Here is a 112,851-nt window from a genome sequence, read left to right on the forward strand (position 1 = left end):
CGAGCTTGCGCGTCTGCTCCACTGTCTTCGGCGGGCTGTAGCCGTCGTCCATGCTGAGGAAGTTGATCTTGCGGCCGTTGATGCCGCCCTGGCTGTTGATCATCTTCCAGTAGGCGGCCTCCGCCCTGCCCTGCGTGCCATAGGCCGACGCCGGCCCGCTATAAGGCATCGTCTGCCCGATCTTGATCTCGGTATCGCTGGCACCGGGATCGTACTGCTTGTCGGCGGCGAAGGAGGCCGAGCTCGATAGAATGACGAAGGTGGCGACTGCCGCCACCGCAATGCAACAACGCATGAAACTTCTCCCTGTCGCGTCGCTGTTTGCCGCGACGTCTGCGGGGATAATGATCTCGGCCTTGTGGAATGTCGACCCGTTAAGTCGCTCTGCTCAGGAGCCGCTTAGGCCGACCGTTTCACCGCATCGCGACCAGCCGCCGCGACGTCGAGCCGGCCGAGCATCGCCCTCGCCTGTTCCGCGCAATACTCGATCAGCCAGCGCTCAAGGGCGACAGGCGCGAGCGCGGGGGCATAGAGGAAGCCCTGGACGACGTCGCAGCCAAGCTCGGCCAGGATCTTGCGCTGGCCTTCGGTCTCGACGCCTTCGGCAACGACGGTCAGGCCGAGGCCCTGGCCGACGCGCACGACGGCAGTCGCGATGGCGAGTGCGCCAGCATCTTTGTCGACGTCGCGCATGAAACTGCGGTCGATCTTCAGCTCGCGAATCGGCAGATGGGCGAGCCGGCTCAGGCTCGAATAGCCGGTGCCGAAATCGTCCACGGACAGGCCGATGCCGAGCGCGCGGATCGCATGCATCGTCTCCAGCGCGGCAGCGCCGTCCTGCATGAAAGTTCCTTCCGTGATCTCGAGCATCAGCGCGTCCGGCGGCAGCGCGTGTTCGGCGAGGATGTCCGTGAGCCGCGCGGCCAGCGTGACGTTGCGGAAGTTGAGCGGCGACAGGTTGACGGAGACGCAGGGGATGTTGAGCCCGGCCTGGCGCCAGTGCGCCATTTGCCGGCAGGCCTCGCGCACCGACCACAGGCCGATCTGCTCGATCAGGCCGCATTCTTCCGCGAGCGGAATGAATCTTGCGGGCGAGACCTCGCCCAGCGCTGCATCGTGCCAGCGCGCCAGCGCCTCGACGCCGTGGACGGTGCCGTCGCTGCTGCGGATCTGCGGCTGATAGCTGAGCGTCAGCGCCCCCTCCGCGACGGCCCGGCGGAGCGCGGCGATCATCGCCAGTCGCTGCTCGGCAAGCCCCTTCATCTCGGCAGAGAACATGCGATGGGTCGACCGGCCCGCCAGCTTGGCCATGTACATGGCGGCGTCGGCCTGCTGCATCAGCGTGTCGATGTCGGAGGCATGATCGGGGTAGAGGCTGATGCCGATGCTGGCCGACATCGCCATCGGCTTCGATCCGAGCCGAAACGGCGCGGCGAGGGCCTCGGCGATACGCGACGCGACGCGCTCGGCGCCCTCGGCATTGCGATGCGGCAGCAGGATGACGAATTCGTCGCCGCCGAGGCGGCCCAGCATGTCCTGAGGCCCGATCTGCTCGCGCAGGCGTTGCGCCAGCTGGATCAGGAGTTCGTCACCGGCGGCATGGCCGAGCGTGTCGTTGACGTCCTTGAAACGGTCGACGTCGAGGAAGGCGAGCGCGACATGGCTGCCGGTCGGACAGGCATCGATCGCGGTGGTGATCAGGTGCCGCAGCTGCGCGCGGTTCGGCAGGCCGGTGAGGATGTCGTGATAGGCGAGCCGCGCGATCTCGGCGCGCGCCTCCTTGCGCTCGATCGCGAAGGCGCCGAGGTTGACGCAGGCATCGACGATGCGCCGGTGCCAGTTGCTGGGCGCGCACGGCTCGCGATAGTAAAAGGCGAAGGTCGCGATGACACGGCCGTCCTTGGACTTGACCGGGGTCGACCAGCAGGCACGCAACCCGATCGCCAGCGGCATGGCCTTGTAAGGCTGCCAGCGCGGATCGGTGTCGAGATCTTCAGCCAGAACCGGCTCGCCATAGAAGGCGGCGGTGCCGCAGGAGCCGACATCGGGGCCGACGGCGAGGCCATCCAGTGCGCGGGAATAGTCCTCGGGCAGGCTCGGGCCGCCAAGCGGGTGGATCAGGCCTGCGGCATCGATGTGCAGCAGCGAGCAGACGACGTCGGGCGCGATCTGCTCGACGCGGCGGCACAGCCGGTCGGCAATCTCCGTGATCGGCACCTCGTCGGCGAGCGCGCCCATGATGAGCTGCTGCAGCGAGCGCAGCTGCCTGCTCTCGGTGATGTCCTCGAGCAGCGCGAAGATGTGCTTGACGCGGCCCTTGTTGTCGCGGAAGACGTCGATCCGGGCGCACACCCAAATCTCCTGACCGTCCCTGGTGTAGACCAGCGTCTCGACTTCGCCGCGCGGTCCGCCATCGACGAGCCGCTTGACGAGCCTGGCGATCGCCGTGCGGTTGGTGTGGCGACCGGCGATGAGTTCGGCCGCGCGCCGGCCCTCCGCCTCCGCGCTGGTGTAACCGAACAGCGTCGTGAAGGAGGAATTGACGTAGCGGATGTTCTGCTCGACGTCGGTGATGAGCACCGCGCGATTGGTCTGGTCCGAGACCGCGTTGAGGAGCCCGATTCTGACGCGACGCTCGGCGTCCGCGGTCACGTCGCGCGCGAATACGATGTGATGGGTGGCGCCGCCGATGGTCGCCGAGGAAAGTGCGATCATCGCCTTGATCCGGCTGCCGTCGCGCCGCACCAGACTGATCTCGTCGCGGAAATCCACGACCGGATCGGCCTGAAGGCATCTGAGAGTGAGAATTGCGGCATCGCCGCCGAGGGCGTCAGCGCGCGCCAGCTTCCAGATCCGCTCTGCGCCGGCATTGAAATGCGTGATACGACGCGCGCCATCGACGATGACGATGCCGTCGTCGGCGCATTCGAGTGCCGCACGCAGCGCGTCAGGCATCTCGGGCACAGGGGCGTCGCAGCCAGGCATCGTCGGATCCGGATACATCGCAAAGATGCGAAACTCGGCCCGAGGCTAACGCTTCGATGGTGTCCAAGACGTTTTTGCAACCCGTCGGCGTTCGGCGAAGGCACGACATGCTTAACATTCCGCGAACGCCGAGAAGTAATGCGGCGCAGAGGGGGCCCGTTCGGCGCGAGACGCCTGTGCGGCCGGTCGATCAGGGGGCTCAGGCGGCGCCTATTCAGAGACGGTCACGGCCGCCGCGTCCAGCGGTCGGCGTTGACGCTGCCCTGCGGGGCCTCGCCCTTGATGATGGCATCAACCTGCCGCACCGTTTCCAGCGACTGGTACTCGATGGCCTGCGGCGTCAGGCCGCCGACATGCGGCGTCGCGACAACGTTGTGAAGCTTTGCCAGCTCCGGCGTCGGCATCTGGTCGGGGGCGCGGCCGACATCCATCGCGGCACCAGCGATGCGGTTCTCCAGCAGCGCCTTCGCGAGCGCGGCCTCGTCGACGAGATTGCCGCGCGAGAGGTTGATGAAGACGGCATGCTTCTGCATGCGCGCCAGCGCCGCCTCTCCGATCAGTTTTTCGGTCTGCTCGTTGGCGACGGCGAGGCAGACGACGAAGTCTGAAGCCCCGAGCAACTCGTCGAGGCCGACCTGCCTGATCGCGCTGTCGCTGACATCGGCGAAGGGATCGGAGACCAGCACCTCCATGCGCATCACCTTGGCGATTTCGGCGAGATAGCGCCCGATGCTGCCATAGCCGATGATGCCGATCCGGCTGCCGGCGAGCTGCCGCCCCATCCGCGCCTCCGGCTTGCGGCCCGCCTGATAATCAGCCGTGGCCCGCGACACGCCGCGCGAGAGATCGACCATGAAGCCGATCGCCAGCTCGGCGACCGCCTGCACGAAGCCCGGGCCGGCGCGGGTCACCAGCACGCCGGCTTGCGAGGCGGCTTCGACATCGACGTTGCGGATGTCGACGGCGCAGCGGACGAAGGCGCGCAGGCGCGGCAGCTGCGCAAATATCTCGCCGCGGCCTTCAGTCATACGATCGGCGACGATGATGTCGGCGTCCTCAGCCGCCTTGACGAGGCTAGCCGAGTCGAGCGCCTGGTCGCCCTCATGCAGCATCACATCCGCAATGGCGCGCAGGCCGTTCAGACTGCGATCGCCGTAATAGTTGCGGCGCATCTCCGGCGTGTGGGCCAGCAGGACTTTCACGGCAGCACTCCTTCAGTAGCCGAATGCGCGCGGCAACGCGGTCGAGAGCCATGGCACGAAGGCGATGACGAGCAGGCAGAGCAACAGGAGGCCGAGATAGCCCAGGATCGGCCTGACCGTCTGCTCGATCGGCACATTGCCGATCAAACATGCGCCGTAAAGGCCGAGCCCGAGCGGCGGCGCGAACAGGCCGACGCCCATCGCGATGACAAGCACCACGCCGAAATGCAGGGGATCGATGCCGAGCTGCACCGCGACCGGAAGCAGCAGCGGCCCGAAGATGATGAGCGCGGCCGCGCCTTCCAGAACCGAGCCCATCACGATCAGCACAGCGATCGCGAGCAGCATGAACAGCCAGATGCCCGAGGTCCTGGACAGTCCCAGCATGAACTCGCCGACCGCATGCGGCACCTGCTGCAAGGTCAGCGTGAATGCCAGCGACTGCGCGGCGGCGACGATGAACAGCACCAGGCCTGCACGCGTGGCCGCCTGCACGAAACCACGCGCGGCCGATCTGAAACTGAGCTCGCGGAACACCACGCTGCCGACGACAAGTGCGTAGGCGACGGCAAAGGCGGAGATTTCCGTAGCCGTGGCAAAGCCGCTCTTGAAGCCGAAGAAGATCATGAAGATCAGCCCGAAGGAGGCGAGCGCGCCGCTCCACAGGCCCGAAACCGGCACCTGCCGCTCGACCTCTTCGGCGTCACCAGGCGGCTTGCCGAAGGCGATGGAGAACGCGATCAGCACCGCCGCCATCAGCGCCGCCGGCAGCAGCCCTGCCATGAACAGGCCGCCGATCGAAAGGTTCGCGACGAAGCCCAGAATGATCAGGTTGATGCAGGGTGGGATGGTCTCCGCCATCACCGCGGACGCGGCAAGCAGCGCCACCGCGCTGCCCGGGTTCTGCCGCGAGCGGCGCGCCGCCGGGATCAGCACGGAGCCGACGGCCGCAACATCGGCCATCTTCGAGCCCGAGATGCCGGAGAACAGCACCATCGAGGCCACCATCACGACGTTGAGGCCGCCGCGCATGCGACCGACCGCGCGCTGCAACAGCTCGATCAGGCGCACCGACATTCCGTTGGCTTCCATGAGGTAGCCGACGAGGATGAAGAACGGGATCGCCAGCAACACGAAATTGTCGATGCCGCGCGCCATCTGCTGGGCGAAGATGACGCCGGGCAGCGCGCCCTCGACCCAGATGAAGATCAGGGCGGCCAGCGCCAGCGCGAAACCGATCGGCAAGCCGCCGAACAGCGTGGCAAAGAAGCCGATCAGCATCAGCATGCCCGCCGATGGCACCGATGATGGGGACAGGTAGTCCCAGATGAGGTAGAGGCTGGTCACCACGGCGATGGCGATGAGGCCTCCGACGATGTCCGGAAGCGGCCGCGCGCAGAGATGATCGATGGCGAACACCGTCATGAACAGCGCGCCGATGCCCATCGGGTAGAACGTGAGCTCCAGCGGCAGGCCCGAACCGGTGGTCTGCCCTGATGTCAGCGAGCCCAGCTTGATCGCATTGTAGGCGACATAGGCGGAGATCAGCACGACGAGCACCGCGCTGGCGGCATCGACCAGCGTCCGCAGCCGCAACGACAGCAGATCGCGGAAGAAGGACACGCCGACATTCTCGCCGCGCGCGAGCGCGCTTGCCGCGCCGAAGAAGGCGGAGCCGACCATCAATCCGCGCGCGACGTCGTCCGACCATTCGACGGGCGCGTTGAAGAAGAAGCGCAGCAGCACGGAGCCGCAAACGACCGCGAGATCGGCGGCCAGCAGAACGGCCGCGATCGCGTCGCTGCAACGCAGCAGCAACGCGATGCCGCCGTTGCGGCGGTTCGGGAGCGGTACGGCTTCTGCCACCACCATCTCAGGCTTGTGTCGAACGAATGATGTCGATGACCGCCTTGGACTCCGGCCGCGCCTTGATGAAATTGTCGGTCTGCGGCGCCACCCGCTTCTTGAACGCCTCGCGGTCGCATTCGGCCACCGTCACGCCCTTCTCGGTCAAGGCCGCCAGTGCCTCCTTCTCGACCGCGAGCCCATGGGCGCGCGTGTCGGCCGCCGCCTTCTTCGCGGCGTCGAGGAAGCCCTCGCGCAGCTTCGGATCCATGCGGTTGAAGGTCATGTCGCTGAAGTAGATCGCGAGCGGCGAGAAATTGTGCTGCGTCAGCGCGTAGAATTTTGCCGTCTCATAGAACTTGCTGGCGAGGATCGTCGGCGGATCGTGCTCGAGACCGTCGAGCACGCCGGCCTGCAACGCCGTGTAGATTTCGCCGAACGCCAGCGGTGTCGCGGCGGCACCCATCAGCCGCAGGCATTCCGTGATGACGGGATTTGGCAGCGTTCGGATCTTGAGACCCGCGAGATCCTCCGGCGTCTTCACCGGCTTCCTGGCAAGCACGCTGCGCGAGCCGAAATTATAGGCCCAGGCGATGATGCGGATGTTGCTGCCCTTGAGCAGCGCGTCCTCGATCGGCCTGGCCGCGCCGGCGTCGAAGGCCTTGGTCTGCTGCGGAAAGCTCGAGAACAGAAAGCCGAGATCATAGGTGCCGACCAGCGGCACCAGATTGGCCGAGATCGACGAGCCCGACACCATGAGATCGATGACGCCGAGCTTCACCGAATTGATGACGTCGATTTCCTGGCCGAGCTGGTTGTCCGGGAAGAACGCGACCTCGACTTGGTCGCCGAGCCCGTTGCCCTTCAAATTCTTGACGAGGTTGTCGTAGTAGACGCGGCCGTTGGCGAATTTGGGATCGTTCGGCAGCGAGGAGGAGCATTTCAGCTTCAGCGTCGCCGCTTCCGCGCGGCCGATGATGGCGGGAGACAGCACGAGGCCGGCGGTCACGGCCGTCGACGACTTGAGGAACGTGCGACGGCTGAATGGCACGATGGTCATGGTCTCTCTCCCGAATATTGTTGTTTTGCAGCCGCGGTCGTTGCCATGGCCTGTTGCGCGGAGAGTATGGCCAAAGCGACGGGGCAGGCAAGGCTCGCGGCTGGGGGCGGCGCGAGCGCGCAAGTGGCGAGCGCGCGGCAAGGATGGCCGGGGAATGCCTATGATTGCCGATGTTTTCAATCATGCCGCAACGCGACCGAACAACGGGCTGCAAGATTGACGTAGATCGATCCAATTCAGGTATGGATCGATACCGAACGCGGATCGATGGGCAGGCAGCAAAAAAGCTGCGGGACCGAGATCCCGCAGCTCTCGCAGTTCAATGATACGACTGACGTCAGCGTGACGACGCGATGCTCAGCTGTCCGTTCGCCGCCTCGACATCGCGCGAAGGCCGCAGCGCGAAGGCGCCGTCGCCGAGCAGCGCCTGCGCGGCCAGTGCAATCGCCCAGAACGCCGGGTATTCCCAGCCGCCCTTCGGGTTGGTGAAGAAGAAGCCGGCGGCACCATGCACGGTGAAGATCGCGCCGAGCAGGATCGGGATGCCGGCAAGCGCCGCATAGCGGGTCCAGATTCCGAGGATCAGGGCAATGCCGCTGAGAACTTCCACGGTCATGACGAGGTAGGCGAGCTCGGGCGGGAAGCCGAGGCTGCCAAAGAACTTTGCAGTGCCTGCGGGGGTGAAAATGAACAGCTTCAGGCCAGCGTGGGCCAGAAACAACGCCCCCAAGGTCACGCGCAGCACCAGCGCGGCGTAGGGAGCGGTACGGGAATCGATCATAGCGGTCTCCATTGTTGGCCGCTGTATGATATATTCTCAGGAGAATGATAATCCGCTATTTTGGAAATATACTTCACACCATTGGAGTGAAATAGATGCTCGACCGCCTGACCAGCCTGGAGGTCTTCGCCAAGGTGGCGGCCAACGGCAGCCTGTCCGGCGCGGCCCGGGCGATGGGCCTGTCGCAGACCATGGTGACCAAGCATGTCGCCTCGCTGGAGGCGCGGCTCGGCATCAAGCTGTTCCACCGCACCACGCGGCGGCTGTCGATCACCGAGGCCGGCCGCCTCTATCTGGAGTCCTCGGAGCGGATCCTTGCCGACATGGAGACGGCCGATGCCGCGGTCGCGCGCGAGCGCGTCGAGCCGCGCGGATCATTGCGGGTCAACGTGCCCGTCGTGTTCGGCACAAGGCAGATCGCGCCGCTCATCGCGGACTTCTCGGAGCGCCATCCCGAGGTGACGCTCGAGCTCGGCCTCAATGATCGCCTCGTCGACCTCGCCGAGGAAGGCTGGGATCTCGCGATCCGCATCGGCAAGCTGCGCGACTCCTCCATGGTGGCGCGAAAGCTCGCGCCGAACCGGCTGGTGGTCTGCGCGGCGCCGTCCTATCTGGCGAAACACGGCACCCCGCGCAGCGTGGCCGACCTCGCCGCGCATAATTGCCTCGGCTACACGCTCTCGCAGCAGGCCAGCGCGGCGGAATGGCTGTTCGGCGCGGAGGGTGAGATCCGCGTCCAGGTCTCCGGAAACCTGCGTGCCAACAACGGCGATGCGCTGCGTGCGGCCACGCTCGCGGGCCTTGGCCTCGCGCGACAGCCGACCTTCATCGTGGCCGACGATCTGCGCGCCGGCACGCTGGTCGCGCTGCCGCTCGACCAGCCGGAGATGCAGTCCTCCGCGGTGCATGCGGTCTATCTGCCGGATCGTCGTCCGCCGGCGAAGGTGCGCGCCTTCATCGATTTCCTCGCCGCGCGCTTCGGGCCAGAGCCTCCTTGGGATCGTGGACTGTTTTGACATCGCAATGACGCGTCGGCTCGGGCAGATGCCCTGCCCCATCTGCTCGAGCGTGAGCTGGCGCACAGACAGAGCAATGGCGGTCGACTAGAGAAGGTGACATCCTCGCGCCATTGCCCGATGGAGGTGACACCATGCGCCGTCCAGTCCTTCGTCTTTTAGTTCTTGCCGCCGGTCTCCTTGCGCTCACCCGTTTGATGACACCGTCCCAGGCTGCAGCCGAAGGCCGGCTCGCGCTGGTGATCGGCCAATCCGCCTATCGCACGGTGCCGGAGTTGCCCAACGCCGCCAATGACGCCAAGGGCATGGCCGAACTGCTCGGCAATGCCGGCTTCACGGTCACCGCAGCGCCGAACCTCGCGCAGAACGAGATGCGCCAGGCGATCTCGGACTTCGCCGGCAAAGTCAGCGCCAGCGGCGCCGACACCATCGCGCTGGTGTTCTATGCCGGCCACGGCCTGCAGATCGACGGCGAGAACTATCTCGTGCCTGTCGATCTCGATCCCAAGCGCGAGGCGGACATTCCGCTGCAGGGCGTGCGGCTCAACGATCTGCTCAATACACTCGGCGCGCTGCCGACGCGGGCCCGCATCTTCATGCTCGATGCCTGCCGCAACAATCCGTTCCCGGCGCTGTCGGGCGCCGGCCATGGCCTCGCCATCGTCGACACCAAGGCCGGTGCACCGGGCTCCTTCATTTCATATTCGACCTCGCCGGGGGCGGAAGCCGAGGACGGCGCGGGCGCCGACAGTCCCTACACCACGGCCGCATTGACGGTCGCCAAGCAACCGAACATCCCGATCGAGGAGGTGTTCAAGCGCATCCGCATCGCGGTGGCGCAATCGACCGACGGGCGGCAGATCCCCTGGGAAAGCTCGTCGCTGACGACAGACTTCAGGTTCTTCGGCGAGAGCAGCAACCAGCCGCCTCCTGCTTCAGGCGCCAATGCGATGGCGCTCGCCGGCGCCACCCGCAGCGTCGAGGACTGGCGCAAGGATCTGCAGGGCAAGGACGCCAAGGTCGCCTATGATCTCGTGATCGCCGACGACACGGTGCCTGCGTATCAGGCCTATATCGAGCTGTACGCGCAGGACATCCGCACCCCGCGGCTGCGCACGGTGCTGGAGCGGCGGCGCCAGATGCTGGCATGGGACCGCGCGTTGGCGATCAACACCCGCGCCTCATACGAGGCTTATCTTGCGAATTGGGACAACAGCGATCTCGCCGCCACCGCGCGCCGGCTGCTGCTCCGCGTGCAGAACCGCAATTATGCCTTGCCGGTTGCGGCCGCCGCGCTCCCGGTTGCCGTCGCCATGGCGCCGACCTGCCCCTGCTCGGCCCCGACGCCGCCGGCCACGCCGATCAATCCGACGGTTGCGCCTGTCATCAAGAAGCGCGTCGACGACACGCCCCCGCCGACAAGGCGCAAGGTCGTCGACACGCCGCCGAAGCGCCGGCCGCCGCCCGACGAGGTCGTCGTCGAGCGCGCGCCGCCGCAAGGCCCGCCGCCCGGCGCCGTGATGCAAGGCATCGGCATCGGGATTGGCATCGGCATGGGTATGGGTGGCGGCGGCCGCGGCGGCGAGATGGGGCACGGCGATTACAGCCGCGGTAACAGATACTGAGGTCACTGATCGCGAAGCGGAGGGTAAACTTGCCCTCCGTCACGGCGAGCGGAGCGAAGCAATCCAGAGTCTTTTCCGCGGAGGGATTCTGGATTGCTTCGCTCCGCTCGCACGACAAAGAGGCCGCACCCTGCCTCTCTTCCGGAAATGCTGTAGTCTGATCGACAGACTCAGGATGTTCGGAGATTTTTCGTCGATGCCGCAAGAGGTTCACGCCAAGCACGCATGGCCGGTCTTCCGCTCGCTCGCATCCTATGCCCTGCCCGGCGACCTCATGGCGGGGCTGACGCTCGCGGCCATCGCGATCCCCGAGCAGATGGCGACCGCGAGGCTCGGCGGCTTCGCGCCGCAGATCGGCTTCTTCGCCTTCATGGCGGGCTCGCTCGGTTTTGCGCTGCTCGGCGGCAATCGCTTCCTCTCCTGCGGCGCCGATTCCACGATCACGCCGATCTTTGCCGGCGGCCTTGCCGCGCTCGCAGCGGCCGGCTCGCCTGAATATCAGGGCCTTGCGATCGCGCTGGCCTTGATGGTCGGCGCCATGATGCTCGCCGGCGGCGCGTTCCGGCTCGGCGGCATCGCGAACCTGCTATCGATGCCGGTGATGATCGGCTTTCTCGCCGGCATCTCCGTCCATATCATCGTGTCGCAATTGCCTGGCGTGCTGGGACTGGACTCGCCGAGCGGACCGACGCTCGACCGCATCGGAGTGCTTGCAACCGAGATCGGCCGCACCAATCCTGTCACGTTCTGCATTGGCTTCGGCGTGCTGGCGGTGGTCTTCGTCTCCGAGAATATCAGCCCGAAAATCCCGGGCGCGCTGATCGGGCTCGTTGCCGCCACGCTGGCCACCATCGCGCTCGGCCTCGAGAGCAAGGGCGTCAACGTCGTCGGCGTGGTGCCCGGCACGCTGCCGCGGCCGACCTTTCCTGATCTCGCGCCGGAGCTATGGGTCCGAATCGTCCCCCTCGCCTTCGTGATCACGGTCGTCGTGATGGTGCAGACCGCGGCCACCACGCGGTCCTTCCCGTCCGATCCCGACCAGCCCGCCGATGTCGATCGCGACTTTGTCGGCGCCGGCGCCGGCAGCGTATTATCGGGTCTGTTCGGCGCCTTCCCGGTCAACGCCAGCCCGCCGCGCACGGGCATCGTCGCCGAGACCGGCGGACAATCGCAGCTCGCAGGACTTGCGGCTGCCGTGATCGTGCTGTTGTTGCTCGCCTTCGGCACGGGATTGTTGCGCCACGTGCCTGATGTGGCCCTCGGCGGCATTCTGTTGTTCGTGGCGCTGCGGATCATCCGCGTGAGGCAGATCGTCACGATCTACCGCCAGTCGTTCAGCGAATTCCTGCTGATCGTCGCCACCGCCGCACTCATCATCGTGCTGCCGATCCAGCAGGGCGCGTTCCTCGGCATCGTGCTGTCGCTGCTACACGGTATCTGGAGCACCACGCGCGCCAAGCTGGTTGAGTTCGAGCGCGTGCCGGGCACCACGATCTGGTGGCCGGCACATCCGCATATCGCCGGCGAGCGCGTCAATGGCGTCGCGGTGATCGGACTTCAGGCGCCGCTGTCCTTCCTCAACGCGCCGGGTTTCCGCAGCGACGTGAGCAAGGTCATCACGGCAGCCACGCCGCAACTGCTGGTGCTGGAGGCGAGCGGCATGGTCGAGATCGACTTCACCGCCGCGCAGATCCTGCTCGACGTCTTCAAGGCGTGCAGCGCGCAAGGCGTCACGGTGGCGCTGGCCCGGCTGGAATCGGTGCGCGCACAGGACGCGTTCGAGCGTTTCAAATTGTTCGACGTCCTGCCGAGGGAGCACGTCTTCCACAGCGTGGACGAGGCCGTGCACAGACTGGCGAAATAATCACGACAGCAGCGTGGGATGGTCCCGCTGCGCCGTTTCGCGGATCCAGCTGGCGTGGATCGCGCGGAACAGGATCTGCGCCGTCTTGAGGTCGTTCGCGGTCATGCAGAGATCGACGATGCGATGCACCGCGTCGTCGCGCATCAGGCCGTCGGAGATCTTCATCGCAATTTCCATCGCGACCTTTGCGGCGCGCTCATAGCGCGCACTCTCGCCGTCCTCGTTTCGCGCAGAGCCGGCGGCACTCTGGGCCGCAGCATCACAAATGGCGCGGATGCGCGCGACGGCTTCGATGTCGCCGAGCGGCCATTCGACCGCTTCGTCCCAGATCTCTTTCCGCGCCTTGCGCGCGAACCACTTCATCGCCATTCCACGCAGTCTTCCGCTTCAGGCCCACTCAGCATAGATCGGCGAGACGATTTTTGCACCACGCCCCTTCGCCGAGCGCATTCAGGATGTTCGACGCGGTCCGATGGACTCGAACTGCGCCTTCTGCTCGTCGTTCAGCGTCGCGTAAAAATCCTCCAGCGCCGCGCGTACCGACTTGACGCCGTCGAGCATGATTTCGAGCCGCTTGCGGACCGCGGCCATGCGCGCCGGCGGCGTCATCACGTCGCCAGGCTGACATGCCGCCTTCAGAGATGAGCTGACGTTGGCGCTGGTATCCTGAAGCACCTGCAGCGCGGCGCGCTGGGTCTCGTTGGGATGCAGCCTCGCCTCGATGTCGGCGCCAGGCCAATCGAGCGCAGCGGACGCTCCGCAATTCTGGACCAGCGATCCCCCGCTATTGCCGGACGCCGTGGCATGACGCTGATCCTCGGCCAGCGCATTGAAGCGCGCCTTCTGTTCGTCAGTGAGTGAGCCGTAGAATTTATCGAGGGCCGGTTGAACGAGATCGACGGCCTTCTCCATCGCCTCGATGCGCAGCTGCATCGCTGCCAGCCGGCCGGGCGCGGTCGCGGCGACTTGCGTCGGGCAGGAGGCACGGATCATCCCGGCCGCATCGATCGAGGCATTGCCGAGTTCGTCAAGGCTTGCGCCTTGCGCTTCGGTCGGTTGCACCGCTGCGGCAATCTGGTCGATCGGCAGACCGACGATTTCGCGTCGGTCGCTGCCGCAAAGCTGATCAACCGCAACGCCTCGCGCATGTCGCCGCCCCTGCGGTCGCTGCGGCAGATAGGTCGCGAGACCGTCATAGCCATAGGGGCCGAAGATGCCGGCATAAATGTCGCGATAGCCGTAGCCCCAGAAGCCGAGACCGTCGCCCCAGATCGCGTAGTCGTAGAAGTCGTTATAGGCGAACGGCCAGAACAACGGTCCGACCCAGCCATAACCGCCGCCCGGATGCTGCCACCATCCGCTGCCGGCGCCTTGCCAGCCCGCCAGCGCGGCGGCCGCTGCGATCTGGGCTCGCGCCGCCGGATTGCCGATCAGCCGGCCATTGCGGAAGGTACCGGCGTGGAAGTTGAAGGCTTTACGAAAATTCCCTGGGCGGACGGCTGCATTGCGGATCTGACCGAAGCTCGGGCCACCATGTCGAGCTCCTGTTGCGAGATGGAGTCCGCCATGATGCCCTCCCCCGCCATGCGCGTGCCCGAAGCCATGACCGCCAAAATGGCCGCCACCAAAATGGTGGCCGCCGGCGTGACCGCCTCCGTGCCCACCGCCATGACCGCCGCCGCCATGACCACCACCACCGCCCTTGCCCAGAGCCGTGCCGGCCAGCATGCAGGCAAGCGCCATCGCGGCAATTCCAGTGACGGGTCGCAACATCGCATCCTCCCGAGAGTGCCATGGAGGCATCGGAGCGTGTCGGGAATTGGAACCGGCCCGCTTGCCGAAAGTTCCCGCGGCTGCGGTGCGGCAGGCCGCTACGCTTCCGGCACGATCTTGCCGGGATTGAAGATGTTTTGCGGATCGAGCGCTTTCTTCAGCGCGCGCATCGCATCGAGCGCCTCGGGGCCGAGCTCGGCCTCGAGATATTTCTGCTTGCCCTGGCCGATGCCGTGCTCGCCGGTGCAGGTTCCGTCCATCGCCTGCGCGCGCTCGACGAGGCGATGCATGAACTCCTCGCCGCGCGCCATCTCGGCCGCATCGTTGATGTCACACAGCAGCGAGCAGTGGAAATTGCCGTCCCCGACATGGCCCACGATGGGCGACAACAGATTGAGGCGCTTGAGATCTTCCTCGGTCTCGCTGACGCAATCGGCAAGGCGCGAGATCGGCACGCAGACGTCGGTTGCGACCACGCCGATGCTGTTGCCCGGACGCAGCGCCTTGACCGACCAATAGGCGTCATGCCGCGCCTGCCACAATTTTGTGCGATCCTCCGGCTTGGTGGTCCAGGAGAAATCGCCGCCGCCGCACTCCCTGGCGATCTCGCCGAAGGCCTTGGACTGCTCGGCAACCTCGATCTCGCTGCCGTGGAATTCCATCAGCAGCAGCGGCGTCTCGGGCAGCGTCAGCTTCGAATAGGCGTTGCAGGCCTTCACCTGCGCAGCATTGAGCAGCTCGATGCGCGCCACGGGAATGCCGGTCTGGATCGCCAGGATCACGGCCTGACACGCGCCGTGCACTGACACGAACGATACCGCGCCGGCCGCGATCGTCTCGGGGATGCCGCGCAGGCGGATGGTCAATTCGGAGATGATGCCGAGCGTGCCCTCGGCACCCACGAACAGATGCGTCAGGTCGTAGCCCGCAGATGATTTCTTGGCACGCGTGCCCGTCGTGATGATCTCGCCGTCGCCACGCACGACCTTCAGCGCCAGCACGCTGTCGCGCATGGTGCCGTAGCGCACCGCATTGGTCCCGGAGGCGCGGGTCGAGGCCATGCCGCCGAGCGACGCATCCGCGCCGGGATCAATCGGGAAGAACAGGCCCTGGTCGCGCAAATGCTCGTTGAGCGCCTTGCGGGTGACGCCGGGCTGGATCACGCAATCGAGATCCTCGGCATGAACAGCGAGCACCTTGTTCATGTCGCGCAAATCGATCGAGATGCCGCCGGCGGGCGCGTTGACCTGGCCTTCGAGCGAGGTGCCGGTGCCGAAGGGAATGACGGGCACGCCGTTTTTCGCGCAGATCCGCACCACGTCCTGAATGTCGGCGGTCTCCTGCGCCATCACCACGCCGTCGGGCGGCTGGTTGACGATCCATGTCGTGGTATGGCCGTGCTGCTCGCGGACGGCCTGCGAGGTGATCAGGCGATTGCCGAAGCGTGCGGCAAGCTGCTCCAGCGCGCTTGCGAGGGCTTTCGGCTCCGGCCGCGGCGGATTATTGGTGATAGCAGTACCCACGGATCGTCCTCCCGACAGAAGAAACCGTGGCAAAGGACATCTCGCCGGTCAAGTCAAGCGACCGGACGCATAGGCAGGGAATGAGACATGCCGGACAGTGCCGCCGCCAAGCCCGAGCCGTTCCGCTCATCGATCATGCAGATCGAGCCGCAATGGATCGACTATAACGGCCATCTCAACATGGCCTACTACAACGTGATGTTCGACCGGGCGATCGACCAGATGTGGCTGCAACTCGGGATCGGGCCCGGCTACATGAAAGAGCGCAACGGTTCGACCTTCACGGCCGAATGCCACGTGCGGTATCTGCGCGAGATCCATCTCGGCGATCCCGTGCAGGTCTCGGTCTGGCTGCTGGAAGCCGACGACAAGCGACTGCACACCTTCCAGGAGCTGCGTCACGCCACCGAAGGCTGGCTGTCGGCCACATCGGAAAACATGTCGCTGCACATCGACATGAGCTCGCGCAAGGTGGCGGCGTTTCCGCCTGATATCAGCGAGCGCATCGCGGCCGTCGTCATGGCTCATCGCGCCGTGGCGCGGCCGGAAGGCATCGGCCGAAACGTGGCGATGCCTTCGAAGAGATAGCCAAGAGCTGCTGCCATCCACCTCTCCCCGACGGGGAGAGGCAGAGATGACCGCTAGATCCTCCTGCCGCGGGCGAGGCCGACCACGGCCGAGACCAGGAACAGGACGACCGCGACGAAGAAGATGATCTTGGCGATTTCGATCGACGCGCCGGCGAGGCCGCCAAAGCCCAGGATGCCGGCGATCAGGGCGATAACCAGAAACGTCACAACCCAGCTCAGCATGGTCAAAACCTCTGTTTCGTTGTCTGTGTGCGATCGGCGCGGCTGAGGCGCCTCACTTGCAGAAACAATCGCCATCTCGGAACAATGGTTCCGGCCCGCTCGGCCGGGAAATTCGCTGCCCCTCCAGGAACAAAATCACCCCACCGCGCACGTGGAAAACCGGCACTGCCGCCCCCATATTGGCGCCAATCCCTGTTATGAAGGCTCCCTTCCGCAACCCCGCGGTGCCATCGTGGGGCCAATGATTCGCATGACCGAGCCGAGCAAAATCACAGGCGTACCCGACCACCAGCCCGCAGCCGGCGGCATCGCCGCGCGTGCGCGCGCCTCCGTCGGCCCGAAATATCTGGCCGGGCTCAATCCCGAGCAGCGCGAGGCGGTCGAGACGCTGGATGGCCCGGTTCTGGTGCTGGCCGGCGCCGGCACCGGCAAGACCCGCGTACTGACCACGCGCATCGCCCACATCCTGAGCCAGGGGCGCGCCCGCCCCGCCGAGATCCTGTCGGTGACCTTCACCAACAAGGCGGCCCGCGAGATGAAGCACCGGCTCGGCCAGATGCTCGGCCACGCCGTGGAAGGCATGCCCTGGCTCGGCACCTTCCACTCCATCGGCGGCCGCATCCTGCGCTTTCACGCCGAGCTGGCGCAGCTCAAGTCGAATTTCACCGTGCTCGATGTCGACGACCAGGTGCGGCTGTTGAAGCAGTTGCTGCAAGCCGACAACATCGACGACAAGCGTTGGCCCGCGCGCATGCTGGCCGGCCTGATCGACGGGTGGAAGAACCGCGGCCTGACGCCGTCGCAGGTGCCCTCGGGCGAAGCCGCCGTCTTCGCCAACGGCAAGGGCGGCAAGCTCTATGCGAGCTACCAGGAGCGGCTGAAGATCCTGAACGCCGCGGATTTCGGCGATCTGCTGCTGGAGAACATCCGCATCTTCCGCGAGCATCCTGACATCCTGCGGCAGTATCAGCAGCGGTTCAAGTTCATCCTGGTGGACGAGTATCAGGACACGAACGTTGCGCAGTATCTGTGGCTGCGGCTGCTGTCGCAGGCGCCGTCGTCTTCGTCCTTGGCCTCTCCCCGCCTGCAGAGCGCGGCGGGTGAGGGGGACTCTCCCAGCACCGGGCTTGTGGAGAGAGCCCCTCACCCCGCCCCTCTCAGCGCGAGCGAAGCTCGTCGCGCCCCCGTGAAGGAGGAAGACAGAGAGACGCCCCACGTCAAAAACATCTGCTGCGTCGGCGACGACGACCAGTCGATCTATGGCTGGCGCGGCGCCGAGGTCGACAACATCCTGCGCTTCGAGCACGACTTTCCCGGCGCCAAGGTGATCCGGCTCGAGCGCAATTACCGCTCGACCGGCCACATCCTGGCTGCCGCCTCGCATCTGATCGCGCACAACGAAGGCCGGCTCGGCAAGACGCTGCGCACCGAAGACCACGACGGCGAGAAGGTCACGGTGACGGGCTCGTGGGATTCGGAAGAGGAAGCGCGCGGCATCGGCGAGGAGATCGAGCAGATCCAGCGCAAGGGCGAGAAGCTCAACGAGATCGCCATTCTGGTGCGCGCCTCCTACCAGATGCGCGAGTTCGAAGACCGTTTCGTCACGCTCGGCCTGCCCTATCGCGTCATCGGCGGTCCGCGCTTCTACGAGCGCGCCGAGATCCGCGATGCGCTGGCTTATCTGCGCGTCATCAATTCGCCGGCCGACGATCTCGCCTTCGAGCGCATCGTCAACGTGCCCAAGCGCGGCCTTGGCGATGCCACCATACAGTTGCTGCACGACCACGCCCGCAAGCGCCGCATTCCGCTGTTCGAGGCGGCGCGCGCGGTGGTCGAAACCGACGAATTGAAGCCGAAGGCGCGCGGAAGTCTGCGCGATGTCGTCGCCCAGTTCGACCGATGGCGCGCCCAGCGCGAGGTCACCGCGCATACGGATCTCGCCCAGATCGTGCTCGACGAGAGCGGCTACACCGAGATGTGGCAGAAGGACCGTTCGGCTGACGCCGCGGGCCGGCTGGAGAACCTGAAAGAGCTCGTGCGCTCGATGGAGGAGTTCGAGAACCTGCAAGGGTTTTTGGAGCACATCTCGTTGGTGATGGACCGCGAGGGCGGCGCCGAGGACGACGCGGTGTCGCTGATGACGCTGCACTCGGCCAAGGGCCTCGAATTCGACAACGTGTTCCTGCCCGGCTGGGAGGAGGGCCTGTTCCCGAGCCAGCGCACGCTGGACGAACAGGGCCGCGCGGGCCTGGAGGAAGAGCGCCGGCTTGGCCATGTCGGCCTCACCCGTGCACGGCGCCGCGCCATGATCTATTTCGCGACCAACCGCCGGATCCATGGCACCTGGTCGACCACGATCCCGTCGCGCTTCCTCGACGAATTGCCGGCCGCCAATGTCGAGATCACGGAATCCAAGGGCGGCTCGGCCTGGGGCGGCACCGGCGGCTACGGCGCCTCGCGCTTCGACGACATGGAAGCGTTTGGCTCGACCTATTCGACGCCCGGCTGGCAGCGCGCTCAGGCCAACCGCAACAAAGGCGGCGGGCGCAATGGCGGCGGCGGGCGGGGCGGCTTCGAGGAAGAGGCCGCGACGTTCTCGTCCTCCTCCTCGTCAGGCCCCGATTTCGGCAGCTTCTCCTCGCGCCGCCGCGGGCCGATGACGATCGAGGGCGAGCTGGTCGCCAAATCCACCGGCACGACCTCGGAATTCTCGCTCGCCGACCGCGTCTTCCACCAGAAATTCGGCTACGGCCGCGTCACCAAGATCGACGGCAACAAGCTCACGATCGCCTTCGACAAGGCCGGCGAGAAGAAGGTCGTCGACAGCTTCGTGCAGCGGGCGTGAGCAGGCCCTGCACGCGAGGCCATCCACTCAGCCGTTCAAGATGTTGGCGCCCTGGTCGTAGATGAGCTGGTGGACGTGCCCGGCGCCGGGCGCGATTTCGAGTCGCCAGCCCAGCGCCACACCAAGGCTTTTGGCCAGCGTCGTGCAGTGCTCGAAATGCCAGAGACCGCGCGCAAGACGGTGAGGACCTTGGGCCATCGCCTCGTCCCAGCGGGGCAAATCGGCGGCATCCGGGTCGTTGTCGGCCTCGCCCAGCAGGATGATCAGGCGGCGCCCCAGATATCGCCGCAGATGGCTTTCGTCGAGACCAATCCCTCCCATGCCGTCCGGATAGTCCTTGGCGAGATCAGGCAGCATGTAGCAGCCGCAATTGGCGGCAACGGCCCGATCGACGAACCCAGCCTCGTTGAGCGCGAGATAGCGCAACACAAATTGCGCGCCCGCGGAATTGCCGAACAGGCCGAAACTGTCGCGGCTCGATCCGGTCGCATGTCGAACGTGCTGAAACAGCCGGTCGATGACGCCGAAACTCCAATGATCGCGCGGCAGAACCGCGTTGTCCGGCGGCGGCCGCCGCACGCCGCCAAAATTATATGCGTAGACACCCGGGAACTGATCCGGATCGAACTCCGGCACCAGCACGATTTGCCCGTTGCGTTCGGCTTGGGGCGCGAGCAGATCGCGAAACTCCGCAGCGGCGCGGTCAACACCATGCATCGCCACGATGATGCGCGTGCGCGGGCTGCGCGAGCGGGGGCAATAGGAGAAGACCCGCATCGTTCGCGGCGAAGGGACGGCGCCTTCATCACGAAACACGAACGAGCCGGCGCCGTCGGCCAAGGTCAAATTGCTCAATTGCTTACCTCCGCAAATCAGGTACTCATAATTGAAATCAACCCATCGTTACAATTTTCGGGGTCGTCAGCCTGCCATGGCTCGCTACGTCGCCATCATCGAGGACGCAGGCCCGGACGACGTCAGCCTGTGGTTTCCGGACCTGCCCGGCTGTATTTCCGGCGGCGACGACGTCCACGAGGCCCTGGAGAATGCGCCCGAGGCGCTGGCGTTCTACGCGGAGGAGCTGACAGCGGACGGCCGCGAGCTTCCCCGCCCAAGGACATTGGACGAGCTCGAGGCTGATCCGGAATTTGCCGTCGCGATGGGGAAACACACGGCCGTCCTGATCGAATTTCCTCCGCGCGACGATTTCGAGGAGTGAGGACTGTTCGCCGCACCGGCCGAACTCTCGACAGGTCTGGGGCGATCAGCCCTTGACCATGGCGAACTTCCCCGTATCAGATGCACCCATGGTCCGGGGCTTCATCACACTGGTTGGACTTGCTTTGGGGATGCCGTCGCTTGCGACGGCGGAGACCATGAGCTTTGGCGATTCGATCGGGATCTTGGCCAAGAGCTGCGGTGCGGAAATCGTCGCCAATTGCCGCGGCGTCAATCCTGATTCCACCCGCCTGAAGGAATGCCTGTCGCGCAACCGGGACGTGCTCTCTCCGCAGTGCCAGAGCGACTATCTCACGGTGTTCGACGCGATCCAGAAGCGCATTGCCGCCCGTGCCACGGTCGCGAACGCCTGCCAGCGCGAGATCGTCAAGGTTTGCGGCGGCTCGACCAAGGAAACCAGCAAGTCGATCCCCTGCCTGGTCTCGACGCCCAAGGGCATCAGCAACAATTGCCTGAAGGCCGTCGACGACGCGGGGTATCGATGATGCGCGCAACCGGGCACGTCACCGCCGGATTCGCCATCGCATTGGGCCTCGCGCTGCTGACAGGCGCGGCCCGCGCCCAGACGGCTCCGACCCGTGACGACATCGTCGGCAAGCTCGATCATTACGAGGAGGGCGTCGAGGTCGATCTCCCGGCCCTGAAGCAGCAGGTCATGGAGCGGGCCAAGGCGCGGATCAAGAACGATCCGGGTCCGGTGAACCGGCCGCTGATCGCGCCTGACCTCGCCAAGCTGCCCGCCTTCAACGCCCAGATCCAGTTTGACGCCGATACCCCGATCATCCAGCCGGAATCCTACCAGACCGTCGGCCGGATCGCAGACGCGCTGGTTCACGCCTCGCTGCTGCCCTATACGTTCCTGATCGTCGGCCACGTCGAATCCAGTTCGAAGACGCGGGAAGCCAATGCGATCCTGAGCCAGCGCCGGGCTGATGCGATCCGCGACGTGCTGGTGAACACGTTCAAGATTTCGACCAAGCGGCTGCAGCCGATCGGCCTCGGCGAGGAGCAGTTCCTCGACCGCGCCAAGCCGACGTCGGCGGTCAACGGCCAGACGCAGATCCTGACCTTTGCCAAGGTGCCCGACGCTGCACCTGCGCATCCCCCTGCAGCGCCGGCGCCTGCGGCAAAAAAGCCCGCAAAGAGGCATTGAGCGCACGGGATTTTCGGCGGAACCCGCTGAAGTCTTGACGATTTTGTGACCTGTCTCACAGCGCGACAGCACCGCTTTGCGCGACACTCGCACCGGTTTGTGCGCTGCCCTCTCAGGTGCTATACGCTGTCGTTCATCCTTCCCGCCCCCGTGCCGACGAGACTGAAATGGCTGGCTATTTTCAACGCCAACTGGCCGATTATGTCGAATATCATCGCGATCCCTGGAATTGCGCGATGCACGTGGTCGGCATTCTCCTGCTTTTCACCGGCGCGACGCTGCCGCTGACGCGGGTCGCCTTTCCGATGTTCGGGGTCGAGGTGAGCCTGGCGGTGATTTTGGCGCTGCCGGTGCTGGCATACTGGCTGATGCTGGATACCGGCGTCGGGCTCGGCATCCTCGCGTCGATGATCGTGCTGCTTTCGGTCGCAACCGCAATCGGCAATCAGGTCTCGACCGCCATGATGTGGTCGATTTTTGCGGTGCTCATCGGTCTCGGCGTTGCGTCCCAGATCGTTGGCCACCGGGTATTTGAGGAACGGCAACCGTCGATGGTCGATCATCCCTCGCATTTCCTGCTTGGACCGATGTTCGTCATGGCGAAATTATTCATTGCACTGGGTTTTCGTCGCGACCTTGCCGCGATTCTCGCGCCTCTTCCGGCCAACTCCCTTTCAACCCGATAGCTTTCTCGAAGCGGAACAGCAAAACCTACTTCATGACTTCCGTACTGGTTACCGGTGGCAGCGGTTTCATCGGACAGCATCTCGTCGAAGCGCTCCGCGCCCGTGGGCAGCGGGTACGCGTGCTCGACGTCAGGCCGCCGGCTGCCGCGAACGCGGACGTCGAGTATGTGCACGGCTCGGTGCTTGATGGCGCCGCGGTCGATGCTGCAGTTTCAGGCGTCGAGCAAGTCTATCATCTGGCCGGCCTGCCCGGCATGTGGGTCGCCAACAAGCAGGACTTCCACGACGTCAATTTCCGCGGCACCGAGGTCGTGCTTGCGGCGGCGATGAAGCGCAACGTCTCACGCTTCCTGCACTGCTCGACGGAATCGATCCTGTTCCCCTACGCCGATCTCAACGGCGTTGCCGCCGAGGAGGCGCTGCAGCCGGCCGATGCGATGCCCGGCGCCTATACGCGCTCGAAGTCGCTCGCCGAGCATCATGCCGCGAAGGCGGCGGCGAGCGGCTTCCCGCTCGTGATCGGCACGCCGACCATGCCGATCGGCGCCGCCGACCACAATTTGACGCCGCCCACCGCGATGCTGTGGTACTTCCTCCAGAAGAAGGTGCAGCCGCATCTCGACTTCCTGGTCAATCTCGTCGACGTCCGCGACGTCGCCATGGGCCTCGTGCTGACGATGGAGCGCGGCCGCATTGGCCAGCGCTACATCCTCGGCGGCGATTGCGTCAGGCTCGGCCAGATCCTGCGGATGATGTCGGCGATGAGCGGACGGCGGCAATATCCGGTCGTCGTTCCCGGCAAGATCGCCGAGCTCTCGGCGATCATGCTCGAGAAGATCTCCGATCGCATCACGCGCCGGCCGCCCAATGGCACTGGCGAGGGTGTGCGCATCGCGCTGGCCGCGAGCGACCTCTCGATCGCCAAGGCCCGCACCGAGCTCGGCTATGCACCGCGGCCGATCGAGCCGGTGCTGCGCGAAACCATCACCCATCTGCTCGCCCGCAACGGCCAGCAGCCCTCCGGCGCCATCAAGCATCACGCGCTCTCCTCGCGCGCGAGCTGAGGCCGCCGCCCGAACCAAAGAACCTTTCCGCATGTCTTTCGATTTCAGCAAGCTTCTCTCCGTCGCCTGGGGCGGCTGGACCACGACCTGGCCGACCGAACTCCTGGCTCTGATCTGGCTCGCCTTTCTCGCCAGCTGGGTGGGCGCCTCATTCTGGCAGGGGCGGACCAAGAAGCAGGTCATGACGCTGGAGTCGCAGCGCTATCGCCTGCCGATCCTGGTCGGCGGCATCCTGTACACGCCCTGGATTGCGGCGGCGCTGGGCTGGAAGCCGCTCTGGGTGCTCGGCAACACCGGCATCACCCTCGCCGCGGTCCTCTCGATCGCCGGCATCGCCTTCGCCTGGTGGGGCCGGCTGCATCTCGGGAAATTCTGGTCGAACACCATCACACACAAGGAAGACCACCGCGTCATCGACACCGGCCCCTACGGCATCGTGCGTCACCCGATCTACACGGGATTGATTTTCGGCATGCTCGTCACCGGCTTCGCGATCGGCGGCGTCACGACGATCCTCGGCGCCATCCTGATCTCGCTCGGCATGTGGCAGAAGGGCCGGATGGAAGAAGTTTTCCTGTCGAAGGAGCTCGGCGAAGACGCCTACGGCGCCTATTGCCGCCGCGTGCCGATGATCATCCCGTTCACGTCGCCGCGGTGAGCGCGGCGTTCTCTAGCCTTTCTCCGGTACTTGATCCCGTCATCCTGCGAGGTGCGAAGCCGCCGATGCGAATGCATCGCGCCACTCCGCACCTCATCGGGATGACGGGCGGGAACTCCCTATGCAAATTCGATCAGCTGCCATTCCCTGGGAATTGCCACCCTGTGAGTTCCGTCCCGGTTGACCTTTTGACCGCCAGCCAGTTGGATGCGCGCGCAAACTGGCACGACGACGTTCCATCGTCGATCTGGAGAGATCGACGATGGGCCTGAGCCCGCGCGGGGCTTGGTGCGGTCGGGCGTTGCACTGTGCCGCATGTTCGACAAGGGCTTTCCCATGAGTTTTTCCAGCATCTTTGCGCAGTTCGTCGCGTTCGTTGGCGGAGTCGCGCTGCAATGGCGCAAGCTCTCGGGCACCGCGCCCGCACCCGCCTGGGGTCAGGCGCCCGCCATTCCCGAAGCCAAGCCGCAGGGGGCGCTGCCCACCTTGAAGATGCCGACCGCGAGGGGCTGGAGCCAGGGCCAAAAGCCGACGGTCGCGCCGGGGCTCAAGGTCAACGCGTTTGCGACCTATCTCGACCATCCGCGCTGGATCGAGGTACTGCCCAATGGCGACGTGCTGATCGCCGAGGCGACGCAGATCGCAGGTGCGCCGCGCAGTGTGTTCCACTACGCGATGCAGGCGACGATGCGCCGCGCCGCGGCGCTCGGCGTGTCCGCCAACCGCATCACGCTGCTGCGCGACAAGGACGGGGACGGCGTCGCGGAAGTCCGCGGCGCCTTCATGGAGAACCTCAACCAGCCCTTCGGCATGGCGCTGGTCGGCGACACTTTCTATGTCGGCAACACCGACGGTGTGATGGCCTTCCCCTATGTGGCCAATGCCGACGGCATCACCGCGCCGGGCAAGCGGCTCACCACTTTCAAGCCAAGCGGCCACTGGACGCGCAGCCTGCTCGCAAGCCCCGACGGCAAGAAGCTTTACGCCGGCGTCGGCTCGCTCAGCAACATCGCCGAGATGGGCATGGAGGTCGAACAAGGCCGCGCCGCGATCTACGAGCTCGACCTCGCCGCCGGCACGCATCGCATTTTTGCTGCGGGCCTGCGCAACCCCGTGGGACTTGCCTGGGAGCCGACGACCGGCGTGCTCTGGACCGTGGTCAACGAGCGTGACGGGCTCGGCGACGAGACGCCGCCGGATTACCTGACCTCGGTGCGCGATGGCGGCTTCTACGGCTGGCCCTATTGCTACTGGGGCAAGACAGTGGACGACCGCGTGCCGCAGGACCCGGCGATGGTCGCCAAGGCACTGACGCCGGATTACGCGCTCGGCGGTCACACCGCCTCGCTCGGCCTGTGCTGGATGCCCGCAGGGACCCTGCCGGGATTCGGAGACGGCATGGTGATCGGCCAGCACGGCTCCTGGAATCGCAGCACGCTGTCCGGCTACAAGCTGGTGTTCATCCCGTTCGAGAACGGAAAACCCTCAGGCGCGGCTCGCGACATCCTGTCGGGCTTCCTGTCCCCGGACGAGAAGGAATCCTACGGCCGCCCGGTTGGCGTCGTGATCGGTCCCGACAAGAAGTCGCTGCTGATGGCCGACGACGTCGGCAACGTGATCTGGCGCGTCACGGGCGCGTAAGATCTGAAGCAGTAGCACTCCACCGGCGCCCCGAGAGAGGTGCGTTCCCTCCCCCTCGTGGGGAACTCAAGTCCCCACGCACAACGTGGCGCGCTGCTTGCGGAGCAGCGCGATCACCGACAGCGCGGTGATCATCCCGGTCTTGGGATTCTCGGACGGGATGTTCTCGATGCCCATCGAGAACCGCGCCGAATCCGCCTCGACCTCGATGCGATGAACGTTGCGCGTCACGGTGGGGTCGGCCCAGACCTGCATCTGGGTGCGATCGGGCCCGATGCCCGCCAGCGACAGCGCAACGGCGACATTGACGTTTGCAGGAAAGCCCTTCGCCGCGTCGCGCGCGCTGCCCTCGAACAGCTTGAGCGGCTCGCGCAGATTGTCGATGTCGATGGTGTTCTGAACGATGAACGGCGCGCCCCTCAAGCCGTCGATCGGCTTGCGCGTGACCATCTTCACCGAATGAATCGTGCCGACCGCGGCGGCGTTGACCGCATCGAGCCCGATCAGCGCGCCCGTCGGCACGAGGATGCGGCCGCCATTGGCGCGCGCGAGATCGACGAGGTCGAAATTGTCGAGCAGCCCGCCGACGCTGACCACCACCGCGGATTTGCCGCGCTTCACCGCCGGCTCGACGATCGCACGCAACTGGCTGGTCGGCGCGCATTCGACCACGAGATCCGCGGCGTCGCCGAGCTGCTCGATCGGCAGGATCTGTGGCGGATGGCGCAAACCGCTGAGGAACGCCCGATGCTTGGCGGGATCGCGGACGGCCACGGCGGAGAGCGTCAACCCCTCGATACCCTGATCGAGCGCAGTCGCAATCTTGCTGCCGATCGAGCCCAGGCCTGCGATGGCCACCCGCAATTGGTTCGGCGCGCTTTGATCCGTCATTGCATCCCACCTTTGATCCAGAGCCGTGTCATAGCCGCTCACGCCTCGCGCGCATAGCTGCGCAGGCGCCTCTCCAGCACCGCCAAAATCGCATCGCGGGCCGGATCGCGCGAGCCGCGCAACCAGGCCGCAGCCAGCGGCAGCCGGCCGACCGGGCCGCTCTGCTTCGGCCGGAGCGGCACGAAGCGCACGCCTGATACCGCCATTCGCGCGGTCCAGCGCGGCACGATCGCAACGCCGAGCTTGGTTGCGACCAGATTGATGATGGTCTGCTTCTCGTCGGCAACCTGCACGATGCGCGGCGTCAATCCGGCCTGCTCGAACAGTTTTGTCGTGAGGTCGTGGCTGTCCGGCCGCGAGCGGCGGTCCGGTACCAGCAACGGCTCATCGGCGATATCGGCCAGCATGACCGACTTGCGCGCGGCGAGCGCATGGCGCTGCGGAAAGGCGACGATCGCGGTCTCCTGGAGCAGCGGGCGGAATTCCAGCCGCTTGTCCGCCCGGTCGGGCGGACGGACGAACGCGAGATCGAGCGCGCCGGTCAGAATCTTCGGCAATAGCCTGATGGTCTTGTCCTCGACAAGCTGCACCGAAACGTCGGAATGCCCGCTGCGGAAGTCGCGCAGCAACGGCGGCAGCAGGCCGGCTGCGGCGCTGTCGATGGCGCCGATCCGCAGCCGCCGTGCAACGCCTTCGCGCGAACGGTTGCGCAAATTGCTCTCGACGGCCTCGACCCGGGCGAGAATGGCGCGGGCGTCGCGCAGCAGTGTCGTGCCGTCCTCGGTGAGCGAGACGGCGCGGGTCGTGCGCGCGAACAGCCGCGTGCCCAGATCCTCTTCCAGCAGCCTGATCTGGCGCCCAAGCGCGGACGGCAGCATCTGGAGATTCTGCGCGGCGCGGCCGAAATGCAGCTGCTCGGCCGCCGCGACGAAGCATCGGAGCTGATGCAATTCCATTCAAAGTCCTCACTCTCGCCCGATCGACCGAACCGGACGTGCCGGCGATTATATCATTTTTTTGTATAAACCAGTGCGAATTGAGCGCGACGGCGACCCTGCCTAGGCTCATTGCAGGCATTCCACTGACATCCCAAACGGAGCATCCCATGCGCACCCATTCGATCGCAGCCATTCCCGCCGACGGCATCGGCCCCGAGGTGATCTCAGCGGGTGTCCGCGTCCTGGAAGCGCTGGCCAAGCGCAGCGGCGACATCGCTTTCAAGGTCAGGACATTCGACTGGGGCTCGGACTATTACAAGAAGCACGGCGTTATGATGCCGGCGGACGGCCTCACTGAACTGAAGAAGTTCGACGCAATCTATTTCGGCGCGGTCGGCGCCCCCGACGTGCCCGATCACATCACGCTGTGGGGCCTGCGCCTGCCGATCTGCCAGGGCTTTGACCAATACGCCAATGTGCGGCCCACCAAGATTTTGCCCGGCGTCGCCTCGCCGCTGCGCAATGTCGGCGTCGGCGATCTCGACTGGGTGATCGTGCGCGAAAACTCGGAAGGCGAATATGCCGGCATGGGCGGCCGGGCGCACAAGGGCCTGCCGGAGGAGGTCGGCACCGAGGTCGCGGTCTTCACCCGCGTCGGCGTGACGCGCATCATGCGCTACGCCTTCCAGCTCGCGCAGTCCCGGCCGCGCAAGTTTCTGACCGTGGTGACCAAGTCGAACGCCCAGCGCCACGGCATGGTGATGTGGGACGAGATCGCCGCCGAAGTCGCGACCGAATTCCCCGACGTGACCTGGGACAAGATGCTGGTCGACGCCATGACCGTGCGGATGACGCTGCATCCGAAGAGCCTCGACACCATCGTCGCGACCAACCTCCACGCCGACATTCTCTCCGACCTCGCCGGTGCGCTGGCGGGCAGCCTCGGCGTGGCACCGACCGGCAACATCGATCCGCAGCGCCGCTTTCCCTCGATGTTCGAGCCGATCCACGGCTCGGCCTTCGACATCACGGGCAAGGGTATCGCCAACCCGGTCGCAACGTTCTGGACCGGTGCGCAGATGCTGGAACATCTCGGCGAGAGGGATGCGGCGGCACGGTTGATGAAGGCGGTCGAGCAGGTCTGCGCAGCCGGCGTGCTGACGCCTGATGTTGGCGGCAAGGCGACGACGAAGGAAGTGACCGATGCCGTGATCGACGCGATCCACGGCTCGAACGTCTGAGAGAATCCTACTTCCGCCCTGAGGGTGCCGCTGTCGGCGGCACCGCCATCGCCGCCGTCGGGTCCGGCGGCGTCAAATGGCGCGGGACGATGATCGACTGCCCCGGGGTGAGGGCTGCGTTCTCCGCAAGCGAATTGCTCTGCGCGAGCGACCACAGCGGCACGCGATTGGCTGCGGCAATGCTCTCCATGGTATCGCCGCGGCGAACCGGCATGCGCACGCCGCTGTCCCACAATTCGACCAGCGTATCAGCGGGGACGAGATAGCGCAGCGGCACCGCATCGGCCTCGGTCTGCGCCGCCTGGATGCGCGGCAGTTGCGTTACCATCTCGACGATCTGTCGATGGATGTCGTCCGACTTCTCGATGTTGATGTGCGTGACGCGGCTGTTCTCCTTGAGGTCGTAGCTTGCATAATGGCCGCGATAGCCGGGCACCGCCACGACGTTGCCGCCGCCGAGCACGCTGTCGGAGAGGAAGATGTTGATGAAGCGCTCGACATTGAGCGGCACGTCATCGGTCGCGTGCGCGGGATCGATGGTGATGACGAGGCTGATCGGGATGTTCTCCTTGGCCGCCATCTCGGAGATGAGAACCGAGCATAGCCCGCCCATGGAATGGCCGATCAGCACGATCGGCGCCGGGCTCTCCTTGTAACTGGCGATGGCGCGCTTGCCGATCAGCCGGCACAAGGTGAATTCGTAGACGTCGGCCGAGAAGCCGGCCTTGGTCAGCTTCTCGCTCAGCCGGTCGATGCCGGTCGAGAAGATCGGCCCCATGGCGCCTCGGAACAGGTAAATCTTCGGCGGCGGCTGCGGCTCGGCTGGTGGCGGATCAGGAGGCGGCGCAGGCGTCGTGACGGCCGCACGCTTCGGTTTGGCGGGCGAGGCCGCGACCAGACCGGAGTTCAAGGCGAGCAGCGCAACCGCCGCCAACACCAGAAGTCGCCTTGGATCAATCATCGAGCCCTGCAGTCCCGCCACCGGAGGCAAGCGCCTCCCTTGCGGCGCTTAGTGACCACTGATTGGGCGGAATTTGCGGCACGGATCATTTGGGCCGCGGGTCGTTTCCTTGACCGGGGGTTGGCCACAGGCGAGCGCAGTGAGCCGGCGGCGGCCAATAGCCGCCGCATGCCTGTTTCAGTTCCGTGCCGGCGCCATTGCTGCCGCTGAACGCGCCCCCCGCGGAGCACGGGGCTCGGCGACCGGTCCCGCCGGAGCCCGCGAGCGGGCGATCGCGGCGTCGATCTCGGCGATGACCCGGCGCTGGATCGCCTCGTTCTTGTCGATGGTGATGTGGCCGACGCCGCTGCCGCGCACGTCGACATTGTCGAGCTTGCCATGGAAACCATCGGCGGCGCGGACGGGCTCGCCCGGACCGTCGCCGATATAGATGTTGATGTAGCGCTCGGCGCCGGTCGACAGCTTGGTCTTGAACACGGAGTCGAGGCCGATCGCGAGCTTCACGGGAACGCCGAGATGGTTGAGCTTGGCGATCATGTCAGGCAGCGCGGTCGCGCCCGAGGAGTGGCCCACCAGAATGATGGTCTTGAGCCGGCCCGCCTTGTATTCCGTCGCGGCTTCATCGGCGAGCGAGGACCAGGACACGAAGTTTGCGACGGTCACCGGGATACCCTGCGCCTGCAGCCGGGCGCCGATCGTGTCGAGCCCGAGCGAGAAGATGTTGAGCACGCCACGGAGCAGATAGACATGCGTCGTCGCCGCGGCCTGGCTCGGTGCTGCCCGGGCGGAGGTCGGGGTCATGGCAACAGCTGACAGCAGAAGCAGGCAGATCGCCCACATGCGGAGAGTGGGCAACTGGCTGGCGCCGGCTGTGTGACGGCCGTTCGGTCTCATCGATGGTTTCCCTGGGGACATACAATACGCTTCGCGATTGACCGGAATCGTAGCCACGGCCTGCTCGCAGACGCAACAAAGAGCCGCGTGAACAATGATCTTAGCCGCAACCCGTGACCATCGCGCAACACTCGTTCTAAACCTGCCGCTTAACGCCCGGTTTTGAGACCATTTTTCTCCCGCCAATTGCGACGGGGCAAGGCCATTCCTATTTCAGGGTTCCGCTGCTCTCCGCCCGCCAGGGTGCGGGTTTCGGCGCCTCCCCCCCACCCACACGGCCCCCATGTCCTCCATGATTTCCGTCGCCAATCTGTCCAAGACCTATGGGTCCGGCTTCAAGGCGCTCAAGAACATCAATCTCGACATCAAGCGCGGCGAGATCTTCGCGCTGCTCGGCCCCAACGGCGCGGGCAAGACCACGCTGATCTCGATCGTCTGCGGCATCGCCAATCCGAGCGAAGGCAAAGTCATTGTCGGCGGCGAGGATATCCAGACCTCCTACCGCAAGGCGCGTTCGCTGATCGGCCTCGTGCCGCAGGAATTGCACACCGACGCCTTCGAGAGCGTCTGGGCCACAGTCAGCTTCTCCCGCGGCTTGTTCGGCAAGCCGAAGAATCCTGATCATATCGAGAAGGTGCTGAAGGACCTCTCGCTCTGGGACAAGAAGGACAACAAGATCATCACTCTGTCCGGCGGCATGAAGCGCCGTGTGATGATCGCCAAGGCGCTGTCGCACGAGCCTCAGATCTTGTTCCTGGACGAGCCCACCGCCGGCGTGGACGTCGAGCTGCGCAAGGGCATGTGGGAGGTGGTGCGCACGCTCCAGCAATCCGGCGTCACGATCATCCTGACCACGCATTACATCGAGGAAGCCGAGGAGATGGCCGACCGCATCGGCGTCATCAACAAGGGCGAGATCGTGCTGGTCGAGGACAAGGCGACCTTGATGCAGAAGCTCGGCAAGAAGCGCCTGACGCTGCATTTGCAGGGCAAGGTGACCTCGCTGCCGGAGAGTCTCAGCCAATACGCGCTCGAGCTCTGCGACGGTGGCGAGACGCTGGTCTACGACTACGACACCAAGGGCGAGCGCACCGGCATCACCAGCCTGCTCGGCGATCTCCGGACCGCCGGAATCCGCTTCAACGATCTCGACACGACCCAATCGTCGCTCGAGGACATCTTCGTCGATCTCGTGAGGACGTCATGAATCACCGCGCCATCCGCGCCATCTATCTGTTCGAAATGGCGCGCACCTGGCGCACGCTGCTGCAGAGCATCGTGTCGCCTGTGGTCTCGACCTCGCTCTATTTCGTGGTGTTCGGGGCGGCGATCGGCTCGCGCATCAGCCAGGTCGAGGGCGTCAGCTACGGCACCTTCATCGTGCCGGGCCTGATCATGCTCTCGGTGCTGACACAGAGCATCGCCAACGCGTCGTTCGGCATCTATTTCCCGAAATTCACCGGCACGATCTACGAGATCCTGTCGGCGCCGATCTCATATTTCGAGATCGTGCTCGGCTATGTCGGAGCCGCCGCGACCAAGTCGATCATTTTGGGCCTCATCATCCTGGCGACAGCCGGGCTGTTCGTCCCGCTGCATATCCACCATCCGGTCTGGATGCTGGCCTTCCTGGTGCTGACGGCGGTGACGTTCAGCCTGTTCGGCTTCATCATCGGCATCTGGGCCGACGGCTTCGAAAAGCTGCAGATGATTCCGATGCTCGTGGTGACGCCGCTGACCTTCCTCGGCGGCAGCTTCTATTCGATCGGCATGCTGCCGCCGACCTGGCGCACGGTGGCGCTGCTCAACCCGGTCGTCTACCTGATCTCCGGCTTTCGCTGGAGCTTCTACGAGATTGCGGACGTCAGCGTATCCGTCAGCATCGGCATGACGGTGGCATTCCTGGCGGTCTGTCTCGCCGTGATCTGGTGGATCTTCCGGACCGGATACAGGTTGAAAAACTGATCCTTCCCGTCATTCCGCGCTCGCCCAACTACCGGTAACAGCGGAAGTGGTGATAGCCATCATAGTATCCACGGCAGTGGCGGCGACCGTGATAGGGAATGCCCAGAATGCCGTCGACTGCGCCCACAGCGCCGCCGACCCCGGCACCGACGACACCTCCGACTGCACCGCCCACCGGACCAGCGATCCGGTTGCCTTCATAGGAGCCCTCCTGGGCGCCGCGTACGATGCCCTGCGCATGGCCGGGATGCGGCAGCGACATCAGCGCAAGAAGGACGACGGCGGCCCCGAACAGCAGGCGGACGCGGAAGCCGGCCGGCAGGACAGCGGCGGTGGTACGAGCTTTGTTCATCTTTGGTCCTAAAGGGATGACTGACGGCGAAAGTCGCCTGTCCGGCAGGACACGATCAACGCCTGAAGCGGCCAAATGGTTGCGCCTTTTTGACGAATTGTCGGCGATGTGAACGCATCTCCCGCTCGCGAAAATGTCAGCGCCGCCGGGACATGCGCGGCACAAAGCGGCCTTGCTTACGCCCGGCATCACGTTAACGATGGGTCGGCAGGCCGCTGGAACCAAAGCCGGATTGCAGGCATAGTGCATGCCGGGGGACGGTGAGCCGCGGCGTTATTGGTTGAGCATGATCTTTCCGGAAAACCGCTACACACTTTTCCGGATCATGCTCGGCGTGAACAGGCCGGAGGCCAGACGTCAGATGCGTTCCTTATTCTTTGTGTTCACTTCCTTGATGCTTTTGAGCGCGGGCACCGCGCAGGCCAAGGTCGACATTACCGTCGACAAGGACAATCAGCAGATGACCGTCGTCGTCGACGGGGTCACGCGGTATCACTGGCCGGTGTCAACAGGCATCCCCTCGCGCGAGACGCCAAGCGGGTCCTTCCGCGCCTTCCGAATGGAGGAGGATCATTTCTCCAAGGAATTCGACGACGCGCCGATGCCGCACTCGATCTTCTTCACCAAGGTCGGACACGCCATCCACGGCACCGACTCGGTCGGACGATTGGGCACGCCCGCCTCGCACGGCTGCGTGCGGCTGTCGCGCCAGAACGCCTCGACGCTCTACGCGCTGGTGCAGGAGCAGGGCGTGCTCAACACCACCGTGACGTTGACCGGCTCGGCGCAGGTCGCGCTCGCGCGCAGTCGCGGTCGCACCAACAGCGCAGTCGCCCGCGCGCAGCAGCCGGCCGAGGAGCAGCAATACGCCACCTCAGGCGATCCCGTGAACCTGACGCCGCCGCTGCAGCCCGCGCGCCGCTACGTCCAGCAGGACGACAACTACATCTATCCCGCCGACGGCAGCGACACCGGGGCGCGCTATCCGGCGCCGCGCCCGATCACCCGCCCCTACGGTACGCAGGTCTACCAGCAACTGCCGCAAACGCAGCCGACCTACGACCCGGCCTATAGCCAGCAGGGCTACTACTATCAGCCGCAGCGGCGGCAGTATTATCAGCCGCGCAACTACTACCAGAACTGATGTTATCGTTTGAACGCGGCGTCGCCGCGTTCGACGATCTTCCCACGGCATCGACGAACGCGCGCGACCGGCTCGAGGATGCCGGCGGGCTTCTTCGCAGCGGCATTGGATATCGCGCACGACGGCTGGGTCGGGACGAGCGCCGCGATCAAACGGCAGATTGACCATAAGAATCTTGCCGGCGACATCGCTCTCGCGTCATATGCTCTTCCCTTCACTCGGGTTGCGAACCGTGATGCCGTCACCCATTGCGACAATTCTGACCGTGCTATCGGTTCTCACGACAGGACACGCCATGACTGGACAAGCGATGGCTTTCGATCTCGAGGCGCATCGCGGCGGACGGGCGCTGCTGCCGGAAAACACCCTGCCGGCCTTTGCCAACGCGCTCTCGATGGGGGTGGATACGCTCGAGCTCGACGTCGGCGTGACCGCCGACGGCGAGGTCGTCGTGTCGCACGAGCGCGGGCTTAATCCCGATCTCGCACGGGATGCCAATGGCGCCTATGTCGCCGCGCCGGGAACGCCGTTCGTGAAGCTGCGCTTCGCCGATGTCAGGAGCTACGACGTTGGCCAGATCCGGCCGGACAGCGCCTATGCCAAGCAGTTTCCCGACCAGCGCGCGCTGCCGGGGACCCGCATTCCCACGCTGAAGGAGTTGTTCGCGCTGGTGCGCAAATCCGGCAACGAACGCGTGCGCTTCAACATCGAGACCAAGATCAATCCGGATCACCCCGAAGAATCGCTGGAGCCGCAAGCCTTCGTTGCCAAGCTGCTCGGGGTCATCGAAGACGAGAAATTCTCCGACCGCGTCATGATCCAGTCGTTCGACTGGCGGACGCTGCTGCTGGTGCAGCGCCAGGCCCCGACCATTCCGACCGTGTACCTGACGATCCAGCGCGGCTCGGCACCATCGGTCACCCTCGACAAGGCCACCAGCTGGACGGCGGGCTTCAACCCGGCCGATCACGGCGGTTCGCTGCCGCGCACGATCAAGGCCGCGGGCGGCGCGGTGTGGTCGCCCTATTTTGGCGACGTTACCGCAGCACTTGTCGCCGAAGCCCATACGCAGGGATTGCGCGTCGTGGTCTGGACCGTCAACAAGCCTGACGACATGGCGCGGATGATCGCGTTCGGCGTCGACGGCATCATCTCTGATCGGCCAGACCTGCTGCGACAGGTCGCCGGCGAAAAAGGAATAAAGCTGCCAGCGGGGACGCCGGTTCAGCCGTAGGCGTCGGATCTACGGCTCCCCGTATCGCAGGCGCCGGTACAGCGCGCCGAGGACGTTGGAATAGTCGTCGGTCCAGACCCGCACCTTCTCGTCCGCCTCGGTCTCCTCCCACTGTTTTGAAGAGGCGAGCTTGCCGACGTCTTCAGCCTCCCGCGCGGAAATGACGACGTCGGTGGAGAAGATGTAGTCGGCGTCGCGGCCCGAATCCTCGTCAAACACCCAGCTTTTGAGGTCGTTGGCATCGGCAATGCCGACCACGACGGGCTCGAGATCGAGATGGCGGTTGGAGACGTGCATCACCACGGCGCCGTGCGGAGCGAGCTTGTCCTTGTAGATCTTCATCGCCTCTTCGGTCGCCAGATGAATCGGGATTGCATCCGACGAATAGGCATCGACGATAATGAGGTCGTAGACACCGTCGGGCTCCCGCGCGAAGGTTAGACGCGCATCGCCGATCACCGGCTTCAGGTCCGGCTGGCAGCTCGAGATATAGCGGAAATTCTTCGGGTCGCGCGCGGCATCGACCATGGACTGATCGATCTCGAAGAATTTCCAGTCCTCGCCGGGCTCGGCGGCACAGGCGAGCGTGCCGGATCCGACGCCGATCGCCGCGACCTTCAACGGCGCGCCCTTGCGCTCGCGCACCGCGGTGACGGCCTGACCGATCCCGCCGTCCTTGTGATAGTAGGTGATCGGCTCGGGCCTGCCGGTGACCGGCGTGCCGTCATTGTTGCGGAAGCGCTCGGCGCCGTGAATCGTGGTGCCGTGCATCAGCACATGGAAATAGCCGCCGGGCGTCACGACGATCTTGTGCACACCGAAGAAGCTGCGCACGGTGGTGACCCGTCCTTCGTCCGAAGGATAGATCCGCGTCAAGGCCAGCGCCAGCGCGACGGTGGCAAAGATCTTCCAGCGCCCCGCATTGAACGCCAGCGCCAGGAGCGCGGCGAGCATGCCGACCGCGCAGGCGACCCAGACGCGCTGATCCTCGAACCAGGTCGAGAGATCGCCCGTCATGGTGGACGGCACAACGAGCGCGACCGCGAGCATGGCCAGCGCCAGCCAGTACCATCTCACGATGCCCGCAAGACGCTCGTTCGCCGACGGCCGGCACAGCGCCGCGAGCGCGACCAGGATCGGATATTCGGCGATCCAGGAGAAGGTGAAGGGCGCGACAAGGCCGGCAAAGAGACCGCCGACCATGCCGCCGAACGACAGCGCGACATAGAAGCCGGTGAGATATCTGGCTGCGGGACGGGTCCGCGCCAGTTCGCCGTGGCAGGCCATCGCGATGATGAAGAAGCACAATTGGTGGCCACCGAGCGTCAGCAGCAAATTCTGCTCGCCGCCGAAGGCGAGCAGGAAGATGACGCCCGCGATCGCGACGGGCTGCAGCATCAGCATCCCTTTGTGCGGCAGCAAGGGACGCTTCTGGAACACCACCACCCAGGTCAGCAGGTACAGCGACAGCGGCAACACCCAGAGCAGCGGCGCGGCCGCGACGTCGGTCGAGATATGCGCAGTGACTGCGATCAGGAGTCCCGACGGAACCGCCGCAAGGAAGATCCAGCGCAGCCGCGTCGCCACTGTGGGCGCCGGCGCATGTGCCTCTTCGGTTTGCGCAGCGACGACAGCCAGCTTCGGCGAGCGCAGCAGCAGCACGCCGCAGGCTGCGATCAGCAGGATCAGGAGACCATAGCCGCCGGTCCAGAGCCGGTTCTGCGCATGAAGCGTGAACATCGGCTCCAGCAGGAACGGATAGGACAACAGCGCCAGGAAGCTGCCGATGTTGGAGGAGGCGTAGAGGAAGTACGGATCATGGCCGTCAGGATGGCCGGTGCGAACGAACCAGGCCTGCAGCAGCGGATTGTTGGCGGCGAGCGCGAAGAACGGCAGGCCGATCGACACCACGAACAGGCCGAGCAGCCAGACCGCATAACCGGACGCCGGCGGTTCGCCATAGGCGCTGGCGATGCCGAGCGGCAGCGTGATGAAGGCCGCAATCAGCAGCACCAGATGCACCACGGCCGGAACCACGCGATTCCTGATCTGCATGAGCAGATGCGCATAGGCGTAGCCCGCCAGCAGCAGCGACTGGAAGAACACCATCGCCACCGACCACACCGCCGGCGAGCCGCCGAGCCGCGGCAGCACCATTTTGGTGAACAGCGGCTGCACCGAAAACAGCAGCAGCGCACTGACGAAGATCGCGGCGGTGTAGACCGCCAGCAGCAGCCGGTTGCGCGACAAGGACGGCTGCTCCGTGGCGGCGGGTTGCACGATCGAATCCATGGGAGCTCCGGCCAAAGCGTTTTCCAGCGAAGTGGGCACCGGTTCGCCCGAGAAAACGTGTCGAACAAAGGCCCGGCGGGCGCCGGGCGGGCGCAATGGAGCACACCGCGCCTGAACGGGCAATAAATGCTCTCGTGATGTTGCAGGGAGCAATGCTTGATATAGAGATGTCATTCCGGGGCGCGAAGCGCGAACCCGGAATTTCGAGATTCTGCGATGCGGGAGCCCGCACCGTAATTCGATGCTCCGCATCGCGACGGCAACCAGGGAAGTCATGACCGAAACCGACGTCGTCATCATCGGCGCGGGCCATAACGGCCTCACCTGCGCGGCCTATCTCGCGACGGCGGGGTTGCGCGTGCATGTCATCGAGCGCCGCAAGGTGGTTGGCGGGGCCGCGGTCACGGAGGAATTTCATCCGGGCTTTCGCAACTCGGTCGCGGCCTACACGGTGAGCCTGCTCAACCCGCAGGTCATCCGCGACTTGGGTCTTGCGGAACAAGGCCTGCGCGTGGTCGAGCGGCGCGCACAGAATTTCCTGCCCGCCCCCGACGGCAACTATCTCCTCACCGGCGAGGGCCGGACCAAGGCGTCCGTCGCGCGGCTCAGCGCGCGCGATGCCGATGCGCTCGACGGCTTCTCGCGCGAGCTCGGGGACATCGCCGACGTGCTGCGACAGTTCGTGCTGCGCGCCCCGCCAAACCTGCTCGGCAGTTTCGGCATTGGCGCCATCCGCGAGGCCGCAAACGCATTGACGACAGCCAACATCCTGCGCGGCCTCACGCTGGAGCAAAGCCGCAGCCTGCTCGACCTCTTCACCCGCTCCGCCGGCGAGATGCTGGATGAGCGGTTCGAGCACGATCTGGTCAAGGCGCTGTTCGGCTTCGATGCCATCGTCGGCAATTACGCGAGCCCCTACGCCGCCGGTTCAGCCTACGTGATGCTGCACCACGCCTTCGGCGAAGTGAACGGCAAGAAGGGCGCCTGGGGCCACGCGATCGGCGGCATGGGCGCGATCACGCAGGCGATGGCCCGAGCCGCCCGTGCGCGCGGCGTCACGATCGAGCTTGATGCCGGCGTGCGCGAGGTGATCGTCGCGCGCGACCGCGCCGTCGGCGTGGTGCTGGAAAACGGCACGGCCATCCGCGCAAAGTACGTCGCGGCCAACGTCAATCCCAAACTGCTCTACACACGTCTGATCGCGGCCGATGCCCTGCCCCGGGATTTTCTCGCCCGCATTCGCCACTGGAGGAACGGCTCCGGCACCTTCCGCATGAACGTGGCGCTGGATCGCCTGCCCTCCTTCACGGCGCTGCCTGGTCACGGCGATCACCTCACCTCCGGCATCATCCTGGCCCCTGATCTCGGCTATATGGACCGCGCGTATCTCGATGCGCGGGCGCAGGGCTGGAGTCGGCAGCCGATCGTCGAGATGCTGGTCCCCTCGACGCTCGACGATACGCTCGCGCCTGCGGGCCAACACGTTGCAAGCCTGTTCTGCCAGCATGTTGCACCCGAACTGCCCGACGGCAAATCCTGGGACGACCATCGCGACGAGGTCGCCGATCTCATGATCGCGACGGTGGATAGCTACGCGCCGGGCTTTGCGTCCAGCGTGCTCGGCCGCCAGATGCTCTCCCCGCTCGATCTCGAGCGGCAATTCGGCCTGTTAGGGGGTGACATCTTCCATGGCGCGCTGTCGCTCAACCAGCTGTTCTCGGCCCGGCCGATGTTGGGCCATGCCGACTACCGTGGGCCGCTGAAGGGCCTGTATCACTGTGGCTCCGGCGCGCACCCCGGCGGCGGCGTCACCGGCGCCCCCGGCCACAATGCCGCGCAGGCGATCTTGCGGGATCACCGCAGCCTGTTCGCAAGCCGTGGATAGATTTGTGGACGGACTGTGGAAAGGCCTGTTGGCAAAGCTGTGGTGAAGCCGTGGAGGCACGGCTCGATCGCATCGTATAAGCGCCGAGCGGGCTGTGGAGAAGCGACTTGATAAACCGGGTATAGGCCGGTGAATCATCACCGAACGATTTGGCGGGTATAGGCCACGATAATCGCCCAAACGACGTCGCCCGCCAACGGACAATCTCCGCAGCGGGCGCTCATCGAAAAGCCGTCTATGAAGAAAGTGGCCCCGCTGGGAATTGGGAGGCAGAAATTACTTCAAGGAGCTGCTAACCGAACCAAACTTGTCGTTCAATGAGGTGCCGAGGCTGTTCACCACGGTGATGATCGCCAGCGCGATACCGGCTGCGATCAGGCCGTATTCGATCGCGGTCGCGCCAGACTCATCAGACCAAAATTTCGAAACCATGCGCTTCAAGACTCGCCTCCGTTTCACTTCCAGGGTGTATCGTTGGATCCAACATCCGGAAATCTACGGAACGCAGCCTTCGGTCAAGTTAACCGGGAAACCGCAAGTTATACGGAAATCAGGAACAAAAGTTCCCCAAATTGAAACCAACGGGCCCCTGGAATGAAGCCGTCCCCGACCCATCGCGCTACTTTCTCGATCGGCAACGAGGCCGCCGCCAGGCGCGTCGTCGACGTACTCACCGAGGTGTTTCTCGAGGGCGATGCGGCAGTGGCCGCGTTCGAGCGGCCGGACGGACAATGGGACGTCACGTTGCATTTCGCCGAGGCGCCGGATCAGGCATTGCTCCGCGAAATCATTGCAACTTCAGCAGGAAATGACATTGCCGCCAACCTTGCCTTCGACACGGTCGAAGCCAAGGACTGGGTCAAGGCGAGCCTGGAGGATCTGGTCCCGGTGCCGGCCGGACGCTTCGTTGTCCATGGCAGCCATGACCGCGATCGCGTGGCACCGAACAAGCTCGCGATCGAGATCGAGGCCGCCCTCGCCTTCGGAACCGGCCACCATGGCACCACGCGCGGCTGTTTACTCCTGCTTGACCATGTCCTGAAACAGGCGCGGCCGAAGCGCGTGCTCGACCTCGGCACCGGAACCGGCGTGCTTGGGATCGCGGCCGCAAAATCGCTGCACCGTGCGGTGCTGGCCTCCGACATCGATCCGCCGTCGGTGCGGGTCGCGGCCGAGAACGCGGCGCTGAACCAAGCCGGTCAACATGTCCGGGTGATCCGCGCCACCGGCTTCGCCGCGCCGGATTTTGCCAGAAGCGGCCCGTTCGACCTGGTGCTGGCCAACATCCTGGCCAATCCGCTCCGGCAATTGGCCGGCCCGATGGCGCGGCATCTTGCACCCGGCGCGCGTGTCATTCTCTCCGGTCTGCTCAGCCATCAGGCCCCCGCCGTGATCGCCGCCTACCGCGCGCGTGGCCTGATGCCGCTCCGGCATTTGCGGATCGAGGGCTGGAGCAGTTTGTTGCTGCGGAAGATGGGATGAGGCGCATTCACGGGTGACGCGCCCCTTCGCCGTCCTACTCCGCCGGCTTGTCATCCCGGCGCATCGGCGGCTCGGCCGGCACCGCCCGCCGGGCGCGACGCTCGGAGACGCGGTCGATCATCTGGCTGATGAGGCCGCGCGGCTTCTTCGGTGTCGGCGCTGCCGGCGCGCGACGCACCGGCGGCGAAATCTTCTCAAACGTGAACGATGGCATCGTGTGTCCCCTCGCCATTGAGATGAACCACCTGCTCGAATGTCCCCGATGTCCGGACGAAGCGCAACTGCCGCATCCAATACTCCACTCAGTTTGGATGGAACATTTTCAAGCACAGTCCGTGCCAAATTCCATGCAATTGCGTCCGCATTGCGGACTGATCCTGATGACCCTAAACTGAGCCATGTTCGAAGCGCACTTCCAGACATTCGAGGAGCCCGAAGCTGGCGTCGCATTGACGGCGCGGCTTGCCGCACTCCGTGAAGAGCTCGCCCGCCGCAAGCTGACCGGCTTCGTCATTCCGCGCGCCGATCAGCAGCAGAATGAATATGTTGCGCCCTCCGAAGAGCGGCTCGCCTGGCTGACCGGCTTTACCGGATCGGCGGGACTCGCGGTGGTGCTGACCCAGAAGGCGGCGGTTTTCGTCGACGGCCGCTACACGATCCAGGCGGCCAAGCAGGTCGACGCCAAGGCGTGGACGGTGGAATCGCTGGTCGATCCGCCGCCGGAGAGCTGGATCTCAGCGCATCTTAAATCTGGCGACCGCCTAGGATTTGATCCGTGGCTGCACACTTTCGCGGCAGCCGAGCGCCTCGCCGCCGCCTGCGCCAAGGCCGGCGCCGAACTGGTGGCAGTCGACAGCAATCCCATTGACGCGGTCTGGCAGGACCGGCCGCAGCCGCCGATCGCACCGGTCGCGATCCACGGCCTGCAATATGCCGGTGTCGCCGAGGCCGAGAAGGTGGCGCAGATCAAGAGCGAGATCGACAGACTGGGCGCCGACGCGCTGGTGCTGTCGGACAGCCATGCGGTGGCCTGGACCTTCAACATCCGCGGCGCCGATGTCGCACATACGCCGCTGCCGCTGTCCTACGCGCTGGTGCCCAAGGTCGGCCGTCCCACCGTGTTCATCGACCACCGCAAGCTCTCCAACCTGACGCGTGATCATCTCGAGCAATCGGCCGACGTGCGCGAGCCCGATGCGCTGACGCCGACCCTGATGGCGCTCGCCAAGAGCGGCGCCGCAATCGCGCTCGACGCCGCCACGGCGGCCGACGCACTGAGCCGGCTGATCGCGGGCGGGGGCGGCAAGCCCGTACGCGGCAGCGATCCGATCGCGCTGCTGAAGGCCGTGAAGAACGCGACCGAGATCAAGGGCGCGCAGACGGCGCACCGGCGCGATGCGATCGCACTGGCGCGCTTCCTCGCCTTCATCGATCGCGAGGCACCAACCGGCAAGCTCACCGAGATCGACGCGGTCGAAGCGCTGGAGACCTTTCGCCGCGACACCGGCGCCTTGAGGGATGTGTCGTTCCCAACCATATCAGGCACCGGCCCGAACGGCGCCATCGTGCATTACCGCGTCACCCGCAAGAGCAACCGGCGGATCGTGCCCGGCGATCTGCTGCTGATCGATTCCGGCGCGCAATATGAAGACGGCACCACCGACGTCACCCGCACCATGGCGATCGGCGAGCCCACCGAGGAGATGCGCGACCGCTTCACCCGCGTGCTGCGCGGCCATATCGCGATCGCGCGCGCCGTCTTCCCCGACGGCACCACCGGGGCGCAGCTCGACACGCTCGCGCGGCAATATCTCTGGGCCGCCGGCGTCGATTTCGAGCATGGCACCGGCCATGGCGTCGGCAGCTACCTCAGTGTCCACGAAGGCCCGGCGCGGATCTCGAAGCTCGGCACCACGCCGCTGAAGCGCGGCATGATCCTCTCCAACGAGCCTGGCTATTACAAGACCGACGGTTTTGGCATCCGCATCGAGAACCTCGAGCTGGTCGTCGCCGCCGACATCGAGGGCGCCGAGAAATCGATGAACGCCTTCGAGACGCTGACGCTGGCGCCGATCGACCGCCGGCTGATCGACACCGCGATGCTGAACCGCGACGAGCTCGCCTGGCTCAATGCCTACCACGCGCGCGTCCGCGCTGAAGTCGGACCGGGGCTGGATGAGCCAGCGAAGTCCTGGCTCGATCAGGCCGCCGCGGAGCTGAAGGCCTAGACGGCGCCCGCATAGCACTACGCGATCGGCGCAAGGCTCCAGCATCACGCATAGCCGCATACCGAAACGGCCATGTTCGCGGCCGCGGCGATCCGGCTAGTCTCGATCCATGCACGGTATGATCAGCCGACCGCCGGGAGCAGCGACCAACATCGCGACCTCGCGCTTGATGTTGCTGCTGCTGGTCGCGATGACCGGGATCGCGCCGATCTCGCTTTACATCCTGGTGCCGGCGCTGCCCGCGCTGGGGGCGACGTTCGGCCGCGACATCTCGATTGCGCAGATGACGGTGTCGCTCTACATGGTCGGCATCGCGCTGTCACAGCTCATCATGGGGCCGCTCTCGGACAAGTTCGGCCGGCGCCCGGTCCTGCTTGGCGGCCTTGCGCTGATGGTCGCGGCGAGCGTTGCGTGTATCTTCGCCGAAACCCTGCCGCAGCTGATCGCCGCGCGCTTCTTCCAGGCACTCGGCGGCGCTTCCGGCATGGTGGTGAGCCGCGCCATCATCCGCGACATCTATGAGCGCGACCGCGTCGCCTCGATGATCAGCCTCGTGGTCGCCGCGCTGATGATCGGCCAGATGGTCTCGCCACTCACCGGCGGGCTGATCGAGACCGCGTTCGGTTGGCGCGCCATTTTCTACGCCGTCACGATCGGCGCGATCACGGTCGCCATCGGCATCGCGATCGCACTCCCAGAGACCCGCCGCGACCCCGCGGCCGGCAGCGGCGGCTTTCGCGCCGACGTTGGCGTGCTGATCAAGAGCCGCGCCTTCATCGGCTATGTGATGTGCCAGGTGTTGGCATCGCAGATCATCTTCACCTTCGCCGGCGGCGGCCCCTACATCGTCGTGACGCAGATGGGCCGGTCCAGCGCCGAATACGGCGCCTGGTTCGCAACGACCGGCTTCGCCTATCTGGTCGGCAATTTGCTCTGCGTGCGCTTCGCGCCACGGCATTCGCTGGAAAAGCTGATCTGGTTCGGGCTGGCCCTGCAACTCTGCGGCAGCCTCCTGAACCTGCTCTGGAGCCTGACTGGCTGGAACGAGGCGCCCGCCTTGCTGTTCGGCACGCAGATGATCGTGATGGTCGGCAATGCCTTCGTGATGGCGAATTCCGCAGCCGGCGCCATCAGCATCCGGCCCGAAGCCGCCGGCACCGCATCAGGCGCGATGGGCTTCCTGCAGCAAGGCATCGGTGCGCTGATGTCGCAATTCGGCGCCTATCTCGGCGGCCACGCCGCGACCACGTTGCCGCTAACCTCGGCGGTTCTCGCGATCTCGCTGCTTTGCGCCTGCACGATGACATTCGTGGTCCCCCGACGCGACGTCCTGGTGAGCGAGGAATTGATCGAGCAGGCGGAAGAGGAAGAAACGGGGATGATGTGAAGGGGCCGCTCGCCCCCTGCCCGTCATTGCGAGGAGCCCATGCGACGAAGCAATCCAGACTGCCACTGCGGAGAGACCCTGGATTGCTTCGCTGCGCTCGCAATGACGAAGAAAATCCTCATTCCCCGATCAGCTTCAGCCACTCGTCTTCCGTCAGCACCTGGACGCCGTGCTTGTTGGCCTCCGCCAGCTTCGAGCCCGCGCCGGGGCCTGCGACGACGAGATCGGTCTTCTTCGATACCGAGCCCGATACCTTGGCACCGAGCCGCTCGGCTGTCGCCTTGGCCTCGTCCCGCGTCATCTTCTCCAGCGAGCCTGTGAAGACGACCGTCTTGCCGGCGACCGCCGAGTTGCTCTTCGGCTTCTCGGCGTCGATGATCTCGACCTCCTTGGTCAGCCGTTCGACGATGCCGCGATTGTGGCTCTCGCCGAAATAGTCGGCGATGCTCTTGATCACGGTATCGCCGATCTGGTCGAGCGCGTCCATCTCCGCCATCGCCTCCTCGTCGCCCTTGGCGACCTTGAGGCAGGCGTCGTGGAAGGCGTCCCAGGAGCCGTAGCCGCGCGCCAACGCCAGGGCCGTGGTCTCGCCGACATGGCGCATGCCGAGCGCATAGACGAAGCGCTCCAGCGCGATTTTGCGCCGGCTCTCGATCGCGCCGAACAAATTGCGCACCGAGGTCGCGCCATAGCCCTCGATCTCCTCGAGCTTGAGCTTGGCGTTGCGGCTCTCCAGCGTGAAGATATCGGCGGGCTCCTTGACCCAGCCCTGATCGAAGAAATACTGCAGCTGCTTCTCGCCAAGACCATCGATATCGAAGGCGCGCCGCGACACGAACAGTTTTAGGTGCTCGATCTTCTGATAGGGGCAGGCGAACTCGCCGGTGCAGCGGGCGCGAGATTCTTCCTCGCCGGCGGCCGTCGCGCCGCGCACGACATCGGTATGCAGCGGGCACGGGCATTTCTTCGGAAACCGGTATTCCCCGGCGCTCTTCGGCCGCTTGTCGAGGACGACGTCGACGATCTGCGGGATCACGTCGCCGGCGCGCTGGATCACGACGGTGTCGCCGATCCTGATATCGCGGCCCTCGCGCAATACCTCGCCCTTGTTGCCGATACCCTTGATGTAGTCCTCGTTGTGCAGCGTGACGTTCTGCACGATCACGCCGCCGACGCCGACCGGCTCGAGCTTGCCGACAGGCGTGAACGAGCCGGTGCGTCCGACCTGGATCTCGATGGCGCGCAGCACCGTCATGGCCCGCTCGGCCGGGAATTTGTGCGCGATGCCCCAGCGCGGCGTGCGCGAGACGAAGCCGAGACGCTCCTGCCAATCGATGCGATCGACCTTGTAGACGACACCGTCGATGTCGTAGTCGAGCTCGGCGCGTTCTTCCTCGATGCTCTGGTGGAACGCGATCAATTCCTCAACGGAGTGGCACAGCTTCGTCAGCGGGTTGGTCTTGAAGCCGCAACGCTCGAACCAGTGGATCATGCCGCTTTGCGTTTCCTCCGGCATCGCGCTCATCTCGCCCCAGGCATAGGCGAAGAAGCCCAGCGGACGCGAGGCGGTGATGGTCGGGTCCTTCTGACGGAGCGAGCCGGCGGCGGAATTGCGCGGGTTGGCGAAGATGGTATCGCCGGCGGCCTTCTGCCGCTCGTTGAGCGCGAGGAAGGCCTTCTTCGTCATGTAGACTTCGCCGCGCACCTCGCAGACGTCAGGGACGTTGCGCCCCTTCAGCTTCTGCGGCACGTCTTCGAGCGTGCGGATGTTGGCGGTGACGTCCTCGCCGACCGCACCGTCCCCGCGCGTCGCCGCAGTGACGAGCTCGCCGCCCTCATAGCGCAGGGACATCGACAGGCCGTCGATCTTCGGCTCCGCCGAGAAATTGATCTTGTCGTCGTCGAGCTTCAGGAAGCGCACGATGCGGCCGACGAAATCGCGCACGTCCTCTTCGGCAAAGGCGTTGTCGAGCGACAGCATCGGAACGGAGTGCTGGACCTTCCTGAAGCGCCCGGACGGCGCCGCGCCGATCTTCTGTGACGGCGAGTCCGCGCTGACGAGTTCAGGAAAGCGCTTCTCGATCGCGTTGAGGCGCTGGCGCAGCGCATCATATTCGGCGTCCGTCACCGTCGGCGCGTCATCTTGATAATAGCGCTTGTCGTGCTCTTCGAGTTCGAGCGTGAGCCGCATGTGCTCGACCTTGGCTTGCGCCTTGGTGAGGTCCGTGACGTCGCGAAGCGGCTTTGCTTTGGATTTTTCTGCTCTGGCCATGGTGTTTGGATACGACGGAGCGGGCGGGACGGTAAAGGCGGTTAAAGTCTTGTGCCCCGGACGCACGCGGCGCTTCTTCAGCGGTGCGATGCAGAGCCGGGGCCCAGCGCAACATTCCGGGTCCCGGCTCGCGCTACGCGCGTCCGGGACAAAGCTAAGCCGTCGCCGCCTTGAGCAGCCGGTCCGCAGCCGCCCGCGCCTCGGCCGTGATCTCGGCACCGGCCAGCATGCGGGCGATCTCCTCGCGGCGGTGGTCGGCGGCCAGCGCATTGACGCGAGTGGCGACCCGCTTGCCCTTGTCCAGCGCATCCTTGGAGATCAGCAGATGCTGGTCGGCGCGGGCGGCGACCTGCGGGGCGTGGGTCACGGCCATCACCTGAACCTTGCCCGCCAACCGCGCCAGGCGACCGCCGATGGCATCCGCAACCGCGCCGCCGACGCCGGTGTCGATTTCGTCGAACACCAATGTCGGGGCCGAGCCGCGATCGGACAGCACGACCTTGAGCGCCAGCAGGAAGCGGGAGAGCTCGCCGCCGGAAGCGACCTTCATCATCGGGCCCGGCTTGGTGCCGGGATTGGTCTGCACCCAGAACTCGACGCGGTCGAAGCCTTGCGGTCCGGGCGCGGCCTCGTCTGTCGTAACCTGGGTGATGAATTTTGCGCGGTCGAGCTTGAGGGGCGCGAGCTCGGCGTCGACCGCCTTGTTGAGCTTCTCGGCCGATTTCTGCCGCGCCGCTGAGAGCTTTTTCGCCGCAGCCGCATAGCGGCCATCTGCCTCGACCGCGGCCTGCTCCAGCTTCTTCAGGCGCGAAGCGCCGGCATCGATCAGCACGACGTCGGCGGCGTATCTGGCGGCGAGCGCGGCGAGGCCGTCGACAGGCGTCGAATATTTGCGGGACGCGGCGCGCAACGCGAACAACCGCTCCTCGATGCGTTCGAGCTCGGCCGGATCGAAATCGGTCGCGGCCAGCGCGGCCTCGAGATGCTGGTCGGCTTCCTCCAGCGCATTGATGGCGACATCGATCGCCTTGACCGCAGGCTCGACCAGTGCCGGCGAATTCACACCACGACGTTCCAGCCGGCGCACGGCGGCCGACAGCGCCGTGACCGGCGAATTGTGGCCACCGACGACCTCCTGCGCCTCGCGCAAATCGGAGGCGATCTTCTCGCCCTGCATCATGGTGGTGCGGCGATGGGCGAGCGCGGTCTCCTCGCCGTCCCTCGGTGCGAGCTGCTTCAGCTCGGCCGAGGCATGACGCAGATAATCGGCTTCGCGCGCGGCGCGCTCCATGCTGGCACGATGCTCTTCGAGCTCGGTGTTGGCTGTGCGGCGCGCGTCCCAGAGCTCTTCTACCGCGGCGACATCCTTTTCGAGACCGGCAAAGGCATCGAGCAGGCGGCGATGGGTGGCCGCATCGACCAGCGCGCGCTCGTCATGCTGGCCGTGGATCTCGACCAGCGCGGCGCCGACCGCCTTCAGCGTCTGCACGCTGATGGACTGGTCGTTGATGAAAGCGCGAGTGCGGCCGTCGGCGAATTGGACCCGGCGCAGGATCATCTCACCGGTATCCTCAAGCCCGTTCTCGGCCAGGATCTTCGTTGCGGGGTGATTCTTCGGGACATCGAAGACGGCGGTGACCTGCCCCTGCTCCGCGCCATGCCGCACGAGGCCGGCGTCGCCGCGGCCGCCGAGCGCCAGTGCAAAGGCATCGAGCAGGATGGATTTGCCCGCACCGGTCTCGCCGGTCAAAACCGCAAGCCCGGTGGCGAATTCGATATCGAGCCGTTCGATCAGGACGATGTCACGGATCGACAGACGCGCCAGCATGGAACCAAATTTCCTAGCCGAGACCTAGAGGCCTATCTTCTTGAAGGTCTGGCTGATCCAGGACCCCTGATTCTCGCTCGGCTCGAGACCGCCGGATTTTACAAGATTATAGGCGTCCTTGTACCAGCGGCTGTCAGGAAAATTGTGGCCGAGCACGGCGGCGGCGGTCTGGGCCTCGCCGACGATTCCGATCGACATATAGGCCTCGGTGAGACGGTAGAGCGCCTCCTCGACGTGGCGGGTGGTCTGGTACTGCGTCACCACGGCCTTGTAGCGGTTGATCGCGGCCGTGTAGTCCTTCTTCTGCATGTAGTAGCGGCCGACGGCCATTTCCTTGCCGGCGAGCTGGTCGCGTGCGCCCTCGATCTTGGCCTTGGCGGAGGTCGCATATTCCGACGTCGGATATTTGCGCACCACCTCTTCCAGCGCCGCAATCGCCTTCTCGGTGCGGCCCTGGTCACGGTTGATGTCCGGGATCTGGTCGTAATGCGAGGCGGCGATCAGGTACTGCGCATAGGCGGCGTCCGGACTGCCGGGATGCAGGGTGACGTAGCGGGTCGCAGCCCCGATGCAGCCGTCATAGTCGCCGCCCTGGTAGGATGCGTAGGCCGACATCAGCAGCGATTTGCGTGCCCAGTCGGAATAAGGATGCTGGCGGTCGACCTCTTCGAACTTCTTGTTCGCCGCCTTCATGTCCTTCTTTTCGTTCATGAGGTACAAGCCCTCATTATAGATCTTGTCGGCAGGCTCCTCGACGAAGGTGTCGTCCTTGGCGGTGAACTTGTCCCATAGGGCGCCGGTGCCGCAGCCGGCCAACGGCAGCGCGAACAGGACAAGCGTGGCGACCTGAAGCAGTCCACGGGCCCGAGGCGAAACTAATAAAGATCCGCGCGTCATACGCTGTGCCGACATGAATTTTAGACCTGACGCCCTGTGATGCGTGCCGGCAAGCCCATGATCCCCGTCACGGGCGCGACATCTGACCGTGGTGCCTGCCATACGGCACGGCGGTGCAACCGAAAAACATTCGAGCCGACCGGATAGGCAGGCATTCCGCCCGGATTAAGGCGAAATCGCCGCAATCCTGGTCGATCATGGTTACCAGGAGTTTCCCGGGGAAAGTCTTGCCTGGCGGCTTGCCGCAACCGGCTTTCAGGACACGTCTGGCCCGTAGGCCGCAGCGATCCGGCCACCGACGATGCCGCTACCGACCTCGGCCACCGCACGCGTGGAGCGCCGGGCCACCTCGCCCTCGACCACCCGCCAGGCCGTACGGTCGGCGAGCAGCGCAGTCAGGACCGCGTGGTTGAGCTTGTGGCCACCACGCACCGAGCGATAGGCGCCCAGCAGCGGCAGGCCTGCCAGCGCGAGGTCGCCGATCACGTCCAGCACCTTGTGGCGGGCGCATTCATCGGCGTAGCGCAGGCCCTCGGTGTTGAGCAGCCGCTCGTCGTCGAACACCACGGTATTTTCAAACGAGGCGCCAAGCGCATAGCCCGCGCTCCAGAGCCGGGCGACGTCGCCCATCAGACCGAAGGTCCGGGCGCGGCCGACGTCACGGCGGAAGCGCTCCGAGCTGAGGTCGAAGGCATAGCTCTGCCGACCGATGACGGGATTGGTGAAGTCGATTTCGACTTCGGCGCGGAAGCCGTTGCCGTAGGGTCTGATCTCACCGAAGGAGTCGCCGACCTTGACCGAGATCGGCTTCAAAACCTGGATGAACCGGCGCTGTGCCGGCTGGCTGACGATCCCGGCCTGATCGATGGCCGCGATGAAGGCCGCAGCACTGCCGTCCATGATCGGCACTTCCGGACCGTCGATCTCAATGGTGGCGTTGTCGACGCCCATGCCGCGCAATGCCGCCAGCACATGCTCCGCGGTCGAAACCAGCGGGCCGCTGCGGTCGCCAAGAACGGTCGCGAAATCGGTGGCAATCACCTGCTCGGCGGTCGCCTGGACTTCGCGGTCACTTCCCTCAAGGCCGGTGCGGACGAAAATAAAACCTGCATCGACTGGTGCAGGTCCGAGCGTGAGGGTGACGGGAAGACCGGAATGAACGCCCACGCCGGCCACTGTGGCTTGCGCACGAAGCGTTGTTTGCCGGCTAAATTTCATCAGGAACCCGCCCCGCTACGACCCACTGCGACTTATACTGGACCAGACTGATCGATTGAGATCGACCGTCCGAATCTCCGTATCCCCAAGTCACGTCGAACCATAGTCACTGCCTCAAACAGCGCCAACTCACGCTTTTTTACCGATTGTTACCCCAAACCCGCCGTATTCGCGCCAAGGCTTAACCAAATTGCGCCGGGATTTGGCTCCGTTATCGGCGGCTTTACTGAAGCACCGAACAAGTAATTAATGATTTAAAATCAGTTGCTTGAGCGCGCAATCCGGAGATGCACGGGACAAAAGGAAAGGTCCCGGCAAGCTCGTTGCCGGGACCTTTTTGCGTCTGCCTTATTGTAACAATCCTCAGGTCGCCTGCCGCCGCAGGAAGGCCGGGATATCAAGATGGTCGTCTCCCTGTGGCGCCGGAGCAACAGGTGCGGGACGGCCATGGGCGTCCAGACCCTGCGGCGCGGGCCGGCGGGCATATTCCGAGACCGGTTCGCTGGCAGCGATCTGCTGCTGCACCGTCCGCTGCGGCTTGCGCTCGGGCAGCGCCGGCATGGCGGGGCCGGAGGTACGAGCGGCGATCGGAGCCTCGGTCTCCTCGTCACGACGGCCGAGGCCGACATTGGCGAGGCGCTGCAGCAGCGACAGGCGGGTCTTCTGCGGGGTCTCCTCCTCGACCTCGCCACGGGCCTGACGAAGCTCGGCCTGGGCCGGCATCGGCAACTCCTCGAGGCGCGGCATCCGCGGCGCGCGAACCGGCGCGCGCTCGGCCTGCGGCGGGATGAACGTTTCCGGGGTCATCGGCTCGTGCATGGCGACCGGCGCCTGCTCGGGCTCCGGAAATAGCGTGGGCTTCTGCGCGATCGGGCGCACGGTGACGTCGCCATAGGTCTGCGGGGCGGGCGCCGGAGGGGCTTCGGAAACGGCAGCTGCGATGGCGGCAAGCGCCGCACGCTCCACATTGGGACGCGGCGCGACGGGCGCGGCGGCGGCTGGCGCCGCAGCCGGGATCTGCGATTCCATCTTCTGGGCACGCTCGGCCAGACGCTGGTTGTCGGCGCGCAGACGCGCGGTCAGGTCGGCGAGACGGCTCTCGGCAGCAACGGCCGGAGCCGCGGGAGCCTGCTGCTGCGGCGCGGCGTTGGCCACCGGAGCGGAGGATGCCTGGCTGTTGCGGGCGATCGCCGCCTGCTCGATGCCGGTGGCGACGACCGAGACGCGGATCAGCCCGTCGAGGGCTTCGTCGAAGGTCGCGCCGACGATGATGTTGGCGTCCTGGTCGACTTCCTCGCGGATGCGGGTCGCGGCTTCGTCGACCTCGAACAGGGTCAGGTCCTTGCCGCCGGTGATCGAGATCAGCAGACCCTTGGCACCCTTCATCGAAGAATCGTCGATCAGCGGGTTGGCGATCGCGGCTTCGGCGGCGGTCAGCGCGCGCTTGTCGCCGGAGGCTTCGCCGGTGCCCATCATCGCCTTGCCCATTTCGCGCATGACGGCGCGGACGTCGGCGAAGTCGAGGTTGATCAGGCCTTCCTTGACCATCAGATCGGTGATGCAGGCGACGCCAGAGTAGAGCACCTGGTCCGCCATCGCGAAGGCGTCGGCGAAGGTGGTCTTCTCGTTGGCGACCCGGAACAGGTTCTGATTCGGGATGATCAGAAGCGTGTCGACCACCTTGTGCAGCTCGTTGATGCCGGCTTCGGCGGTGCGCATGCGGCGGCCGCCCTCGAAGTGGAACGGCTTGGTCACCACGCCGACTGTGAGGATGCCCATGTCGCGCGCAGTCTTGGCGATGACGGGGGCAGCACCGGTGCCGGTGCCGCCGCCCATGCCGGCGGTGACGAACACCATGTTGGCGCCGGAGAGATGGTCGCGCAGCTCGTCGATCACTTCTTCAGCAGCGGCGGCGCCGACGTTCGGCTGCGAGCCTGCGCCCAATCCTTGCGTGACCGCGGTGCCCATCTGCACGATGCGCTGCGCCTTGGACATCGTCAGCGCCTGCGCGTCGGTGTTGGCGACCACGAAATCGACGCCCTGGAGGCCCGCCGTGATCATGTTGTTGACGGCATTGCCGCCGGCGCCCCCCACGCCGAACACGGTGATGCGGGGCTTCAACTCGTGAATATCAGGAACGTTGATGCTGATGGTCATGTTTGCCTCTCGATCACGCGCGCGTGGGTTCGCCCCGGCCTGCGGCCGCGGGAGTTGGTGAAATCAGACATTTGCGGAAATGAGTCATCAGAAGCCCTCGCGTAGCCATCGTCCGACCTTTCCGAAATAACCGCCGGTTCCTGTCCTGACCTGCTGCCGCGTATGCCGCGGTTCGACATGTTCGTGGTGAACGTATTGCGGGTAGACGAGAAGTCCGGCCGGCACCGCGAACGCGGCGTTCTTCGCCTCGTTGGGCAGCCGGCCGAAACCGAGCGGACGTCCGACCCGCACGGGCCGGCCGAGAATCTGGGTGCCGAGTTCGACGACACCGGTCAGCTGCGAGGCGCCGCCCGAGAGCACGACGCGGCCCTTGGGCTCTGCCGCGAAGGGCGAATCCTTCAGCTTGTCCCGAACCATTTCGAAGACTTCCTCGGCACGATGCTTGACGATGTTGGCGATGGTGGCGCGCGAAACGATCTGCGGCAGGTCCTGGTCGTCACCGGCTGTCGGTACAGACATCAGCTCACGCGAGTCCGATCCACCGGTGATGACGGTGCCGTATAACGTCTTGATTCGCTCGGCATCGGCAATGGTCGCGGAGAGTCCGCGCGCGAGATCCATCGTGATGTGTTGCCCGCCGACCGCGAATCCGGCCGCGTGCACGAAGCGGCCGCCGGAATAGACCGCGATCGTGGTGGTGCCCGCGCCCATTTCGACCACGGCGGCGCCGAGATCGGCCTCGTCGTCGGTCAATACCGACAGGCCCGCCACGTAGGGGCTGGCGGCCATGGCTTCGACATTGAGATGGCAGCGTTCCACCGCCAGCATCAGGTTCCGTGCCACGGTGGCGTCGCAGGTGACGACGTTCATGTCGACGCCGAATTGATGCGCCACCATGCCGCGCGGATCGCGAATGCCCTTGACGCCATCGAGCGTATAGCCGACCGGCAGCGCGTGCAGCACCGTGCGGCCCTCGCCGGTGGCGTGGCGCATGCCGGTGGAGGTGACGCGGCTGACGTCAGCCGGCGTCACCGCCCCGCCACGGATATCGGCCGCGGCTTCGACCAGCTGGCCCGCGAGCCGGCCGCCGGAGACCGACAACAAAACGGACTCGACCCGAACCTTGGCCATTTTCTCGGCGAGCCCGACGGCCTGGCGCACCGCCTGCTCGCATTCGCCGAGATCGACCACCGCGCCGGCCTTCATGCCGCGCGACTGGATCTGGCTGTAACCGATCAGTTCCACCGCGTGGGTTCGGCCGCGCAGCGCTTCGCTCGGCGCCGACGGCTTCAGCCGCGCGATCATGCAGGCGATCTTGCTGGTGCCGATGTCGAGGCAGGCGACCAGGCCGCCGCGCTTGTGCGGCATCGGCCGCGTCTTCGGAGTCTGGGTGCGATCAAGACCGGTCATGCGGCGTCCCCGGCCTTCTTTTTCTTCTTGTCCTTGAACAGGTCATCGCGCGCCTTGGCGGCGTCATCGGACAGCTGCACCACCAGCCGGTCGGGCAGCCGCATGTCGATCGCGACGATGTCCTTCGAGAACAGTCTGTCATCCTTGTCGAGCTTGGAGAGCGCGGCGAGCGCGTTGCCGACGTCCTGCTCGGGCAGGCGAATGTCGAGACCGTCCTTCAATCTCAGATTCCAGCGCCGCTCGCCGACATAGATGGCGGCCTTCGTCACCGAATTGACCTGCGGATAGCGGGCCAGCAACGTGAGGAAATCACGCGCCTGGGTATCGGCGCCCTTGCCGACCACGAGCGGCAGCGTCAGGAACCGGCGCGAGACATAGGGCTCGAGCAGCGCACCATCGTCGGCGATGACCGAGAGCCGGCCGGCCTCCTGCCACAGCGCGAACGCCTTCCGCTCGGTAATCTCGATCATGAGCTGGCCCGGATAGAGCTTCAGCACGGTCGCATCCGCGATCCACGGATTGGCCTTGAGCTTGTCGCGGACGTCGTCGGCGTCGAGGAACAACAGCGAAGAGCGGCCGCTGACGCCGCCGATCGCGAGGACCTCGTCCTGGCTCAGCTGCTTGCGGCCGTTGATCACGACGGAGGTGATGCGGAAGCCGGCCGAATTGGCCACGGCGTTGCGCGCGTCGCTGACGGCGGTGATGAAATCCTGGAGGTGGCCGCCCTTGACGATGCCGAGGCCGCAGCTGCCGATCAACAGCAGCACGGTCAGGCTGATCCCGACCCGGCGCGGCAGATAGCGCTCGACCAGCGCGACCACGCGCGGCGGCGGCTCACGCTCGACGACGGCCTTGATCTTGGATTTGGCCTTGATCTTCCGCTCGGCGGCGGCGTGCTTTTGCGCGCGCCTGTGGTCGAGCCTGTCCTGCACCCACTCGCGCAGAAGCACGACCGCTCCGATCGCGGCCGCCTTCAGATCAGCTTGGGGCCTCAGCGATCTCACAGGCGATCGGGTGAGGCTTCCTGCACCATCCATTGCACGAGCTCGTCAACAGTTTGCCCCGCGACGCCGCGCGGGTCCTGGCGAACATGACGTCTCGGTCGTGCCGGGCCGGGTAATGGTCTTCGGCAGAAGAAACCGCTCCCCTACAAAGCGTTCGCCGGTCGGAAACATCCGAAACGGTTCACGCGCCGGCAGCCAAAACGCCATATGCGCCGCCAGCGTTAACCTTCGGATGTCCTGGTAAACAAAAGGTAAAGTTCGTTAACGCGGGATGCTTTTTGCCCAGTTGACTGAGGCACTTCCGCCACGAAGTCCGGTATTTTACCGGTTTTGGGCACCAAACCGGGCATTTTCGCCTGCCCGGCCGTTAACCAATCCTAACTATTTCCGCACCCGCCGCTCGGCGAGCTCGATCAGGTCGCGAAGGAAGTCGACGAAGGCGATGCCTTCGGCTTTCAGCGCCTTGGGGTACAGCGAGGACTTGGTCAGCCCGGGTAGCGTGTTGGTTTCGAGATAGACCAGCCCCTTCTCCGCAACGATGAAGTCGGAACGGGAATAGCCGGCACAGGACATTGCGCGATGCGCCAGCATGGCCTGGGCCTTGAGCGCGGCGGTGACCTCCAGCGAAAAGCGGCCGGGGCAGATCTCCTGGGTCGACTTCAAGAGATATTTTGCGGCGTAGTCGAAATTGCCCTCGCCCGGAATGATCTCGATCGGCGGCAGCGCGATGAGCGAGCCGTCGGTGCGCTCCAAAACGCCGCAGGTCGCCTCGACGCCGGCGATGTAGGGTTCGATCACGTACTCTTCACGCCTGGCCGCATTGCGGACGGCGACGAGGTCCTGCTTGGCGTTGACGAAGATCAGGCCGTAGCTCGAGCCGTCGCGCGCCGGCTTTGCGATCAGCCTGCCGTATTCGGCGAAGGCTTCGTCGATGTTCTCGAGCGCGATGCCCGCAGGCGGCGTGACGCCGCCGAGCGCGGCAAAGCGCTTGGCCGCGATCTTGTCGAAGGCGAGATGCGAGGAAGCCGAGCCGGACCCGGTGAACGGCAGGCCGCGTGCCTCGCACATCACCTGCAGCTCGCCGTTCTCGGCAGCCCCACCATGCAGGCTGAGCACGAGCACACGATCTTCTGCCTTGGCCTTGTCGAGCGCCTGTGCCAGCGGAATGCCTGAGGTGCCCGGCTTGAACTCGTCCTCGAATGGGCGAGCATGTTCGAGCAGCTGCTCCGACTGTACCACATGCACCTTGTCCTCGACGTCCCACCACCAGAGATCGGCCTCGGGCAGCGCCTGATGCAGCGCCTGGGCTGAGGCGACGGAAACCAGACGTTCGCGGTTGGAGCCGCCGAAGAGGATGGTGATGCGCATGTTCTCTCGTCTGTCCAAATTAGCCGGGAATTCCAATCCGCTTGATTTCCCAGTGCAGCTCGATTCCGGAATTCGCTTTCACGCGTTCGCGCACCGTCTCGCCCAGCGTCTCGATATCGTGCGCGGTGGCATCGCCGGTGTTGATCAGGAAGTTGCAATGCATGTCGGAGACCTGCGCGCCGCCGAGGCGCAAGCCGCGGCAGCCGGCGGCGTCCACGAGTTTCCAGGCGGAATGGCCCGGCGGATTCTTGAAGGTCGAGCCACCGGTCTTCTCGCGGATCGGCTGCGCCGTCTCGCGATGGTTTTGCACCTCCGCCATCCGCGCGCGGATCGCATCAGCATCCCTGATCTCGCCACGAAAGCGCGCGGACGTGAAGATGATGGAAGGATCGACGCCGCTGTTGCGGTAGACGAATTTCATGTCGGCGTTGGAGAAGACGTAGCTGGTGCCGTCGCGGCCGACGCCGCGCGCCTCGATCAGCACGTCCTTGGTCTCGCCGCCATTGGCGCCCGCGTTCATGCGCAGCGCGCCGCCGATCGTGCCGGGAATGCCGAAATAGAATTCAAGTCCGCCGATATTGGCAGAGGCCGCCACTTCCGCCACGCGCTTGTCGAGCGCCGCGGTGCCCGCGGTAACGACATCGCCGCTCGGAATGACCTCGCCGAAAGCACGCGGCGCGAGCCGGATCACCACGCCGGCAATCCCGCCATCGCGCACGATCAGGTTGGAGCCGACCCCGACGACATAGACCGGAATGTCGCCTGCGAGATGCGCGAGGAAATAAGCCAGATCGTCCTCGTCCGCCGGGGTGAACAGCACCTGCGCGGGGCCGCCGACGCGAAACCAGGTCAGCTCGGCCAGCGACTGGTTGGCCAGCAGCCGGCCGCGCAGGTTTGGCATTGCGGCTTTGAGCTCTGGCGTGATGTCGGGGAAGCTCATGCGGCGACCTCAAGTAAGGGGCGCACATTCTCTCCGTTCCCTCCCCCCTTGTGGGGGAGGGGCAGGGAGGGGGGTAGCCCCAAGCGAGATCGAAGTGTGTGGCTACCCCTCTCCCCCACCCTCCCCCACAGGGGGGGAGGGAGCGCAGTGTGCCGAGTGGCGATCGATACGATCAAAGCCAACACCTCACCCCAGCGCCTTCAATTGGTCAGGCAAGGCGTACGCCCATTGCGTGATGTTGCCGGCCCCGAGGCACACGACGAGATCGCCCGACTTCGCGAGCCCCTTGACGATCCCCGGAAGCTCCGGAGCCCCCGGCAACGGCACCACCTCGCGATGCCCATGCGCGCGCAGGCCCGCCACGAAATGATCGCGGTCGATACCGTCGATCGGCGTCTCGCCCGCGGCATAGACGTCAGCGACAACAACGGCATCGGCATCATTGAAGCAGGTGCAGAATTCCTCGAACAGCGATTGCAGGCGGGTGTAGCGATGCGGCTGCACCACGGCGATGATCCTGCCGTTGGTGGATTCCCGCGCCGCCTTCAGCACCGCCGCGATCTCGACGGGGTGATGGCCGTAATCGTCGATCACGGTGACGCCGTTCCATTCGCCCGTCTTGGTGAAGCGGCGCTTGACGCCGCCAAAGCCGGCGATCGCCTTGCGGATCGCCTCGTCGGAAACGCCGAGCTCGCGCGCCACCGCGATCGCCGCCGTCGCGTTAGAGGCATTGTGACGGCCCGGCATCGGCAGCATGAGATCGGCGATCTCGTGTACGGCACCCGTCTTGCGATCGCGGAATGCGACCTTGAACTTCGAGCCGCCGCCCATCGGGCTCAGGTCAACAAGCCGCACGTCGGCCTGCGGGTTCTGGCCATACGTGATGATGCGACGATCCTCGATCTTGCCGACGAGGTTTTGCACGACGGGATGATCGATGCACATCACCGCAAAGCCGTAGAACGGCAAATTCTCGACGAAATGCCGGAAGGCGTCCTGCACGGCTTCGAACGTCTTGAAATGGTCGAGATGCTCGGGGTCGACATTGGTGACGATCGCCACGTCCGTCGGCAGCTTCAAGAACGTGCCGTCGCTCTCGTCGGCTTCCACCACCATCCAGTCGCCGGCGCCCAGCCGCGCGTTGGAACCATAGGCGTTGATGATGCCGCCGTTGATGACGGTCGGATCGAGCCCGCCGGCATCGAGCAGCGTCGCCACCATCGTGGTCGTCGTGGTCTTGCCATGCGTGCCGGCAATCGCGACGCAGCTTTTGAGCCGCATCAGCTCGGCCAGCATTTCGGCGCGGCGCACCACGGGAATACGCCGCTCGCGCGCCGCCATCAATTCGGGATTGTCGCGCTTGATCGCGGTCGACACCACGACGACCTCGGCGCCATCGACATTCTCGGCCTTGTGGCCGACCGAAACCTTCGCGCCCTTCTTGCGCAGGCGATCGAGATTGTAATTGTCCGAGGCGTCCGAGCCTTGCACGGTATAGCCGAGATTGATCAGCACCTCGGCGATGCCGCTCATGCCGATCCCGCCGATCCCGACGAAGTGGATGGGTCCGATCTCGCGCGGCAGTCTCATGCTTTATCCTATGGTTCCGTCGTTATGCCCGGGCATAAGCGCCAAGCGCGTCTTTACGCAAGGCGTCCCCGGCATCCACGAATCCCGATCTACTTCATGCAAGACGTGGATGGCCGGGACAAGCCCGGCCATGACGGCAAAAATACGAAAATCGGCCCGTTTGGGCTCAGATTCCCGCGACTTTGACCACCAGATCGGCCAGCCGCTCGGCGGCATCGAGCCGCCCTGCCCCTTTTGCGGCGGCTGCCATGGCGGCGAGGCGCGCCGGCTCGGCGGCGAAGGCGGAGATCTCGGCGGCGAGACGATCGGGGGTAAACTCGGTCTGCGGGATGCGGACGGCGCCGTCGACCTTGGCCAGCACGCCGGCATTGGCGAACTGGTCCTGGTCGATCGAGCCCGGCAGCGGCACCAGGATCGAGGGCCGGCCGATCGCGGCGAGCTCGGCCACGGTGCCGGCGCCGGAGCGCGACACCACCAGGTGGTTGGACGCGAGCCGAGCCGGCAGATCCGTGAAGAACGGCGCGAGCTCGGTATTGATCTTGAGCTTGTCGTAGACCGCGCGCACGCGGGTCATGTCCTCGTCGCGGACCTGCTGGGTGAGGATCAGCCGACCCCAGAGCGCCGGCTCGAGCCGTTCGATCGCGCCCGGCACGATGTCGGCCATGATGCGCGCCCCCTGGCTGCCGCCGACGACGAGCAGACGCAGCGGCCCATTCGCTTCGGGTGCGGCGTAAGGCACCGCCGCCGCGGCAAGGACTGCGGGGCGCATCGGCGTACCGACGGTCGTGGTTTTGCCTGCGAGCGCCGGATCGCGGTCCAGCACACCCGGCAGCGATGTCGCGATCGCGCGGACGCGGCTCGACAGGAAACGGTTGGCGCGGCCGAGCACCGCATTGGCGTCATGGATGATGCCGGGCACGCCGGCGAATTTTGCCGCAACCAGTGGCGGCAATGTCGGATAGCCGCCAAAGCCGACGACGGCCACAGGCTTCAATCGCTTGATCAGGCTGTAAGCGGACAACGTGCCGGTGGCGAGCGTGAGGCCGGCATAGGCGAGCTGGAACGGATTGCGGCCGCGCGCGGTCTCGCTGGCGACGACGTCGATCATGTCCTTGCTGAACAGCCCGCTGTAGCGCAGCGCGCGCTCATCGGTCACGAGGCGCACGCGAAAGCCGCGCCGGATCAGCTCGACGCCGAGCGCCTCGGCCGGAAACAGATGGCCGCCGGTGCCGCCCGCGGCGAGAAGAATCAAGGGGGAAGTGTCCATCACTGCCCTTTTACAAGGCCTTTGCCGTCATGGCGAGCGCAGCGAAGCAATCCAGACTGCCCCCGCTGAGGGATTCTGGCCGGTGCTAACTCGCAATGACGAAGAACTACGCGTAACTCCGCATCGCGTCAGCATGGCCGCTGGCCTCGACCTCGGTGCGCGGACGCAGCCGCGTCAGGGCCAGCATCATGCCGACGCCATAGGCGAGCGACACGATCGAGGAGCCGCCGTAGGAGATGAACGGCAGCGTCATGCCCTTGGCGGGGATGAGCTGGAGGTTGACGGACATGTTGATGGCCGCCTGCACGCCGAACAGGATCGCAAGACCCGAGGCCGCAAAGCGCGAGAACATGTCTTCGTTGGCATAGGCACGCGACAGCGTGCGGATCACGACGAAGGCGAACAGCGCCAGCATGGCGAGACACAGGATGATGCCGAACTCCTCGGCCGCGACTGCGAACACGAAGTCGGTATGGCTATCGGGCAGGCTGCGCTTGGCGATGCCCTCGCCGGGTCCGAGGCCGAACCAGCCGCCGTTGTAAAAGGCCTCCATCGCGGTATCGACCTGGAAGGTGTCGCCGGAGGCCGGATTCAAGAAGCGCTTGATGCGGCCCGCGACGTGCGGAACGAAGAGATAGGCGCTGAACAGGCCGGCCGCACCGAGGCCGGCAAGGCCGAACACCCAGATCATGCGCATGCCCGCGATGAAGAACAGCGAGCCCCACACCATCAGGATCAGCATGGTCTGGCCGAAGTCCGGCTCCATCACCAGCAGCGACACCAGCATCAGGAGCAGCACCAGCGCCATCGAGGTCGCCGGCATCTCGGGCCGCTTGGTCGATTCCGCAAACAACCAGGCCGCAATGACGACGAATGAGGGCTTTGCGATCTCGGAGGCCTGGATGTTGACGCCGACGAGCGTGATCCAGCGCCGTGAGCCCTTCACCTCGGGACCGATGGCGAGCGTCACCACGATCAGGATGATGCTGATCGCGAAGATGATCAGCGCACTTCGCCGGATCGAGCGCGGCGACATGAAGGACACCCCGATCAGCACCAGAAACGACGGCGCCAGGAACATCACGTGACGATTGAAGAAGTGGAACGGATCGAGCCCGATGCGGGTCGCGACCGGCGGACTTGCCGCGAGCGACAGGATGACGCCGGTCAGCATCAACACCAGGATCGCGCCGAGCAGCGGCTTGTCGACGGTCCACCACCACTCGGTAAAGGGGGTGCGTTCTTCACGGGAGAGCATGGGCGGCCGCTTTCGGACAGAGGTCCGTTCATTGGTCGCCGAGGTTGGTTACCGGGAGGTTAAGGAAGCGGATGAAGTTGTGAACAGTCTCGTGCCCCGGACGCAACCCACTTGCCCCCGGCGATGCGAAGCATCGTCCGGTGCGCGTCCGGGACACGGAGGCCTATTCGTAGGTAATCGCGACATCCCCCGCGCGGGGGTCGCGCTTGTCGATCTGGTCTGCTCCGGGAATGAAACCGATCCTGACCGCCCGCTCGCTGCTCCACACGACGACGGCATCGAGATGCCCGCGCACGCTGACAAAGGTCGGCGTGCTCTCGGGCGAGAACGTCCGGCCGCGCGCCACGATGCTGGCCTGCGTACTGTCGGGCACACTCGCTCCGCACGACTTCCAGACCACGACAACCAATTTGCTGCCGCTCGGGGAGGCGAACGCACTTTGGCGAACGACGCGACACGCGCCGAATTGGTGCATGACGCCGTCGATGAGGACGACGCAGAGGAAGCCGACGGGAATAGCAAGAGCAGCGATAAGTCCGGTCCAGCGTCGCGGCGACATTCTCACACCACCGGCTTCACGCCCGGCAGCGCCTGCACCAGTTCGCGGAACTTGGTGCCGCGGATCTCGAAGTTGCGGTACTGGTCGAAGGAGGCGCAGGCGGGCGACAGCAGCACGACCGGATCGGCGAGACCTGACGCTTCCGCATCGCGCGCCGCGTGCTCGACGGCCAGATCGAGCGTCTGGCTGATCTCGTGTGCGACCGAGCCAAGCGTGCCGGAAAATTCCTGCGCGGCCTCGCCGATCAGATAGGCCTTTCGGATGCGCGGGAAGAATCCGGTGAGGCTGGTAATGCCGCCCGCCTTCGGCTTGCCGCCGGCGATCCAGAAAATGTCGGCGAAGGACGACAGCGCATGCGCGGTCGCGTCCGCATTGGTGCCCTTGGAATCGTTGACGAACAGCACGTTGCCGCGGCGGCCGACCTGCTCCATGCGATGCGCGAGACCGGGAAAGCTGCGCAGGCCATTCTGCAGTACGTCAAGGCTGATGCCCATCGCGAGCGCAGCCGCGGCGGCACACGCCGCGTTCTGGGCATTGTGCAGCCCGCGCAGCGAACCGATGCCGCCAAGCGTGGCCACCTCGCTACGAGCGCCGCCGGACGTACGAACGATGGTGCCATGCTCGACATGGAGGCCGGAGGCCAGCGGATTCCTGACGGAGACGCGCACCACAGTCTTGCCGGCGCGGTCGAGCCGGTCTGCGATGTCGCGGCAATAGCCATCGTCGACGCCGACGATCGAGGTGCCACCCGCCTGCACGCCTGCAACGAGGCGCTCCTTCACCGCAGCGTAGTGTTCGATCGTACCGTGGCGATCGATGTGGTCTTCGCTGACATTGAGCAGGATGCCGACGGAAGGATCGAGCGAGGGCGTGAGGTCGATCTGGTAGGACGACATCTCGATCACGTGGACGCGGCCCATGCGCGGCGGCTCCAGCGACAGGATCGCGGTGCCGATGTTGCCGCCCATCTGGGTGTCATAACCGGCAACCCTCGTGAGATGCGCGATCAAGGCTGTCGTGGTCGACTTGCCGTTGGTGCCGGTGATGGCGACGAAAGGCGCGTTGGGGGCATGCCGCCGGCGCTCGCGGCAGAACAGCTCGATGTCGCCGATCACCTCGACACCCGCCTCACGCGCCTTCAGCACGCTCCAGTGCGGCACCGGATGGGTCAGCGGCACGCCGGGCGCGAGCACGAGCGCAGCGAATTTCGACCAGGAGACATTGCGAAGATCGGCGGTGATGAAACCGGCCTGAGCCGTTTTGGCGACGTTCTCGGCATTGTCGTCGGCGGCGATCACTTCGGCGCCGCCAGCCTTCAGCGCGTGGCACGAGGCGAGCCCGGAGCCGCCGAGGCCTAAGACCGCGACCGTCTTGCCGGCAAAGGATGTGACCGGGATCATCGTGGACCCGTCAGCGCAGCTTCAGCGTGGAGAGGCCGGCCAGCGCCAGCATCACCGAGATGATCCAGAAGCGGATCACGATCTGCGGCTCGGTCCAGCCGAGTTGCTCGAAATGGTGATGGATCGGTGCCATCCGGAAGATCCGCTTTCCGGTCAGCTTGAACGACACCACCTGCACGATGACCGAGACCGCCTCCAGCACGAACAGGCCACCGATCACCGCGAGCACGATCTCGTGCTTCACCGCGACCGCGATCGAGCCCAGCATGCCGCCGAGTGCGAGCGAGCCGGTGTCGCCCATGAAGATCGAGGCCGGAGGCGCGTTGAACCAGAGGAAGCCGAGGCCGGCACCCAATAGCGCGCCGCAGAGTACCGCAAGCTCGCCGGTGCCCGCGACATATTTGATCTGGAGGTAATCGGCAAACACGGCGTTGCCGGCGAGATAGGCGATCATCGCAAAGCTCGCGGTCGCGATCATCACGGGCACGATGGCCAAGCCGTCGAGACCGTCGGTGAGGTTCACCGCGTTGCCGGCGCCGACGATGACGAAGGCGCCGAACACGACGAAGAACCAGCCGAAATGCAACACCGTGTCCTTGAGGAAGGGAATCGTCAGCGCGGTCGACGCGGGGTCGCGGTTCAACCGCACCAGCGCGTAGCAGGCGACCAGCGCGATGAGCCCTTCGATCAGCAGCCGCAGCTTGCCGCCGAAGCCGGTCGTGGTCTGCTTGGTGACCTTGAGATAATCGTCATAGAAGCCGACAAACCCAAAGCCGAGCGTCACCGCCAGCACGATCCAGACATAGGGATTGAGCGGATTGCACCACAGCACGGTGCCGACCGTCAGGCCGGACAAGATCATCAGCCCGCCCATGGTGGGCGTGCCCTTCTTGGACAGATGCGATTGCGGACCATCTGTGCGGATGGGCTGGCCCTTGCCCTGGCGGATGCGCAGATGATCGATGATCCAGGGCCCGAACAGGAACACGAACAGCGCGCCAGTGACGATAGCGCCGCCGGTGCGGAAGGTGATGTAGCGGAAGACGTTCAGGACGGTGCGCACCGCACCGAAACCGGGAAAAGTGTTGGAGATCTCGATCAGCCAGTAAAACATTCAGACGGTCCTATGGCGCCTTTCGCACGCAGGCTTGTTCGAGACGCAGATTTCGCCTCAAGCGCATTCGCTGGTCTTCATCATCGGTCGGGCGACCTCTAGGAAACCGGCCGGCTTAGCGCCGCAAAACGGCGGGATTCGGGAACAGCGCCTTCCAAGCAGTTTACGCCTTTGCCTGCAAGGCGGCCACTAGGGCCGGCACAAACTTGTTGACCCAGAACATCTTCTTGCTGCCCTTGACAACCACGACATCGCCTGCCTTCAGCAAACCGGCGACCTCACCAGGCTTCAGCGTGGCGGGATCGTCGTGCCAGCCCAGCCCCTTGCCCGCGGGAAGCGCGTCATAAAGGTGCCGCATCAGCGGGCCAACGCAATAGATACCGTCGATGCCGCCGAGATGGGCGGTGAGGCCGGTGTGGTAGCTTGGCGCGTCGTCGCCCAGTTCCAGCATATCGCCGAGCACCGCGATACGACGCCCGCCCGTCACGTTGCGCGCCTGCAGACTTTGCAGCGCGGCAGCGACGCTCGCGGGATTGCCGTTGAAGCTGTCGTCGATCACGGTGACGCCGCCGACTGCCTGCTCCACGCCACGGCCGGACATGATGCCGACGCGGTCGAGCTTGATCGCGAGCGTCGCCACGTCGAGATGCGCAGCATGGATTGAAGCGAGCGCGGCGAGCGCATTCTGCACGCGGTGCGGCGCGCCGGGCGTGAGGCTGAAGGCGATCTGCTTCTTGCCGATCCCGGCCACGACCTGCCAGCTGTCGCCGTGAGGGGCGTGCGCAACCTCGTGCACCTCGGCCTTCTCGCCGAAGCGCACCACCTTGCCTTTCCAGTCCGGCGCCTTGATGCCTACAGGCAGCACCAGCACGCCATCCTCGGGTAGCCCGAGCGCGATCGATACCTTCTCGCGCCTGATGGCGTCGAGCGAGCCGAGCTTTTCGAGATGCACCGGCTGGACGTTGACGACGAGCGCGACGGTCGGCCGCGTCAATTCGCTCAGGCGCGCGATCTCGCCAGCCTGGTTCATGCCCATCTCGACGACCCAGAGGCTGGCGTCAGGCCGGGCATTGCACAATGTCAGCGGCACGCCCCAGAAATTGTTGAAGCTCGAAGGGCTCGCATAGGCATTTGGATAGGCCGCCAGATATTCCTTGGTGCTGGTCTTGCCGGCGCTGCCGGTGAGCCCGATCACCGACCCGTTGAAACGCGTGCGCGCGGCGCGGGCGAGGCCCCAGAGACCGTCGATCAGCGTGTCCTTCACGACGATCTGGGGAATGCGGATGCCCGCGATCTCGTGCGGCACGATCATCGCGACTGCGCCTGAGGCTTCCGCCCTGTCCGCGAACTCCCAGCCGTCGCGCGCGCTGGCGAAGGCCGAGATGAAGCCGCCGCTCGGCGTACCTGACAGCGCGACGAACAGGCTGCCCGGTTTCACCAGACGGCTGTCCTGGGTGACGAAGTCAATTCCCGTGTCCGGGAATGATCCGGCCGCGCCCAGCGCGCGCGCCACTCCGGCAACCGTCCATAATGGCCCGCTCATGCGACCCTCGATGCTAATGCGGCGGCGACCGCCTCGTGATCACTGAACGGCAGGACCTCGTGGCCTACGATCTGCCCGGTCTCGTGGCCCTTGCCCGCGACGAGCAGCGCATCGCCATCTTCCAGCTCCTCGATCGCGGCGCGGATCGCGGCCGCCCGATCGCCGATCTCGCGCGCGCCCTTGGCGGTGGCGAGGATCGCGGCACGGATGGCTTCCGGCTTCTCGCTGCGCGGATTGTCGTCGGTGATGATGACGCGATCGGCATTCTCCGCCGCGATCTCACCCATGATCGGCCGCTTGCCGGCATCGCGATCGCCGCCGGCGCCGAACACGACGACCAGCCTGCGCTTCGCGTAAGGACGCAGCGCCTGCAACGCCTTCGCCAGCGCATCAGGCTTGTGCGCGTAGTCGACGAAAATCGGCGCGCCGTTGCGCTCACCGACGCGCTCGAGCCGGCCCTTGGCACCTTCGAGATGTTCGAGGCTCGCAAACACATCGGCCGCATCGCTGCCGGTGCCGATCGCAAGACCGGCCGAGACCAGCGCGTTCTCGATCTGGAATTCGCCGACCAGCGGCAGCCGCACCGCGTATGTCTTGCCGCGATGTTCGAGGCCAAGCTTTTGCGAAAAGCCTTCGACCACGGCCTCGGTGAGGCGGATGCCCCCGCCTGCCCCGTCGCCGTGGCGGCCGACCGCCATCACGCGCAAGGCACGCGATTTCGCCGCGTCGCGCACTTGCGCCGAGCAATCATGATCGGCCGATATCACCGCCGCTCCGCCTGATGGGACGAGCTCGCGGAACAGCCGGAGCTTTGCGGACAGGTAGTGCGCGACGGTTGGATGATAGTCCATGTGGTCGCGCGAGAGATTGGTGAAGCCACCGGCCACGACACGGACACCATCAAGGCGGTATTGGTCGAGCCCGTGCGACGAGGCTTCAAATGCAAGATGCGTCACGCCTTCGCGCGCGATCTCATCGAGCTGCCGATGCAGCGCGACCGGATCCGGCGTCGTCAGCGAACCGTAAACGGTGCGCTTCGGCGAGACGAGCCCGATTGTTCCGATGCTGGCCGAGGCGTGGCCCAGCCGCTCCCAGATCTGCCGGGTGAACGCGGCAACCGATGTCTTGCCGCTGGTTCCGGTCACCGCGACGATGGTTGCAGGTTGTGCGGGGAAGACTCTTGCCGCAGCCAGCGCCAGCGCGCGGCGCGGATTGGCCACGGTGACGACGGGCACCTTGCTGCCTTCAGGCGCGTGATCGCCGACCACCGCCACCGCACCGGCCGCAATGGCCGCATCGATGAAGCGCGCACCGTCGGTCTTGCTGCCTGATAGCGCGAAGAACACATCGCCGGGCTTGACCACGCGGCTATCGAGCGCAACGCCTGTGACCTCGATCGCCGCGACAGCGGGCTCGATCGCGGCATCATTGCCCAAAACATCCTGACCCAAGAGGTCGCGCAGCTTCATGATCTTCCAGTTGCCCTGCCGGAAAGCCGAATTCTGAGGGAAATCCCCGACTCAGCAGCGGCTACGGCCCTACCCCCTGTGATTACTGGGTTGTCCTGGATGCTGCAAGAATAAGGCGGTCCGCGGGCGGCAGGTCGTAGCGGGGCTCGATGCCGAGCAGCGGTCCAATACGGCTGATCACGTTGCCTGCGGTCGGAACGGCGTTCCAGCCCGACGTGATGAAGCCGTAGGTCTCCTTCAGCGGCTGCGGCTCGTCCAGCATGATCAGGAGCTGGTACTTCGGCTTGTCTGCCGGAATGATCGCCGTAAACGCAGTCAGCACCTTCTTCTTGGCATAACGGCCGTTGACCACCTTTTCTGCTGTGCCGGTCTTGCCGCCGATGTAGTAGCCGGGAACATTCGCCTTCTTGGCGGTGCCGATCTCTGCGTTCAGCCGCATCAGGAACCGCATCTTCTCCGACGTCTCGGGCTTGATCACGCGCTTTGCGATCGCCCGTGCCTCCTCCTCGGAGCGCTTGAGGAAGGTCGGGGGAATCAGCAGACCGCCATTGGCGAGCGCGCTGACGCCCATCACGGCCTGCAACGGCGCCACCGCGATGCCGTGGCCGAATGCGATGGTAATGGTGTTGAGATCGCCCCAATGCCGCGGCACGATCGGCGACGCGCTCTCGGGTAATTCCGTACGCAGCCGATCCAGCTGCCCCATCTTGCGCAGGAACGCCTTGTGCGCTTCCACGCCCTGCGACAGCGCAATCCGCGCCGCACCGACGTTGGAGGAGAAGGTGAACACTTCCTTCATGTTCAGGAAGCGGCCCTTCGGCTCGTCGTCATGGATCGCGAACTTGCCGTAGTGCAGCGGCCCGCGCGCGTCCCACAGCGAATCGAGGCCGTACTTGCCGGTGTCGAGTGCCATCGCGAGCGTGAACGCCTTGAAGGTCGAGCCCATCTCGTAGACGCCTGTTGTCAGGCGGTTGATGCGGTCGGGATCGTGGGCTTCTTTCGGATTGTTCGGGTCGAAATCCGGAACCGATACCATGGCCACGATCTCGCCGGTGTTGACGTTGGTGACGAGGCCCGAGGCCGCCTTGGTGTGGAATTTTTCCTTGGCCTTGAGCAGTTCGTCGCGCAGCGCGTGCTCGACGCGCAGATCGACCGACAGCTCGATCGGCTTCTGCAACCGGTCGATGGCAAAGCCCGCGCGGTGGAGATCGGCGAGGCCCTGGTTGTCGAGCCACTTCTCCATGCCGGCGATGCCCTGGTTGTCGATGTTGACGAGGCCGATGAGGTGGGCGACCTCGTTGCCGGTCGGATAGACGCGCTTGTTCTCGCGCAGGAAGCCGATGCCGGGCAGGCCCAGCTTGTGGATGTCGAGCTGTTGCTTGGCCGTGATCTCGCGTTTCAGCCAGACGAAACCCTTGCGCGATGACAGGCGGTCGCGCACCTCGGCTTCGTCGAGATCGGGCACGGTCGCGGTCAGAAGCTCGATCGCCTCGTCCTTGTCGATGATGCGGCGGGGCTCGCCGAACATGCTGGCGGCCTTGACGTCTGTCGCCAGGATCGCACCGTTGCGGTCGACGATGTCGGGCCGCGCGGTCGCAACCACCTCCTGAGAGGCGGCGCGCCGCGCACTGTGGGCGTCGGCGCCGATCGCGAACATCACGAGGCGTCCGCCGATCATGGCGTAGACGGCGGCAAAGGCCAGCATGGCGAGGCCCACGCGCGCGCGCGCCTTCGCGGCGCGATCGACGTTACGCCCGTAAAGCAGGCTGCGGACCAGCCGCTGCCGCCAGGGTTCGGTTGGACGCCCTGCGGGTCGTCCTGCGGGTTTGGCCGGAACAGCGCTCATTGCTTGTCCTCGGGCTGCGGCACCGAGCCCGTCACGCTGTCAGGATCGCTCGCGGCTTCGATGGTGTTGATCATGGACCCGATCGGATCGGGCTCGCCCGGCCGGAACATCCGCGGCGGACGGTCCGGCAGGTTCTTCAGAGAATCATATTGCGTGCCGTTGACGGGCTTGAGCGGCAGATGTCGCTCAACGAGGCCCTGCAGGCGCAAGGGCGCATCGAGCTTGGCCCATTCGGAGCGCAACTGGGCGATCGCGTCGCGCTGCTCGCGGATCTCCGCGTGCAGCCGCAGCACCTTCTCGGTGCGCGCGGTGGAGTCCATCTTGATACGGTAGACATAGGCGGCCGCGAAGATCAGCGCGCCGATGACGAGAAGGTGGATGATGCGCATCTGCTAGCCGCCCCTCATCACTTCGGAGAGTTTTGGCCAGGACGACCGCTCGTCGTCGGCATGCGCCGGCGCCGCGGTGCGCTCGGCGGCGCGCAGCTTTGCGGATCGGGCGCGAGGATTATGCGCAACCTCTTCGTCGCCGGCAATCACGGGCCGCCGCGTCAGAAGCTGGAAGCTCGGCACGCCTTGCGCCACCTCCGGCAGGTGCCGCGATCCGCCGCCGGTCTTGGAGCGCTGGCCAAGGAAATTCTTGACGATGCGGTCTTCCAGCGAATGGAACGAGACCACCACCAGGCGGCCGCCGGGCTTCAGCACGCGCTCGGCGGAAGCGAGCGCAGTTTGAAGCTCCTCGAGCTCTTCGTTGACGAAGATGCGCAAGGCCTGGAAGGTCCGTGTCGCCGGGTGAATGTCGCCGGGCTTCGAGCGCACCACCCGCCCGACCAGATCGGCGAGCGCACGCGTGGTGGTGAACGGCGCCTCCTGCCGGTCAGCCACGATGGCGCGGGCGACGCGGCGCGAATGCCGCTCTTCGCCGAAGAGATGGATGATGTCGGCGAGATCGCTTTCGGAGGCGCGCGCAACGATGTCGGCCGCGGTCGGTCCCGTCTGCCCCATGCGCATGTCGAGCGGACCGTCGAGGCGGAACGAGAAGCCGCGACCGGCCTGGTCCAGCTGCATCGAGGACACGCCGACGTCCATCACGACGCCGTCGACCGCATCGATGCCCTGCGCGGCGCAGACCTGGGCGAGATTCGAAAAACGGTCTTCGACCAGTGTCAGCCGGCCGGCCGCGCGCGCGACCAGCTCGGCGCCACCGGCAATCGCGGTGCGGTCGCGATCGATCGCGATCAGGCGGGTCCCTGATGTCTCGAGAATGGCGCGGCTGTAGCCGCCGGCCCCGAAGGTCGCATCGAGATAGATGCCGCCCGCACGCGGCGCGAGATGCGCGATCGCTTCGCGGCCAAGCACGGGAATGTGCGGTGCGTCGTTCATGCGTCGCGCCTGCCGGGTGTGCAAGAAAACGGGCAGCTCAATCTGGGGGCCAGAAAGCCCATCACGCCTCGAATAATTCCGCGTCGCGGCGGTTCCACGACCCAACCCCAATCCACCATGTACGCCGAGCCCGAGCTTCCCGGGCGGCAAACCCGCTGTTCCCAGTGGAATATGTCGGGCAACCATGGGATTCGAGCCAAAAACGCTTTGGCCGGCTCCGGACGCGGGTCGGCTCTTCATCTCTCAGTAACGGCTCTTAGCGTTAAGAAAGCGTTGATCGGTTCGTTACATCTCGAAAAGGTGCTTTCGCGGTTCCTTGGGCAGTGATGCGTCATCCACACACTGAGCCCAAAATGCACCCGGCAGCCGCATCGCGCGATTGCACGAAGCAGACGGTAAAGGAATAGTAAAGAGAAGGGCTTGGCCCATTCTCCTGTCCGACTTGAGTCGTTTATGTCGTCCGGTTCGTCCACGCCGCCTGGAGCTGATTCGAAGCGTCAGCGCGTTCTCCCGGTTCCCAAGACCGCGGCGAGCATGCGGACATTCGAGCCGGATTCGTCGATCGTCTCCGACATCATCCCCTCGCCCAATCATGGCGAGCGCAACAAGGGCCGCCAGCCCGACATGATCGTGCTGCACTACACCGGCATGCCCGACGTCGAGGGCGCGTTGGCGCGGCTGTGCACGGCCGGCACCGAAGTGTCGGCGCATTATGTCGTGCTGGAGGACGGCCGCATCGTGCAATGCGTGCCGGAGGCGCGGCGCGCCTGGCACGCGGGCGTCTCGTCCTGGGCCGGCGAGGACGACATCAACTCCTGCTCGATCGGGATCGAGATCATCAATCGCGGTCACGATTGGGGTTATCCCGAATATCCGCTGCGCCAGATCGCCGCCGTGATCGCGCTGTGCCGCGGCATCATGCTCCGCCGCAAGATCGTGCCGCAACGGGTGCTCGGTCATTCCGACGTGGCGCCCGCGCGCAAGAAGGATCCCGGCGAGAAATTTCCCTGGCACTCCCTCGCCAATTCCGGTGTGGGTCACTGGGTGACGCCGGCGCCGGTCGTGCGCGGCGAAACCCTGATGCTCGGCACCATCAGCGACGAGGTGCTGAGCCTTCAGCAGGCGCTCGCCCGCTATGGCTATGGCGTGCCGCTGTCGGGCAAATACGACGCCTCGACCATGGAAGTCGTCACCGCCTTCCAGCGCCACTTCCGTCCCGCGCGGCTGGATGGTATTGCCGATCACTCGACGCTGTCGACCTTGCAGGCTCTGCTGGCGAGCCTGCCGGCGGACGGGACGGCTGTCGCGTCGAAGTGACGGCGGCCCGTCATTGCGGGCGTAGCAAAGCAATCCAGACTGTCACCGCGGAGATAGTCTGGATTGCTTCGTCGCAAGAGCTCCTCGCAATGACGGAGGATGTGTCGGCTACTCCATCTCCCGCAGCCGCCGCGCATACAGCCTTCGCAACGGCTCGAGTTGGGTCGCCTCGGTCGCCGCAGCATAGGCTTCGCGCGCCTCCTGCTTCCGCTCCAGCCGTCGCAACAAATCCGCTCGCACCGCCGGCAACATTTCGTAGCCGTCGAGACCACCGCGCGCGGAGATCGCGTCGACGAGATCGAGCGCGCGCGCCGGGCCGTCGACCATCGAGATCGCGGCGGCATGGTTGAGCTCGATGACCGGCGAGGGATTGATGCGCAGCAGGACTTCGTAGAGCCCGGCGATCTGCGGCCAGTCGGTCTGCGCGTAGCTCGGCGCGCGGGCATGCAGCGCGGCAATCGCGGCCTGCACCACATAGGGCTGCGGCCGACCCGGCACGCGCAGCGCATCGTCGACGAGAGCCAGGCCTTCCTCGATCTGCGCGCGATCCCACAGCGAGCGATCCTGTTCTTCCAGCAGCACGATGTCGCCGGCCGCGGTCGCGCGCCCGGCGCGGCGCGCATCGTGCAGCAGCATCAAGGCGAGCAGGCCCTTGATCGCGGCGCGATCGGGCATCAGCCGGTCGAGCAGACGGCCGAGCCTGATCGCTTCGGCCGCGAAATCGGGCCGCATCAGATCGGTGCCCGAGGTCGCGACGTAGCCTTCGGTGAAGACGAGGTAGATCACGGCGAGCACACCGTCGAGCCGCGGCGCCAGGGCGTCGCGCTCGGGCACTTGATAGGGAATGCCGGCGAGCCTGATCTTCTGCTTGGCGCGGACCAGGCGCTGCGCCATCGCGTCCTCACCGACCAGAAAGGCGCGCGCGACCTGCGCGGTGGAGAGGCCGCAGACGGTGCGCAGCGTCAGCGCGACCTGGACCTCGGCCGCAAACGACGGATGGCAGCAGGTGAAGATCAGCCGCAGCATGTCGTCGTCGAGCATCGCCGGCGGCTCGTCGGCACCTTGCTCGTTCAGCGCGAGCTCGTGCAGCAGCGCCTGCTGCTTGCCGCGAAAGGCGGCCTGGCGCCTGATACGGTCGATCGCCTTGTTGCGACCGACATTGACCAGCCACGCGCGCGGATTGTCTGGCCGCTCACCTGACGACCAGCGCTCCAGCGCGACAGCAAATGCATCCTGAAGCGCATCCTCGGCCAAGTCGAAATCCCCGACGAGGCGGATCAGGGTGGCCAGCGCCCGCCCCGCCTCGTCGCGGAAGACCTTGTCGATGTCGGTGGCGGCGATCACTTGTAGATCATGACCGGCCGCACCTCGATCGATCCTCGCTTGGCCTCGGGAACGCGGGCCGCGATCGCAATGGCCTCGTCGATGTCCTTGGCTTCGATCAGATAGTAGCCGCCGAGCTGCTCGCGCGTTTCCGCGAACGGGCCGTCGGTCGTCATGGTCTTGCCGTCGCGCACGCGCACCGTGGTCGCGGTCGTCGTCGGCTGCAGCCCGTCGCCCGCTTTGAAATGGCGGCTCTGGATGATCGACTGCGTGTAGGCGCCGTATTCGCCCGCCAGCTTCTGACGGTCGGCGGCCGTCATGTCGGTGAGATAGCTTTCGTTCCGGTAGATCAGCAGCAGGTACTGCATCGCTTAACTCCTGTTGTTCGGCTGGATCGCCGACATCTGTCGAATGGGGACGACGCCAAACGACATCATCGCGAAACTATTTTTCCGATCATTGGTAGATCATGACCGGCCGCACTTCGATCGAGCCGTGCCTGGCGCCGGGAATCCGCGCGGCGAGTTCAATCGCGGCATCGAGATCCCTGGCTTCGACGAGATAGTAGCCACCGAGCTGTTCGCGGGTCTCCGCGAAGGGACCATCGGTGGTCATGGTCTTGCCGTCGCGAACGCGGACGGTGGTGGCGGTGGAGGTCGGCTGCAGCCCGTCGCCGGCCTTGAAATGTCCGCTCTGGACGATCGACTGGGTGTAGGTGGAATACTCCGCCAGCAGCTTCTCGTAATCCGCGGGCGCCATCTGGCTCTGTTGTGCTTCGTTCCGATAAATCAGCAGCAGATACTGCATCGCTTCTCTCCTGTTGTTCGGCTGGATTGCCGGCATCCAGTCGAACGGGGTCCGCGCCCAACGACATCTTCAGGATAAATTATTTACGCGGCGGCGTGCGCGACGATCTCTGCTTGACGAAAACGTCACAAATGCCCATTGCGTTGTCAGTCAGTCGGCCGGACGGCCGCTCCGGCAAGTGCCGAAAGGCCGCCGGGGAGGAAAGTCCGGGCTCCCTTGACATGCGGTGCCGGATAACATCCGGCGGGGGCGACCCCAGGGAAAGTGCCACAGAGAACGAACCGCTCCCTCCTCGGAGGAAGTAAGGGTGAAAAGGTGCGGTAAGAGCGCACCGCGGGTCCGGCAACGGAGCCGGCATGGTAAACCCCACCGGGAGCAAAACCGAATAGGGACGGCGTAGCGGGCAGTTCGCGAAAGCGATAACGCCGCGGGGCGATGTCAGGCCCGCCGTCCGGGTAGGTTGCTCGAGGCCATGTGCAAACATGGTCCCAGAGGAATGGCCGTCACGTATCGTCTGCGCAAGCGGGCGGTGCCCTACAGAACCCGGCTTACAGGCCGGCTGATATCTTACAGGGAGGGGTTCGATGCCGACGCATCGGACCCCTCACCAATTTCACCACTGTCATTCCGGCGGGTACGAAGCACGAGCCCGGAATCCCTCGTGGGACAGAGACGGTGGATGAATGGATTCCGGGCTCTCGCCTCGCGAGCCCCGGAATGACGGCTGTGAGTTAGGCCGCGATCTCGTTCAGGACACTCATCAGTGCCTCCGGCGCCGTCACATTCGGTGCATGGCTGGCGTCGAGCTCGAAATAGCGCCAGCCATCTTCGCTCCTCGCGCGCCTTGCGAATTGCCCGAACACATCGCCCGGCGGAATGCGCCTGCAATAGATATAGCTGCGCGGCATTGCGGGTTCGCCGGACCCGAGCTTCAGCTTGGTTTCGAAGCATTTGAGCGGCATGTTGATGCGGCGCGCGTTGAGCCAGTCGAGATCGGCCTGCGGTGTATCCGGCGGCGGCGGATTGGGCGGGATGCGGTAGCCGTCGCCGGCGGCAGCCGCCTTGCGCATCGGCTCGCGACCGCCTTCGTTGAGATCGAACAGCGACTGGCCATCGCGCGGCACGAAGGCGTCGAGATAGATCAATTGCGTGATGCGCTCGCGCGCACGATCGGCAACGCCGGTTGCGACCATGCCGCCATAGCTGTGACCAAGCAGCACCACGTCGCTGAGGTCCTCAAATTTGATGACGTTGAGGATGTCCTGGATATGCGTCTCGAGATCGACAGCGGCGCTGGCGAGATGTGACCGCTCGCCGAGCCCTGTATAGGTCGGCGCGATCAGGCGGTGGCCGGCGTGCGCCATCAGCGGATGCATTTTCCGCCACGACCAGCCGCCGGACCACGCGCCATGACAGAGCAGGAAGGTTCTCGCGCGTGCGGCCATGAGCGTTTCCATCTTTCTTGTTTGATGCGATGGAGTGTAGCGGGCAGCTCCGCGATGTAAACGACGCGACGCGCCTCAGGCCGCGCGCGACGCCTTCACCAGCACGGGCGCAAGCTGACCGGCTTCCCGGCGCAATTTGCTCGCCTCGAAGCCGTGCATGCCGATCTGCCATTGCAGGCCGACGATCGCACCCTTGGTCGGTTGCAGCAGCGCCAGCGAAGCAAACAGCGTCACCGGCAGCCATACCGCGAGTTGCAGCCACACCGGCGGCGCATAAGCGGTCTCGACCGCGAGGATCGCCGGCACCACGAGGTGGCCGACCACGACCATGACGAGATAGGCCGGGAAATCATCGGCGCGCTGGTGGAACAGCTCCTCGCCGCAATGATCGCAGGCGTCGGCCACCTTCAGGAAACGGCCGAACAGATGTCCTTGGCCGCAGTTCGGGCACTTGCCCCGAAAGCCGTGCCACATCGCCTTTGCCAGAGAAATTGAACCGGTCGCCATGATGGCACCCCTTCCGTTGTGCTGATCCATACAATAGTATATTGCATCCATACATTCAAAGGATATGGGGCTTAATTGCATGGATTGGACCCCTACAATCTCGGAGCTGTCTGGCCCGCGCTATCAGCGCATCGTGGCGGCCATGGAGGCGGACATCGCCGCGGGGCGGCTGATGCGGGGACAGCAATTGCCGACCCAGCGCGCGCTCGCCAAGGCGCTCGGCGTCGACCTGACCACGGTGACCCGCGCCTACACCGAAGCGCGGCGCCGCGGCATCATGGAGGCCCGCGTCGGCCAGGGCTCCTTCGTGTCGGAGACCAGCGCGCGCCGGGCAATCGACCTGCCGCATCCGGTCGCGATCGACCTCTCCATGAACGTGCCGCCGCACCCGCTCGAAGCGCGGCTCGACGAGCGCATCATCACCGGCTTCGAGGCCATTCGCGCGCAATCGGGCCTGACTGCATTCCTGAATTACCAGCCGCCCGGCGGCAGCGCGCATGAGCGCGAGGTCGCGGTGCGCTGGATGCGTACCCGCGTTCCGCACGCCCACGCCGACAAGCTCGTGATCTTTCCCGGCGCGCAGACGATCCTTTTCAACCTGCTTGCCTGTCTCGCACGTCCCGGCGATGTCGTGCTGACGGAGGCCCTCACCTTCCCCGGCATCAAGGCGGCCGCGGCGCAGCTTGGCGTCAAGCTCGTCAGTGTCGCCATGGATGACGGCGGCATCCTGCCCGACGCGCTGGCGAAGGCTTGCCGCACCCACAAGCCGAAGGCCGTCTATCTCATCCCGACGCTGCATAATCCGACCACGGCGACCCTTGCCCCGGATCGCCGCAACGCAATCGCAAAAATCATCCGCGACGCCGACGTCGTTCTGATCGAGGACGATGCCTACGGGCTGCTCGACCGATCGGCCTCACCGATCGCCAACCTCATCCCGGAGCGGACATATCTCGCCACCACGCTGTCAAAATGCATCGCGCCGGCACTGCGCGTCGCCTATCTGCTGACGCCCGACAGCGGCGCACAGCTGCTGATGCGCGGCTATCTGCAAGCCACCGTGCAGATGCCGGCACCGCTGATGGTCGCGCTGGTGACGCACTGGCTCGAGAGCGGCGTCGCCGACCACATCATCACCGCCATCCGCAACGAGGCCGTCGGCCGCCAACAATTGGCTCAGCGCGCATTGAAGGAGTTTCGGTTCCGGGCGAATCCCGCCGCGCATCATTTATGGCTGCACTTGCCGGAAGGGCGGCACGACGTCCCCGCGCATCTCTTGCGCAACGGGCTCGCGATCGTTGGCGGCGACGCCTTCACCGTCGAGGGAACATCGCCGCATGCGGCGCGCGTCTCACTCGGCGCGGCGCGCAACAGATCGGAATTGAGCGAGGCCCTGCGCATCCTCGTCGGCGCCTTGCACAAGCCCGCTGACACCAGGCAGATCGTGTAGCAAATGTTGATTGATGCTGACGGCCGTGCCTTTGTGCTATGCGCCATGAGGCCGCTCGCGGCCCAGCGCAACGCAGGGACTCATTGGTGGAAACGCTCACTTACGCACTGATCCTGTTCGGCGCACTGGCCGGCGGCTTCGTCTCGGGGCTGGCGGGATTCGGCACGGCGCTGATGGCGCTCGGCATCTGGCTCTACGTGTTGCCACCCTCGCTCGCGGTGCCGCTGGTGCTGATCTGCTCGGTGATTGCGCAGACCTCGACATTGCCCGCGATGTGGAAGAGCTTCGACCTGTCGCTGGTGTGGCCGTTCCTGATTGGCGGGCTGATCGGCGTGCCGCTCGGGACCAAGCTGGTCGCCTCCGCCGATCCAAAGGTGTTCAAGCTCAGCGTCGGCGTGCTGCTGCTGATCTTTTCGAGTGCGCTGTACCTCAACAAGAGGCAGTTTTCCGTCACCTTCGGCGGTCGCATCGCCGACGGTGCGATCGGCTTTGCCGGCGGCATTTTGGGCGGGCTGGCCGGACTGTCCGGGCCGCTGCCGATCCTGTGGGCCAACATCCGCGGCTGGAACAAGCACGAGCGGCGCGGCATCTTCCAGCTGTTCAATTTCACGGTGCTTGCGACCGCGCTGGTGCTGCAGACGGCATCAGGCCTGGTCGCATTCAAGGTGGTCTGGCTCGCGATGGTCGCATTCCCGGGCACGCTGATCGGCGCATGGGTCGGCGCGCGCGTCTATCACGCGCTGAGCGACAAGCATTTCGGCGACGTCGTGCTCGGCCTGCTGTTCCTGTCGGGCGCCACCCTGGTCTGGAACAGCATCAGCGCGCTCTAGTCTTCCTTTTCCACTGCGCGGCAGACCAGCCGGGGCCGTGGATGGGGGACCAGGCAAGTGAGCCTCGCTACGCCGGCTCGCGCAGCGGCGGCGCAACGGGTTCAGGATCCGGCGCCTGCGTAACCTTCTGCCGTGTTGGCAATGCAAGACGCTTCCTGAATTCGCGCAGCAACAGCGACACGCTCAGGGTGGCCTGCAGCGCGTTGGTCGCGATCGACAAGTACCAGACGTGCTCCATCCGGAAGCCCGGCAAAGTCGAGAGCCAGACCGATGGCAGGGAATAGGTGAGGACCCGCATTGCGGAGGTCCACAACACCGGCTTGGTGTTCCCAAGCCCCTGGAACATGCTGGAGCAGACAAAGATCAGCCCCTGCGCCATCATGTTGAACGAGACGATGCGCAGAAAAAGCGACGCAACCGCCGTCGTCTCCGGATCGCTGGAGAACCCTGCAAGCAGCAGACGGGGCGCGAGCTGCGCGAGGATCAGAAAAGCCAGCATCACGGTGGTCGCCATGAACGACGCCTTGACAAAGGTTTCGCGCACGCGCGCGCCATTGCCGGCGCCGAAATTCTGGCCGGCGATGGGGCCTGCAGCGAGCGCGATGGCGAGCGCCGGCATCTGAATCAGGCCGAGCAGCCGCGTCCCGATGCCAAATCCTGCCTGCGCCGCCGAGCCAAACACGCTCAGCACGTAATAGCCCACCGCCATGACGATAAAGACCATCGCGAACTCGCCGCCGGCGGGCAGGCCAACATTGAGGATCCGCCTCCATTGCCGAAGCTGCGGCCGCCACTGCACGGGATGAAACGCGACATAGCGCTCCGATCTCATGAAATACGCGAGCAACATCAGAACGCCGAGCGCCACAGCAATCGAGCTCGCCAGCCCTGCTCCGGCGACCCCGAGCGCGTAGCCGGTGCCCCAGCCCGAGATGAGCACCGGCGCCAGCGCGATGTTGATGACGACCGCAAGGACCCGCACCAACATGGCGGGACGTACGATGCCTGTCGCACGCAGCGCCGACGCAATCACCTGCATGACGAATTCCAGTGCCAGATCCGGCATGAACCACAACAGGTACGTGGTCCCCGCGTCGATGGTGGCTTGATCGGCCGCAACCGAGCGCATGTAGAGGGGTGAAAGGCCAGCTCCCGCGGCCAGGGTCAACAGCCCGAAGATCACCGACAGCGCGACCGCCTGGTTGAACACCAGATTGGCGTCGTCGCGATCCTTGCGTCCTACGGCATGCGCGATCAGTGCCACCGCGCCGACACCGAGCACTTGCAGCAGCGCGTTGACGAGAAATCCGGCATTGCCCGCCGCGGCGACACCCGCAACGGCAGCATCGCCCAGGCCCGAGACGAAATACAGGTCGACCAACTGGCAGATCATGATCGAGATCATGCCCGCTACGATCGGTGGCGCCATGCTCAGGATGTGGCTCACGATCGAGCCGCGCGTCAGGTCTTTCATCTCATTCCACCTTTGGCGACGTGACGGCAGGACTTCCGCCCTGCCGCCCCGCACCTCATTCCGCTGCTGCGATATGCCCGAGCTCCACCACCTGGCGCTCGAACAGGCTGCGATAGATGCCGCCGGGCTTGCCCGCGAGCACGGCGTGCGTGCCCTGCTCGACGATCTCGCCATGGTCGAACACCAGGATGCGATCGAGGCTCTTCACCGTCGACAGCCGGTGCGCGATCACGATCGACGTGCGGCCCTTCATCAGCCGCTCCATCGCCTGCTGGATCAGCGCTTCCGATTCCGAATCGAGGCTCGACGTCGCCTCGTCCAGGATCAGCACCGGCGCATCCGCCAGGAAGGCACGCGCCAGCGCCACGCGCTGCCGTTCGCCGCCCGACAGTTTCACCCCGCGCTCGCCGACCAGCGTGCCGTAGCCCTTCGGCAGGCGCAGGATGAAATCGTGCGCATTGGCAAGCCGCGCCGCCTGCTCGATCGCCTCCAGGCTGGCGCCGGGCCGGCCATAGGCGATGTTCTCGGCAAGCGAGCGGTGAAACAGGATCGGCTCCTGCTGCACGATGGCGATCTGGCTGCGCAGCGATTGCTGCGTCGCCCGCGCGATGTCCTGCCCGTCGATCAGCACGCGACCACCGCTGACGTCGTGGAGCCGCTGCACCAGCTTGACGAAGGTCGTCTTGCCGGAGCCGGAGCGGCCGACGAGACCGACACGTTCGCCGGCGCGGATCCTGACCGACAACCCGTCATACAGCGGCGCGCGATGGCCGCCATAATGGAACGTGACGTCGTCGAACCTGATCTCGCCGCCCTCGATCGCGATCGGTCGTGCATCAGCGGCATCGGCAATCCCGATCGGCTCATCATGGATCGCCACCAATTCCTCCATGTCGTTGACCGAACGCTGGAGGTTGTTGATGTGCATGCCGACGTCCCGCAGGTAAGCGTGGATCACGTAATAGCTCGTCAGCACATAGGTGACGTCGCCGGGCGAGGCACGCCCGGACATCCACAACAGCACCGATCCGCCGATCACGGATGCGCGCAGGCAGAGCAGCAGCGAGAGCTGCGCGATGGCGGTGTAGTTGTAGCGAAACCAGGTCCGCCTCACCCGCACGCGCCAGTGCTTGATGACGCGGGCAAGCCGCGCGTCTTCGCGCGCTTCGGCGCCGAACGATTTCACCACCGCGTTGCAGGTCAGCGCATCCGCCAGCGTGCCGCCGACCTTGGTGTCCCAGGCATTGGAGACACGCGCGGAAGGCGCGATGTAGCGCGTCGAGAACAGCACCGTCATCGTGACATAGATCGCCGCGCCGAGCGCGATCACCGCGCCGAGCGAGACCCAGTGCGCGCCGAGCAGGATCATCGAGCCGATCAGCACGACCAGCGACGGCATCAGCGCCAGCAGGATGGTATCGTTCAGGAGGTCGAGCGCCCACATGCCGCGCGTGATCTTGCGCACGGTCGAGCCCGCGAAGGAGTTGGCGTGCCAGTCGGTCGAGAAGCGCTGCACGCGCAGGAAGGCGTCGTGCGCGACATCGGACATGATCTTCAGCGTGAACGGCACGATCAGCTGCAGGCCGCTCAGACGCAACACCATCGAGGCCGTCCCCAGCACCACGATGCCGCCCAACGCCACCAGCGCGGCGTGGCGCGCGGCGGCATCCGACGGGCCGCGCGTCAGCGCATCGATCAGGTGCCCCGAGAACACCGGCATGAACAGATCGGCTGCGGTCGCACCCAACAGGCCGACGGCGATGGCGAGCGCGCGCCCCGGCTGCTTGAGCCAGTGCCGGAACACGAAGGGCAGCACCACGCGGATCGCCGCGGGCTTTTTTGACGATGCGGTCATGGCGTCATCCGGCCGCTTCGGCGCGGACCGGCTCCATCGATGGACGCAGGCCGGCCGCGAAGGCCGAGACGGCGTCACTCAAAACTGACTTTGACTAGGGAAGCGAGGCGATCGGGGCCTCTGGGCTAAACCCCGGCCCGATCGAAGCTGGCGGAAGTGGCCTCTAGGCCGAAAAATTACCGAGCCAGACCATCATCGAGCGCGGAAACGCGATCTGCGAATGCGACGAAATCATGCAAATCTCTCCCCGGTTCGATTGAATGAGGCGCGCTTTATAGATGTGGCATTCGCGATTTGCAACGGGTGCCGTGCGAGATCACGCACGAGTGTTGCTTTTTGGTGCGCGGCCGATCGCTTCGCGTCAGTGCGCGCCGCCGCCACCGCCGGCCATCGGAGCCGGCTTGTTCAGCAGGGTGACCAGCAGGCTGAGGCCGAGATAGAACACCGTCAGCACGAAGAAGGCGTCGCCGAAGCTCATCACCACGGCCTGGCGATGCACGATCTGGCTGAGCTCCTTCATCGCCATCAGCGTGGAATCGCCAAGCCCCTGGAACTTCTGCATCAGCATCGTCAGGGTTTCGGTCGCCGTCGCATTGCCCCACGTCACGCGCTCTTGCAGGCGCGTGATGTGCAGATCGGTGCGATCGTTGAGCACGGTGTTGATGACGGCAAGGCCGACGGCGCCGCCGAGGTTGCGCATCAGGTTGAACAGGCCGCTCGCATTCTTCACCTTGTCGGGCGCCAGCGTGCCCAGCGCTACGTTGTTGGTCGGCACCATCGCGAACATCATGCCGATGCCGCGCAGGATCTGCGGCACCAGCAGCTCATAGAAATCGTAGTCGCGGGTGATCCAGGTCATCTGGTAGGAGCCGATCGCGAACACGATCAGGCCGAACGCGATCATGTAGCGCATGTCGAGCCTCACCATGAGGCGGCCGACCAGGGGCGCGACCAGGAACATCGTGATGCCGGAGACGAACATGGTCTCGCCGATCATCAGCGCGCTGTAGCCGCGCACCTCCGCGAGATAGCGCGGATAGATGTAGGTCAGGCCGTAGAGGCCGATGCCGATGCAGAACTGCAGGACGCAACCGACGGCGAAATTGCGGTTGGAAAAGGTGCGCAGGTTGACGATCGGCTCGGCCGCCGTGAACACGCGCCAGAAGAAGGCGATCGCCGACATGATGCAGATCCAGGCGCAGATCGCCACCGACGTGTCCTGCATCCATTCATATTGCGGGCCTTCCTCCAGCACATATTCCAGCGTGCCGAGAAAGCCGGCCATGAAGATCAGCCCCCACCAGTCGAAGCGGTCGAGCAGTTCGAAATGCGGCTCGTCGAAATCGACCAGCGCCCAAACGCCCAAGGTGATGCCGATGCCGGGAACGACGTTGATGAAAAACAGCCAGTTCCACGTCATCAAATCGGTGATGTAGCCGCCGACGGTCGGTCCGATCGTGGGAGCCAGGGTCGCAACAAGCCCGATGATGGGGCCGACGATGTGGAATTTCGAGCGCGGAAACACGGTGTAGGCCGAGGCGAACACCGTCGGGATCATGCCGGCGCCGAGGAAGCCCTGCAGCGCGCGCCAGAGGATCATCTCCTCGATGGTCGTGGCGAAGCCGCAGAGCAGGCTCGACATCGTGAAACCCGCCGCCGAGATCGCGAACAGCAGCCGCGTGCCGAAGGCGCGCGACAGGAACCCGGAGAGCGGGATCGCGATCACTTCGGCGATCAGGTAGGCGGTCTGGACCCAGGAGACCTCGCTCGAGCTCGCCGACAGGCCGGCCTGGATTTCGCTCAAGGAGGCGGAGACGATCTGGATGTCCAGGATCGACATGAACATCCCGAACACCATGATGATGAAGGCGAGCAGCCGCTTCGGCGCAATGCGCTCCGAAGCGTCTGACGCCATCATGGCAGGGGAAGCGGTCGCGGCATTCGCCATGGTCTGACCTCGCAGCGCCCGATGGCGCTTACTGCGGATGGATCATGGTGGGATCGTCGAGATCGATCTCGCTGTCGGCGTCGGCGGCACCCTTGTTGGTGTCGACGGTGGCGTAGACCGACATGCCCGCACGGAGCAGGTTCTGCTTCGCAACCGCCTTCGGGACGCGGATGCGGACCGGCACGCGCTGCACGATCTTGGTGAAGTTGCCGGTGGCGTTGTCGGGCGGCAGCAGCGTGAACACCGAGCCCGCGCCGGCGGCGATGCTGTCGACGACGCCCGAGAATTTGCGCATGCCATAGGCATCGACCTTGATCGTCACCGGCTGGCCGGGACGGATGCGCTTGAGCTGGGTTTCCTTGAAATTGGCGTCGATGTAGACGTCGTCGAGCGGCACGACATTGCCGAGCCGCTGGCCGACGGCGATGAAGTCGCCGGCGCTGACGAGACGGTTGGAGAAGATGCCGTCGACCGGCGCGCGCACCGCCGTGAAGCCGAGGTCGCGCTCGGCCTTGGCGAGCGTGGTCTTGAGCTCGGCGAGCTGCGCCTGCGCTTCGGCCTGCTGGGCCTTGGCGACGTCGACATTGCTCACCGCCACGTCGTACGCCGCCTGCGCGGCCTTGACCGCGGCAGCGCCCTGGTCGCGTCCGGCTTCCGAGCTCTCGAACGTCGCACGCGAGGCAAAGCCCTTGCTGCTCAGCGCCTGCTGGCGGTCATAATCGAGATCGGCGCGCTTGAGGCCGGCTTCCGCGGAGACGAGCTGCGCCTTGGCTTGCGCGACCTGGCTGTCGAGCGCCGCGATCTGGCGACCGATGCGATCGATCGTGGCCTGCTGGGTCGCGATCCGGGTCGCAGCCGCATCGACCGCGATCTTGTAGTCGCCGTCGTCGATGCGCAGGATGGTGTCGCCGGCATGCACCAGCGTGTTGTCGCCGGCGAGAATCGAGGAGACGTGGCCCGACACGCGCGCGCCCAGCATGGTGTTGTTGGCGCGGACATAGGCGTCGTCGGTGGAGACGAAGAAGCGGCCGACCAGCGTGTAGTAGCCGGCATAGCTCGCCGCCGCGAGCGCCAGCACGAGGCCGATGCCCGTCATGATGAACTTGCGCTTGCGGGATTTCGGCGCCGCGGGCGCGGAGGCCGTCGGGGCCGGCTGGTCGATCACGGGCTTCTCCGGGGCCTCGCTGGTACGGCGCTTGGTCTCTTCGGCCACGTGAGAGCGCAACTGCTCGGCAAGCGCTGCGGACTGCTCAGGCGCAGCGTCACCATTCGCAGTCGTCTCCACCGCTTCCTGGCGAAGCACGCGCGCAGCCTGGTCTCTCGATGTGGCCATAAAGGCCTCCTCAAAAAAAGCGCCAGGGCGGCCGTCCTGCGGCCTGGTCCCTGTCACCCACAAATATCATTGACCGAACGGTTCGGTCAATATACATATTGGTCCGAGCCGGACCCTACTGGCCCGAATCCTTTATTTGGGTTTCATGGTCCAAGCTCCGAGCCAAAACCGTTCGAGACCCTGAACCAATGGTTGCAGCCGACCGCGAACATCTGCACGTCGTCTCCGAAGAGGACAGCTCCAAGCGCCGCCAGATCCTGGCGGGCGCCCACAAAGTGTTCATGGACCTGGGTTTTGACGGCGCCAGCATGGGCGAGATTGCGCGTGCGGCCGGCGTCTCAAAGGGCACGCTCTACGTTTATTTCGCCGACAAATCCGCGCTGTTCGAAGCCATCCTCGAGGAGGAGGCGCTATTTCACGGCCAGGTCGCGTTCAACTTCGACCCCGGGCGGGACGCCGAGACGACCTTGAAGGATTTCGGCCAGGCCTATCTGCATCTGCTCTGCCGGCCCGGCGGCGGATCGGCGATCCGCACCGTGATGGCGATCGCCGAGCGCATGCCCGACGTCGGCCGCCGCTATTATCTGTGCGTGCTGGACAAGACCATCAACCGCCTATCCGACTATCTCAAAGCCCATGTCGTCTCCGGCAATCTGGCGATCGACGATTGCGACCTGGCGGCCTCGCAGTTCATGGAACTGTGCAAGGCCTCGCTGTTCCTGCCCTTCGTCTTCCAGGCCGCTCCGCCGCCGTCGGAGCAGCGCATGACGGAAGTGATCGAGAGCGCGACGCGGATGTTCCTGGGGGCCTACAAGGCGAAGTGACGGCAGCCGGCCGCGCGTTGCGCATGTGCCTTGCGCCGCTATATTGGGGATCATGTCCCGTGATCTTCGCCCGCCGGTCGATATCCTCCATTATGAGATCGTCCAGGAACAAGCCTCGGCGCTTGGACGGATGGGCCGCACGCTCGAGCAGGCGCTGGCGCGATTGCGCGAATTCGACGCGACCCACGCGGTGTCAGAGACGACGGCATCGAGGCAGCCGGCGAGGCGCAAGCTGGTGATGGAAGCCGGACAGGCGCTCTGGATGTTCGTCGTGCAACGCGAGGCGACGGGGCTGCGCGACAGCAGGCATATCATGCGGACGTACGATGTCCCCGCCGAAGTGCAGCGCTGCATGGGGCTCGCGGCGCCGTCGAAGCCGACCTCGAGGTAAGCACGCGCGCTTAATCGTCCGAGGACTCGTCTTCCTCGCTGCCCCTGTCGTGCCTGCCTTTGTGCGTGCCGAGCGAGCCGGTCACGGCGGGATCGCGATTGCTCGCATACGGACTGCGCCGCTGCGCACGCGCGGCCACCTCTTCGCCGGACACCGCGGCCGGCTGGCAGATCAGGCGGCGGCTGGCGCGGCGCATCAAGTCCACGTGGATGTGATCGTAGTGATAGACGTTCGAGCCCGGCGCGAGCACGGTGGTGAAATGCGCGCACGCGCCCGCCTGGACGTCGCGCAGGAAGCCCTGCTCTTCCGGCATGCCGTGCCAGCCGTCCTTCACGGTGATGCGGCGGCCGTCGGCGAGCGTGAATGCGGCGACGTCGAGTGCGTTGCCGAAGGCGTGCTCGGAGATATGAGCGTGCGGGTTACCGTTCATGCCGCGGCAGGAATAGGCGGAGATCTGCTTGATCTCGACCACGCGGGCGCCGAACCAGCGCATCGCCGACGGCTGCACGCTGTCGGCAAACCAGCGGTCGAGCTCGGATACAATCGGACAGGCCAGCGTCGCCGTCGGCTTCACCATGACCGGACCGACGGCGGCGACAGCATTGCCCTGCGCGGGACCGAGACGCGGCAGCGGCTGCTGCGCGGGCGCCTGGGAGTAAGGCGCGGGCGGCCGTGCCGGATAGCTCGGCGCATTCATGTAGCGCGCCGCGCCTTCGGCATCGGTGCCCTCGGGCGGCAGATCGATCTCGTCCTTCTGCGGCGCGACGCCGGGCGCGCTGAGCGACACCGGAGCCGACGACGCGCCATAGCCGGCGGGCTGGCGCACCGCGCTCTCGGGATAGTTCGACCGCTGCGGATAGCCGGATGCGGGATAATTCGATTGCGGCTGCGTCACCGGCCAGCGCGGCTGGTTGCCGACATTGCCGGGCGGGCGCAGTTCCTCGTCGGCAAAACCGTAGCTGCCGGTGGCTTCGCCGATCGCGGCGACCTTCAGCGGAAATTCAGCGCCGCACATGCCGGGTCCGGAGATCGGATCGATCCGGACGATGTCGGGGCTCTCTTTGACGGCGCCCGATTTCAGGCACGCCGCTTCGGCCTCGGCCCGCCACGGTTCACGTTCGGCCTGGAACAAGCCGCGTCCGCAACCCGCGAGCGATGCGAGGACGATGGAGCCGACGAGATACAAACGAACTCCGCGCGTCATGTACGCACGTTCGGTGAATTTACTTAAAGACTCTTCAACACGTTGATTTCAGCTTTCCTTAACCATACCGGCCGCGCGCGCGCAGGGCGGCCGTCGTGATGGTGGGCAAGGCGCCGCGATGCGGGCGAGACGTTCATGCGCAATCTCCCTCGCATGCGCCGTCAGCCACCCGGGCAGGCGTTGTGAGGTCCATCACAGAAGGCCTGGTGTGTCAGGCATAGGGTCGAACCAAATCCGGTCTACGGCCGACTTCAGTCCATCTCGGGACCACGCTCTTTCGGAGATTGTCATGAACAAGCTCACCATCGCCGCCACCGCACTGTTCCTCGCCTCGACTGCCGTCGCGCATGCCGGGAATTCGATCTCGTTCCAGATCCAAGGCCAGCACATCCGCATCGAGACGCCGCGCAACTGTGCCTCGCTCGATTGCGTCTCCATCGTGGCACCGGGCCTGTCGAACAAGCCGATCAGGCTCAACGACATCAACCTCAACAGCCTCGGCGGCTCCAAGGACGATGACGCCACCACGCCATCGACGACGACTGCGCAGCCTGCGCCGGCTCCGCCGCAGCCGCCCGTGCAACAGGCGCCGATGCAGGCCACAGCGCCGGCCGCGCCCACCGTTGCTCCCGCTGCGCCAGCCACTGATGTCACCGCGGCGCCGTCCGTCGACACGCTCTCGCAGCCTGCGCCGGTTGCAGCCCCCGCTCCCGTGGTCGCGCCCGCGCCGATTGCCGCGGCTCCCGCTTATGCGCCGCCGCCTGCTCCCGCTGCGGCAGCACCGGTACAGGCCGCCACCACGCCGATCGGCGTATGGGCGACCGAAGAGAACAAGGGCAATGTCCGGGTCGAACAATGCGGTCCCAATCTCTGCGGCTATGCCGAGAAGACCAATGAGCGGATCCTGATCAACATGAAGCCCGACGGCGCCAAGTGGAGCGGCCGCATCCACGATCCCGACTCCGGTCGCAATTACGACTCGACGATCGCCATGAAGGGCCCGAACGCGATGCGCGTGCAGGGCTGCGCCTTCGGCCGAATGTTCTGCGGCGGACAGACCTGGAAGCGCGTGAGCTGAGGCTTCGATTGGCAAGCCTTCTTGTTCTTATGATGACGCCACGTCCCTGTTTCAGGGACGTGGCGTTTGAACGTTCACCGTTTCCATGCAACAGATGTTCATCCGCCATTCAGCAATCTCCGGCTGATATCGGCCAGATTTGCCTCGCCTTCTCATGGGGACCTCATTTGTGGCTATGATGGTGGCTTGGCGCCGCGTCATGTTTGCTTTGCCGCTGCTGGCGCTGCCGCTGGCCCGCGCGGATCATGCGCGCGCGTCCGACGCGATCGAGCTCGCGCAAACCCAGCCGCAGGCCCAACCGACGCCTGCCACCTCCCCAACACCTTCAGCAGCGCCGACGCCGTCAACTGATGCGCAATCCGCCGCCGCGGAGCCGATCGGCAACGTCGCGACCGTGACGGGCATTGCGACCGTGGTCCGCGACAAGAACTCTTATCCGCTGAAAGTACGCGACGACATCTATCTCAATGACATCGTGCAGACGTCCTCGAATTCGTCGCTCGGCATCACCTTCAACGACGCCACCACGTTCAACCTCTCCGCGAGCGCCAAGATCACCATCGACACCTACGTCTACGAGGATGGCGGCAAGCAGAATTCGGCGATCTTCGACATCGGCAAGGGCACGGTCGCCTTCGTCGCGGCTGCAGTGGCCAAGACCGGCGACATGAAAATCGCGACGCCGACCGCGACGCTCGGCATCCGCGGCACCACCGGTGTCGTCGACGTTCCCGAGAACGCGGCCGCAACCAGCGCCAACAACGTCAACATCAAGCTCTACCCCGACGCTGACGGCCGGGTCGGCCACATCGACGTCAACGATCGCGCCAGCGGCACGCGGCTCGGCTCGCTGACGCAAGGGTCGAGCGGCTTTGCGATCCGGCCCGGTGCGGCCGGCCCGGGCGGCATGCGCTTTGCGGCGGTGCCGATCACCATCCCGCCGCAGCAGATCGCGCGCGATCGCGGCATCGTCAGCCAGGTCCACGCGGCGCAGACCACGGGCCGCCAGATCGTCACCGAGCAGCGCGATTTCCGCCGCGCCAACCCGACCGCGGTCAGCCGGATTCCGCGGCCGGCGCAGCCGCCGCAGCAACAGCAATTGCGTCCGAACCCAGCGCCGAACCAGCAACAGCCGCAGCGGCCGAACGGCCAGCCTGGTCAAAACAACCGTCCGGGCCAGCAGCCGCCGACTCAGCAACAGCCGCAACGGCAAGGTGGCGCCGCACAGCCCGGCACGCCGCGCACGGGCCAAGGCACGCAACAAGGCACACAACGAGGTCAGCAGCAACCGGGCCAGAAGCCAGCCACTGCGCAACCGCCCGCCCAGCCGCGCACCACGCAACCGGGCGGGGCGACGCAGCCAAAGCGCAGCGGACAATCTCCGCAGCAGCCTGGCGCGGTTACGCCGGCGCAGCCGAATGGCACCACGCCGCAACCGCCGCGCACCGGATTGCAGCCCGGCACACAGCCAGCCGTCCAGCCGCAACAGGGCGCCGCGCCGCGCCAGCCCGGCTTCCAGCAGCGCCTCCCCGGCGCGCGCCCCGCCGTGCCGCGCAAGCCCGCGCCGGCTCCAGCGCCGAAGGAGAGGAAAAAACGGTAGAGAAGGCGCACCAGCCCCTCCGCGTCATTGCGAGCGCAGCGAAGCAATCCAGACTGTCTCCACGGAAGCAGTCTGGATTGCTTCGTCGCAAGAGCTCCTCGCAATGATGATGTGGAGAGACCTCAGGCCTCGCCGCGCAACCAGGCCTTCACCCTCTGCAACAGGCCGGGCCGCGGCTCATCGACCGAATCAGCCTCAGCCGGCGTCAGGGTCTGCACGACCGCATCCATGTTGTCGGCCGCCAACGTCGTCGTCGGCTCCGCCGGGGGTGACGGTGCGAGCCGGGCCGCCGCGATCGCGATCGGGCCGACCTCGGTGAGAAAGGCGCGCTCATATTCGCGCGACAGACGCGCGAGCGCGTCGTCCAGCGTCACCCAGTCGACCGCCTTGATGTCGTTCATGAGCTTGCGGACTTGGCCGCCCACGGCCTCCATCCGCCAGAAGTGCACGATCTTGGATCGGCCACCCGACTGGTAGCCGAGCGTGCCCAGAAATTCGTGGATGGCAACGTCGTGGCCGGTCTCCTCCAGCACCTCGCGGTGCGCCGCCTGTTTCGGCGTCTCGCCGTCGTCGAGCTTGCCTTTGGGCAGAACCCACTCATTGCGCTTGCGCTGGCGCACGATGGCGATCAGCGGCGTGTCGCCACGCCGCAGCAGCACAATACCACCCGCCGCCATCACCGGCGCTCGTGCCATCACCAAGTCCGTAGCATCGAAATCGTCCCCGGCGACGATATAGGCGGCGGGGACGGCGGATTGAAGGCTAGCTTCTTCTCAGCAGCGCTTGACCGGCACGGATGCGCGTCCCTTCGGCAATGCCGTCGCAGAATGAAAAGTCGCCCGGCGCGAGGATGATGATGGTCGAGCCGTGCTCGAACCAGCCGAGCTCCTCGCCCTTGGTCACGTTGACGTCGCAGGGGAAATTGACCGGGCCCTTGGTCTGCGCGTTCAGCACCATGTCGAGGAAGTGCAACCGGATGCTGGCAACCAGGATCGCCGCGACCGGCACCAGCGTGACCGCCTCGCCGGTCGACAAATGCGTGCGGATCACGGCGCGCTCGTTCTTGCAGAACAGCCGCTCCACCCGCTTCAGCGCGATCGGATTGACGTTCCAGACGTCGCCGTGGATCAGCGTGACCCGCTCGACACGCGCATCGTAAGGCGCGTGGAAGCGGTGATACATGCTCGAGGTCAGCCGCAGCGTCACGAAGCTGCCGTTGCGGTGCTGCTCGACCAGCGCGGGATCGCCGAGCAAATCGAGCAGCGAATAGGGCGCGCCCTTGACCTGGAACAGCTCGGTATCGGCGATCCGGCCATGAGCGCCGACGATGCCGTCGGAGGGGCTCGCGATGACTGAGGCATCCGGATCGAACGGACGGAGGCCAGGCTTCAGCTCACGCGTAAAGCAGTCGTGCAAGCTCGTGAAATGGGTCTTGCGCGCCTCCGACAGGTCGAGGTCGGAGAACAGCTTCCACAGCGCGATGGAGCCGTCCCGCACCAGCGGATTCCTGATCTTGGAGAACCAGCCCATGAAGCGGGTCAGCGCCGCGCGAGGGATGCGGTTGGTCAACAGGAAGTTGAGATCTTCCTGCTGGGTGAAAGAGGCGATGAGGGCCTTGACTGTCATGAATCTGTCAGCTCGCAGTATTAGCGCTTGTTGTCATGGAAACGACACTCCCGATTCTCTCGATGTCCGTGGCCGCCGCAGCCTCCGCTGCCGCCGTCCTCCCGAAGATCAAGGCGCGGGTCGAATTGTCCCGCGCCAAGCATCGCTCGCTCGCCGGGCACTCCAAGATGTCGCGCCGGGTGGCAAAGCTGCTGCCGTTCTACGAGTTCGAGGGCGATCGCTATTTCGGCTGCGACGGCGCGCCTGACGACGTGGTGAAGCAGCGCAAGGACGCCTTCTTCCGTCTCGCAAGCCTCTACGCCGAGCGCTACCCCAGGGGCCGCGCGATGACGAAGGAAGCGGCCGAAACGATCTCCGACCTCAACTTCACCGAAAGCTACCGCGTGCCGTTCCAGTTCTCGCGTCTCGTCCGCGAGCACCTGGGCACTTCGACCTTCATGGAATCCTCGAGCGGCGTCACCGTCACTGACGTCGACGGCAACACGTCCTACGATCTCACGGGGTCCTACGGCGTCAACATCTTCGGCAATGACTTCTACAAGGAGTGCATCGAGGGCTCCGAGAAGCGGGCGCATGCGCTCGGTCCGGTGCTCGGCCCCTACCACCCCGTCATCCTCGAGAACGTGCAGCGGCTGTGCCAGATCTCCGGCCTCGACGAAGTCTCGTTCCACATGTCCGGCACCGAGGCCGTGATGCAGGCGGTACGGCTCGCACGCTACCACACCAAGCGCACGCATCTGGTTCGTTTCGCCGGCGCCTATCACGGCTGGTGGGGGGACGTGCAACCCGGCGTCGGCAATCCGCTTCCCGCGCACGAGACCTACACCCTCTCCGAGATGTCGGAGAAGACGCTGCACGTGCTGCGCACACGCAAGGACATCGCCTGCGTGCTGGTCAATCCGCTGCAGGGGCTGCACCCGAACGGCAACGCGCCGGGCGATTCCTCGCTGGTCGATTCCTCCCGCGGCGGCAGTTTCGACCGCGCGGCGTATACCGAGTGGCTGAAGAAGCTGCGCGAGGTCTGCACCGAGCGCGGCATCGTCTTGATCTTCGACGAGGTCTTCGTCGGCTTCCGTCTCGCCGCCGGCGGCGCCCAGGAATATTTTGGTATCAAGGCCGACATGGTGACCTACGGCAAGAGCCTCGCCGGCGGCCTGCCGGTCGGCGCGGTCTGCGGCAGGAAGGATCTGATGCGCCGCTTCCGCGACGATCGTCCCGCCGACATCTGCTTCGCCCGCGGCACCTTCAACTCGCATCCCTATGTCATGACGGCGATGGACGAGTTCCTGAGCCGGCTCGCCTCGCCGAACTTCCGCGCCATCTATGACGGCCTGGACGCGACCTGGAACGGCCGCGTCGAGCGGCTCAACAAGATGATGCGTGATGCCAAGCTGCCGGTGCAGTTCGCCAACCTCTCGTCGATCTGGACGGTCAAATACACCACACCGTCCCGCTACAACTGGATGCTGCAATATTACCTGCGTGCCGAAGGCCTGGCGCTGAGCTGGGTCGGCACCGGCCGGCTGATCTTCAGCCTCAACTACACCGACGCGGACTTCGGCGAGGTCGCCGACCGCTTCGTCCGCGCCGCCGAAAAGATGAAGGCCGACGGCTTCTGGTGGCACGACGGCGCGCTCACCAACAAGACCATCAAGCGGCAGATTTTGAAAGAGATGCTGGCCAAGCGCGTCGGAGGCTGAGACGAGCTTCTCCGAGGCCCGGCATAGCCGTCCAAAGGACGGCGTCGCTTCCGCTCGCCCATGCTCGGCCATCCGCGCGTTTCCACGCGACGGCAAGAAGACGTGGATGCCCGGGACAAGCCCGGGCATGACGCAGATCATGGACATTTGCGTTCTGGGCAGATGCCGTATCAGGCGTGCTGCTCTTCGAGGTCGGGCTCGCCGATCAGACCCAGCGTGTGCTCGGGGTTGAGATGCAAGCCGGGGTCCATCAGTTCGCCGCGCATCAAAGCGAGCGGTGCGCTACGATAGAGCATCAAATCGTGGAAGGGATCGGTCAGGATCTTGGTCATCCAGACCAGGCCGGTCTCGACATCGCGGATGAAGAACAGGTGCACGGTGCGGAACAGAAGACCGCCGCCGCCGATCACGAGCCAGATCTTCGCCACCTGGCGCATGAAGTCGGCAGCGCTCGCCCACGGCGTGAACAGGCCGAGCAGCGTGGGATCGACGAACAGCACCAGCGGGGACGCCGCCCAGATCGCCATCAGAACCACCTTGCGCTGAAGGTTGTAGCCGACCTTGATGTCTTCCTTGTACTCGTGCGTCGCCTGGTTGATGTGGTCGTAGTCATGCGGCTCGAAGAAGAAGTGACCGGCCTGGCGCGAGGTCATCGAGACCAGCCAGCCGACCAGCGCAGAGATCATGGGATCGACGAACAGCCAGAGATAGGCAAAGAGGAAGCTCAGCGCGCTGACGAAGTGCAGGCTCTGATTGATGCGGCTGTGATGATAATAGCGATGGTCGTCCCAGCGCTGGATCCGCAGCTGTTCGAGGTAATTCTTGATCATGCTCTCCCCCAAATGCTTTCGGGTTCCGGATTTACAGGGATTCGATGTAGGTCGTGTGACATCATCATTTCGTCATGTGACGATGTGCAGCGACGCGGTGACGGACGCGAACGCGTGAGCGGCGGCAGCCTCGACTCACGCCGCCTTGGCGATGTCGACCTTGCGGAAGCGCACCAGCGAGAAATGACCGAGCGGCGGAATCAGGCGGCGCTCCGCGAGCTCGATTCCCTCAGCGCCGGCCAGCCATTTGGCATAGCGCGACCAGGCGAACTCGGCGGTGCGGAAGCCGAGCGGACGCACCACCGGCTGCAGCTTCTGCTCGATGAAACGGCGCATGCCGGTGTCGGCGCTGACGCGGGTGAGGATGATCAACTCGCCGCCCGGACGCAGCACGCGGGCGAATTCGTCGAGCGCCTTCTCCGGGTTCGGCACGGCGGTGACGACGTACTGCGCCATCACGACATCGAAGGAATTATCGGGGAATTCGAGCTTCTCGGCGTCCATCACCGCAAGGCCCTCGACGTTCTTGAGGCTGCCTTCGCGAACACGGCGGCGGGCCTTGTCAAGCATCGCGTCCGAAATGTCGGTGCCGAAGATGCGCAGATGCGGAGCGTACAGTGGCAGCGAAATGCCGGTGCCGACGCCGACTTCGAGCACGCGGCCGCCGATCTTGTTGGTGGCTGCGATCGCGGCCCGGCGGCCCTTGGCGAACACGCCGCCGAACACGAGATCGTAGACGGGCGCCCAGCGGTCGTAGGCCTGCTCGACCGAGCCACGGGTGAGGTCGAGCTGCTGGGTGCCGTCAAGGTTCATGATCTTAGCCATCGATGAGGTTCTCGCTGTGGGTCAAAATATGGATCAGCCGCGCACCGGCCGCCGCGCCACGCGAGGCGAAGCGCGCAAGGCACGGCTGGGCTGGAGTGAGGTGAGATTGCCGACGAACTGGCGCGCGCTGTTCTCCCAGGAGCGCTCCAGCGCGAAATTGCGGCAGGTCTCCCGCGACATGGTGAGCGCGCGCAGGCACGCGGCGCGCAGATCATTGTCGATCGCACCGATCGGATGATCGGCGATGACGTCTTTCGGACCCGTCACCGGAAACGCGGCGACGGGCGTACCGCAGGCGAGCGCCTCGAGCTGCACCACGCCGAACGTATCGGTGAGGCTCGGGAACACGAAGACATCGGCGGCGGCGAGATGCGCGGTCAGATCGGCGCCCTTCTTCTCGCCGAGGAAAACGGCTTCAGGATATTTCTTCTCCAGCGCCGGCTTCTGCGGGCCATCGCCGACGACGACCTTGGTGCCGGGCAGGTCGAGCGAAAGAAACGCTTCGAGATTCTTCTCGACCGCCACGCGGCCCATGGTCATGAAGATCGGGCCCGGCAGGTCGAGCCTGGCCGGAGCGTCAGGGTGGAACAGCTCGGTGTTGACGCCGCGCCCCCAGAAGCCGAGCCGCTTGAAGCCGCGACCTGCGAGCTCCTGCCGCAGCGACGGCGTCGCCACCATGGTCAAGGCTGCGGCATCGTGGAAGTGACGCAGCACGGCATAGCCGACGCTCGCCGGGATGCCGGTCCGCACCGAAACATATTCCGGAAAGCGCGTCGTATAGGACGTCGTGAACGCGAGGTGGTTGCGGCGACAATAGGCACGCGCGGCCCAGCCGATCGGGCCTTCGGTCGCGATGTGCAGGGCTTCCGGCGCGGACCTCTCGATGCGCCGCGCGATCTCCTTGCCGCTCGGCAGCGCGATGCGCAGGCCCGGATAGGTCGGCAGCGGCCAGGACCTGAAGCCGTCAGGCGTCAGGAAGTCGATCTCGACATCGAGGGCCTTGGCGGCCGCAGCGAGCGAGGTCAGCGTCCGGACCACTCCGTTGACCTGCGGATGCCAGGCGTCGGTCGCGATTAATACCCGCATGGGGAAATCCCGAGAGTTTGATGATTCTCGGCTTAGGACCATCAACCACGGATATTTCAGGCGTGTGACGTCACAGAAGTGTCGGCCCGCTGTTTTGTTCGTTAACAGCCCGGCCGGGCCACGAAACCGTCATGAAACAATCCTTGCCGCGACGAAACCGTTTTCGGTTTTCGGCGCAAAGCTCCCGAAACTTCTTTCCATTAGTGATTTAGCCAACGGAGCACCGAAACGGTGCCGCGGTGATCTCTCGACACCGAGCAAACAGGGGCGACCAATGTTCGATCTGGATACGTTCAAGAGCTATTCGCGCGCCGTTGCCGTCAGTGCAGTGGCTGTGACCGCAATCGCGTTTGCCGGCCCGGCCAAAGCCGCGCCCGTGCAGCTGTTTCCGTTCTTCCAGCCGCTGCCGGCGATGACCGCCCCGCAGCCGCTTCAGCCTTATCAGCCCTATCAGGCACCGACCTACCAGGCCGCACCGTCCGAAGATCAGGATGCCGTGGAGATGCCGGCGCGCTTCCGCCGCCAGACCGTTTCCTATGCGACGCGCGAGGCGCCGGGCACCATCATCATCGATACGCCCAATACCTATCTTTATTACGTGCTGGGCAACGGCCAGGCCATCCGCTACGGCATCGGCGTCGGCCGCGACGGCTTCACCTGGTCGGGCACCCAGTCGGTGACGAAGAAGGCGGAGTGGCCGGATTGGACCCCGCCGCCGGAAATGATTCAGCGCCAGCCCTATCTGCCGCGCCACATGGCCGGCGGCCCCGGCAACCCGCTCGGCGCCCGCGCCATGTATCTCGGCGGCACCGTCTACCGCATCCACGGCACCAACGCCCCCGACACGATCGGCAAGCACGTCTCCTCCGGCTGCATCCGCCTCACCAACGACGACGTCTCCGATCTCTACTCCCGCGTCAGCGTCGGCACCAAGGTGGTCGTGCTGCCGATGACCGAGCGCCGCGCGGAGCTTCGGTAACGCGCCGCGAACGAGCTTGAGGACCAACGGCCCCGGCAGGACCGGGGCCGTTCCGTTTGGTGTCGTGGCTGTCCAACCTTCACTTCCGGCCCGAGAGCAGCCGCAGCCATGCCGCGGAATGAAACGCGCTCATCAGGAGATACATCGGCACCATCCCGCCCAGCGACAGGCCGTGCCCGGCGGAGCAGAGCATGTCCGCCGGGCCGCCGCTGAAGGCGGCGGTCAGCACGGCCATGATCGCGAACGTTGGGGTGGCCGCAAGGCCCAGCCATCGGACGAGGTGGGCTGTGGCCTCGCGGCGATCGCGGCCGGCGCCGGCGGAATGGACGGTGCTCACTGCGCGCCCTTGGCGCGAAGCGCGATCTCGCCGGCGTCCGAAACCTCGACCCATTTCTTGTCCGGCGCGCTATCGGCTTCGTAATTGTCGTTCCAGTTCCACCATTTGTACGTCGGCGTCTGCGGATAGCCTGCCGGCGAGTCCTCCCAGACCTCCTGGCGGCCGAGCGGCGTGATGTCGAGATAGTTCCAGGTGCCGCCCATCTGCTCGTCGCCGCGGCTCTTGATCAGATAGGTGCGGAAGATGCGGGTCCCGTCGCGGAAGAACACGTTGGTGCCGTGCCACTCGCCGACGCCGAAATCGGCATCGAAGCTGTCGGTGATGGTGACCCAGGGAATGTTCCAGCCCATCCGCGCCTTCAGCCTGATGATGTCGGCTTGCGGTGCGCGCGAGGCAAACACCAGCGTGGTGTCGCGGGCATTCAAATGCGAGACATGGGCGACCTGGTCGGCCACCATGGAGCAGCCGCGGCAGGCATGGTCGGGCCAGCCGAACACGCCCGGCTCGAAGAAGGCCCGGTACAGGATCAGCTGGCGCCGGCCCTGAAACAGATCGAGCAGACTGGCCTTGCCCTGGGGCACCTCGAATGCGTAGGTTTTGGTCACTTCCATCCACGGCATGCGCCGGCGTTCGGCGGCGAGTGCGTCGCGGGCACGGGTATGCGCCTTTTCCTTCACGAGCAGCAGCTGGCGGGCAGCCTCCCACTCCTCCGGCGACACCACGGGCGGTGTTAGCATGGCGGGCTGTCCGTTCGTCGCTGCCTTGTCTGCTGATGTCATCATGGCTCTCCAAATCTCTCGCTCGCCGCACATCGTCGGCCCTGGGAGAGTTCTCGCACCTGATGGCGGCACGGTGGGAGTAACAAGTGTGGCGGGATTTTCATGGACTCGCTGATCACGGCCGCCGCGCGGGCGTTGGAGGCCGGCGATCCGCTCGGCGCCCTGAACCGCGTGGCGTTGCGCAACGATGCGCCGTCGCTGGCGCTGCGCGGCATCGCGATGGCCCAGCTCGGCGATCTCGCGAAAGCCAAAACGCTGCTGCGCAGCGCCGCGCGCGCCTTCGGTCCGCGTGAGGCGGTCGCGCGCGCGCGGTGCGTGGTGGCCGAAGCCGAGATCGCGCTGGTCTCGCGCGACCTGAATTGGCCGGCGAAGACGCTCACGGCGGCGCGGGCGACGCTCGCGAGCCATGGCGATTTCGCCAATGCCGCTCACGCCGGTCATATCGAGGCTCGCCGTCTCGTCCTGCTCGGGAGGATCGACGAGGCCGAACGCATCATGGGCGAACTCGGCGGCGCCGCGCTCCCGCCCGCATCCCGGGTCGTTCGCGAGCTCGTGGTCGCCGGCATCGCCATCAGGCGGTTGAAATCGAAAGACGCGCGCGCGGCGCTCGACCTGGCGGCTCGCGCCGCGAGGCAGGCTGACATCCCGGCGCTGGTGGCCGAGGTCGACGGCGCGAGGCTCGTCCTCGACACGCCGGCCGCACGCCTGATCGCGCGCGGCAGCGAACACCCGTTGTTGCTCGGCGAGGTCGAGAGGCTGGCAACCTCGACCGCGCTCGTCGTCGACACCTTCCATCATGTCGTGCGCAGGCAAGGCACGGCCGTGTCACTGGGAACGCGGCCGGTGCTGTTCGCGCTCGCCCGGCTCCTGGCGCAAGCCTGGCCCGCGGACGTCTCGCGCGAGGCGCTGATATCAGGCGCTTTCCAGGCCAGGCACGTCGATGAATCGCACCGTGCCCGCTTGCGCGTCGAGATCGGACGGCTCCGGACTGAGCTCAAGCCGCTGGCCGACATCAGCGCGACCAAGCAAGGGTTCGAACTGGCGCCGCGCAGGACCCGCGACGTGATCGTGCTGGCGCGCCCCGTCGAGGAGAAGCACGCCGCAGTGCTCGCCTTTCTCGCCGACGGCGAGCCATGGGCAAGCTCGGCGCTGGCGCTCGCGCTTGGCATGAGCGCACGCACGGTGCAGCGGGCGCTCGAGGAGCTCGCCCGATCGAACAAGGTGCAGTCGTTCGGACACGGCCGGGCGCGGCGCTGGATGACGCCGCCAGTTCCGGGTTTCCCGACAGGCTTGTTACTCCCCGGACCGCTGCTCAAGACTTAAGATGTGAACCGCCGCACAAGGACCATGCCATGAAGCGATCAGCCGCCGAGATCATCCGCGAGTACGGGCCTTTCGACGGCGTCGAGGCCGTGCATGGCGTCAGCTATGACGGCAGCCAGGTCTGGTTCGCGTCCGGCGACAGGCTGAGTGCGGTCGATCCTGACAGCGGCAGGATCACCCGCTCGCTCGATGTCGCCGCGCATGCGGGAACGGCGTTCGACGGCCGTCATCTGTTCCAGATCGCCGAGGACCGCATCCAGAAGATCGACGCGGCGAGCGGCGCGATCCTCAGCACGATCCCGGCGCCCGGCGGCGGCGGCGATTCAGGATTGGCCTGGGCCGAGGGCTCGCTCTGGGTCGGGCAATATCGCGAGCGCAAGATCCACCAGATCGACCCTGACAGCGGCAGGATTCTGCGCACCATTGAAAGCAAGCGGTTCGTGACCGGGGTGACCTGGGTCGACGGCGAGCTCTGGCATGGCACATGGGAGGGCGAGGACAGCGACATCAGGCGGATCGATCCTGATACCGGCAAGGTGCTCGAGCAGCTCGACCTGCCGGAGGGGACGATGGTTTCAGGGCTGGAATCGGACGGCGGCGATCGGCTCTTCTGCGGCGGCGGCGCCAGCGGCAAGGTGCGCGCGGTCCGCCGCCCCGGGCGCAGCTAGCTTTGATGAGCTGTCGACGATGTCGTTCCTCGCCAAATGACCGAAACCGGGCTGACCAACGTCGCTCGATGGCGGCAAATATTAGGAAGCCCCGCGCTGGCATGACGGGCGGCTCTGGTTCGTCGACTGCCTGGCGCGGACGCTGCTGAGGGACCTAGGCGAATGCCGCACGCATGCGACGGGCTACCTCTGAGAGACAGGCCGCCGCCATTAACTCATCCGCCGCAATTCCACCCCATCCGTGCGCTCTAGCGCCCTGCTCGCCTGCCCTGTAAAATCCTCACCGCGGCGGCTTGGGGGATTGATGCGTCCGACACTGAACGTGAAGACTGTGCTGATCGCCATTGGCGTGCTCGCGGCGTCGTTCTTGATCAGCCTGAAGGCGATGGACCTGTTATCGCCGCGCGCGACCAATTCCGCGCCGCCGGTCGCAGAGCTGCCGCCGTTGCCGCCGGCGTCGAAAAGCTCGATCGTGGTGGCGCCGGTCACGATCGCGCTGTCGGCGATCCGCGAGCAGGCCGAGAAGGCCTCGCCGCGCAATTTCGCCGGCAAGGCCGAGAACCCGGCCTCGCAGATCCTGCAAGACGCCGATATCGGCTGGACCGCCGCGCGCGGGCCGATGTCGGTGACAGGCGACAAGGACGTGCTGACGCTGTCGACCCCGATCACCGGCAAGCTGAACGTGACAGGATCGCTGTCGGGGAAGGCCACCGGCGCGCTCGGCGACGCGCTCGGCAGCGTGCTCGGCGGCGACGCGGCGAAACGGATCGGCGCGATCAACATCAAGAATTTGAACGCCAGCGCCGAGATCAAGGGCAACGTCGTCGTCACCTCGCGCCCGAGGCTCGCGGCCGCCTGGCATCTCGAGCCCAATATCGGCGCGCAGGTCAATCTCGGCGACACCAATCTCTCGGTCGCCGGCGCCAAGGTCAACGTGCCGGCCCAGGTGAAGCCGCTGATCGACAAGACGGTCAACGATCAGCTCAACGTCGTTGCCGAACGCATCCGCAACGACCCCAGCCTGCGCGAGAACGCGAGGGTGCAATGGGCCAAGGCCTGCCGCTCGATCCCGCTGCAAGGCAGCGGCTCCTCGGCGGCGCTGCCGCCGCTCTGGCTCGAGATGAAGCCCACCCGCGCGATCGCGGCGCAGCCCCGCGTCGACGCGCAGAACGTGACGCTGCTGCTGGGCCTCGAGGCCGAGACGCGCGTGACCTCGACCCAGACCAAGCCGGACTGCCCGTTCCCCGATAAGATCTCGATCGTGCCGCCGACCGGCACCGGCGTGAACATCGGCGTTCCCATCGACGTCCCCTTCACCGAGATCAACAAGCTGATCGCGGCGCAAATGGTCGGCCACACCTATCCCGAGGACGGCTCCGGTCCGGTCGAGGTCACCGTGAAGAGCGTCAACGTCGTACCGTCAGGCGATCGGCTCTTGATCTCGCTGCTGGTGCGCGCCAAGGAGAAGAAGAGCTGGCTCGGGCTCGGCGCCGAGGCGACCGTGCACATCTGGGGCCGGCCGATGCTCGACCAGGAGCAGCAGACGCTGCGGCTCGCCGACATCCAGCTCGCGGTGGAATCCGAAGCGGCCTTCGGCCTGTTAGGGGCCGCCGCCCGCGCGGTGGTGCCGCAGATGCAGCAGGCGCTGGTGCAGAAGGCGACGCTCGATCTGAAGCCGATCGCCGCCAACGCGCGCGAGAAGATCGCGGCCGTCATCGCCGACTTCCAGAAGAGCGAGGACGGCGTCAGGGTCCAAGCCGTCATCAGCAGTCTCACGCTGGCCGACATCGCCTTCGATTCCAAGACGCTGCGCGTGGTCGCGGAAGCCGGCGGCACGCTGAATGTGGCCGTGACGAAGCTGTCGGGGATGTAGTGCAGTTCGATGCACGGAATCCGCGCGGCCCGTTATCGCTTGCGCCGCTGGCATTCTCGTTGGAGGATGCTAAGCTGATCGTCGTAACCTCGAACGAGGTGCTCACAGCTTTTTAGGGGACACTGCGGGACATGGAAGCCGGCATCGTCACATCTGCGCCGGCATTGGTGCGCTTTTCCGGCATTCAGAAAACCTACGATGGCGAGCACCTCGTGGTGAAGAACCTCGATCTCGACATCAGGAAGGGCGAGTTCATCACCCTGCTCGGCCCGTCGGGCTCGGGCAAGACGACCACGCTGATGATGCTGGCGGGCTTCGAGGTCCCCACCCGGGGCGAGATCTATCTCGCGGACCGGCCGATCAAGAACGTGCCGCCCCACAAGCGCGACATCGGCATGGTATTCCAGAACTATGCCCTGTTTCCGCATCTGACGATCGCGGAGAATATCGCTTTCCCGCTCTCCGTGCGCAACACGAGCAAGGCCGAAACGCAGGACCGCGTCAGCGCGGCGTTGCGCATGATCAAGATGGAAACCCTGGCGCAGCGGCGGCCCGGGCAGCTCTCCGGCGGCCAGCAGCAGCGCGTGGCACTCGCCCGCGCGCTGGTTTTCAATCCGCAGCTGGTGCTGATGGACGAGCCGCTCGGCGCGCTGGACAAGCGCCTGCGCGAGCAGATGCAGCTCGAGATCAAGCAGCTGCACGAGACGATGGGCATCACAATCGTCTACGTCACCCACGACCAGAGCGAAGCGCTCACCATGTCGGACCGCATCGCCGTGTTCAACGACGGCATCGTCCAGCAGATCGACAGGCCAGACGCGCTCTATGAGCATCCGGTGAACAGCTTCGTCGCCCACTTCATCGGCGAGAACAACGTGCTGACAGGCACCATCGAGACCGTCGACAAGCAATATTGCCGCGTCGCCCTTGATGGTGGCGGGGCCGTGACTGCGCGGGCCGTCAATGTCCCGGGCGCGGGCGCATCGACCTCGCTGTCAGTGCGGCCGGAGCGGATCAACATTGTCCCTGATGGCAGCTCCAGCGACGGAGCGAACCGGCTGCCGGCCAGGGTGCAGAACACCATCTATCTCGGCGACCACGCGCTCGCCGTGCTCGACGTCGCGGGGAATGCCGAGTTCATGGTCAAGGTTCAGCCGGGCGCGCATGACCGCCTGAGACCCGGCGAGACCATATTCATCACTTTCCGCCCCGAGGACTGCCTGGCCCTCGATCCCGTCTGATCCATCCATCAACCTCAACGCAACGCATATGAAGAAGGAACAAACACCATGCTGAAGCGCAAGATTGGCAAGATTGCTCTGGGTTTCGCCGCGGCGTTCAGCGCCAGCGCTGCGCTGGCTCCGATCGCGCAGGCGCGCGACCTCACCGTCGTCTCGTGGGGCGGCGCGTATCAGGACGCCCAGAAGAAGGTCTATTTCGAGCCGTTCAAGAAGGCATCGGGCATTCCGATGAACGACGAGTCCTGGGATGGCGGCGTCGGCGTGCTGCGCGCCAAGGTGCAGGGCGGCGCCGCCACCTGGGATCTCGTCCAGGTCGAGAGCGACGAGCTTGCGGTCGGCTGCGAGGAAGGCCTGTACGAGAAGCTGGATTATTCCAAGATCGGCGGCGAGGCCGCCTACATTCCGCCGGCGGTCAATCCCTGCGGTGTCGGCGCCATCCTCTATGATTTTGTGCTCGGCTACGACAAGGACAAGCTGAAGGACGCACCGAAGGGCTGGGCGGACTTCTTCGACACCAAGAAAGTCCCGGGCAAGCGCGGCCTGCGTCAGGGCCCGAAGACGACACTCGAGATCGCCCTGATGGCCGACGGCGTCGCACCGAAGGACGTCTACAAGGTGCTGGCGACCGACGAGGGCGTCGACCGCGCGTTCAAGAAGCTCGACACCATCAAGGGCGACATCGTCTGGTGGAAGGCCGGCGCCCAGCCGCCGCAACTGCTCGCCTCCGGCGAGGTGGCGATGACCTCGGTCTACAATGGCCGCATCGACACCGCGAACAAGAACGAGAAGAAGAATTTCGGCATGGTGTGGGACGGCGCCCTGTTCACCATCGACAGCTGGGTGATCCTGAAGGGCAGCCCGAACAAGGACGCGGCTTACAAGTTCCTGGACTTCGCAGGCAAGGCGGAGAACCAGTCGAAATTGTCGGAGAACATCGCCTATGGCACGTCGAACAAGGACGCAGCCGGCCTGTTGCCGGCCGCCGTTCTGAAGGACCTGCCGACCGCGCCTGACAACATCAAGAACGCAGTCGAGATCAACGTGGCCTTCTGGCTCGAGAACATCGACAAGCTGACCGAGCGCTTCAACAAATGGGCCGCGAAGTAGCGCGGCCGCGTGGCCCAGGCGAAGAAGCGCGCTCCTTCGCCTGGGCCTCTTGCCTGAAATGATCACCGCATGACAGTAGCGTCCCTGACCGCCACCGATGCCGGGACTAGCGTGCCGCTCAAGCGCCGCCTGAAGCGGGCGGAGCGCGCGCGCCAGTTCAAGGCCCTCGCACTGGTCGTGCCCCTGCTGCTGTTTCTGCTGTTCACCTTCGCCGGACCCATCGCCGGCATGCTGTGGCACGCGGTCGATGACCGCGAGGTGCGGCAGGTTCTGCCGCAAACGGTCGCGGCTCTCGCCAGCTGGGACGGCAAGGATCTGCCGGACGAAAAGACCTATGCGGCCCTGGCAAGCGACATCCAGGCCGCCCGCGCCGCCGGCACCGTTGCGATCGCGGCCAAGCGGCTCAACTACGCCCAAAACGGTTTTCGCACCATCCTCACCAGCACGGCGCGCAATCTGAAGACAATGCCGGAGCCGGGCACGGCCAAGGAGACGCTGGGCAAGATCAACGCAGCCTGGCGCGACCGCGCCACCTGGACGACGATCAAGGGGGCCAGTGGCCCGGTGACCGGCTTCTATCTGCTGGCGGCGCTCGACCTTGTCAGGAACGTCGACGGCGCGATCGTCGCGGCCCCGCCGGATCAGGCGATCTACCGCGAGGTTTTCGCCCGCACCTTCCTCATCAGCCTCGGTGTCACGGCGCTGTGCCTGATCCTCGGCTTTCCGGTCGCCTATTTGCTGGCGACGCTGCCGCCGGGGCGGTCAAACCTGTTGATGATCTTCGTACTGCTGCCGTTCTGGACCTCGCTTCTGGTCCGGACCTGCGCCTGGATCGTGCTGTTGCAAAGCAAGGGCGTCGTCAACGACAGCCTGCACTGGCTTGGCATCATCGATGAGCCGTTGCGCCTGATCTACAACCGCTTCGGCGTCTGCGTGGCCATGACCCACGTTCTCCTGCCATTCATGATCCTGCCGCTCTACAGCAGCATGAAGGCGATCTCGCCGGCCTATATGCGCGCCGCAGCCTCGCTCGGTGCGCCACCCCTCACCGCCTTCCTGCGGATCTACCTGCCGCAGACGCTGCCCGGCATCGGCGCGGGGAGCCTGCTCGTCTTCATCCTGGCGCTCGGCTACTACATCACGCCGGCCCTCGTCGGCGGCGCAGCCGACCAGATGATCAGCTACTTCATCGCGCTCTACACCACCGAAACAGCCAATTGGGGCCTTGCTTCGGCGTTGGGCGCGGTGCTGCTGCTCGCCACAGTTCTGCTCGCGCTCGTCTACGGCAAGCTGGTGCAGGGCCAGCAGGTCACGGGAGGGATGAAGAATTGAGCGACACCGCTTCCCTCCGCACGCCCAGCCAGCGCATCGCCTGGACCGCGACGATCTTGATCTCCACGCTGGTGTTCATTTTCCTGATCACGCCGATCCTTGCGATCATGCCGCTGTCCTTCAGCTCCGGTTCGTACCTCACCTATCCGCTGCCGGGCCTCTCCTTGCGCTGGTACGACGACTTCATCAGCTCGCCGCGCTGGATGAATTCGTTGAAGAACAGCATGATCATCGGCGTCGCCTCGACCGCGCTGTCGATGGTGCTCGGCACGCTCGCAGCCCTTGGGCTCGCGCAATGGAAGAGCCGGTTCAAACCGCTGGTGCTGGCTTTCGTGCTGTCGCCGGTCGTCGTGCCCGGTGTCATCACCGCGGTCGGTCTCTATTTCTTCTTCGCGCCGATCGGACTGACCGGCAGCTATCTCGGCCTGATCCTGGCTCACACCGCGCTCGCCACGCCCTTCGTGGTGATCACGGTCGGCGCCACGTTGCAAAGCTTCGACACCAACCTGGCGCGTGCCGCCGCCTCGCTCGGCGCCTCGCCCCTCGAAGCGTTCCGCCGCGTGATCCTGCCGCTGATCCTGCCGGGCCTCGCCTCAGGCGCACTGTTCGCCTTCGCGACCAGCTTCGACGAGGTGGTGATCGTGCTGTTCATGGCGGGACCGGAGCAGCGCACCTTGCCACGCGAAATGTTCAGCGGCATCCGTGAAAACATCAGCCCGACCATCACGGCCGCGGCGGTGATTTTGACGACGGTCTCGGTCATCCTGCTTGCCACATTGGAAGGCCTGCGCCGGCGCAACGAGAGGCTCAGGAGTGGCGAAGGCTGAACGGGAGGCGCCGCTACTCGCTCTCCCGCTTGCAGCGAGAGGCGAAGGGAACACCGTGGCTCTCTCCTTATTTCCTAGCCCTCTGCATGCCTCCCTGCCTTTGCCCGCGCGACCGTTTCTCGCTACAAGGGTCCCCGCAAACAAGCCCCGAACAACAACGCTGAGGGAGAAACGACATGCAAAAACTCATCGCCGCGGTCACGGCCGGCTTCGCCATCGCCGCCACCTGCGGCACGGCGCAGGCGCAGATTTCCGATAACGTCGTCAAGCTCGGCGTGCTCACCGACATGTCGAGCCTTTATGCCGACGCGACCGGCAAGGGCTCGCTCGCCGCTGTCGAGATGGCGGTGGCGGATTACGGCGGCAAGGTCGCAGGCGTGCCGATCGAGATCGTGTCCGCCGATCACCAGAACAAGCCCGACGTCGGCGTCAACATCGCCCGCAACTGGTACGACAACGACAAGGTGGACGCGGTCATGGACGTGCCGACGTCCTCGGTGGCGCTGCCGATCTCGGCGCTGACGCGCGAGAAGAACAAGATCAACATCAATTCCGGCGGCGGCTCCTCCGACATCACCGGCGTGGCCTGCTCACCCAACACGGTGCACTGGACCTACGACACCTATGCGTTGTCGAACGTCGCCGGCAAGGCGATGGTGAAGCGCGGCGAGGATACCTGGTTCTTCATCACCGCCGACTACGCCTTCGGCATGGCGCTCGAGCGCGACGCGGCCAACGTCGTCAAGGAGAGCGGTGGCAAGGTGCTCGGCGACGTCCGGCATCCGCTCAATTCCTCGGACTTCTCCTCCTTCCTGCTCCAGGCCCAGGCCTCCAAGGCCAAGGTGGTCGCGCTGGCGGATGCCGGCGGCGACACCACCAATGCGCTGAAGCAGGCGGCCGAGTTCGGTCTCACGCAAGGCGGACAGAAGATGATCGCGCTGCTGCTGGAAATCACCGACGTCCACTCCCTCGGCATCAAGGCAACCCAGGGCCTGATCGTCACGGACGCGTTCTACTGGGACAGGGATGACGAGACGCGCGCCTTCTCGAAGCGCTTCAACGACAAGGTCGGCCACATGCCGACCATGATCCAGGCCGGCCTCTATTCAGCGACCATGCACTATCTGAAGGCGATCGAAGCCATCAAGACCGATGAAGCGCCGAAGGTGATGGAGCAGATGCGCAAGACGCCGGTCAACGACTTCTTCGCCAAGAACGGCAAGATCCGCATCGACGGCCGCATGGTCCACGACATGTATCTGTTCGAGGTGAAGAAGCCGGAAGAGTCCAAGGGCGACTGGGATCTCTACAAGCTGATCGCCACCGTCCCCGGCGACGAAGCCTTCCGCCCGCTCGACAAAGGCGGCTGCCCGCTGGTGAAGTGAGAAAAAGACACGACAGCGCGCCCGGTGACGAACCGGGCGCGCTTCGCTTTAGGCACTCACGTGATCCTATTTACTCCGAGTACTTGAACTCGGGCATGTTCTTCAGCTGGTCCTTGGTCGCGTTGAACACGGCGTGATCAGGATACCACTTGGACGATGAACTGCTCGTGGTGGTCGCCGTCTTTTCGGTGCCGGTCGCAGCACCGGTGGTCGTGGTCGCAGCCGGCTTGGCGTTCGGGTTCGTCGTGGTGCTGGTTGAGGCCACGGCCTCATTGACGAATTTCAGCTTCTCATAGGGCACGGCGACGAGATGCTCGCCCATGCCGAGGAAGCCACCGACGCCGATCACGGCGATCTTGACGTTGCCGCTCTTGTCCATCAGCAGATCGTTGATCGAGCCGATGTTCTCGTTGGCATCGTTATAGACCTTGATGCCGTCCATCTTCGATGTACGCCATTCACCGGACGTACTCGTCGCCGGGGTGGTCGCGGTCGAAGCGGTGGGCGCCTTGTCGGTGGTGGAGGGATTTTGCGCAAACGCAACGGTCGCAAGCAAAGCGGTGCCGGCAAGGCCGGCGGCGATTGATTTGATCAACATTGTTGTCCTCTCCTTCAGCAGAAAACTTGTGCGGAGAGAACAGCCACGGCCACGCCCAGTTCCTCGCGTGCGGCAATTTCGTTGCCCCATCCGTTGCATGCTCGCGGCGGTGCGGCGCGAAGAAAGTTCCTGCTCAGGAACGTGGGGACGACGGTTCCCCGCCGACGATCATGCGCCCTGGGATGAAGCATGTTCGCGGCGAGGAACGCGCCGACCGGGGTCGCGCAGGTCAGCTCCTGGCGTCGATCAGCAGCGCCGAAAAATCCGAACTGTTCGACGAGCCCGTCGCGCTGCCATTGGCGCCGTAGGACGAGCGCGATGATTGCGACTGCTGCAGCGCCTGGAGAAACTGCTCGAGGATCTTGGCCGTGCTGCCGTCGGTGGAGTTGCTGCTCGTCGGATCCGTCGACGACGAATCCGAAGAGCCGTCATCCGACGGCGGCGGACCGGGGGGCGGGCCGCCCGCGCCGCCGGGCCGCTTGGCGAAGGCGGGTGTTGGCTGGCGGAGGCCGCTGAAATCGAAGTCATGATGGCACGGTGGCTTTTGCGGGTTTCGGACGCGACTGCGCCACGCTGTGGTTAACGGGCTTAACGCGACCTTGCCGTGCGGAGACGCGTCGTTTGCGGGGTGTTGCGGAGATGAGGCCGGAAACAAACTGAAACAAAAATCTTCGCCTTTTGGCCCGAATCTTGGACAAACAAGGCCCATGGCCGTTCCCTCTCCCAACATCCTGGTCGTCGAGGACGACCGCGAAACCCGGACGTTGATCGCGAAATATCTGCGCAACAACGCCTGCAACGTCACCGCCGTGAGTGACGGCCGCGAGATGTCGCGTGCCATGGCCGACCACCGCGTCGATCTCATCATCCTCGACGTCATGCTGCCCGGCGAGGACGGTCTCAGCCTGTGCCGCAAGGTGCGCTCGGAAGCACAGACGCCGATCATCATGCTGACCGCGCGCGGCGAGGACGTCGACCGCATCGTCGGCCTCGAGATGGGCGCCGACGATTATTTGCCGAAACCGTTCAACCCGCGCGAGCTGCTCGCCCGCATCAACGCCGTGCTGCGGCGCCAGGCCTCCGCCCGGGCCGCAAGCTCGATCGAGGGCGCATCCACGCTCGCCTTCGAAGGCTGGCGCATCGATTTGCGCCTGCGCGAGCTGCGCAATCCGGAAGGCGCACGCGTCGCCGTGACCAGCGCCGAGTTCGACCTGCTGCGGACCTTCTGCGAGCGTCCCGGCCGCGTGCTGTCGCGCGACAGCCTGCTCGACCTGACCCAGGGCCGCAGCACCGGCGCGTTCGAGCGCTCCATCGACGTGCTGGTCAGCCGCATCCGCCGCAAGATCGAGCCCAATCCGGCCGACCCCACCATCATCAACACGGTGCGCTCCGGCGGTTATCTGTTTACGCCCAGAACGGAAGCGGTTACGACGCCCCCGAGCAACTGAGGGGGATTTGGACGATGAAGCCGTTCGGGTTCTTCCACCTCAAGGGCATCAGCGGCCAGATTGCCGCGCTGGTGCTGGCTTCGACCGTCACGCTGCATCTCGTCGTCACCACCGCGTTCCTGATGAGCCGGCCCGACCATGCCGACACGCCGCCCGACGGCGCGCATCAGCTGACCGATGCAGCGCTGCTGCTCGGCTCGGCCAGGCCGGACGACCGACCGCGCCTGATCGCGGATCTCGCGCGCGCCTTCCCGAAGCTCGATCTGGAGACGCACGCGCCCGGCACGGCTGACGTGATCGAGGACGGCGACAGCCAGCACCTGCACGGGCTGCGTCGCCATCTCGGCCGAGGCTACAAGGTGGTGCAGCTCGCGCCCCGGGGCGGCGCCCGTCGCATCGGCGTGCAATTGCCTGACGGCACCGTGATCGCGGGCCATGTCGAGAGCAGTCAGCGTCCGTGGTTCTGGGGCGCGCCGTGGCTGATCACGTTGATGACCGCCTTCATCTGCATCAGCGTGCTCGGCCTGTGGGCGGCGCGCGCGCTGGCGACGCCCTTGTCGTCCTTTGCCAAGGCGGCCGAGAATTTCAGCCTGGACGGCGAGGCAGATCCGCTGCCCGAGCGCGGCCCCGAGGAGATCCGCTCCGTCGCCCGCGCGCTCAACCGCATGCATGAGCGGATCGCACGGCTGATGTCGGATCGCACCAAGATGCTGGCCGCGATCAGCCACGATCTGCGCACACCGATCACGCGGCTGCGCCTGCGCGCCGAGTTCATCGAGGACGAGAGCAACCGCAAGCGCATGCTGATCGACCTCGACCAGATGCGCTCGATGCTGGAAAGCGTGCTGTCGCTCTTGCGCAACGACCGCAAGATCGAAGCGATCACGCTGGTCGATATCGCCAGCACGCTGCAGCTCATTGCCGACCAGTTCGGCGACATGGGCCACGTCGTGCACTATGACGGCCCTTCATCGGCGACGGCCGCCGCGCGCCCCGACGATCTGCATCGCGGCGTCACCAATCTGGTCGAGAACGCCGTGCGCTTCGGCGCCGAGGTGACGATCCGCCTCGACGTATCAGACACCAGGCTCGTCATCGACGTCGAGGACGACGGCCCCGGCATTTCGGACGCGCGCAAGCACGAGATGCTGGAGCCGTTCGTGCGCGGCGACGACGCGCGCACGATGGACGATTCCACCGGCTTCGGCCTCGGCCTGTCGATCGCGCTCGCCCATGGCGGCGAGCTGTCGCTGCACGACGGCCAGCCGCACGGGCTGATCGTGCGGATGCAATTGCCTGTTCGGCAGCAGCCGCGGCTGGCTGCGTAGGCATGATCGGGAAAGCGTGAAGCGGCTTTCCGGAACGATCATGCCCTCTTAAGGCAACTCAGGCTGCGAGCGGCGGATATTCGACGGCGGGCTCGTCGTAGATCGCGATGGCCTCGAACCGATAGTTGCAGGCGTGGCATGTCCAGAGATAGGACACTCGCCCTTCGCCCTGCTCGATCCAGTCGGGTTGCGCGATCGGCGCGCCGCATTGTGCGCACGGGTTCTGCGTGGGGATGTCGCCGATTTCTGCTCGGGTCATGGACGTCCTCCCGAATGCTGCTTAGGGATTTTTGGGCGAATGCAGGAATGGACAGACCTGCTGTCGCGTCCTGCACTCCGCCGGCGCTGAAGCTAACCCAGGTTTGAGTCGTAAAAACGACGGCTCGGCGAAAATCACCGCTGGCGGCGTTTCGCCACATCATCGCCGTGTTCCCACGGCCTAACGCGCATGGGCGCAGGTCCGTTCGGCCGAGGAACATTTAAATGAAAATCTTACGCGTCGCCGCCTTCATTGCGGCCGGACTGGTGTCGCCGCAAGCCGCAGTCGCAGGCCAGGCCGAATACGCCGGGATGGTCGCGATGCATGCGCACGCCAACGGCGTGCCGGAGGCGCTGGTGCATCGCGTCATCATGCGCGAGAGCCGCTATCAGCCGGGCCTGGTCGGCCATGGCGGCACCATCGGGCTGATGCAGATCAAGCTCGCGACCGCCCGCGGCCTCGGCTACACCGGCGATGCCGCCGGCCTGCGCGACCCCAACACCAATCTCACCTATGCGGTGAAATATCTCGCGGGCGCCTACCACGCCGCCAATGGCGACCACGACCGCGCCGTGCGCTATTTCGCGGGCGGCTATTACTACGCTGCAAAGCGTCAGCGGCAGGAGATGGTGCAACAGGCGAGCTTCGAGACGAGCAACCAGGCCTGGCTCGAGCCCAATGGCAATCCGCAGCCGATGTTCGGCACCGTGCCGCACCGGAAGCTCG

General features: G+C 65.4%; 100 protein-coding genes, 1 other RNA gene and 1 pseudogene (2 of these 102 cut by a window edge). 42 read left to right on the plus strand and 60 right to left on the minus strand.

What is annotated here, in order from left to right:
• From ACVIIW_RS00830 to ACVIIW_RS00855, 6 genes are all read right to left on the minus strand, one after another.
• Window positions 1-295, minus strand: the beginning of a protein-coding gene (locus ACVIIW_RS00830; RefSeq protein ID WP_456698999.1) for an ABC transporter substrate-binding protein. The gene continues 920 nt to the left of window position 1, outside the view; the window shows 295 of its 1,215 coding nt (coding positions 1-295); the start codon lies at window positions 293-295; its stop codon lies beyond the left edge, outside the window.
• Window positions 296-399: 104 nt separating this feature from the next.
• A complete protein-coding gene (locus tag ACVIIW_RS00835; RefSeq protein WP_456699000.1) occupies window positions 400-2,985 on the minus strand; it encodes an EAL domain-containing protein in 2,586 nt (861 codons plus the stop codon).
• A 224-nt stretch (window positions 2,986-3,209) separates the two neighbouring features.
• The gene (locus tag ACVIIW_RS00840) at window positions 3,210-4,187 is read right to left on the minus strand and encodes an NAD(P)-dependent oxidoreductase (protein ID WP_456699001.1); all 978 of its coding nucleotides are present in this window, start codon (window positions 4,185-4,187) and stop codon (window positions 3,210-3,212) included.
• A 12-nt stretch (window positions 4,188-4,199) separates the two neighbouring features.
• On the minus strand, window positions 4,200-6,059 hold the full coding sequence (locus ACVIIW_RS00845; RefSeq protein ID WP_456699002.1) for a TRAP transporter large permease: 1,860 nt from the start codon (window positions 6,057-6,059) through the stop codon (window positions 4,200-4,202).
• 1 nt (window position 6,060) lies between these two features.
• Window positions 6,061-7,092, minus strand: coding sequence for a TRAP transporter substrate-binding protein DctP (gene dctP, locus ACVIIW_RS00850; protein WP_456699003.1), 1,032 nt, complete (start codon window positions 7,090-7,092; stop codon window positions 6,061-6,063).
• Window positions 7,093-7,429: 337 nt separating this feature from the next.
• Window positions 7,430-7,873, minus strand: coding sequence for a DoxX family protein (locus tag ACVIIW_RS00855; protein WP_456699004.1), 444 nt, complete (start codon window positions 7,871-7,873; stop codon window positions 7,430-7,432).
• Between the two features lie 95 nt (window positions 7,874-7,968).
• Between ACVIIW_RS00855 and ACVIIW_RS00860 the strand changes: the two genes are divergently transcribed.
• From ACVIIW_RS00860 to ACVIIW_RS00870, 3 genes are all read left to right on the plus strand, one after another.
• A complete protein-coding gene (locus ACVIIW_RS00860) occupies window positions 7,969-8,889 on the plus strand; it encodes a LysR substrate-binding domain-containing protein (RefSeq protein ID WP_456699005.1) in 921 nt (306 codons plus the stop codon).
• A 134-nt stretch (window positions 8,890-9,023) separates the two neighbouring features.
• Complete coding sequence (locus ACVIIW_RS00865) at window positions 9,024-10,514, plus strand: caspase family protein (RefSeq protein WP_456699006.1); 1,491 nt, start codon at window positions 9,024-9,026, stop codon at window positions 10,512-10,514.
• Between the two features lie 196 nt (window positions 10,515-10,710).
• Window positions 10,711-12,378: a SulP family inorganic anion transporter gene (locus ACVIIW_RS00870; protein WP_456699007.1), complete on the plus strand. Its 1,668-nt coding sequence runs from the start codon at window positions 10,711-10,713 to the stop codon at window positions 12,376-12,378.
• On the opposite strand, the gene ACVIIW_RS00875 is transcribed toward ACVIIW_RS00870, so the two are convergent.
• The 3 genes from ACVIIW_RS00875 to ACVIIW_RS00885 form a co-directional block, all read right to left on the minus strand.
• The gene (locus ACVIIW_RS00875; RefSeq protein WP_456699008.1) at window positions 12,379-12,741 is read right to left on the minus strand and encodes a hypothetical protein; all 363 of its coding nucleotides are present in this window, start codon (window positions 12,739-12,741) and stop codon (window positions 12,379-12,381) included. It abuts the gene before it with no gap.
• Window positions 12,742-12,828: 87 nt separating this feature from the next.
• A complete protein-coding gene (locus tag ACVIIW_RS00880) occupies window positions 12,829-14,151 on the minus strand; it encodes a Spy/CpxP family protein refolding chaperone (RefSeq protein WP_456699009.1) in 1,323 nt (440 codons plus the stop codon).
• 98 nt (window positions 14,152-14,249) lie between these two features.
• Window positions 14,250-15,674 (minus strand): FAD-binding oxidoreductase, encoded by a 1,425-nt coding sequence (locus tag ACVIIW_RS00885; protein WP_456699010.1) that lies wholly within the window; start codon window positions 15,672-15,674, stop codon window positions 14,250-14,252.
• Between the two features lie 87 nt (window positions 15,675-15,761).
• Between ACVIIW_RS00885 and ACVIIW_RS00890 the strand changes: the two genes are divergently transcribed.
• Window positions 15,762-16,262, plus strand: a complete 501-nt coding sequence (locus tag ACVIIW_RS00890; protein ID WP_456699011.1) for a thioesterase family protein — start codon at window positions 15,762-15,764, stop codon at window positions 16,260-16,262.
• Window positions 16,263-16,315: 53 nt separating this feature from the next.
• Here ACVIIW_RS00890 and ACVIIW_RS00895 read toward each other — a convergent pair whose 3' ends face one another.
• Complete coding sequence (locus tag ACVIIW_RS00895; protein ID WP_045006173.1) at window positions 16,316-16,486, minus strand: DUF1328 domain-containing protein; 171 nt, start codon at window positions 16,484-16,486, stop codon at window positions 16,316-16,318.
• A 241-nt stretch (window positions 16,487-16,727) separates the two neighbouring features.
• Here ACVIIW_RS00895 and ACVIIW_RS00900 point away from each other — a divergent pair, with 241 nt between their 5' ends.
• Window positions 16,728-19,331: an ATP-dependent helicase gene (locus ACVIIW_RS00900; RefSeq protein WP_456699012.1), complete on the plus strand. Its 2,604-nt coding sequence runs from the start codon at window positions 16,728-16,730 to the stop codon at window positions 19,329-19,331.
• 27 nt (window positions 19,332-19,358) lie between these two features.
• Here the strand turns inward: ACVIIW_RS00900 and ACVIIW_RS00905 are convergent, their stop codons facing one another.
• The gene (locus ACVIIW_RS00905) at window positions 19,359-20,186 is read right to left on the minus strand and encodes a hypothetical protein (RefSeq protein ID WP_456699013.1); all 828 of its coding nucleotides are present in this window, start codon (window positions 20,184-20,186) and stop codon (window positions 19,359-19,361) included.
• Window positions 20,187-20,262: 76 nt separating this feature from the next.
• On the opposite strand from ACVIIW_RS00905, the gene ACVIIW_RS00910 reads away from it, so the two are divergent.
• The 7 genes from ACVIIW_RS00910 (at window position 20,263) to ACVIIW_RS00940 (ending at window position 25,772) form a co-directional block, all read left to right on the plus strand.
• The gene (locus ACVIIW_RS00910; protein WP_456699014.1) at window positions 20,263-20,550 is read left to right on the plus strand and encodes a type II toxin-antitoxin system HicB family antitoxin; all 288 of its coding nucleotides are present in this window, start codon (window positions 20,263-20,265) and stop codon (window positions 20,548-20,550) included.
• A gap of 88 nt (window positions 20,551-20,638) precedes the next feature.
• A complete protein-coding gene (locus ACVIIW_RS00915; protein WP_456705053.1) occupies window positions 20,639-21,055 on the plus strand; it encodes a hypothetical protein in 417 nt (138 codons plus the stop codon).
• Window positions 21,055-21,723 carry an OmpA family protein gene (locus ACVIIW_RS00920; protein ID WP_456705054.1) on the plus strand — a complete coding sequence of 223 codons (669 nt, stop codon included), beginning with the start codon at window positions 21,055-21,057 and terminating at the stop codon, window positions 21,721-21,723. Before ACVIIW_RS00915 ends, ACVIIW_RS00920 begins: the two co-directional genes overlap by 1 nt.
• A 167-nt stretch (window positions 21,724-21,890) precedes the next feature.
• On the plus strand, window positions 21,891-22,409 hold the full coding sequence (locus ACVIIW_RS00925) for an Mpo1 family 2-hydroxy fatty acid dioxygenase (protein WP_456699015.1): 519 nt from the start codon (window positions 21,891-21,893) through the stop codon (window positions 22,407-22,409).
• Between the two features lie 32 nt (window positions 22,410-22,441).
• A complete protein-coding gene (locus ACVIIW_RS00930) occupies window positions 22,442-23,473 on the plus strand; it encodes an NAD-dependent epimerase/dehydratase family protein (RefSeq protein WP_456699016.1) in 1,032 nt (343 codons plus the stop codon).
• A gap of 31 nt (window positions 23,474-23,504) precedes the next feature.
• Window positions 23,505-24,131, plus strand: coding sequence for a methyltransferase family protein (locus tag ACVIIW_RS00935; RefSeq protein WP_092228316.1), 627 nt, complete (start codon window positions 23,505-23,507; stop codon window positions 24,129-24,131).
• Between the two features lie 336 nt (window positions 24,132-24,467).
• The gene (locus ACVIIW_RS00940; protein ID WP_456699017.1) at window positions 24,468-25,772 is read left to right on the plus strand and encodes a PQQ-dependent sugar dehydrogenase; all 1,305 of its coding nucleotides are present in this window, start codon (window positions 24,468-24,470) and stop codon (window positions 25,770-25,772) included.
• Window positions 25,773-25,838: 66 nt separating this feature from the next.
• Here the strand turns inward: ACVIIW_RS00940 and ACVIIW_RS00945 are convergent, their stop codons facing one another.
• Together ACVIIW_RS00945 and ACVIIW_RS00950 are read right to left on the minus strand one after the other, a co-directional pair.
• Window positions 25,839-26,663: an aspartate dehydrogenase gene (locus tag ACVIIW_RS00945; RefSeq protein WP_456699018.1), complete on the minus strand. Its 825-nt coding sequence runs from the start codon at window positions 26,661-26,663 to the stop codon at window positions 25,839-25,841.
• Between the two features lie 38 nt (window positions 26,664-26,701).
• Window positions 26,702-27,619 (minus strand): LysR family transcriptional regulator, encoded by a 918-nt coding sequence (locus ACVIIW_RS00950; protein WP_456699019.1) that lies wholly within the window; start codon window positions 27,617-27,619, stop codon window positions 26,702-26,704.
• 149 nt (window positions 27,620-27,768) lie between these two features.
• On the opposite strand from ACVIIW_RS00950, the gene ACVIIW_RS00955 reads away from it, so the two are divergent.
• Entirely contained in the window at window positions 27,769-28,842 is a 1,074-nt protein-coding gene (locus tag ACVIIW_RS00955; protein WP_456699020.1) for a tartrate dehydrogenase, read from the plus strand.
• 7 nt (window positions 28,843-28,849) lie between these two features.
• On the opposite strand, the gene ACVIIW_RS00960 is transcribed toward ACVIIW_RS00955, so the two are convergent.
• Together ACVIIW_RS00960 and ACVIIW_RS00965 are read right to left on the minus strand one after the other, a co-directional pair.
• Window positions 28,850-29,803 (minus strand): LysM peptidoglycan-binding domain-containing protein, encoded by a 954-nt coding sequence (locus tag ACVIIW_RS00960; protein WP_456699021.1) that lies wholly within the window; start codon window positions 29,801-29,803, stop codon window positions 28,850-28,852.
• A 177-nt stretch (window positions 29,804-29,980) separates the two neighbouring features.
• Window positions 29,981-30,697, minus strand: a complete 717-nt coding sequence (locus ACVIIW_RS00965) for a hypothetical protein (protein ID WP_456699022.1) — start codon at window positions 30,695-30,697, stop codon at window positions 29,981-29,983.
• Between the two features lie 283 nt (window positions 30,698-30,980).
• Here ACVIIW_RS00965 and ACVIIW_RS00970 point away from each other — a divergent pair, with 283 nt between their 5' ends.
• Together ACVIIW_RS00970 and ACVIIW_RS00975 are read left to right on the plus strand one after the other, a co-directional pair.
• Window positions 30,981-31,904 carry an ABC transporter ATP-binding protein gene (locus ACVIIW_RS00970; RefSeq protein ID WP_456699023.1) on the plus strand — a complete coding sequence of 308 codons (924 nt, stop codon included), beginning with the start codon at window positions 30,981-30,983 and terminating at the stop codon, window positions 31,902-31,904.
• Window positions 31,901-32,662 (plus strand): ABC transporter permease, encoded by a 762-nt coding sequence (locus ACVIIW_RS00975; protein ID WP_456699024.1) that lies wholly within the window; start codon window positions 31,901-31,903, stop codon window positions 32,660-32,662. The genes ACVIIW_RS00970 and ACVIIW_RS00975 overlap by 4 nt, the downstream gene beginning before the upstream one ends.
• Before the next feature lie 28 nt (window positions 32,663-32,690).
• Here ACVIIW_RS00975 and ACVIIW_RS00980 read toward each other — a convergent pair whose 3' ends face one another.
• On the minus strand, window positions 32,691-33,014 hold the full coding sequence (locus tag ACVIIW_RS00980; protein WP_456699025.1) for a hypothetical protein: 324 nt from the start codon (window positions 33,012-33,014) through the stop codon (window positions 32,691-32,693).
• Window positions 33,015-33,375: 361 nt separating this feature from the next.
• Here ACVIIW_RS00980 and ACVIIW_RS00985 point away from each other — a divergent pair, with 361 nt between their 5' ends.
• Together ACVIIW_RS00985 and ACVIIW_RS00990 are read left to right on the plus strand one after the other, a co-directional pair.
• Window positions 33,376-34,158, plus strand: coding sequence for a L,D-transpeptidase family protein (locus tag ACVIIW_RS00985; RefSeq protein ID WP_456699026.1), 783 nt, complete (start codon window positions 33,376-33,378; stop codon window positions 34,156-34,158).
• A gap of 295 nt (window positions 34,159-34,453) precedes the next feature.
• Window positions 34,454-35,392, plus strand: a complete 939-nt coding sequence (locus ACVIIW_RS00990) for a glycerophosphodiester phosphodiesterase (RefSeq protein ID WP_456699027.1) — start codon at window positions 34,454-34,456, stop codon at window positions 35,390-35,392.
• Between the two features lie 9 nt (window positions 35,393-35,401).
• Here ACVIIW_RS00990 and ACVIIW_RS00995 read toward each other — a convergent pair whose 3' ends face one another.
• Complete coding sequence (locus ACVIIW_RS00995; protein ID WP_456699028.1) at window positions 35,402-37,684, minus strand: fused MFS/spermidine synthase; 2,283 nt, start codon at window positions 37,682-37,684, stop codon at window positions 35,402-35,404.
• A 241-nt stretch (window positions 37,685-37,925) separates the two neighbouring features.
• Between ACVIIW_RS00995 and ACVIIW_RS01000 the strand changes: the two genes are divergently transcribed.
• Window positions 37,926-39,569 (plus strand): phytoene desaturase family protein, encoded by a 1,644-nt coding sequence (locus tag ACVIIW_RS01000; protein WP_456699029.1) that lies wholly within the window; start codon window positions 37,926-37,928, stop codon window positions 39,567-39,569.
• 276 nt (window positions 39,570-39,845) lie between these two features.
• Here the strand turns inward: ACVIIW_RS01000 and ACVIIW_RS01005 are convergent, their stop codons facing one another.
• Window positions 39,846-40,001: a Flp family type IVb pilin gene (locus tag ACVIIW_RS01005; protein ID WP_092228302.1), complete on the minus strand. Its 156-nt coding sequence runs from the start codon at window positions 39,999-40,001 to the stop codon at window positions 39,846-39,848.
• A gap of 162 nt (window positions 40,002-40,163) precedes the next feature.
• On the opposite strand from ACVIIW_RS01005, the gene ACVIIW_RS01010 reads away from it, so the two are divergent.
• A complete protein-coding gene (locus ACVIIW_RS01010) occupies window positions 40,164-41,051 on the plus strand; it encodes a 50S ribosomal protein L11 methyltransferase (RefSeq protein ID WP_456699030.1) in 888 nt (295 codons plus the stop codon).
• A 34-nt stretch (window positions 41,052-41,085) separates the two neighbouring features.
• On the opposite strand, the gene ACVIIW_RS01015 is transcribed toward ACVIIW_RS01010, so the two are convergent.
• Window positions 41,086-41,265: a hypothetical protein gene (locus ACVIIW_RS01015; RefSeq protein WP_456699031.1), complete on the minus strand. Its 180-nt coding sequence runs from the start codon at window positions 41,263-41,265 to the stop codon at window positions 41,086-41,088.
• A 184-nt stretch (window positions 41,266-41,449) separates the two neighbouring features.
• On the opposite strand from ACVIIW_RS01015, the gene ACVIIW_RS01020 reads away from it, so the two are divergent.
• Both ACVIIW_RS01020 and ACVIIW_RS01025 read left to right on the plus strand, forming a co-directional pair.
• Window positions 41,450-43,279, plus strand: a complete 1,830-nt coding sequence (locus tag ACVIIW_RS01020; RefSeq protein WP_456699032.1) for an aminopeptidase P family protein — start codon at window positions 41,450-41,452, stop codon at window positions 43,277-43,279.
• A 109-nt stretch (window positions 43,280-43,388) separates the two neighbouring features.
• Entirely contained in the window at window positions 43,389-44,666 is a 1,278-nt protein-coding gene (locus tag ACVIIW_RS01025; protein ID WP_456699033.1) for a multidrug effflux MFS transporter, read from the plus strand.
• 118 nt (window positions 44,667-44,784) lie between these two features.
• Here ACVIIW_RS01025 and ligA read toward each other — a convergent pair whose 3' ends face one another.
• The 21 genes and pseudogenes from ligA to rsmH form a co-directional block, all read right to left on the minus strand.
• Window positions 44,785-46,938, minus strand: coding sequence for an NAD-dependent DNA ligase LigA (gene ligA / locus ACVIIW_RS01030; protein ID WP_456699034.1), 2,154 nt, complete (start codon window positions 46,936-46,938; stop codon window positions 44,785-44,787).
• Between the two features lie 154 nt (window positions 46,939-47,092).
• Window positions 47,093-48,766 carry a DNA repair protein RecN gene (recN, locus tag ACVIIW_RS01035; protein ID WP_456699035.1) on the minus strand — a complete coding sequence of 558 codons (1,674 nt, stop codon included), beginning with the start codon at window positions 48,764-48,766 and terminating at the stop codon, window positions 47,093-47,095.
• A 24-nt stretch (window positions 48,767-48,790) separates the two neighbouring features.
• Window positions 48,791-49,678 carry an outer membrane protein assembly factor BamD gene (locus ACVIIW_RS01040; protein ID WP_456699036.1) on the minus strand — a complete coding sequence of 296 codons (888 nt, stop codon included), beginning with the start codon at window positions 49,676-49,678 and terminating at the stop codon, window positions 48,791-48,793.
• 240 nt (window positions 49,679-49,918) lie between these two features.
• Entirely contained in the window at window positions 49,919-50,881 is a 963-nt protein-coding gene (gene lpxC / locus ACVIIW_RS01045; RefSeq protein WP_456699037.1) for a UDP-3-O-acyl-N-acetylglucosamine deacetylase, read from the minus strand.
• Window positions 50,882-51,244: 363 nt separating this feature from the next.
• Complete coding sequence (gene ftsZ / locus ACVIIW_RS01050; protein WP_456699038.1) at window positions 51,245-53,038, minus strand: cell division protein FtsZ; 1,794 nt, start codon at window positions 53,036-53,038, stop codon at window positions 51,245-51,247.
• 87 nt (window positions 53,039-53,125) lie between these two features.
• On the minus strand, window positions 53,126-54,448 hold the full coding sequence (gene ftsA / locus ACVIIW_RS01055) for a cell division protein FtsA (protein WP_456699039.1): 1,323 nt from the start codon (window positions 54,446-54,448) through the stop codon (window positions 53,126-53,128).
• Window positions 54,445-55,485, minus strand: a complete 1,041-nt coding sequence (locus ACVIIW_RS01060) for a cell division protein FtsQ/DivIB (protein WP_456699040.1) — start codon at window positions 55,483-55,485, stop codon at window positions 54,445-54,447. Before ACVIIW_RS01060 ends, ftsA begins: the two co-directional genes overlap by 4 nt.
• A pseudogene (locus ACVIIW_RS01065) lies at window positions 55,449-55,566 on the minus strand (D-alanine--D-alanine ligase); the annotation flags it as partial. The pseudogene ACVIIW_RS01065 and the gene ACVIIW_RS01060, both read right to left, overlap by 37 nt.
• Window positions 55,567-55,833: 267 nt before the next feature.
• Window positions 55,834-56,820 (minus strand): D-alanine--D-alanine ligase family protein, encoded by a 987-nt coding sequence (locus ACVIIW_RS01070; RefSeq protein ID WP_456699041.1) that lies wholly within the window; start codon window positions 56,818-56,820, stop codon window positions 55,834-55,836.
• 19 nt (window positions 56,821-56,839) lie between these two features.
• Window positions 56,840-57,760 carry a UDP-N-acetylmuramate dehydrogenase gene (gene murB / locus ACVIIW_RS01075; RefSeq protein ID WP_456699042.1) on the minus strand — a complete coding sequence of 307 codons (921 nt, stop codon included), beginning with the start codon at window positions 57,758-57,760 and terminating at the stop codon, window positions 56,840-56,842.
• 186 nt (window positions 57,761-57,946) lie between these two features.
• The gene (gene murC, locus ACVIIW_RS01080) at window positions 57,947-59,350 is read right to left on the minus strand and encodes a UDP-N-acetylmuramate--L-alanine ligase (protein WP_456699043.1); all 1,404 of its coding nucleotides are present in this window, start codon (window positions 59,348-59,350) and stop codon (window positions 57,947-57,949) included.
• A 166-nt stretch (window positions 59,351-59,516) separates the two neighbouring features.
• Window positions 59,517-60,617 (minus strand): undecaprenyldiphospho-muramoylpentapeptide beta-N-acetylglucosaminyltransferase, encoded by a 1,101-nt coding sequence (murG, locus tag ACVIIW_RS01085; protein WP_456699044.1) that lies wholly within the window; start codon window positions 60,615-60,617, stop codon window positions 59,517-59,519.
• Window positions 60,618-60,723: 106 nt separating this feature from the next.
• Window positions 60,724-61,875, minus strand: coding sequence for a putative lipid II flippase FtsW (gene ftsW, locus ACVIIW_RS01090; RefSeq protein WP_456699045.1), 1,152 nt, complete (start codon window positions 61,873-61,875; stop codon window positions 60,724-60,726).
• Between the two features lie 163 nt (window positions 61,876-62,038).
• Entirely contained in the window at window positions 62,039-62,434 is a 396-nt protein-coding gene (locus tag ACVIIW_RS01095) for a hypothetical protein (RefSeq protein ID WP_456699046.1), read from the minus strand.
• Window positions 62,435-62,436: 2 nt separating this feature from the next.
• Window positions 62,437-63,834 (minus strand): UDP-N-acetylmuramoyl-L-alanine--D-glutamate ligase, encoded by a 1,398-nt coding sequence (murD, locus tag ACVIIW_RS01100; protein WP_456699047.1) that lies wholly within the window; start codon window positions 63,832-63,834, stop codon window positions 62,437-62,439.
• 10 nt (window positions 63,835-63,844) lie between these two features.
• Window positions 63,845-64,948, minus strand: coding sequence for a phospho-N-acetylmuramoyl-pentapeptide-transferase (mraY, locus tag ACVIIW_RS01105; protein ID WP_456699048.1), 1,104 nt, complete (start codon window positions 64,946-64,948; stop codon window positions 63,845-63,847).
• 163 nt (window positions 64,949-65,111) lie between these two features.
• Window positions 65,112-66,491, minus strand: coding sequence for a UDP-N-acetylmuramoyl-tripeptide--D-alanyl-D-alanine ligase (locus tag ACVIIW_RS01110; protein ID WP_456699049.1), 1,380 nt, complete (start codon window positions 66,489-66,491; stop codon window positions 65,112-65,114).
• A complete protein-coding gene (locus tag ACVIIW_RS01115) occupies window positions 66,488-67,960 on the minus strand; it encodes a UDP-N-acetylmuramoyl-L-alanyl-D-glutamate--2,6-diaminopimelate ligase (RefSeq protein ID WP_456699050.1) in 1,473 nt (490 codons plus the stop codon). The genes ACVIIW_RS01110 and ACVIIW_RS01115 overlap by 4 nt, the downstream gene beginning before the upstream one ends.
• Window positions 67,961-68,042: 82 nt before the next feature.
• Window positions 68,043-69,806 carry a peptidoglycan D,D-transpeptidase FtsI family protein gene (locus tag ACVIIW_RS01120; RefSeq protein WP_456699051.1) on the minus strand — a complete coding sequence of 588 codons (1,764 nt, stop codon included), beginning with the start codon at window positions 69,804-69,806 and terminating at the stop codon, window positions 68,043-68,045.
• A complete protein-coding gene (ftsL, locus tag ACVIIW_RS01125) occupies window positions 69,803-70,195 on the minus strand; it encodes a cell division protein FtsL (protein ID WP_456699052.1) in 393 nt (130 codons plus the stop codon). The genes ACVIIW_RS01120 and ftsL overlap by 4 nt, the downstream gene beginning before the upstream one ends.
• A gap of 3 nt (window positions 70,196-70,198) precedes the next feature.
• Window positions 70,199-71,188: a 16S rRNA (cytosine(1402)-N(4))-methyltransferase RsmH gene (gene rsmH, locus ACVIIW_RS01130; protein ID WP_456699053.1), complete on the minus strand. Its 990-nt coding sequence runs from the start codon at window positions 71,186-71,188 to the stop codon at window positions 70,199-70,201.
• 534 nt (window positions 71,189-71,722) lie between these two features.
• On the opposite strand from rsmH, the gene ACVIIW_RS01135 reads away from it, so the two are divergent.
• Window positions 71,723-72,505, plus strand: coding sequence for an N-acetylmuramoyl-L-alanine amidase (locus ACVIIW_RS01135; RefSeq protein WP_456699054.1), 783 nt, complete (start codon window positions 71,723-71,725; stop codon window positions 72,503-72,505).
• Between the two features lie 108 nt (window positions 72,506-72,613).
• Here the strand turns inward: ACVIIW_RS01135 and ACVIIW_RS01140 are convergent, their stop codons facing one another.
• The 3 genes from ACVIIW_RS01140 to ACVIIW_RS01150 all read right to left on the minus strand — a co-directional run bounded on the left by ACVIIW_RS01140 (window position 72,614) and on the right by ACVIIW_RS01150 (window position 74,635).
• The gene (locus ACVIIW_RS01140; protein WP_456705055.1) at window positions 72,614-73,846 is read right to left on the minus strand and encodes an RNA polymerase sigma factor; all 1,233 of its coding nucleotides are present in this window, start codon (window positions 73,844-73,846) and stop codon (window positions 72,614-72,616) included.
• Window positions 73,846-74,196, minus strand: a complete 351-nt coding sequence (locus ACVIIW_RS01145; RefSeq protein ID WP_456699055.1) for a YciI family protein — start codon at window positions 74,194-74,196, stop codon at window positions 73,846-73,848. Before ACVIIW_RS01145 ends, ACVIIW_RS01140 begins: the two co-directional genes overlap by 1 nt.
• 88 nt (window positions 74,197-74,284) lie before the next feature.
• Window positions 74,285-74,635 (minus strand): YciI family protein, encoded by a 351-nt coding sequence (locus ACVIIW_RS01150; protein ID WP_456699056.1) that lies wholly within the window; start codon window positions 74,633-74,635, stop codon window positions 74,285-74,287.
• A gap of 150 nt (window positions 74,636-74,785) precedes the next feature.
• Between ACVIIW_RS01150 and rnpB the strand changes: the two genes are divergently transcribed.
• Window positions 74,786-75,202: RNase P RNA component class A (gene rnpB / locus ACVIIW_RS01155), an RNA gene on the plus strand.
• Window positions 75,203-75,366: 164 nt separating this feature from the next.
• Here rnpB and ACVIIW_RS01160 read toward each other — a convergent pair.
• Both ACVIIW_RS01160 and ACVIIW_RS01165 read right to left on the minus strand, forming a co-directional pair.
• Window positions 75,367-76,080 carry an alpha/beta fold hydrolase gene (locus tag ACVIIW_RS01160; protein ID WP_456699057.1) on the minus strand — a complete coding sequence of 238 codons (714 nt, stop codon included), beginning with the start codon at window positions 76,078-76,080 and terminating at the stop codon, window positions 75,367-75,369.
• 75 nt (window positions 76,081-76,155) lie between these two features.
• Window positions 76,156-76,617, minus strand: a complete 462-nt coding sequence (locus ACVIIW_RS01165) for a DUF983 domain-containing protein (protein ID WP_456699058.1) — start codon at window positions 76,615-76,617, stop codon at window positions 76,156-76,158.
• Between the two features lie 49 nt (window positions 76,618-76,666).
• Here ACVIIW_RS01165 and ACVIIW_RS01170 point away from each other — a divergent pair, with 49 nt between their 5' ends.
• Window positions 76,667-78,037, plus strand: coding sequence for an aminotransferase-like domain-containing protein (locus tag ACVIIW_RS01170; RefSeq protein WP_456699059.1), 1,371 nt, complete (start codon window positions 76,667-76,669; stop codon window positions 78,035-78,037).
• 86 nt (window positions 78,038-78,123) lie between these two features.
• Complete coding sequence (locus ACVIIW_RS01175) at window positions 78,124-78,867, plus strand: sulfite exporter TauE/SafE family protein (protein ID WP_456699060.1); 744 nt, start codon at window positions 78,124-78,126, stop codon at window positions 78,865-78,867.
• A 67-nt stretch (window positions 78,868-78,934) separates the two neighbouring features.
• Here ACVIIW_RS01175 and ACVIIW_RS01180 read toward each other — a convergent pair whose 3' ends face one another.
• From ACVIIW_RS01180 to ACVIIW_RS01195, 4 genes are all read right to left on the minus strand, one after another.
• Window positions 78,935-80,341, minus strand: coding sequence for an MATE family efflux transporter (locus ACVIIW_RS01180; protein ID WP_456699061.1), 1,407 nt, complete (start codon window positions 80,339-80,341; stop codon window positions 78,935-78,937).
• A gap of 55 nt (window positions 80,342-80,396) precedes the next feature.
• On the minus strand, window positions 80,397-82,196 hold the full coding sequence (locus tag ACVIIW_RS01185) for an ABC transporter ATP-binding protein (RefSeq protein ID WP_456699062.1): 1,800 nt from the start codon (window positions 82,194-82,196) through the stop codon (window positions 80,397-80,399).
• Window positions 82,197-82,557: 361 nt separating this feature from the next.
• Window positions 82,558-84,144, minus strand: coding sequence for a DHA2 family efflux MFS transporter permease subunit (locus tag ACVIIW_RS01190; protein ID WP_456699063.1), 1,587 nt, complete (start codon window positions 84,142-84,144; stop codon window positions 82,558-82,560).
• 28 nt (window positions 84,145-84,172) lie between these two features.
• Window positions 84,173-85,477 carry an HlyD family efflux transporter periplasmic adaptor subunit gene (locus ACVIIW_RS01195; RefSeq protein WP_456699064.1) on the minus strand — a complete coding sequence of 435 codons (1,305 nt, stop codon included), beginning with the start codon at window positions 85,475-85,477 and terminating at the stop codon, window positions 84,173-84,175.
• A 188-nt stretch (window positions 85,478-85,665) separates the two neighbouring features.
• Between ACVIIW_RS01195 and ACVIIW_RS01200 the strand changes: the two genes are divergently transcribed.
• Both ACVIIW_RS01200 and ACVIIW_RS01205 read left to right on the plus strand, forming a co-directional pair.
• Window positions 85,666-86,301 (plus strand): TetR/AcrR family transcriptional regulator, encoded by a 636-nt coding sequence (locus tag ACVIIW_RS01200; RefSeq protein WP_456699065.1) that lies wholly within the window; start codon window positions 85,666-85,668, stop codon window positions 86,299-86,301.
• A gap of 52 nt (window positions 86,302-86,353) precedes the next feature.
• The gene (locus ACVIIW_RS01205) at window positions 86,354-86,692 is read left to right on the plus strand and encodes a DUF6665 family protein (protein WP_456699066.1); all 339 of its coding nucleotides are present in this window, start codon (window positions 86,354-86,356) and stop codon (window positions 86,690-86,692) included.
• A gap of 10 nt (window positions 86,693-86,702) precedes the next feature.
• Here the strand turns inward: ACVIIW_RS01205 and ACVIIW_RS01210 are convergent, their stop codons facing one another.
• A complete protein-coding gene (locus ACVIIW_RS01210) occupies window positions 86,703-87,896 on the minus strand; it encodes an extensin family protein (RefSeq protein ID WP_456699067.1) in 1,194 nt (397 codons plus the stop codon).
• Between the two features lie 289 nt (window positions 87,897-88,185).
• On the opposite strand from ACVIIW_RS01210, the gene ACVIIW_RS01215 reads away from it, so the two are divergent.
• Together ACVIIW_RS01215 and ACVIIW_RS01220 are read left to right on the plus strand one after the other, a co-directional pair.
• Complete coding sequence (locus tag ACVIIW_RS01215; RefSeq protein WP_456699068.1) at window positions 88,186-88,974, plus strand: DUF2147 domain-containing protein; 789 nt, start codon at window positions 88,186-88,188, stop codon at window positions 88,972-88,974.
• Window positions 88,975-89,152: 178 nt separating this feature from the next.
• A complete protein-coding gene (locus ACVIIW_RS01220) occupies window positions 89,153-90,574 on the plus strand; it encodes a FecR domain-containing protein (protein ID WP_456705056.1) in 1,422 nt (473 codons plus the stop codon).
• A 122-nt stretch (window positions 90,575-90,696) separates the two neighbouring features.
• Here the strand turns inward: ACVIIW_RS01220 and ACVIIW_RS01225 are convergent, their stop codons facing one another.
• Window positions 90,697-91,269 carry an NUDIX hydrolase gene (locus tag ACVIIW_RS01225; RefSeq protein ID WP_456699069.1) on the minus strand — a complete coding sequence of 191 codons (573 nt, stop codon included), beginning with the start codon at window positions 91,267-91,269 and terminating at the stop codon, window positions 90,697-90,699.
• Window positions 91,270-91,336: 67 nt separating this feature from the next.
• On the minus strand, window positions 91,337-92,200 hold the full coding sequence (asd, locus tag ACVIIW_RS01230; protein WP_456699070.1) for an archaetidylserine decarboxylase: 864 nt from the start codon (window positions 92,198-92,200) through the stop codon (window positions 91,337-91,339).
• Window positions 92,201-92,235: 35 nt separating this feature from the next.
• On the opposite strand from asd, the gene ACVIIW_RS01235 reads away from it, so the two are divergent.
• The gene (locus ACVIIW_RS01235; RefSeq protein ID WP_456699071.1) at window positions 92,236-93,900 is read left to right on the plus strand and encodes an aminotransferase class III-fold pyridoxal phosphate-dependent enzyme; all 1,665 of its coding nucleotides are present in this window, start codon (window positions 92,236-92,238) and stop codon (window positions 93,898-93,900) included.
• A 170-nt stretch (window positions 93,901-94,070) separates the two neighbouring features.
• Here the strand turns inward: ACVIIW_RS01235 and ACVIIW_RS01240 are convergent, their stop codons facing one another.
• The 3 genes from ACVIIW_RS01240 to ACVIIW_RS01250 all read right to left on the minus strand — a co-directional run bounded on the left by ACVIIW_RS01240 (window position 94,071) and on the right by ACVIIW_RS01250 (window position 96,641).
• A complete protein-coding gene (locus ACVIIW_RS01240; protein WP_456699072.1) occupies window positions 94,071-94,730 on the minus strand; it encodes a hypothetical protein in 660 nt (219 codons plus the stop codon).
• A 135-nt stretch (window positions 94,731-94,865) separates the two neighbouring features.
• Window positions 94,866-95,555, minus strand: a complete 690-nt coding sequence (locus ACVIIW_RS01245) for a methyltransferase domain-containing protein (protein WP_456699073.1) — start codon at window positions 95,553-95,555, stop codon at window positions 94,866-94,868.
• Window positions 95,556-95,588: 33 nt separating this feature from the next.
• On the minus strand, window positions 95,589-96,641 hold the full coding sequence (locus ACVIIW_RS01250; RefSeq protein WP_456699074.1) for a glycosyltransferase family 4 protein: 1,053 nt from the start codon (window positions 96,639-96,641) through the stop codon (window positions 95,589-95,591).
• Window positions 96,642-96,915: 274 nt separating this feature from the next.
• Between ACVIIW_RS01250 and ACVIIW_RS01255 the strand changes: the two genes are divergently transcribed.
• Window positions 96,916-97,620: a L,D-transpeptidase gene (locus ACVIIW_RS01255; protein WP_456699075.1), complete on the plus strand. Its 705-nt coding sequence runs from the start codon at window positions 96,916-96,918 to the stop codon at window positions 97,618-97,620.
• Window positions 97,621-97,699: 79 nt separating this feature from the next.
• Here ACVIIW_RS01255 and ACVIIW_RS01260 read toward each other — a convergent pair whose 3' ends face one another.
• Window positions 97,700-97,957, minus strand: coding sequence for a hypothetical protein (locus ACVIIW_RS01260; RefSeq protein ID WP_456699076.1), 258 nt, complete (start codon window positions 97,955-97,957; stop codon window positions 97,700-97,702).
• Window positions 97,954-98,739, minus strand: a complete 786-nt coding sequence (locus ACVIIW_RS01265) for a DUF899 domain-containing protein (protein ID WP_456699077.1) — start codon at window positions 98,737-98,739, stop codon at window positions 97,954-97,956. Before ACVIIW_RS01265 ends, ACVIIW_RS01260 begins: the two co-directional genes overlap by 4 nt.
• Before the next feature lie 99 nt (window positions 98,740-98,838).
• Between ACVIIW_RS01265 and ACVIIW_RS01270 the strand changes: the two genes are divergently transcribed.
• The 8 genes from ACVIIW_RS01270 (at window position 98,839) to ACVIIW_RS01305 (ending at window position 108,492) form a co-directional block, all read left to right on the plus strand.
• Window positions 98,839-100,059, plus strand: coding sequence for a helix-turn-helix domain-containing protein (locus ACVIIW_RS01270; protein WP_456699078.1), 1,221 nt, complete (start codon window positions 98,839-98,841; stop codon window positions 100,057-100,059).
• A 29-nt stretch (window positions 100,060-100,088) separates the two neighbouring features.
• Entirely contained in the window at window positions 100,089-100,727 is a 639-nt protein-coding gene (locus ACVIIW_RS01275) for a Vgb family protein (RefSeq protein WP_456699079.1), read from the plus strand.
• Between the two features lie 304 nt (window positions 100,728-101,031).
• Entirely contained in the window at window positions 101,032-102,600 is a 1,569-nt protein-coding gene (locus ACVIIW_RS01280) for a DUF4403 family protein (RefSeq protein WP_456699080.1), read from the plus strand.
• 131 nt (window positions 102,601-102,731) lie between these two features.
• Window positions 102,732-103,841 (plus strand): ABC transporter ATP-binding protein, encoded by a 1,110-nt coding sequence (locus ACVIIW_RS01285; protein ID WP_456699081.1) that lies wholly within the window; start codon window positions 102,732-102,734, stop codon window positions 103,839-103,841.
• A gap of 48 nt (window positions 103,842-103,889) precedes the next feature.
• Complete coding sequence (locus ACVIIW_RS01290; protein WP_456699082.1) at window positions 103,890-104,948, plus strand: ABC transporter substrate-binding protein; 1,059 nt, start codon at window positions 103,890-103,892, stop codon at window positions 104,946-104,948.
• Window positions 104,949-105,017: 69 nt separating this feature from the next.
• Window positions 105,018-106,280: an ABC transporter permease gene (locus ACVIIW_RS01295; RefSeq protein ID WP_456699083.1), complete on the plus strand. Its 1,263-nt coding sequence runs from the start codon at window positions 105,018-105,020 to the stop codon at window positions 106,278-106,280.
• Window positions 106,277-107,107, plus strand: a complete 831-nt coding sequence (locus ACVIIW_RS01300; RefSeq protein ID WP_456699084.1) for an ABC transporter permease — start codon at window positions 106,277-106,279, stop codon at window positions 107,105-107,107. The genes ACVIIW_RS01295 and ACVIIW_RS01300 overlap by 4 nt, the downstream gene beginning before the upstream one ends.
• Before the next feature lie 176 nt (window positions 107,108-107,283).
• Window positions 107,284-108,492, plus strand: coding sequence for an ABC transporter substrate-binding protein (locus ACVIIW_RS01305; RefSeq protein WP_456699085.1), 1,209 nt, complete (start codon window positions 107,284-107,286; stop codon window positions 108,490-108,492).
• Window positions 108,493-108,562: 70 nt separating this feature from the next.
• On the opposite strand, the gene ACVIIW_RS01310 is transcribed toward ACVIIW_RS01305, so the two are convergent.
• Entirely contained in the window at window positions 108,563-109,090 is a 528-nt protein-coding gene (locus tag ACVIIW_RS01310) for a PRC-barrel domain-containing protein (RefSeq protein WP_456699086.1), read from the minus strand.
• Between the two features lie 229 nt (window positions 109,091-109,319).
• Window positions 109,320-109,799, minus strand: a complete 480-nt coding sequence (locus ACVIIW_RS01315) for a hypothetical protein (protein WP_456699087.1) — start codon at window positions 109,797-109,799, stop codon at window positions 109,320-109,322.
• Between ACVIIW_RS01315 and ACVIIW_RS01320 the strand changes: the two genes are divergently transcribed.
• Together ACVIIW_RS01320 and ACVIIW_RS01325 are read left to right on the plus strand one after the other, a co-directional pair.
• Entirely contained in the window at window positions 109,798-110,538 is a 741-nt protein-coding gene (locus ACVIIW_RS01320) for a response regulator (RefSeq protein ID WP_456699088.1), read from the plus strand. The two genes, ACVIIW_RS01315 and ACVIIW_RS01320, sit on opposite strands and share 2 nt — an antisense overlap.
• 14 nt (window positions 110,539-110,552) lie before the next feature.
• Window positions 110,553-111,866, plus strand: a complete 1,314-nt coding sequence (locus tag ACVIIW_RS01325; RefSeq protein ID WP_456699089.1) for an ATP-binding protein — start codon at window positions 110,553-110,555, stop codon at window positions 111,864-111,866.
• Window positions 111,867-111,924: 58 nt separating this feature from the next.
• On the opposite strand, the gene ACVIIW_RS01330 is transcribed toward ACVIIW_RS01325, so the two are convergent.
• A complete protein-coding gene (locus ACVIIW_RS01330; RefSeq protein ID WP_456699090.1) occupies window positions 111,925-112,125 on the minus strand; it encodes a hypothetical protein in 201 nt (66 codons plus the stop codon).
• A gap of 224 nt (window positions 112,126-112,349) precedes the next feature.
• Between ACVIIW_RS01330 and ACVIIW_RS01335 the strand changes: the two genes are divergently transcribed.
• Window positions 112,350-112,851, plus strand: partial view of a transglycosylase SLT domain-containing protein gene (locus tag ACVIIW_RS01335; protein ID WP_456699091.1) — the 5' portion only. It continues 44 nt past the right edge of the window; the window shows 502 of its 546 coding nt (coding positions 1-502); its start codon is at window positions 112,350-112,352; its stop codon lies beyond the right edge, outside the window.

It is taken from the genome of Bradyrhizobium sp. USDA 4449 (assembly GCF_054056275.1).

Excerpts from the sequence above, each read along its gene's own strand:
- ACVIIW_RS00835 (WP_456699000.1), bottom strand. The coding sequence starts at position 2,985 with ATGCCTGGCTGCGACGCCCCTGTGCCCGAGATGCCTGACGCGCTGCGT.
- ACVIIW_RS00845 (WP_456699002.1), bottom strand. The coding sequence starts at position 6,059 with ATGGTGGTGGCAGAAGCCGTACCGCTCCCGAACCGCCGCAACGGCGGC.
- dctP (WP_456699003.1), bottom strand. The coding sequence starts at position 7,092 with ATGACCATCGTGCCATTCAGCCGTCGCACGTTCCTCAAGTCGTCGACG.
- ACVIIW_RS00855 (WP_456699004.1), bottom strand. The coding sequence starts at position 7,873 with ATGATCGATTCCCGTACCGCTCCCTACGCCGCGCTGGTGCTGCGCGTG.
- ACVIIW_RS00860 (WP_456699005.1), top strand. The coding sequence starts at position 7,969 with ATGCTCGACCGCCTGACCAGCCTGGAGGTCTTCGCCAAGGTGGCGGCC.
- ACVIIW_RS00865 (WP_456699006.1), top strand. The coding sequence starts at position 9,024 with ATGCGCCGTCCAGTCCTTCGTCTTTTAGTTCTTGCCGCCGGTCTCCTT.
- ACVIIW_RS00870 (WP_456699007.1), top strand. The coding sequence starts at position 10,711 with ATGCCGCAAGAGGTTCACGCCAAGCACGCATGGCCGGTCTTCCGCTCG.
- ACVIIW_RS00875 (WP_456699008.1), bottom strand. The coding sequence starts at position 12,741 with ATGAAGTGGTTCGCGCGCAAGGCGCGGAAAGAGATCTGGGACGAAGCG.
- ACVIIW_RS00880 (WP_456699009.1), bottom strand. The coding sequence starts at position 14,151 with ATGTTGCGACCCGTCACTGGAATTGCCGCGATGGCGCTTGCCTGCATG.
- ACVIIW_RS00890 (WP_456699011.1), top strand. The coding sequence starts at position 15,762 with ATGCCGGACAGTGCCGCCGCCAAGCCCGAGCCGTTCCGCTCATCGATC.
- ACVIIW_RS00895 (WP_045006173.1), bottom strand. The coding sequence starts at position 16,486 with ATGCTGAGCTGGGTTGTGACGTTTCTGGTTATCGCCCTGATCGCCGGC.
- ACVIIW_RS00900 (WP_456699012.1), top strand. The coding sequence starts at position 16,728 with ATGATTCGCATGACCGAGCCGAGCAAAATCACAGGCGTACCCGACCAC.
- ACVIIW_RS00910 (WP_456699014.1), top strand. The coding sequence starts at position 20,263 with ATGGCTCGCTACGTCGCCATCATCGAGGACGCAGGCCCGGACGACGTC.
- ACVIIW_RS00915 (WP_456705053.1), top strand. The coding sequence starts at position 20,639 with ATGGTCCGGGGCTTCATCACACTGGTTGGACTTGCTTTGGGGATGCCG.
- ACVIIW_RS00920 (WP_456705054.1), top strand. The coding sequence starts at position 21,055 with ATGCGCGCAACCGGGCACGTCACCGCCGGATTCGCCATCGCATTGGGC.
- ACVIIW_RS00925 (WP_456699015.1), top strand. The coding sequence starts at position 21,891 with ATGGCTGGCTATTTTCAACGCCAACTGGCCGATTATGTCGAATATCAT.
- ACVIIW_RS00930 (WP_456699016.1), top strand. The coding sequence starts at position 22,442 with ATGACTTCCGTACTGGTTACCGGTGGCAGCGGTTTCATCGGACAGCAT.
- ACVIIW_RS00935 (WP_092228316.1), top strand. The coding sequence starts at position 23,505 with ATGTCTTTCGATTTCAGCAAGCTTCTCTCCGTCGCCTGGGGCGGCTGG.
- ACVIIW_RS00940 (WP_456699017.1), top strand. The coding sequence starts at position 24,468 with ATGAGTTTTTCCAGCATCTTTGCGCAGTTCGTCGCGTTCGTTGGCGGA.
- ACVIIW_RS00945 (WP_456699018.1), bottom strand. The coding sequence starts at position 26,663 with ATGACGGATCAAAGCGCGCCGAACCAATTGCGGGTGGCCATCGCAGGC.
- ACVIIW_RS00950 (WP_456699019.1), bottom strand. The coding sequence starts at position 27,619 with ATGGAATTGCATCAGCTCCGATGCTTCGTCGCGGCGGCCGAGCAGCTG.
- ACVIIW_RS00955 (WP_456699020.1), top strand. The coding sequence starts at position 27,769 with ATGCGCACCCATTCGATCGCAGCCATTCCCGCCGACGGCATCGGCCCC.
- ACVIIW_RS00960 (WP_456699021.1), bottom strand. The coding sequence starts at position 29,803 with ATGATTGATCCAAGGCGACTTCTGGTGTTGGCGGCGGTTGCGCTGCTC.
- ACVIIW_RS00965 (WP_456699022.1), bottom strand. The coding sequence starts at position 30,697 with ATGAGACCGAACGGCCGTCACACAGCCGGCGCCAGCCAGTTGCCCACT.
- ACVIIW_RS00970 (WP_456699023.1), top strand. The coding sequence starts at position 30,981 with ATGTCCTCCATGATTTCCGTCGCCAATCTGTCCAAGACCTATGGGTCC.
- ACVIIW_RS00975 (WP_456699024.1), top strand. The coding sequence starts at position 31,901 with ATGAATCACCGCGCCATCCGCGCCATCTATCTGTTCGAAATGGCGCGC.
- ACVIIW_RS00980 (WP_456699025.1), bottom strand. The coding sequence starts at position 33,014 with ATGAACAAAGCTCGTACCACCGCCGCTGTCCTGCCGGCCGGCTTCCGC.
- ACVIIW_RS00985 (WP_456699026.1), top strand. The coding sequence starts at position 33,376 with ATGCGTTCCTTATTCTTTGTGTTCACTTCCTTGATGCTTTTGAGCGCG.
- ACVIIW_RS00990 (WP_456699027.1), top strand. The coding sequence starts at position 34,454 with ATGACTGGACAAGCGATGGCTTTCGATCTCGAGGCGCATCGCGGCGGA.
- ACVIIW_RS00995 (WP_456699028.1), bottom strand. The coding sequence starts at position 37,684 with ATGGATTCGATCGTGCAACCCGCCGCCACGGAGCAGCCGTCCTTGTCG.
- ACVIIW_RS01000 (WP_456699029.1), top strand. The coding sequence starts at position 37,926 with ATGCTCCGCATCGCGACGGCAACCAGGGAAGTCATGACCGAAACCGAC.
- ACVIIW_RS01005 (WP_092228302.1), bottom strand. The coding sequence starts at position 40,001 with ATGGTTTCGAAATTTTGGTCTGATGAGTCTGGCGCGACCGCGATCGAA.
- ACVIIW_RS01010 (WP_456699030.1), top strand. The coding sequence starts at position 40,164 with ATGAAGCCGTCCCCGACCCATCGCGCTACTTTCTCGATCGGCAACGAG.
- ACVIIW_RS01015 (WP_456699031.1), bottom strand. The coding sequence starts at position 41,265 with ATGCCATCGTTCACGTTTGAGAAGATTTCGCCGCCGGTGCGTCGCGCG.
- ACVIIW_RS01020 (WP_456699032.1), top strand. The coding sequence starts at position 41,450 with ATGTTCGAAGCGCACTTCCAGACATTCGAGGAGCCCGAAGCTGGCGTC.
- ACVIIW_RS01025 (WP_456699033.1), top strand. The coding sequence starts at position 43,389 with ATGCACGGTATGATCAGCCGACCGCCGGGAGCAGCGACCAACATCGCG.
- ligA (WP_456699034.1), bottom strand. The coding sequence starts at position 46,938 with ATGGCCAGAGCAGAAAAATCCAAAGCAAAGCCGCTTCGCGACGTCACG.
- recN (WP_456699035.1), bottom strand. The coding sequence starts at position 48,766 with ATGCTGGCGCGTCTGTCGATCCGTGACATCGTCCTGATCGAACGGCTC.
- ACVIIW_RS01040 (WP_456699036.1), bottom strand. The coding sequence starts at position 49,678 with ATGTCGGCACAGCGTATGACGCGCGGATCTTTATTAGTTTCGCCTCGG.
- lpxC (WP_456699037.1), bottom strand. The coding sequence starts at position 50,881 with ATGAAATTTAGCCGGCAAACAACGCTTCGTGCGCAAGCCACAGTGGCC.
- ftsZ (WP_456699038.1), bottom strand. The coding sequence starts at position 53,038 with ATGACCATCAGCATCAACGTTCCTGATATTCACGAGTTGAAGCCCCGC.
- ftsA (WP_456699039.1), bottom strand. The coding sequence starts at position 54,448 with ATGACCGGTCTTGATCGCACCCAGACTCCGAAGACGCGGCCGATGCCG.
- ACVIIW_RS01060 (WP_456699040.1), bottom strand. The coding sequence starts at position 55,485 with ATGGATGGTGCAGGAAGCCTCACCCGATCGCCTGTGAGATCGCTGAGG.
- ACVIIW_RS01070 (WP_456699041.1), bottom strand. The coding sequence starts at position 56,820 with ATGCGCATCACCATCCTCTTCGGCGGCTCCAACCGCGAACGTCTGGTT.
- murB (WP_456699042.1), bottom strand. The coding sequence starts at position 57,760 with ATGAGCTTCCCCGACATCACGCCAGAGCTCAAAGCCGCAATGCCAAAC.
- murC (WP_456699043.1), bottom strand. The coding sequence starts at position 59,350 with ATGAGACTGCCGCGCGAGATCGGACCCATCCACTTCGTCGGGATCGGC.
- murG (WP_456699044.1), bottom strand. The coding sequence starts at position 60,617 with ATGGACACTTCCCCCTTGATTCTTCTCGCCGCGGGCGGCACCGGCGGC.
- ftsW (WP_456699045.1), bottom strand. The coding sequence starts at position 61,875 with ATGCTCTCCCGTGAAGAACGCACCCCCTTTACCGAGTGGTGGTGGACC.
- ACVIIW_RS01095 (WP_456699046.1), bottom strand. The coding sequence starts at position 62,434 with ATGTCGCCGCGACGCTGGACCGGACTTATCGCTGCTCTTGCTATTCCC.
- murD (WP_456699047.1), bottom strand. The coding sequence starts at position 63,834 with ATGATCCCGGTCACATCCTTTGCCGGCAAGACGGTCGCGGTCTTAGGC.
- mraY (WP_456699048.1), bottom strand. The coding sequence starts at position 64,948 with ATGTTTTACTGGCTGATCGAGATCTCCAACACTTTTCCCGGTTTCGGT.
- ACVIIW_RS01110 (WP_456699049.1), bottom strand. The coding sequence starts at position 66,491 with ATGAGCGGGCCATTATGGACGGTTGCCGGAGTGGCGCGCGCGCTGGGC.
- ACVIIW_RS01115 (WP_456699050.1), bottom strand. The coding sequence starts at position 67,960 with ATGAAGCTGCGCGACCTCTTGGGTCAGGATGTTTTGGGCAATGATGCC.
- ACVIIW_RS01120 (WP_456699051.1), bottom strand. The coding sequence starts at position 69,806 with ATGAGCGCTGTTCCGGCCAAACCCGCAGGACGACCCGCAGGGCGTCCA.
- ftsL (WP_456699052.1), bottom strand. The coding sequence starts at position 70,195 with ATGCGCATCATCCACCTTCTCGTCATCGGCGCGCTGATCTTCGCGGCC.
- rsmH (WP_456699053.1), bottom strand. The coding sequence starts at position 71,188 with ATGAACGACGCACCGCACATTCCCGTGCTTGGCCGCGAAGCGATCGCG.
- ACVIIW_RS01135 (WP_456699054.1), top strand. The coding sequence starts at position 71,723 with ATGCGGACATTCGAGCCGGATTCGTCGATCGTCTCCGACATCATCCCC.
- ACVIIW_RS01145 (WP_456699055.1), bottom strand. The coding sequence starts at position 74,196 with ATGCAGTACCTGCTGCTGATCTACCGGAACGAAAGCTATCTCACCGAC.
- ACVIIW_RS01150 (WP_456699056.1), bottom strand. The coding sequence starts at position 74,635 with ATGCAGTATCTGCTGCTGATTTATCGGAACGAAGCACAACAGAGCCAG.
- ACVIIW_RS01160 (WP_456699057.1), bottom strand. The coding sequence starts at position 76,080 with ATGGCCGCACGCGCGAGAACCTTCCTGCTCTGTCATGGCGCGTGGTCC.
- ACVIIW_RS01165 (WP_456699058.1), bottom strand. The coding sequence starts at position 76,617 with ATGGATCAGCACAACGGAAGGGGTGCCATCATGGCGACCGGTTCAATT.
- ACVIIW_RS01170 (WP_456699059.1), top strand. The coding sequence starts at position 76,667 with ATGGATTGGACCCCTACAATCTCGGAGCTGTCTGGCCCGCGCTATCAG.
- ACVIIW_RS01180 (WP_456699061.1), bottom strand. The coding sequence starts at position 80,341 with ATGAAAGACCTGACGCGCGGCTCGATCGTGAGCCACATCCTGAGCATG.
- ACVIIW_RS01185 (WP_456699062.1), bottom strand. The coding sequence starts at position 82,196 with ATGACCGCATCGTCAAAAAAGCCCGCGGCGATCCGCGTGGTGCTGCCC.
- ACVIIW_RS01190 (WP_456699063.1), bottom strand. The coding sequence starts at position 84,144 with ATGGCGAATGCCGCGACCGCTTCCCCTGCCATGATGGCGTCAGACGCT.
- ACVIIW_RS01195 (WP_456699064.1), bottom strand. The coding sequence starts at position 85,477 with ATGGCCACATCGAGAGACCAGGCTGCGCGCGTGCTTCGCCAGGAAGCG.
- ACVIIW_RS01200 (WP_456699065.1), top strand. The coding sequence starts at position 85,666 with ATGGTTGCAGCCGACCGCGAACATCTGCACGTCGTCTCCGAAGAGGAC.
- ACVIIW_RS01205 (WP_456699066.1), top strand. The coding sequence starts at position 86,354 with ATGTCCCGTGATCTTCGCCCGCCGGTCGATATCCTCCATTATGAGATC.
- ACVIIW_RS01210 (WP_456699067.1), bottom strand. The coding sequence starts at position 87,896 with ATGACGCGCGGAGTTCGTTTGTATCTCGTCGGCTCCATCGTCCTCGCA.
- ACVIIW_RS01215 (WP_456699068.1), top strand. The coding sequence starts at position 88,186 with ATGAACAAGCTCACCATCGCCGCCACCGCACTGTTCCTCGCCTCGACT.
- ACVIIW_RS01220 (WP_456705056.1), top strand. The coding sequence starts at position 89,153 with ATGGTGGCTTGGCGCCGCGTCATGTTTGCTTTGCCGCTGCTGGCGCTG.
- ACVIIW_RS01225 (WP_456699069.1), bottom strand. The coding sequence starts at position 91,269 with ATGGCACGAGCGCCGGTGATGGCGGCGGGTGGTATTGTGCTGCTGCGG.
- asd (WP_456699070.1), bottom strand. The coding sequence starts at position 92,200 with ATGACAGTCAAGGCCCTCATCGCCTCTTTCACCCAGCAGGAAGATCTC.
- ACVIIW_RS01235 (WP_456699071.1), top strand. The coding sequence starts at position 92,236 with ATGGAAACGACACTCCCGATTCTCTCGATGTCCGTGGCCGCCGCAGCC.
- ACVIIW_RS01240 (WP_456699072.1), bottom strand. The coding sequence starts at position 94,730 with ATGATCAAGAATTACCTCGAACAGCTGCGGATCCAGCGCTGGGACGAC.
- ACVIIW_RS01245 (WP_456699073.1), bottom strand. The coding sequence starts at position 95,555 with ATGGCTAAGATCATGAACCTTGACGGCACCCAGCAGCTCGACCTCACC.
- ACVIIW_RS01250 (WP_456699074.1), bottom strand. The coding sequence starts at position 96,641 with ATGCGGGTATTAATCGCGACCGACGCCTGGCATCCGCAGGTCAACGGA.
- ACVIIW_RS01255 (WP_456699075.1), top strand. The coding sequence starts at position 96,916 with ATGTTCGATCTGGATACGTTCAAGAGCTATTCGCGCGCCGTTGCCGTC.
- ACVIIW_RS01265 (WP_456699077.1), bottom strand. The coding sequence starts at position 98,739 with ATGATGACATCAGCAGACAAGGCAGCGACGAACGGACAGCCCGCCATG.
- ACVIIW_RS01270 (WP_456699078.1), top strand. The coding sequence starts at position 98,839 with ATGGACTCGCTGATCACGGCCGCCGCGCGGGCGTTGGAGGCCGGCGAT.
- ACVIIW_RS01275 (WP_456699079.1), top strand. The coding sequence starts at position 100,089 with ATGAAGCGATCAGCCGCCGAGATCATCCGCGAGTACGGGCCTTTCGAC.
- ACVIIW_RS01280 (WP_456699080.1), top strand. The coding sequence starts at position 101,032 with ATGCGTCCGACACTGAACGTGAAGACTGTGCTGATCGCCATTGGCGTG.
- ACVIIW_RS01285 (WP_456699081.1), top strand. The coding sequence starts at position 102,732 with ATGGAAGCCGGCATCGTCACATCTGCGCCGGCATTGGTGCGCTTTTCC.
- ACVIIW_RS01290 (WP_456699082.1), top strand. The coding sequence starts at position 103,890 with ATGCTGAAGCGCAAGATTGGCAAGATTGCTCTGGGTTTCGCCGCGGCG.
- ACVIIW_RS01295 (WP_456699083.1), top strand. The coding sequence starts at position 105,018 with ATGACAGTAGCGTCCCTGACCGCCACCGATGCCGGGACTAGCGTGCCG.
- ACVIIW_RS01305 (WP_456699085.1), top strand. The coding sequence starts at position 107,284 with ATGCAAAAACTCATCGCCGCGGTCACGGCCGGCTTCGCCATCGCCGCC.
- ACVIIW_RS01310 (WP_456699086.1), bottom strand. The coding sequence starts at position 109,090 with ATGTTGATCAAATCAATCGCCGCCGGCCTTGCCGGCACCGCTTTGCTT.
- ACVIIW_RS01320 (WP_456699088.1), top strand. The coding sequence starts at position 109,798 with ATGGCCGTTCCCTCTCCCAACATCCTGGTCGTCGAGGACGACCGCGAA.
- ACVIIW_RS01315 (WP_456699087.1), bottom strand. The coding sequence starts at position 109,799 with ATGGGCCTTGTTTGTCCAAGATTCGGGCCAAAAGGCGAAGATTTTTGT.
- ACVIIW_RS01325 (WP_456699089.1), top strand. The coding sequence starts at position 110,553 with ATGAAGCCGTTCGGGTTCTTCCACCTCAAGGGCATCAGCGGCCAGATT.
- ACVIIW_RS01330 (WP_456699090.1), bottom strand. The coding sequence starts at position 112,125 with ATGACCCGAGCAGAAATCGGCGACATCCCCACGCAGAACCCGTGCGCA.